Below are 86,658 nucleotides of genomic sequence, written 5' to 3'. Positions count from 1 at the left end.
CTCGCGACCGGGCCGAGAATGATGCCCAGTACGAAGAAACCCGCGATCGCGCAGATGACTCCGATGATTCCGAGCGTCGCGCGATCCGGCCCGCTCCGTGACCACGTCCGGCCACGTGATCGGGGGTACTTGCGCGTTCCGTGTCCGTAGCCCGCCATCATCAACTCCCTGACGCCCTTGGTTGGTTGGGTTGGTCTCGGGTTCAACGATGCGAGTACCCCGGTCTCCGCGGTTAATCCTCCGGCCTTGCGGCGCGCCGCCCCCCTCCGGCAGCGCGCCGCAGCGCCGTCCGTCCTCCGCGTCGCACGAAGCGTGCCGTGCGGAGGACTTGACTTACTGTGACCTGAGGCGCGTACCGAGGGCGAGAAATCTTTAGCCTCTTCACCCTGATAGGGGAAGAAGGCTGAAGTCGCGTCAGATGTGGCCGACGCCCGCGCCCGCCTCCGCGTTCTCGCCGCGCTTGGTGAGCAGGGCGACGAACACCGCCACCACCGCGACCCCGGCGGCGACCAGGGACGCGAGGCTCATCCCGGAGATGAAGGTGTCGTGGGCGACGTCGGTGATCTTCGCGACGATCTCCGGCGGGGTGCCCTTGGCCACCGGCGCCACCCCCACCTGGACCGCCTCGGACGCCTGGTCCAGCTGGGCCGGTGTGAGCGCCGGCAGACCCGCGTCCTTCCAGTTGGCCGCGAGGTCGCCGTCCACCTTGGAGGCCATCACGGCGCCGAGCACGGCCGTACCGAGGCTGCCGCCGATCTGCATCGCGGCCTGCTGGAGACCACCGGCCACGCCGGAGAGCTCCATGGGCGCGTTGCCCACGATGACCTCGGTGGCGCCGACCATGACCGGCGCGAGACCGAGACCCAGCAGGGCGAACCAGAGCGACATCACGGCGCTGCCGGTGTCCGTCTGCAGCGTGGACATCCCGAACATGGCGATCGCCACGGACGCCATGCCGCCGGCCAGGGGCACCCGCGGACCGAGCTTGGTGATCAGCGCGCCCGCGAGCGGCGAGCCGACGATCATCATCCCGGTGAGCGGAAGCAGATGCAGACCGGCGTCGATCGGGCTCATACCGTGCACGTTCTGGAGATAGAAGGTCACGAAGAACAGGCCGCCCATGAACGCGATCGCCATGAGGACCATGAGGACCACACCCGCCGACAGCGCCACCGAACGGAACAGCCCGAGTGGGATCAGCGGTTCCTTCACCTTCGTCTCCCAGAAGGCGAACAGCGCGAAGCCCACGGCGGACACGGCGATGAAGGTCCAGGTCAGTCCGTCGCCCCAGCCCCAGGTCGGGGCCTTGATGAGCGCCCACACCAGGCAGAACATGGCGGCGGACAGCAGGGCTATGCCCAGGATGTCGAAGGAGCGCGGAGCGTTCTCGGCACGGTGGTCGAGGAGGATCAGCACGCCGAGGACAAGGGCGAGGACACCCACCGGCACGTTGATGAAGAACACCGACTGCCAGTTGACGTGCTCGACGAGGACACCGCCGAGGATCGGACCGCCGGCGGTGGAGGCGCCGATGACCATGCCCCAGATACCGATGGCCATGTTGAGCTTCTCGGCCGGGAAGGTGGCCCGCAGCAGGCCGAGCGCGGCCGGCATCAGCAGGGCGCCGAACAGGCCCTGCAGGACGCGGAAGGTGACGACCGCGGCGATGCTGCCGGACAGTCCGATCGCGCCCGAGGCGGCGGCGAAGCCGACGACACCGATCAGGAAGGTCTGACGGTGGCCGAAGCGGTCACCGAGCTTGCCCGCGGTGATCAGGGCGACGGCCAGGGCGAGGAAGTAGCCGTTGGTGATCCACTGGACGTCCGCGAAGCTCGCCTTGAGGTCGGCCTGGATGGCCGGGTTGGCGATGGCCACGATGGTGCCGTCGAGGGCCACCATCATGACCCCCACCGCCACGGTCAGCAGGGTGAGCCACGGGTGGCCGCGCAGCCCGGAGGCGGGCGGCTGATCCGACGGGGACCGCGACGCGCCGTCCCCCGCCCCCGTCGTATCGATGGTGGTCTGACTAGTCATGTGTTCGAGGCTAGTGACAGCCACTGACAATTGACAAACCAATTCACAAGTCGGTAACTGACACCAATGGAAACACTGCGCGAACGCAAGAAACAGCGCACCCGTGAGGCACTGCTGCGGGTCGCGATCGAGCTCTTCACCACCCGGGGCTACGAGCAGACGACCGTCGACGACATCGCCGACGCCGTCGGGGTCTCGCAGCGCACCTTCTTCCGCTACTTCGCCGGCAAGGAGGACGCTGCGCTCGGGCTCGACGCGATGACGGTGACGCGCTTCGTGGCGGCCGTACGCGCGCGCCCGCCGCACGAACCACCCCTGGAGGCCCTGCGCCAGGCCGTACTCCAGGGCTGGGACACGCTCCACGAGGTCGTCGAGTCGGTCGTGCCGGTGGAGCGGTTCCTGAGCATGTACCGGGTGATCGAGTCGACGCCCGTGCTGCTCGCCGCGCATCTGCGGCGCTCGGCGGAGACCGAGGAGGTGCTCGCGCGCGTGCTCGCCGAACGCGAGGGCCTCGACGCGGCCACCGACCCGCGGCCCATGCTGCTGGTGGCCGTCTTCAGCGGTGTGATGCGGGTGACGGAACGGCAGTGGTCGGCCGACGGGGAGTTCAGCCTGGAGGCGATGCGCGCCTTGACGGTCTCCCACCTCGAACTGCTGGGCCCCGCCCTGACCGGAAAGTGGTTCCCCTACACCGAAACGTGATTCCTGTCACTCGATTAACCCGAGACCGTCTCGTTCTCCTAGTGTGTCCTTTCAGTGACTTCCTTCGACACCTCCCCGCAACTCAACGTCTGGCGCGCACTGCTCGCGCTGGCCGTGGTGTTCGTGATGCTGGCGACCACCGGCTGGACCGCTCTGCAGAACCACAGGGAGACCACCCCACTGCAGACCTCGCTCCGGTCCTGGGCGCACGGCCGCCTCCACGGACACCCGCTGCCGGACCCGGACACCGCCCCCGACCGGCTCACGCGGTTCTTCGCCGCCCTCACCTCCCAGGAGCGGGTCCGCCTCGCCCAGCGCTATCCGCTCGCGGTCGGCAACATGAACGGCGCCCCCGTCGCACTGCGCTACCAGGCCAACCGGCTCGCGCTGTTCCAGGCCCGTGCCGTCGAGCGCACCCGCATGCACGACCCCCGGCTCACGCCGGCCGGTCAGCAGGAGGCGGGCCGCCGTATGCACCGCTTCGAGTCGCTGACCGCACCGGAGCGCCACATCCTCGCCTTCGACCCCGACGGCTCCGGCCGGGTCGCCGAGGTCTTCGGCGATCTGGGTACGGCGGAGCGGGTCTCCGTGGTCGTACCGGGCGTGGACACCGACGTGCTCACCTTCCAGCGCACCAGCCGCAGCTACTCCGCGCCGGTCGGCATGGCCCAGGCCCTCTACCGGGCCGAGCGCGAGGCGAGCCCGGCCACGCGTACGGCGGTGATCGCGTGGGCCGACTACACGGCACCCGCGGGACTCGGCATCGACTCGGCCACCGCGATGCGCGCCGCGACGGGCGCCGTCCGGCTGAACGCGCTGGTGCGCGCGCTGCCCGGCACCTCGCCGGTCTCCCTGTTCTGCCACAGCTACGGCTCCGTGGTGTGCGGGGTGGCCGCGCACACGCTGCCCGGCCGGGTGGCCGACATCGCGGTGGCCGGCAGCCCCGGGATGCGCGTCGCCAACGCCTCCCACCTGCGCACCACCGCGCAGGTGTGGGCGATGCGGGACGCCGACGACTGGATCCAGGACGTGCCTTATCTGGAGGTGGGCGGGCTCGGTCACGGCGCCGACCCGGTGTCCTCCGCGTTCGGCGCGCGCGTGCTGTCCGCGCGGGGTGCGGACGGGCACGCCGGTTACTTCGAGCCCGGAACGGAGAGCCTGCTCAACTTCGCCGAGATCGGCATTGGCGCGTACCGCTCGGTGCACTGCGCCCACCAGGACGAAGCCTGCCGCGCCGGTTTGTCCGGCACGGGCACGGCCGGACGCGCGTAGAGACCGCAGGAACCGCGGTCTCGCGAGGAGGGACGAAGGAGCTCGTGCCGAATACGATGACCCGCATGGGTGACGTACTGGCCGGATTTCATGCCGCCTGGGAGTTCGAGTCCGACTCCGTGCTCATCCGCTACGAAAGGGGGATTCGCACACCCAAGCTCTTCCAGGCACTGGGGGAACGACGGATCCCCCTGGAGGCGATCTCCGGGGTGACGCTGACTCCCGGCAAGCGGGGCACGGTGGTGCTGCACGCCGAGCCGCGGCCCGGGGCCGATCCGCTCATGGAGGCGGCGGCGGGGCAGCTGAAGGAGGGGTGCGATCCGTACCGGCTGGTGCTGCCGGCCGACAAGGAGACGCTCGCCGAGTACTACGCGGACGAGCTGCGCGCCCTGCTGAAAGAGGACGCCGAGTCGGCGGAACGTTTCCTGGTGCCGGCGCCCGAGGTGCCGTTGCAGTTCAAGGCGTACGACGGAAAGGCGTCCTTCGACGGCCGTACCGTGCGTTTCCGCTGGTTCTGGACCGGAGCCTCCTCGGCGAAGTGGAAGGCCGGGGACCAGAGTTTCCCGGTGTCCGAGCTGACGGGTGTCGAGTGGCGGTCACCGGAGGTCTTCGAGGGGCATCTGCGGCTGCTGCGCGGCGAGCCGGGGCCGGTGCAGGCCGACCAGGATCCGGCGGCCGTGGTGTTCGGGCTCGGGTACGGGCCCGTCCACGAGTCCCTGCCGTTCGCGGCGGCGGTCCTGGCGGCCGTGCGGCAACGGGGGCCCGCGGCGGTGGTCCCGGCCGCGACCGCGCCGCGCCGGGACCCCGCGGACATCGCCGAACGCATTCGCCATCTCGGGGAGCTGCATCAGGCCGGACTGGTCACCGACGAGGAGTTCTCCGTGAAGAAGGCGGAGCTGCTGGCGGAGCTCTAGCTCATTCCCGGCCCGCGGACGAGAACCGCATGTCCGCGTACCGGTCGCCCGCCACCTGGGCCGCGATCGGCTCCAGCAGCTCCAGCTCCTCCTTGGTGAGCTCGATGCCCGTCGCCGCCGCGTTCTCCTCCACCCGGCTCGGCTTGCGGGTGCCCGGGATCGGGATCACCGGGAGGTCGTGGACCGCCGCCTGCTGCTGGACCCAGGCCAGGGCGATCTGGCCCAGGGAGACGCCGTGGGCCTCGGCGACCGTGCGGACCGGCTCCAGCAGGGCCGCGTTCGCCGCCGCGTTGTCGCCCGTGAAGCGGGGCTGCTGACGGCGGAAGTCGTCGGCGGTGAGGTCCTTGTCGGCGTTGGTGAAGGACCCGGTGAGGAAGCCGCGGCCCAGCGGGGAGTACGGGACGAGGGCCACGCCCAGTTCGCGGGCCGCCGGGACCACCTTGGCCTCGATGTCCCGGCTGAACAGGGACCACTCCGACTGCACGGCGGCGATGGGGTGGACGGCCTGCGCCGCACGCAGCTCCGAGGCGGTGACCTCGCTCAGGCCCAGGTGCTTGACCTTGCCCTCGCGCACCAGCTCGGCCATGGTGCCGACGGACTCCTCGATCGGCACGTTCACATCGCGCCGGTGCATGTAGTAGAGGTCGATCGCGTCGACGTCCAGGCGCTTCAGGCTCGCCTCGACCGCCTGGCGGATGTACGGCGGGTCGTTGCGGATGATCCGCCGGGTCGGGTCGTCCGGGGGTATCGCGAGGGCGAACTTGGTGGCGATCACGACCTCGTCGCGGTGGGCCTTGAAGAACGGCGACAGGAACTTCTCGTTCTCCCCCTGGCCGTAGGCGTCCGCCGTGTCGTAGAGCGTGACGCCGAGTTCCAGGGCCCGCTCCAGGGTGGCCCGGGACGCCTCCGCGTCCGTGGGGCCGTAGGCGAAGCTCATGCCCATGCAGCCGAGGCCCTGGACGCCGACCGTGGGGCCGGTGTCGCCGAGCTGTGCGGTCGGGATCGTGCGGTCCGTCATCCGGCCTTCTCCGATTCGTAGGCGCGACCGGCTTCGGCGTAGAAGCTGATCTTCCGGTCGAGAACGGCGAGCGTGTCCTGGAGTTCCGCGATCCGTGACAGGACGTCACGGCGGGTCGTCTCCAGGAGCTCGTACCGTTCGGTGAACGTGTGGTCGCCCTCGCGCACCAGTTCCGCGTACCGCACCATGTCGGCGACCGGCATGCCGGTGAGCCGGAGCTTGCCGACGAGGTCGAGCCAGTCGAGGTCGCGGTTGCAGTAGCGGCGCTGGCCGGTGTGCGAGCGGTCGATGTGCGGCATGAGGCCGATGCGCTCGTACCAGCGCAGGGTGTGCGCGGTCAGGCCGGTGAAGGCGACGACCTCGCTGATCGTGTAGCTGTCCTGGCCCAGCGGACGCCGGTGGGGGTGCGGCGGGGCGGCGCAGCTGTCGGTCCTGGTACCCGTGGTCTCCATCACCGTCATGACCCCAACGCTATGGCCTTGGAGTGCACTCGAAGCAAGCGGTACCGGTAAGAAATCGGCAGGACGGCTCTCGGGTGCGCTCGCTAACGTGCGGTGCATGAGTCCCGTACGCCGTGCCACGACCGCGGACGCCGAAGAAGTACTGCGGCTGCGCCAGGTGATGATCGACGCGCTGCCCGGCGGGGACGCCTCCACAGCGTGGCACACGGAGGCACTGCCGTCGCTGCGGGGGAAACTGGCCGAGGCCGACGGGGACTTCGCGGCCTTCGTCGTCGACCACCCGGACCGGCCGGGGGCGCTGGCGGCACTGGTGGTCGGGACGGTCGACTACCGGATCGGGCAGGCGTCCAATCCGCACGGCCTGGGCGGGTACGTCTTCAGCGTCGCCACCGATCCGGACGCGCGCCGACGCGGGTACGCGCGCGCGTGCATGGACGAACTGCTGGCGTGGTTCCGCGAGCGGGGCGCCGGGCGGGTCATGCTGACCGCGTCCCCGGAGGCCGAGCCGCTCTACGTCTCCCTCGGCTTCGTCCCCAAGCCGGACCCCACGATGATTCTGACGTTCTGAGCCGCTTACGCTCGACGGCATGTCCTTGCAGAGCCTCGCGTTGATCGAAAACTGGCCGGTTCCCACCGCTGCGGCAGGAGTGGTGCGCGGCGACGGTACGGTCCTCGGCACCCACGGCCCCGTCGACCGGCGCTTCCCGCTGGCCTCGGTCACCAAGCCGCTGGCCGCGTACGCCGTCCTCGTCGCGTACGAGGAGGGGGCGATCGAGCTCGACGAGCCGGCCGGGCCGAGCGGATCGACGGTGCGGCACCTGCTCGCGCACACCTCGGGGCTGGCCTTCGACGAGCACCGGGTGGCGGCTGCTCCCGGGGAGCGGCGCCTGTACTCGAACGCGGGCTTCGAACAGCTCGGCGACCATGTCGCCAAGGCCACGGACATCCCGTTCCCGGAGTATCTGCGGCAGGCCGTGCTGGAGCCGCTGGGCATGACGTCGACGTCCCTGGAGGGCTCCCCCGCGAAGGACGGTGTGTCGACGGTCGGGGATCTTCTCCGGTTCGCGGCGGAGGTGCAGGCGCCACGGCTGCTGGACCCGCGGACGGTCGCGGCGGCGATGACCGTCCAGTACCCCGGCACGAAGGGCGTGCTGCCCGGCTACGGCCACCAGAACCCCAACGACTGGGGCCTCGGCTTCGAGATCCGCGACTCCAAGTCCCCCCACTGGACGGGCTCTTCGTCCTCGCCGCGCACCTTCGGGCACTTCGGCCAGTCCGGCACGTTCCTGTGGACCGACCCGGACGCGGGGGCGGCCTGCGTGGCGCTGACCGACCGCGCGTTCGGGCCCTGGGCGATCGAGGCGTGGCCGCCGTTCACCGACGCCGTTCTGGCCGAGCTCTAGGACATCTCCCACACCAGCAGCTCCGCCGGGGTCACCGCCACCACGTCCAGCTCCTCGGCGTCGGTGACCCGGGCCGCGTCACCGGCCCCCAACTCCTCGCCGTCCAGGCGCACTTCGCCCCGCACGACATGGACGTACAGGTGACGCCCGTCGGGCACCGCGGTCCGCTCCCCCGCCGCCAGCCGCCGCACATGGAGCATCGCGCCCGCCTCCGGGATCGCGTACGGCGTCGAGTCGGCGATCCCGCGGACGATCTCGTACGACGGCTCACCGCCCGGCTCCAGGGGCGCCAGCCAGGTCTGCACGAAGGTCAGCGGGGTCCCGGCGTCGTTGCGCTCGACGTGCCGGACGCCCGCGGCGGAGCTCAGCCGCTGGACGTCACCGGGCCGCACGACGGTCTCGTGCCCGGTGGAGTCCCGGTGCGTCAGCTCCCCCTCGACCACCCACGTCACGATCTCGGTGTGGCTGTGCGGATGCTCGTCGAACCCGGCTCCGGGCACGAGCCGCTCCTCGTTGCAGGCGATCAGCGCGCCGAAGCGGAGGTTGTCGGGGTCGTAGTGGGGACCGAACGAGAAGGCGTGCCACGACTCGATTCCGGTCCCGGGGTCCCCGCCTGGGTAGCGCTCCGCCGCGCGCCGTACGTCCGTCACGGGACCACGGTAGCGCCAGGGCGGGCCGCCGGTGGGGGCTCGACGGTACCCGGCGGCACGCGCTGACGTCCGGATAAGGCAGTCTTGTCCCCGTGCCCGAACCCGAACACCGCGAGTCCGACCCCGCCGCGCCCGTCGCCCACGCCCACGCCGCGACCCTGAAGCGGCTGGAGAAGTCGTCCGGGTCTCTCGCGCAGCAGGCCATCACGCGCATGGACGAGACGCTGCCGTGGTACCGGGCCATGCCCCCGGAGAACCGTTCCTGGATCGGGCTGGTCGCCCAGGCCGGCATCGCCGCCTTCACCGAGTGGTTCCGGCGTCCGGACGCCCCGCAGGCCATCTCCACCGACGTGTTCGGGACCGCTCCCCGTGAGCTGACCCGGGCCATCACGCTGCGGCAGACCGTGGAGATGGTGCGCACCACCATCGAGGTCATGGAGAGCGCGATCGACGAGGTCGCCGCCCCCGGTGACGAGTCCGTGCTGCGTGAGGCACTGCTCGTGTACGCCCGCGAGATCGCCTTCGCCACCGCGCAGGTCTACGCCCAGGCCGCCGAGGCACGCGGTGCCTGGGACGCCCGCCTGGAGTCGCTGGTGGTCAACGCGGTGCTCAGCGGGGAGGCCGACGAAGGGGCCGTGAGCAGGGCGGCGGCTCTCGGGTGGAACGCACCCGAACATGTCTGTGTCGTCCTCGGCCCCGCCCCCGAGGGCGACTCCGAGCTGACCGTCGAGGCCATCCGGCGGGCCGCCCGGCACGCCAAGCTCCAGGTGCTGACCGGGGTGCTCGGCGCCCGGCTCGTCGTCATCGCGGGCGGCAGCGACAACCCCCTCGCCGTGGCCAAGTCGCTGATCGGGCCCTACGCGGCCGGTCCGGTGGTCGCCGGGCCCGTGGTCCCCGATCTGCTGGCCGCGACCCGGTCCGCGCAGGCGGCCGCCGCCGGGCTCAAGGCGTGTTCCGCCTGGCAGGACGCCCCGCGCCCGGTGCTGGCGGACGACCTGCTTCCGGAACGTGCGATGGCCGGTGACCCCAGCGCGCGCGAGCAGTTGGTGGAGGAGATCTACAGACCGCTGGAAGAGGCCGGTTCGGCGCTCCTGGAGACGCTCTCCGTCTACCTCGAACAGGCGTCCAGTCTGGAAGGTGCGGCCCGGATGCTGTTCGTGCATCCCAACACCGTGCGCTACCGGCTTCGACGTGTGACTGATGTCACCGGCTGGTCACCCTCCGACGTGCGATCGGCGTTCACCTTGCGCATCGCGCTCATCCTGGGGCGTCTGGCCGACGGGGATCTCCAGCCCTAGGCTTTTGTCGGGGGCCCACAAAACCCCCTCCTGTTCTTCGTCCCTGTCCCCACGGGCGGCTTGGGCCGCCCTCAAGAGAGAGTGTGAGAGTGCTCGTACTCGTCGCTCCCGGCCAGGGCGCCCAGACGCCCGGCTTCCTGACCCCCTGGCTCGAACTCCCCGGTGCCGCGGACCGCGTCGCCGCGTGGTCCGACGCCATCGGACTGGACCTCGTCCACTACGGCACACAGGCCGACGCGGACGCCATCCGCGACACCTCCGTGGCCCAGCCGCTGCTGGTCGCGGCCGGGATCCTGTCGGCCTCGGCCCTCGGTGCCCTCGTCGACATCGCCCCCGGCGCGGTGGCCGGGCACAGTGTCGGTGAGATCACCGCCGCCGTCTTCGCGGGCGTGCTGGACGACATCGCCGCCCTCACCCTCGTACGCAAGCGGGGTCTGGCCATGGCCGACGCCGCCGCGATCACCGAGACCGGCATGTCGGCGCTGCTCGGCGGGGACCCCGAGGTCTCCGTCGCGCACCTGGAGAAGCTGGGCCTGACCCCGGCGAACGTCAACGGCGCCGGGCAGATCGTCGCCGCGGGCACGCTGGAGCAGCTCGCCGTCCTGAACGAGGACAAGCCCGAGGGTGTCCGCAAGGTCGTCCCGCTGAAGGTCGCCGGCGCCTTCCACACGCACCACATGGCCCCCGCGGTCGACGCGCTGGCCAAGGCCGCCGCCGATCTGGCGCCGGCCGACCCGACGCTCAGGTACGTCTCGAACAAGGACGGCCGGACCGTCGCCACCGGCGCCGAGGTGCTGGAGCGGCTGGTCGGCCAGGTCGCCAACCCGGTCCGCTGGGACCTGTGCATGGAGACCTTCAAGGAGCTCGGCGCCACCGCGCTGATCGAGGTCTCCCCCGGCGGCACGCTGGTCGGCCTCGCCAAGCGCGCGCTGCCCGGTGTGAAGACGCTGGCCCTGAAGACCCCGGACGACCTCGACGCTGCTCGCGAGCTCATCGCCGAGCACAGTGCCTGAGAAGGAGCACGAGAGCATGTCGAAGATCAAGCCCAGCAAGGGCGCCCCGTACGCGCGCATCCTCGGTGTCGGCGGCTACCGCCCCACCCGGGTCGTGCCCAACGAGGTGATCCTCGAGACGATCGACTCGTCCGACGAGTGGATCCGCTCGCGCTCCGGCATCCAGACCCGGCACTGGGCGAACGCCGAGGAGACCGTCGCCGCGATGTCGATCGAGGCGTCCGGCAAGGCGATCGCCGACGCCGGGATCTCCGCCGAGCAGATCGGCGGCGTGATCGTCTCGACGGTCTCGCACTTCAAGCAGACCCCGGCCGTGGCGACGGAGATCGCCGACAAGCTGGGCACGGACAAGGCCGCCGCGTTCGACATCTCGGCGGGCTGCGCGGGCTTCGGCTACGGCCTCACCCTCGCCAAGGGCATGATCGTCGAGGGCAGCGCGGAGTACGTCCTCGTCATCGGCGTGGAGCGGCTGTCCGACCTGACCGACCTGGAGGACCGGGCCACGGCCTTCCTGTTCGGCGACGGCGCCGGCGCGGTCGTCGTCGGTCCGTCGAAGGAGCCCGCGATCGGCCCCACGGTCTGGGGCTCCGAGGGCGACAAGTCCGAGACGATCAAGCAGACCGTGGCGTGGACCGAGTACGACTCCTCGGGCAAGTTCCCGGCGATCACTCAGGAAGGCCAGGCGGTGTTCCGCTGGGCCGTGTTCGAGATGGCGAAGGTCGCCCAGCAGGCGCTGGACGTGGCCGGGATCAGCCCGGACGACCTGGACGTCTTCATTCCCCACCAGGCCAACGAGCGGATCATCGACTCGATGGTGAAGACGCTGAAACTGCCGGAGCACGTCACGGTCGCGCGTGACGTGCGCACCACCGGCAACACCTCGGCCGCCTCGATCCCGCTCGCGATGGAGCGGCTCCTGGCGACCGGTGAGGCGAAGAGCGGCGACACGGCGCTCGTCATCGGATTCGGGGCGGGTCTCGTCTACGCCGCCACTGTCGTTACCCTCCCCTAGGCACTCCGTGCCGGACCACCCGGTCCGGGACGGGAAGCACTGCCAACCCCCTCTGAACCAGAAAACGAAGGAGCGCCACCATGGCCGCCACTCAGGAAGAGATCGTCGCCGGTCTCGCCGAAATCGTGAACGAGATCGCCGGCATCCCGGTTGAGGACGTCCAGCTGGACAAGTCCTTCACCGACGACCTGGACGTCGACTCGCTGTCCATGGTCGAGGTCGTCGTCGCCGCCGAAGAGCGCTTCGACGTCAAGATCCCGGACGACGACGTCAAGAACCTCAAGACGGTCGGTGACGCGACCAGCTACATCCTCAAGCACCAGGCCTGAGCCACTGCTTGGGCCGGACGCTGACCGGCCCCGCCACCCGGCGGTGGCGCCGCTTAATCCTCGTACCGTTGGAGAAAGATTTCCCGTGAGCCCGACCAATCGCACCGTGGTCGTCACCGGTATCGGCGCAACCACACCGCTGGGTGGCGACGTAGCCTCTACCTGGGAGGGCCTGGTCGCCGGCAAGTCCGGCGTCAAGCCCCTGGAGCAGGACTGGGCCGCCGACCAGGCGGTCCGTATCGCGGCGCCCGTCGCCGTGGAGCCGACCGAGGTCATTCCGCGGCCGCAGGCCCGACGCCTCGACCGTTCGGCGCAGTTCGCGCTGGTCGCCGCCAAGGAGGCGTGGGCCGACGCGGGCTTCGAGGGCAAGGCCGGTGAGGACCAGAACGTCGACCCGGACCGCCTCGGCGCCGTCATCGCCTCCGGCATCGGCGGTGTGACGACCCTCCTCGACCAGTACGACGTGCTCAAGGAGAAGGGCGTCCGCCGCGTCTCCCCGCACACCGTGCCGATGCTGATGCCCAACGGCCCGTCCGCCAACGTGGGTCTGCTGGTGGGCGCCCGCGCGGGCGTGCACACCCCGGTCTCCGCGTGCGCCTCGGGCGCCGAGGCCATCGGCTACGCCATCGAGATGATCCGCACCGGCCGCGCCGACGTCGTCGTCGCGGGTGGCACGGAGGCGGCGATCCACCCGCTGCCCATCGCCGCGTTCGGCAACATGATGGCGATGTCCAAGAACAACGACGACCCGCAGGGCGCCTCGCGTCCCTACGACATCGCCCGGGACGGCTTCGTCCTCGGCGAGGGCGCCGGTGTGATCGTCCTGGAGTCCGCCGAGCACGCCGCCAAGCGCGGTGCGCGGGTGTACGCCGAGGCGGTCGGTCAGGGCATCTCCGCCGACAGCCACGACATCGTGCAGCCCGAGCCGGAAGGGCGGGGCATCTCGGCCGCCCTGCAGCACCTGCTCGACAACACTGACCTGAACCCGGCGGAGATCGTGCACGTCAACGCGCACGCCACGTCGACCCCGGCCGGTGACATCGCCGAGCTCAAGGCGCTGCGGAAGGTGTTCGGGGACGACGCCGACCACATGGCCGTGTCCGCCACCAAGTCGATGACGGGTCACCTGCTGGGTGGCGCGGGCGGCGTGGAGACGGTCGCGACCGTACTCGCCCTGTACCACCGGGTGGCTCCGCCGACCATCAACGTCGAGAACCTCGACCCGGAGGCGGAGGCCAACGCCGACGTCGTCCGCGGCGAGGCCCGCAAGCTGCCCGTGGAGGGCCGTATCGCCGCGCTGAACGACTCGTTCGGCTTCGGCGGGCACAACGTCGTACTGGCGTTCCGTACGGTCTGAGGACCGTCTGTACGCAACGGAAGGGCCCCCACCGGCCGGTGGGGGCCCTTCACATGTACGAGGGAGTTGTACGGGGACTCACACCACCTGGTGCAGCCAGCGGACCGGTGCGCCCTCGCCGGCGTACCTGAAGGGCTCCAGTTCGTCGTCCCAGGGTTTGCCGAGGAGCTTGGCCAGCTCGGCCTCCAGGTCCGTCTCGCCGCGCTGCGAGCGGGTCAGGGCCGCGCGCAGACGGTCCTCCGGGATCAGGATGTCGCCGTGGATGCCGGTGACGGCGTGGAAGATGCCGAGCTCCGGGGTGCAGCTGTAGCGCTCGCCCTCCGCGGTGGGGCAGGGCTCGGCGGTGACCTCGAAGCGCAGCAGGTGCCAGCCTCTGAGGGCCGACGCGAGCTTGGACGCCGTGCCCACCTCGCCCTTCCAGGAGAACTCCGAGCGCCAGGTGCCCGGCGCGGCCGGCTGCCGGATCCAGTCGAGGCTCACGCGCGTGCCGAGCACCCCGGCGACGGCCCACTCGACGTGCGGGCACAGCGCGCGCGGCGCGGAGTGCACGTACAGGACTCCACGTGTCGTCACCGGGACCTCCGGGCTGAGCGGGACAGGTCTTGCCGGCCGGCGATGGCGGTGATGCCGACCGGCCACGTTGATGGCGAGGCTACCGTGCGGGGGCGCAAGGAGTGTGACGTACCGTCGGTCCCGGTGCCCGGAAACGCCCGCCATTCACCCGGCAGGACGCTAGTACGGGTGTCGATCGTTCCCTCGTGGCCCCCCGGGAACTCCCGTGCGTTGTTATGAGAGGACCACCATTTCACGAGGGGAACACCACGGATGCGCAAGCAGGGCCACCGCTCGCGGGCCGTCGTCGCCGTCCTGACGGCGGCTCTTGTGGGCGTCGCCGGCTGTGACGCCGTGGGCGGCGACTCGGCGGGACCGACCCGGAAGGCGAAGACCTCACCGACGCCCACCCCGGCGTGGGACACCAGCCCGGGCTCGGTCGCCGCCGTCGGTGACTCCATCACCCGTGGCTTCGACGCCTGCGGGATCCTGAAGGACTGCCCCGACGTGTCCTGGGCCACCGGGAGCAGTACGCAGGTCGATTCCCTGGCCGTGCGGCTGCTGGGAAGGGCGAAGGCACCCGGGCGCAGCTGGAACTACGCGGTGTCCGGGGCGCGGATGGCCGATCTGCCGGCCCAGATGACCCAGGCGGCCTCGCGCACACCCGCCCTGGTGACCGTGATGGTGGGGGCCAACGACGCCTGCCGGGACTCGACGGCGGCGATGACGCCGGTGTCCGACTTCCGTGCCGGTTTCGAGGACGCGCTCGGCGTGCTGCGCAAGTCGGCGCCCAAGGCGCAGGTGTACGTGGCGAGCGTGCCGAACCTCAAGCGGCTGTGGTCCGAGGGCCGTACCAATCCGCTGGGCAAGCAGGTGTGGAAGCTGGGCGTGTGTCCGTCGATGCTGGCCGACGCGGACGCCCTGGACGCGGCGGCGACCGAGCGGCGGGACACCGTGCAGGAGCGGGTGGAGGCGTACAACGCCGTACTGAAGGAGGTGTGCGCCAGGGACGAGCGGTGCCGGTACGACGGGGGCGCGGTGTACGCCTACCGGTTCGGCACCGACCAGGTCAGCCACTGGGACTGGTTCCACCCGAGTGTGAACGGACAGGCGCGGCTGGCGGAGATCGCATACCGCAAGGTCAGGTCCGTGTCCTAAAGTTCCGCACATGAACGAACTCATCGCCACACTTCCCGACGGCCGACCGGTGCACCGCTGGACCCTGGAGCGCGCGGGTGTCCGCGTGCGGATCCTGTCGTACGGCGGGATCGTGCAGTCGGTCGAGGTCCCGGACCGGGACGGCCGGACGGCGGACGTGGTGCTGGGCTTCGCCGGGCTCGAGGGGTATCTGGAGCACCCCGGTCCGTATCTCGGCGCCTTCGTCGGGCGGTACGCGAACCGGATCGCGGGCGGCCGCTTCGAACTGGACGGGGTGACGTACGCGCTCGCGCCCAACAACGCGCCCAACTCCCTGCACGGCGGCGAGAACGGCTTCGACAAGCGGGTGTGGGACATGGAGCCCGCCGGCGAGCACGGGGTGCGGCTGAGCCGGGTCAGCCCGCACGGCGAGGAGGGCTTTCCGGGGCGTCTGGAGGTCTCGGGGACGTACAGCCTGGACGAGTCGGGTGCGCTGCGGATCGCGTACGAGGCGGTCACCGACGCGCCGACCATCGTGAACCTGACCAACCACAGCTACTTCAACCTGGCCGGGTCCGGGAACGCGGGCGGGCACGAACTGCGGATCGACGCCTCGCGGTTCACCCCGGTCGACGCGGATCTGATCCCGACCGGGGTCGAGGAGGTCGCGGGCACCCGGTTCGACTTCCGGCAGTCGCGCAAGGTGGGCGCGGGCTACGACCACAACTTCGTGCTCGACAAGGGGATCACCGAACAGGCCGTCGAGGTCGCCGAGTTGTACGACCCCGCGTCCGGGCGGCTGCTGACCGTCGCGACCACCGAGCCGGGGCTCCAGCTCTACACCGCCGACCACCTCACCGAGCCCTTCGCGCCCGGCGACGGCATCGCGCTGGAGACCCAGCACTTCCCCGACTCCCCCAACCGCCCGGAGTTCCCGAGCACGGTGCTGCGGCCGGGAGAGACCTACCGCTCGGAGACGGTCTACGGATTCACGAGCCGGTAGACACACACGAGCCCCGGCCCAGGGGTCAGGTCCCGGGCCGGGGCTGCTCATGAGAGGGCTGTGCCCACTGCGATCAGACGTTAATCGTCGCGGTGACCCTGCGGTCCCCGATCGAGCGACCCACCTGGATTTCGTACGAACCCTTCACATACGACCACGATGAGGTCTTCTCGTCCCAGATCTCGAAGGCCCGGCGCGGGATCTCCACGGTGACCTCGACGCTCTCGCCGGGTCCGGCCTCGGTCCCCGCGAATCCGGCGAGCCGGCGGGCCGGGCGCTCGGCGTCGCGTTCGGCGGGCGCCAGGTAGACCTGGACGACCTCGCGGCCCGCGCGGGCGCCGGAGTTGCGCAGCCGGACCCGGACGGTGGTGCCCCGGACCTCGACGGACTCGTAGGTCCAGTCGGTGTAGCCGAGGCCGTGGCCGAAGGGGTAGGACGGCGTGCGGCCCTCCCTCTCCCAGGCCGTGTACCCGATGAACACGCCCTCGTCGTAAGGGAGTTCGCCACCCTCCGGAGCGACCCTGGTGACCGGGGCGTCGGCCAGGGCGCCCCAGGTGGTCGGGAGGCGGCCGCCGGGCTCGTGGGCGCCGGTCAGCACGTCGGCGAGGGCCGCGCCGCCCTCCTGGCCGGGGAACCAGCCGAGCAGGACGGCGGCGACGTCCTCGCGCCAGGGCAGCTCCACCGGGGAGCCGGAGTTGACGACCACGACGGTGTTCGGGTTGGCGGCGGCGACCGCGCGGACCAGCTCGTCCTGGCGGCCGGGCAGCGCGAGGTCACCGCGGTCGTAGCCCTCGGACTCGACGCGCTCGGTGGTGGCGACCACGACGACGGCCGTGTCGGCGTTCCGGGCCGCCTCGACGGCCTCGGCGATCAGCTCGTCGGGGTCGCGCCGCGGGTCCTGGTGGGCCAGGGAGAACGTGACGACCTTCATCGGGACGTCCTCGGGGATGGCGACGACGTAGGTCAGGGAGACCTCGACCGGTTCGCCGGCGGTGAGTTCGACCTGGGCGCGGGGCTCGGGGGCGCCGAAGAAGGAGATGAAGGGATCGTCCTTGTCGGTGCGCTGGACGTCGTCGTAGTGCGTCGTGCCGTCCACGACCAGGGTGAAGGCGCCGAGTCCCTTGATGCCGAAGGTGTGCGGGCCGCTCTCGCGCGGGGTGAAGGTGCCGGTGAGCTCGACGGTGTGCAGCCGGTCGTGGGTGACGCCCTCGGGGAGGTCAGAACCCATCCACTGGATGTGGCCGTTGGCAACGGACGCCGTGCCGATGACGTTCCCGTCCTCGTCCCGGCAGACCGCGCGGAGGTCGAACCCCTTGTCGGCGACGGCGAGTTCGGTGTTGGGGTCGGCGCCGACGGCATAGGTGAGGGTGCCCTCGGGGAGGGCCGCGGTGAGGCCGTCGAGCGGGGAGACGACGCGGTCCGGGAAGACGGTGGCGGAGCCGCCGCCGAGGACCCGGGCGTCGCGGGCGGCGGCGCCGATGAGGGCGACCGTGCCCTCACGGAGGGGCAACGCGCCCTGGTTGCGGACCAGCACGAAGGAGCGGCGGGCGATCTCGCGGGCCAGTTCGATGCCGTCGACGGTGTCCGGGAGCTCGGTGACCACCGGCTCGGCGCCGTCCAGGATGCCGACGCGGGCGGCGAGCCGCAGCACGTTGCGTACGGCCGTGTCGACCGCGCCCTCCTCGACCTCACCGTCCCGCACCGCCTGGGCGAGGGCCTCGCCGTAGACGGTCGTCGGTCCTGGCATGGCCACGTCGAGGCCGCCCTCGATGGCGCCCTTGGTGGAGCGGGCGGCCATCCAGTCGGAGACGTTGTACCCGTCGAAGCCCCATTCGCCGCGCAGGACTTCGTTGACGAGGTGATGGTGCTCGGTCATCGTCGTGCCGTTGACCGTGTTGTAGGCGGTCATGATGCCCCACGGGTGGGCGTTGGCGACGATGTGCTCGAAGGGCGCCAGGTAGAGCTCGCGCAGGGCGCGTTCGGAGACCAGGTTGTTCACCGTGAAGCGGTCGGTCTCGGCGTCGTTGGCGACGAAGTGCTTGACGGTGGTGCCGACACCGCCCTGCTGTACGCCGCTCACGTACCCGGCGCCGATCCGCCCGGTCAGGTAGGGGTCCTCGCTGTAGGCCTCGAAGTGGCGGCCGCCGAGCGGGGAGCGGTGGAGGTTGACGGTGGGGGCGAGCAGGACGTGGACGCCCTTGCGGCGGGCCTCCTGGGCGAGCAACGTGCCTGCCCTGCGGGCGAGTTCGGGGTCCCAGGCGGCGGCCAGCGCGGTCGGGGAGGGCAGGGCGATCGACGGGTCGTCGGCGCTCCAGCGCACACCCCGGACGCCGATCGGGCCGTCGGACATGACGAGGGAGGCCAGGCCGATCTCGGGGAGCGCGGGCAGGGTCCACATGTCCTGGCCTGCCAGGAGCCCTGCCTTGGCGTCGAGGTCGAGCGCGGCGAGTGCCGCCTCGACGGCCGCCTCGCGGGCCTGGTCGCCGGGTTCCTCGGGTGCCGCCATGGCGGTGCCTCCTCGTTGAAGTCCGTGCGGGTCCTCTCATCGTGCATCGATTACCTGGCGAGCGGTAGGTTTCGTTATCCGGCTGTTACATTCAGCTTCTCGGGATGTCGTACGGTGACGCCATGAGCGCCAGGACCAGAAGCGAGGAACGCCGGGCCGAGATCGTCCGGGCGGCCCTGGAGGTGATCGCCGAGCGCGGTTACCGGGGCGCGAGCCTGGCCGCGGTGGCCGAGCGGGTGGGCCTGACCCAGCAGGGGCTGCTGCACCACTTCCCGACGAAGGACGCGCTGCTGGTGGCGGTGCTGGAGGAGCGGGACAAGTGGGACGCGGTGCCGAACGGCAGCTGGCGCGTCGACCTGCTCGCCTCACTCGTCGAGTACAACGCGATGCGGCCCGGCATCATCCAGACCTTCTCGGCGCTGCTCGGCGAGAGTGTGACGGAGGGGCATCCGGCGCGGGAGTACTTCACCGACCGCTACTCCCGGGTGCGCGCGTCGATGGCGGTGGCCCTTCGCACGGAGTACGGCGACCGCCTCCCGAACGGCCTGAGCCCGGAACGCGCCGCGCCGCTGCTGGTCGCGGTCATGGACGGCCTGCAGTACCAGTGGCTGCTGGACCCGGAGTCGGTGGACATGCCGGGGGCGTTCCGGGACTTCCTGCGACTGCTGGGCGAGCCGGCGGAGTGAGGGTCACTGCCTCCAGGCGACGGCAAGTGTCTTGCTCACCACGCAGACGACGGCGAGGGCGAACGCCCAGACGTGGGCTCCGGCGGCGAAGAGGCCGAGCGCTCCCGCCCCGAACCAGAACACCTCGAAGCCGACGCGGCCGGCGCCCCTGGTCTTGTACTTCGCGCGCGGTGAGCCGAACAGCGCCCACAGGGCGACGAGTACGGCGGGTGCGGCGAGGCCCAGCAGCCAGGACGCGCCGACGTCCTGGGTGAAACCCCAGTACGCGGCACCCGCCAGGGCGCCGAGCTCGATGAGGAAGAGAACACCCGAGTTGGCTGCCTTCATGGGCGGCAGTATCACCCGGCCGCCGGCACCGCTGCCACGACCTCGACCTCGATCCGCGCCTCGGGGCGGAAGAGCCGGGACACCTCGAAGGTCATGCTGGTGGGCGGGGTGCCGGTGAGGAACTCCCGCCGTACGGCGCCGTACTGCGCCAGCTCGGAGATGTCCGTGAGGTAGGTACGGATGTTGATGACGTCGGCCAGGCTCGCCCCGTGCGCCGCCAGCAGCGCGGCGAGGGCCTCGAAGACGCCCCGGGACTGTTCGGCGAGCGTGGCGCCCTCGGCGATCTGGCCGGAGAGGAACAACAGGGCGCTGCCGTCGGCCTGGTCGACGCGGGCGACCTGGGAGTAGTAGGGGCTCAGGGGCTGGGGCGCTCCGACGGGGTTGTCCAGGGTGATCCGCATGCCGTCGACGCTAGGCCCGCCCTTGCGGTGCGACAAGCGAATGTCCAGCATGGCTGCCATGCCGAACCCGCATCGCACGGACCTCCCTCCCGACCTGGCCACCGTCTGGCTGCGGGTCTTCCTGGAGGTCGCCCGGCACGAGTCGTTCACCGTGGCCGCGCGCACGCTCGGCTGGACGCAGTCCGCGGTGTCCCGGCAGATCTCCTCGCTGGAGGGGGCGTTGGGCGGGGCGCCGCTGTTCGACCGGCTGCCGCGGGGCGTCCGGCTGACGGAGGCGGGGCGGGTGCTCGTGCCGTACGCGCAGACCGTCACCGGGGCGCTGCACGGGGCGGCGCGCGAGCTGGCGGCACTGCGTGAAGTGGCGGGCGGGCGGCTGCGGTTCGGCGCGTTCCCGACGGCGGACGCGGCACTGGTCCCGCACGCCCTCGGCGCCTTCCGCACCCGCCATCCGGGCGTGCGGGTCGCCCGCGAGGAGGGGCTCACGCCGTCCTTGCTGGACCGGCTCACCGGGGGACGGCTGGATCTCGCGGTCGTCTCCACGACCGGCGGGGCGCAGCTGTCGGCGTACGAACTGCGCCATCTGCTCGACGAGTCGCTCTACGTCGCCGTCCCGGCCGGCCACCCGCTGGTGGGCGCCGGTCCCGTCGGCTGGGCCGGCTCGCGGACGCCGACTGGATCTCCGGGAGCCCGCGGCCCGAGGGCACGCTGCTCGACGCGGCCCTGCGGCAGGGCTTCCGGCCGCGGATCGCGCATGTCGTCGGCGAGTGGACCGCCAAGCAGGGCTACGTCGCCGCCGGACTCGGCGTGACGCTGGTCCCGGCGCTCGCCGCGCAGGCCGTACGGCCCGACGTCATACTTCTCCCGGTGCTCGACGAAGGGGCTCCAGCGCGAGCCGTGTACGCGGCGACACCACGGGGGCGGTCACCCTCACCGGCCGTTGAGGCGTTCGTGGGAGCACTGCGCGAGGCGGCGGGGCGGATTCCCCGCACGTCGCCCCCCATGGCGTAGACCACTTCCGTCACGCGATACTGCCGTCGTCCGGCACCACTCGCGCCCCACAGCGACGGAAGGACCTGAACTCCCTTGAGCCCCCTACGTGTTCGGATCGGCATTCTCGGACTGGCCCTGCTGGCGGGGTCGGCGGCCCCGGTGAGTCCGGCGGCGGCCACGGACGCGCCCTCGCCCACGGTGGAGGAGCGGCGGCTCGATCAGGCCGTGCCTCGGGAGATCCTCGAACGGTCCGGATTCGACGCCGTGCCGCCGCGCTTCACGCGGGCGCTCGGGTCGGCGCGTTCCTACGCGGAGGCGCGGAAGGTCGTCGTGCGGCAGGGGTCCGCGCTGTGGAAGCGGGCCGTCGACCGGGCGCAGGGGCGGGGGCCGGCCGGCGGGGATCTGAGCCGGGACGACGACCGGCCGCTGTACTGGGCGCGGTTGGCGATGACACGTGAAGTGCGCACCTGGGAGGCGCCGTTCGGGTTGTCGGCCGCGCAACGGACCGCTCTGCTCGACGAGTTGGAGCGGACCTCGCGGGGACAGACATCCGTGCGGTACGCCGGTGGTCACCGGCTGAAGCGGGTGCTCGTCACCGGGTTCGATCCGTTCACGCTGGACCGGGACATACGGATCTCGAACCCGTCCGGGGCCAGTGCGCTCGCGCTCGACGGGACGGTGATCCGGACGGCGAACGGGCCCGCGCGGGTGGAGACCGTCGTGTTCCCGGTGCGGTGGCAGGACTTCACGGACGGGACCGTGGAGCGGGCGCTGCGGCCGTATCTGAAGCGGGTGGACCTCTTCACGACCGTGAGTCAGGGGCGGGTCGGGCGGTTCGACGTCGAGCGGACCAACGGGGCCTGGCGGGGCGGGTTCGCGGACAACGACAACGTCGGGGTGACGGGGGTGGTGCCCGATTCCGATCCGGGCTCGCAGCCTCAGTGGACGACCACGACACTGCCGTACAAGGCGATCGTGGACGCGGACACCGGGCGATTCCCCGTCTACGACCACACGAGCGTGACCGAGATCCCCGCGGGCGGGACCGGGCCTGTCGTGCGGCCGGACGGACCCACACCGGGGTCCTCCGCGCGGGCCGGGGGCGGCGGGGACTATCTCTCCAACGAGATCGCGTACCGGGTCACGCTGCTGCGGGACCGGCTGGGGCTGCACGACGTACTGCCGGGCGGCCATGTGCACACCCCGGTGCTGGAGTTCGGGGCGGGGAACACGGACCCGGCGACGGGGACGGTGACCGACCCGGGGTTCGTGCGCAACCGGCTGGACATCATCGCGCAGGTGCGGGGGATTGTGACGGTCGCGGTGGAGAAGGCCACTTGAGGTAGGTCGCCGTCTCCGTGAAGTCCAGGCGGCGGTAGAAGTCGGCCGCCCTGCGTGTCGGCACGGTCATCTCCACGTCCTGGGCGTGCCGCGCGCGGTCCTGCATGGCCCGGACGAGCCGGGAGCCCGTGCCGCGGCCGCGCAGGGGCGTGTCCACGGCGAGTTCGAGGAGTTCGAGGACCGTGCCGCCCGCGAACAGGGTCGGCATCCGGGCCGCGTAGGCGTAGCCGATCACCTGGGTGTTCCGGTCCGCCACCAGGAACTCGGCGCGGCCCTCGGCGGCGGCGCGGAGGGCCTCGGGAAACGTGACGGTCGTGAAGCGGTCCGGGTCGGGGCGATAGGTGGTGGCGAAGTCGCCGAGGAGGCGGAAGACGGCGTCCGCGTCCGGCACGGTCGCCGGGCGGACCGTCGTCTCAGGTTCCGAGCTCACCGGACACGGACGCGTCGTCGGACTCGTCGGACCCCTCCGGCTCCTCCGCCCCGTCCCGTGTCTCCTCCTCCAGCAGGTCCCGTGCCATCAGCGTGGCCCCCGCCACCGCGCCCGGCATCAGGAACACCGCGACGAAGGGGACCACGAAGGCCAGGGCGAGCGGGGTGCCGAAGCCCCAGACGAGGGTCTTGCGGGAACGCAGGAGGGTCAGGCGGGCCCGGAGGTCCACGCCTCGGCGTTGGAGGGCGACCGCGGTCAGTTCCTCGGTGAGGAAGAAGCCCGTCACGAAGAAGCCGAGCACCGGGACCACCGTCTGGCCGACGAGGGGGACGAAACCCAGGGCGAAGAGCAGGACCGCCCACAGCGCGGCCCGGATCACGATGCGCAGGCTGTCCCTCGCCGAGATCCACAGCTCGCGCCAGAGGGGCAGACCGGACTCGGGGGCCGTGCCGTCCGGGGAGACGTCCCGGTCGACCTTCTCGGAGAGGTTCTCGTAGAAGGGCTGGCCTATGAGGAGGGTGACCGCCGTGAAGGTCAGGACCGCGAGCAGGAGGGCCAACGCGAACAGGACCGCCGTGAGGAAGCCCCGGAACAGGCCCTGCCACGGGCTCGACCAGTCGTCGGCGAAGGGTGTCGCCCAGGACACCCCGTCCTCGCCCCAGGTCGCCAGGGCCACCAGTGCCGCCACGTACAGCACCAGGGTGATCAGGCCCGGGACCAGTCCGAAGCCGTACTGCTTGCCGTGCCGGGCCACCCACCGCTGGCCCTTCAGGAGATAGTGGAACCCCGCCCCGAGATCACGCATGTCCCGCACCCTATCGGGTGCCTCCGGAACTGCGGAGACGGCCTTGTGCCCGGCCCGGACACCCGAGTTGCGCCATCCGGGGCATCAGCGCCACGAACTCCCTCTTGTTGCGGTTGAGTCGAACAGGTACATCTCGCCGTACCGATCTCAGGAAGCCCAGGAGGAGGTACGCGTGCACACCACGAGAACCGTTCCTGCGAGACCCGTGCTGCTCATCGCCCTCACGAGCGCACTGCTGCTCACCCCCGACAGCGCGACCGCGGACCCCGAACCCCCGATCCGCGAGAGCGCCGGCGACCAGGGCCCGGCCCGGGCCCCGGAGAGCGCCACCCGACGAGCGCTCACCGCCCCGACCACCGGCTTCACGGACACCACCCGCGGCTATCCCCGCGAGCAGGTCCTCACCCCCGATCCCGTCAACGCCGCGGACAAGTCCGTCAAGCTGGGTCTCACGCCGTACCATGCGATCGCGCCGAGGCTGAACGCCCTGCAGCGGCTGGGCGACCGGGTGAGCGTGGAGGTCGCCGGGCGTTCGGCGGGCGGGCACCGGCTCTACCTCGTCACCGTGACCTCCCCGGAGACCACCGCCCGGGCCCGCGCCCAGGAGCGGATGCGCGAGCTCATCGAGAACGCGCCCGCGACCGCCGCCAAGTCGAGGGAGATCAAGGCGGATTACAAGGCGCCGGTCTTCTTCAACAACAACATCCACGGCAACGAGTGGGAGGGCACGGACGCCTCCCTGAAGTTGATCGAGCAGCTCGCGACGGCCAAGGACGTCCGCACCAAGGACCTTCTCGACCATTCCCGCCTGTACTTCAACATCACCGCGAACCCCGACGGCCGTATCGCCGGAACCCGGGCGAACGCCAACGGCTTCGACCTGAACCGGGACTTCGTGACCGCCTCGCAGCCCGAGACGCGGGCGATGCGGCAGATCGAGATCGACAAGCAGCCGGCCGTGATGCTCGATCTGCACGGGTACGTCAACGGCACGCTCATCGAGCCCACCACTCCCCCGCACGGCGAGAACTACGAGTACGACCTCTTCCTGAAGAACACCTACGCCAACGCGCTCGGCATGGAGGCCGCCGTCAACGGCCTCGGTTACACCCCCGCCAAGGACGGTGTCGAGCCCGCGCAGATCCCCTTCCGGGACCAGGAGGAGGGCTGGGACGACTGGCCGCCGATCTTCACCCCGCAGTACGCGGCCTTCCACGGCGCGGTCGCCGCGCACACGGTCGAGATCCCGCTGGCCGTCAACAACTCCCTCTACGACAGCCTGCCCGTGGCGGAACTGCGGCGCCGGTCCGCGGTCAACACGGCGGTGACGGGCGCGGCCATCAGGGCGACACTCGACTTCGTCCGGAACAAGCGGAGTTCGCTGATCGCCGACCAGATCGAGGTGTTCCGGCGCGGGGCTGCGGGGGCCGCTCAGGTGCCGGTGTCCGCGGAGACGGTCCCCGGGGTGCCGGGCATCGGCCCGGAGGACGTGTACACGACCGGCTTCCCGCGTGCGTACGTGATTCCGGCCGGTACGACCGACACCGCCGCCGCCCGTCTGGTCGACCACCTCCTCGCCAACGACGTCCGCGTCAGCCGCGCGAGCCGTCAGTTCCGGCTCGGCGGACGGACGTATCCGAAGGGCTCCTACGTCGTCGACATGCGCCAGCCGAAGCGGGGCTTGGCGAACGTGCTGCTCGCGGACGGCAGGGACATCAGCGACAAGGTCTCCGTGATGTACGACATCTCGGGCTGGAGCCTGGGCCGGCTGTGGGGCGCGACGGTCACACCGGTGACGTCCGGGAGCCTGGCCGGTGCGCCCCTGACGCGGGTCCGGGCCGCCGCCCACGCCGGTCACGTCGCCCCGCGCGGCGACCTGCGGCTGCGGCTGACCGACCCGCAGGAGATCGCGGCGCTCAACTCCCTCCTCCAGCGAGGCGTTTCGGTACGACGGGCCGCCGACGGCAGCGCGATCGTGCCCGCGTCGGCGCGTGCCCTGGCCGCCGAGGCCGCTCGCACCTACGACGTGGTCTTCGAGGCGACGAGACAGAAGGGAACGGCCGAGTTGCGCCGCACCCGGGTGGCCGCCGCCGTGACCCCCGGCGAGCTGTTCGCGCTGCGGGAGATGAACTTCGAGGTCACCCCGGTCTCGACGGCCGTACTGAACGCCGGCTTCGACTGGTCGTCGGTGGACGTGCTGTTCGTGTCGGCGGGGCTGGACCGCGACGCCCTCACCAGCGGCGCCCGCAGCGCCCTGGACGCCTTCCTCGGTGCCGGGCACGGGCTCGTCGGGCGCGGGGTCGTCGGGGCCGGGCTGAGCGCGGACACGGGGCTGCTCGCCGCGAAGCCGGTGGAGGGCAACGGGGACGCCAACGGCGTGGTGCGCGTGCTGAATTCGGGCCCGGTGACGGCCGGGGCGCCGGACTTCGGCTTCGTCTACGCGCCGGTCTGGTTCACCGGCCTCGGGCCGGGGGTCCGGGTCGAGCAGTCGTACACCACCGGGAACCCGCTGGTCTCCGGGCACTGGCGGTCCCTGCCCGACGGCTCGGGCGGTCCCGCCGCCGCGGCCGGGCGGGCCTCGGTCGTCAGTAGCCCGCGAGCCGTCCTGTTCGGCACCGAGCCCCTCTTCCGGGACCATCCGAAGGGGGAGTTCGCCCAGGTCGGGCGGGCATTGTTCACCATGGCACACACGAGCAGCGGCTGAGGTTGAGGAGAGCGGATGACGCAGGAGATCCACGGCACCGTCGCGGACGGCTTCGAGGCGGTGCGCGAGGAGTTCGCCGCTTTCGTGGCGGGCGAACGGCCCGACTACGAGGGGCAGTTGAGCGCTTTTGTGCACGGCAGGCGGGTCGTCGACCTGTGGGCCGGTGAGGGCGTCGGACCGGACTCCCTGTACGGCGTGTTCTCGTCGACCAAGGGTGCCGCCCATCTGGTGGTCGCGCTCCTCGTCCAGGAGGGCACGCTGGAACTGGACCGCAAAGTCACCTACTACTGGCCGGAGTTCGGCGCCGAGGGCAAGGGCCAGCTGACGCTGCGGGAGCTGCTGGCGCACCGGGCCGGGGTGGTGGGCCTGGACGCCGGGTTCTCCGCGCAGGAGCTGGCGGACGACCGGGCGATGGCGGAACGGCTCGCGGACCAGAAGCCGTTCTGGCGCCCCGGCACGGCCTTCGGCTACCACGCGCTCGTGATCGGCGCGCTCACCGGTGAGATCGTACGGCGGGCGACGGGCCGTTCGCTCCAGGAGGTGTACGAGGAGCGGATCCGGGCGCCGTACGGGCTGGACTTCCACCTGGGGCTGCCCGAGGCCCTGGAGCCCCGGTACCGCTCCGTGCAGCCGATGGCCCCGACCGCCGAGCAGCAGGCCCTGCTGGACGCGGCGCCGGCGGGTCCGCACACCCTGACCGCGATCGCCTTCAACCAGCAGGTGCCGGAGCCGGAGGGCCTGATGGATCACGCCAACTCCCGTGCGGTACGCGCGAAAGGCCCGGCGTCGGCGGGTGGAGTGGCCGCCGCGCAGGGCCTGGCCGGGATGTACGCGGCGGCGATCAGCGAAGTCGCCGACCGGCCGCCCCTGTTGAAGCCGGACACCATCGCGGAGGTGGGCCAGATCCACTCCGTGGGCTACGACCTGGTGACCCGTGCGCACAAGTCCTACGGCCTGGGCTTCCAGGCCACGGCCGACATGTGGCACCCCTTCCTGGGCGCCGGTTCCTTCGGCCACAGCGGCGCCGGGGGCTCCCAGGCCTTCGCCGACCCCCGCAGCGGTCTGGCCTACGGGTACACCCGCCGCAGGATGGCGTTCCCGGGAGGGGCGGCGCCGGAGAACGAGCGGTTCGTGGGAGTCGTACATCAGGCGGCTCTTGCCGTGTGAGCCGCAGGGCATGAACGGAGGCGGCACCCCACGTCCAGGGGTGCCGCCTCCGTCTGTACGACCAACGAGCTCCGTCAGGCGAGGGTCACGGAGATGTTCCCGCGGGTCGCCTTCGAGTACGGGCAGACCTGGTGGGCCTTCTCGAGGAGGGACCGGGCCGTGACCGCGTCGAGGTGCGGGAGGGTCGCCGAGATCTCGACGATCAGTCCGAAGCCGTCGGCGTTCTTGCCGATGCCGACCTTCGCGGTGACCGTCGAGCCGGAGATGTCGGCCTTCTCCTGGCGGGCGACGACGCCGAGGGCGCCCTGGAAGCAGGCGCTGTAACCGGCGGCGAAGAGCTGTTCGGGGTTGGTGCCGTTGCCGCTGCCGCCCATCTCCTTGGGTGGGGCGACGACCACGTCGAGCCTGCCGTCGTCGGTGGCGACCCGGCCCTCGCGGCCGTTCTCGGCGATGGCGACGGCGGTGTACAGGACGTCGGACTGCTGGATTTCCGGCATGCGGTTGTCTTCCTCCTCGGTCCGCCGCGACTCGCGCCCACGATCGACGGCAGAATCCGGAAAGAAGTTACCGCATGCCGGAAATCCAGCACAGGGGGTCACAGAGTCAGAGCTTGACGATCATCTTTCCGGTGTTGTCGCCGCGCAGGACCCCGAGGAACGCCTCCAGGTTGTTCTCGATGCCCTCGACGACCGTCTCGCGGTACTTGAGCTGCCCGGACGCCACCCACGGGCCGATCTCGGAGACGAACTCCGGCTGGAGGTCGTAGTGGTCGCCGACCAGGAAGCCCTCGATGCGGCCGCGGGTCTGGATCAGACGGGCGAGGTTGCGCGGGCCGGGGGCGGCCTCGGTGTTGTTGTAGACGGAGATCATGCCGCAGACCGCGATCCGGCCACCCTGGTTGAGGGAGCCGATGGCGGCCTCCAGGTGGTCGCCGCCGACGTTGTCGAAGTAGACGTCGACGCCGTCCGGGGCGGCTTCCCGCAGCTGGTCGCTGACCTTGCCGTTCTTGTAGTTGAAGGCCGCGTCGAAGCCGTACTCCTCGACGAGCAGCTTGACCTTCTCGTCCGAGCCGGCCGAGCCGATGACCCGGGAGGCGCCCTTGAGCTTGGCGATCTGGCCGACCTGGCTGCCGACGGCACCCGCGGCGCCGGAGACGAAGACCGAGTCGCCCTCCTTGAAGGAGGCGGTGCGCAGGAGACCGGCGTAGGCGGTGAGGCCGGTCATGCCGAGGACGCCGAGGTAGGTCGACAGGGGCGCGGCGTCCGCGTCGACCTTGACGGCGTTCTCCGCGCGTACGACCGCGTACTCGCGCCAGCCGAAGAAGTGCAGGACGTGGTCGCCGACGGCGATGCCCTCGGCGTTGGACTCCACGACCTCGCCGACCGCGCCGCCCTGCATGACCTTGCCGAGCTCGAAGGGCGCGGTGTACGACTTCGCGGCGCTCATGCGGCCGCGCATGTACGGGTCGACGGAGAGGTACTTGTTCCGGACCAGCACCTGGCCCTCACCGGGGGTCGGGACCTCGGCTTCGACCAGGGCGAAGTCCTCCGGCTTGGGCCAGCCGACCGGGCGGGACAGGAGGTGCCATTCGCGGTTGATCATGATGCCTGGACCTTTCCATTTTACTTCAGTACCTGAAACAACCATGCCTCTGAATATTTCAGGTTGTCAAGTAAAGGGGTACCCTGGAACCCATGCCCACTCCTCACCGAACCCGGCCCGACGCGCTGACCATGGAAGTCGTGGAGCTCATCGGGGACGTGGTGGCCCGCTTCTACTCGGATTACGAGGACGCGGCCGCGGAACACGCCCTCACCGGAGCGCAGGCGCGGCTGCTGAGTCTGCTGTCCCTGGAGCCGCTGCCCATGCGCAAGCTGGCCCAGAAACTGAAGTGCGAGCCGTCGAACGTCACCGGGATAGTGGACCGGCTGGAGACACGCGGCCTTGTGGAGCGGCGGCCCGACCCCGCGGACCGGCGGGTGAAGGTGGCGGCGGCGACGGAGGCGGGGGTCCAGGTGGCCCGGGACCTGCGCGAGGGTCTGCGGTTCGCCCGGGAGCCGCTGGCCGGGCTGTCCCACGGGGAGCGGGAGTCACTGCGGGATCTGCTGCGGCGGATGCGGGACGCGTAGGAGTGACGCGGTTTTCTACGTGAGCGAATGACTCACGTGCACCACCACAGGAAGCGGTCGCACTGCGTCGGGCTCGGGGCCGGGCTCGGCGCCGCGGTGGTGGGGGTGGCCGTGGGGGCCGAGCCGCCGCTCGTGGACGTCGGGGTGGCGGCGGGGGTCGACGCGCCGGCAGCCCTGGTGGGCTCCGACTGGGCGTCGGGGCTCTTGCTCGCGTCGGCCTCCTCGCTCTTGGACGCGGAGGGTGACGGGGACTCGGAACCGGAGGGGGAAGGCGAGTTCGAGGGGACGACTCCTCCGGAGCCGGCCTCCGTCGACGCCGACGCACTCGCCTCCGGGGAGGTGCCGCCGTCGGCGGACTCCCCGCCCGCCGCAGCCGGCTTGGGGGACGATCCCGGGGCGTCCAGGCCCAGTTCGGCGAGGCTCAGACCGCCGGCCGCGAGCACGAAGCCGGCGGCGATCAGGAGGGTCCGGCGACGACGCCGGCGGTGCGCTGCGGCTTTGCGGTCGCGCCGGCTCGCCCCGCCCGCGAAACCGTCGGGGTCCTCGTCGTCCTCGAACTCGTCGGCGTCGTCGTGGTCCTCGGGAGCCTCGTGCGCCTGCGCGGCCCGGCCACCACGGCCTCGCGCGCGTCGCCGCACCGCCCGGCCGCCGCCCACGGGTTCGGCCGTCGCCTCGGCCGCCGGGGCCGCCTCCGGCCGCTCGACCCCGTCATGAGGCTCCCCGGCCTCGGCCTGGTCGCCGTATGCGGCACTCCCCTGACCGCTCTCGTACGAGGCGGCCACTTGAGGGGTCCCGTACGCCATGTCCGCGCCCTGGCTCCCGTATGCAACCGCGTATCCGGCGCCGTCGTACGCGTGCAGTTGGTGGGCCGGGGTGCCGCACCCCGGGCAGGCGAGGGCGCCGTTGAGGTGCCGTCGGCACGGGAGGCAGAAGTCCATGACGCGGGAAGATTAAGTTCCGGACCGGTGGCGTTCCTAGAGCCAGTCGTGAAGGTTGTGTGGGGAACCGGCTGTTCCGGCGCGGCAGTCGAGGATGTTCCACTCCCATCGCATCGAAACCGACATCGCCGGTTCCCCGTCGGCTCAGGTTTTCCTACGGGCCGTCATCACCCGCTGGATCAGGATGAACGCGCAGAGCAGCACACCGGTGGCGATCTTCGTCCACCAGGAGCTGAGCGTGCCCTCGAACTGGATGATGCTCTTGATCAGGCCGAGGACGAGGACGCCGAAGAGGGTGCCCAGGACATAGCCGGAGCCACCCGTCAGCAGGGTGCCGCCGATGACCACCGCGGCGATCGCGTCGAGTTCCATGCCCACGGCGTGCAGCGGGTCACCGGACTGGATGTAGAGCATGAAGAGCAGGCCGGCCAACGCCGAGCAGAAGCCGCTCATCGTGTAGACCGCGATCTTCGTGCCGCCCAGCGGGAGGCCCATCAGCAGGGCCGACTGCTCGTTGCCGCCGATGGCGTACACCCGGCGTCCGAAACGGGTGTAGTGCAGGACGTAGAAGGCCGCGGCCAGGACGACCAGGGCCACGACGGCGCCGATCGACAAGTCCCCCACGCCCAGCGGCACTCGCGTCTGGGCGAGGCTGCTCACCTCGGAGTCGTCGATGGCGATCGACTCCTTGCTGATGACCAGGCACAGGCCCCGGAAGAGGAAGAGACCGGCGAGCGTCACGATGAACGGCTGGATCTCGAAGTTGTGGATCACATAGCCCATGAGGAAGCCGCCGAACGCTCCCACAGCCAGGGATATGGGGATCACCAGGAGCAGGGGCAGGCCCACGTCCTGTACCAGCCACGCCGTGAGCATCGTCGTGAAGCCGATCACCGAGCCCACCGACAGGTCGATGCCGCCCGACATGATGACGAAGGTGGCCCCGACGGCGGCGACCAGCAGATAGCCGTTGTCGATGAACAGGTTGAGGAACACCTGCGAGTCGCCGAAGCCGTAGTTCTGGTAGCGGCTGAGGCCGGCGATGTACATCACGAGGAACAGGGCGGCCGTGACCAGGACGGGCAGCCGCCGGTCGCCGAGCAGGCGGGCGGACCTGGACGTCGTACGGCGCTCCGGCGCGCCCGGTGTCGCGGGAGTCCTGGTGGTCGTACTCATCACGACACCTCCATCTTGGGAGCTGGGTCGGCGGGCTCGGCGGCCGCGGCGGGCGCTGCCGGGCCCGCGGCCTTCGCGCGGGCGCCGAAGACCTTGGCGCGGAACTTCGGGGACTGGAGCAGGCACACGACGATGACGACGGCCGCCTTGAAGACCAGGTTGGTCTGGGTTGGAACGCCGATGGTGTAGATCGTCGTCGTGAGGGTCTGGATGACCAGGGCGCCGATGACCGTGCCGCCGATGGAGAAGCGTCCGCCGAGCAGCGAGGTGCCGCCGATGACGACGGCGAGGATCGCGTCGAGTTCGATCCACAGGCCGGCGTTGTTGCCGTCCGCGGCCGAGGTGTTGGAGCTGATCATCAGGCCCGCGATGCCCGCGCACACCGCGCAGAACACGTAGACCATGATCTTGATGCGCATCGACCGGATGCCCACCAGACGGCTGGCCTCGGCGTTGCCGCCCACCGACTCGACGAGCAGACCGAGGGCGGTGCGGCGGGTCAGCAGGACGGTGACGGCCACGACCGCGGCCACCACGAAGATGGAGAAGGGCAGCGTCAGCCAGTAGCCGCCGCCGATGAGCTTGTACGGCTCGCTGTTGATGGTGATGATCTGGCCGTCGGTGATCAGCTGGGCGACACCGCGGCCGGCGACCATGATGATGAGGGTCGCGATGATGGGCTGGATGCCCATCCTGGCGACGAGGAAGCCGTTCCACAGGCCGCAGACCACCGCCGCGATCAGGCCGAGGCCCATCGCGAGCAGCACCGAGGACAGGGCGCCCTGGTCGGCCTGGTCGCTGATGTAGGAACAGGTGAGGGCCCCGGTGATGGCGACCACGGCGCCGACCGAGAGGTCGATGCCGCCGGTGGCGATGACCAGGGTCATGCCGACCGCCACCAGGATCAGGGGCGAGCCGAACAGCACGATCGAGACGAGGCTGCCGTAGAGGTGGCCGTTCGTCATGTGGATCGCGAAGAAGTCGGGCGTGAAGGGGACGTTGACGAGCAGCAGGGCCACCAGGACCGCGACCGGCCAGAACAGGTGATGGCGCGTCAGAGCTCGCCAGCGGGGGGTGGTGGTCACTGGTGTGCTCCGCTCGCGATGGTCTCGAGGATCTTGCTGGGGGTGATCTCGGGCCCGTTGGTGAGCTGTGCCACCAGCTTGCGGTCGCGCAGCACCCCGATGGTGTGGCTGAGGCGGAGGACCTCCTCCAGCTCGGCCGCGATGTAGAGCACGGACATGCCGTCCTCGGAGAGGGAGACCACCAGCTTCTGGATCTCCGTCTTGGCGCCGATGTCGATGCCGCGCGTCGGCTCGTCCAGGATGAGCAGCTTCGGCTGGGTGATCAGCCAGCGGGCGAGAAGCACCTTCTGCTGGTTTCCGCCGCTCAACTGGCCGACCCTGGCTTCGGGGTTGGCGGGGCGGATGTCCAGCGCCTTGATGTACTTGGCGACGAGTTCGTCGCGCTGCGCGGTGGGGATGGGCCGGGTCCAGCCGCGGGCCGCCTGCAGGGCGAGAATGATGTTCTCACGGACCGTCAGATCCGGTACCAGGCCCTCGGTCTTGCGGTTCTCCGAGCAGAACGCGACCCCGGCGCCGATGGCGTCGTTCGGGGCGCTCAGGGAGACCTGCTTGCCACCGATGGTCAACGTGCCGCTGTCCGGCTGGTCGGCGCCGAAGAGCAGCCGGGCCAGTTCGGTGCGGCCGGAGCCGAGCAGTCCCGCGAGGCCGACGACCTCGCCCTTCTTGATGTCCAGGTCGAAGGGGGCGATGCCACCGGTCCTGCCGAGGCCCTCCGCCTTCAGCAGCGACTCGCCCACGTCCGCGTGGAGTTGCTGGTCGTGGAGCTCCTCCAGCTGGTCCAGGGCCTTGCCGATCATCAGCTCGATCAGCCCGACCTGGTCGAGGTCGCGGACCATGTGCTCGCCGACCAGGGTGCCGTTGCGGAGGATGGTCATGCGGTCGCAGATCTCGTAGATCTGGTCGAGGAAGTGGGAGACGAAGAGGATCGCCACGCCCTCGTCCCTCAACTGCCGCATCAGGCGGAACAGTTCGAGGACCTCGTCACGGTCGAGGCTGGAGGTCGGCTCGTCCAGGACCAGGACCTTGGTGCCGGAGCCCTCGCCGTCACTGTCGCCGGTGCCCACCGACCGTACGATCGCGACCAGTTGCTGCACCGCGAGGGGGTACGAGGACAGCGGCGCGGTGACGTCGATGTCGAGGCCGAGGCGGTCGACGAGCTCCGCCGCCTCCTTGCGCATGCGCTTCCACTGGATGCGGCCCGCGCGGGTGGGTTCCCGTCCGATGAAGATGTTCTCCGCCACCGACAGGTTGGGGCAGAGGTTGACCTCCTGGTAGACCGTGCTGATGCCGGCCTGCTGCGCCTGCAGCGGGCTGTCGATCCGCACGGCCTTGCCGTCGAGGGTGATGCTGCCGCCGTCCAGGGAGTAGACGCCGGTCAGCACCTTGATCAGGGTGGACTTCCCTGCCCCGTTCTCGCCCATCAGGGCGTGGATCTCGCCGGGGAAGAGCCGGAAGTCGACGCCCGACAGAGCCCTTACCCCTGGAAACTCTTTGACTATGCCCGTCATCTCCAGGACGGGCTGCGGCTCTGCCATGGCAGCGCTCCTCATGGATTCGTCGAATCTCGTTCACGGCCCGCGGGGAGCCTCCTTGAGCCGAGGTGTGCTCGGCCTGCCGGAGGCTCCCCTGCGGTGGGTGCGGTCGGTCGGTACTGCGGTCGGTCGGTACCGCGGTCCGTCAGTACTTGCGGCTGGGGAGCGCGGCCTTGGCCTGGTCCTGCATGAAGTCGCCCTCCTTGGTCTTGATCCAGCGCTCGACCTTCTCGCCGTTCTTGACCTTCTTCACGGTGTCCATCAGCTGCGGGCCGAGCAGCGGGTTGCACTCGACGATGGCGTTGATCTTGCCCTCGGACATGGCCACGAAGCCGTCCTTCACGCCGTCGATCGAGACGATCAGGATGTCCTTGCCGGGCTTCTTGCCCGCCGCCTCGATGGACTGGATGGCGCCGATGGCCATGTCGTCGTTGTGCGCGAAGAGGACGTCGATGTCCGGGTTGGACGTGAGGAAGGCCGCCATGACCTGCTTGCCGCCGGCGCGGGTGAAGTCACCGGTCTGGCTGACGACGATCTTCCAGTCGTCCTTGTGGTCGGCGTCCATGACCTCCTTGAAGCCCTTGGCGCGCTCGATCGCCGGGGCGGCGCCGGTGGTGCCCTCCAGCTGGGCGATCTTCACCGGGCCCTTGTGGCCGGCCTTCTCCAGGACCTTCTCCAGGATCTTGCCGGCGCGGCGGCCCTCGGCGGTGAAGTCGGAGCCGACCAGGGTCACGTACAGGGACTCGTCGGAGGTCTCGACGGAACGGTCGGTGAGGACCACCGGGATCTTCGCGGCCTTGGCCTCCTTGAGCACCGCGTCCCAGCCGGTGACGACGACCGGGGAGAAGGCTATGACGTCCACCTTCTGCGCGATGTAGCTGCGGATGGCGGAGATCTGGTTCTCCTGCTTCTGCTGGGCGTCGGAGAACTTCAGGTTGTAACCCGCCTCCTTGGCCGCGGCCTTCACCGAGTCGGTGTTGGCGCTGCGCCAGCCGCTCTCGGAGCCGACCTGGGAGAAGCCGAGGGTGATCGCCTTGCTGCCGTCGGCGGAGGTGCTGGACCCCTTGTCGTCCTTGGCGCAGGCCGCCAGGGTGCCCGCCGCCGCCACGCCGATCGCCGCAGTGAGGAAGTTCCTTCTGTTGAGCATGTTCTTCTCCTTTGAAGAGCCAGGACCGATCGCACTGCGTCCAGCCTGTCGATCATTATTCGAAATACCGGTCACACTGGTGTGCGAATGTTGCCGGTTCATGCTTCTGGTGCCGCGTCAGTCGGGGGCCGTGCTGGCCCGGACGACGAGTTGGGGTTCGATGACGACTCCGGGCGCCCCGGAGGGCTCCCGGCCTTCGATGAGATCCAGCAGCAGGGCGATGCTCCGCTTGCCCACCGTCGCGAAGTCCTGCCGGACGGTGGTGAGCGGTGGAGCGAAGAACTCCGATTCCGGGATGTCGTCGAAGCCGACCACCGCGACGTCCTGGGGAGTGCGTACGCCCGCCTCACGCAGCGCCCGCAACACCCCCAGCGCCATCTGGTCGTTGGCGACGAAGACGGCGGTCAGTCCACGGCCCACCCAGCCGGCCAGTTGCTGGCCCGCACGATAGCCCGACAGCGGACTCCAGTCTCCCCGCAGCGGCAGCGGCGGCTCGATGCCCGCCGCTTCGAGGGTCGCCCGCCAGCCGGCGGCCCGGTCGGCCGCCTCCTGCCAGGCCTCGGGTCCGGCGAGATGCCAGACCGTGCGGTGGCCGGCGGCCAGCAGATGACGAGTGGCCAGCCGCCCGCCCAGCAACTGATCCACGTTGACGCTGGGGATCTCCGCGCCGGAGCCGGTCCCCACGGTCACCACCGGGAAGGGACGGCGGAGTTCGGCGAGGGCCTCGACCGCCGACCGCTGCGGAGCGAGGGCGATCACCCCCTCCACCCCGCCCTCACTGAGGTGGTCCAGGGCCTCGGAGAGAGTCTCCACCGCGAGCTTGCGCAGACTGACCGTCGAGACCGTGTACCCCTCGGCGCGCGCCGCCTCCTCCAGCGCGAACAGCGTGCTGGCCGGTCCGTAGAGGGTGGTGTTGGAGGCGACCACCCCCAGAGTCCGGGTGCGCCGGGTCACCAGGGCCCGTGCCGAGGAGTTGCGGCGGTAGCCCATCTCCTCGATCGCCCGCTGCACCCTGGCACGCGTCTCGTCCCGCACGTTGGGGTGATTCCCCAGGACACGGGAGACGGTCTGGTGGGACACCCCGGCCAGGCGTGCCACATCGGCCATGGTGGGCGGTCGGAGCTGTACGTGGTTCACGGCCGCACCTCCTTGGCGATCGCTTGTGGGCAGGTCTTGTGTCGTGGTGGACGATTCCGCGCCGACCGGGTCACTCCGCGGTTCCGGACAACCTCGTGCCTCCTTGGATGCCGGTGGGCACCGATCGGTGTGTGCGGAGGTCATTGTGAGCGCTAACAATTCCCGCCGGTCAAGAGGGCTGCAGCGGGAAGTGTCGTCACGGTTGAATAACGCGACAACCTGCAGGAGTCGAGGAGCTGGGTGGTTTCATGCGGCCGCACACCCGCCATGTGCGGGCATGTGGGCGGTCACATTGAAACCGTTACGCCTTCGACCATCCGACCCATTGACACTCCGACCACGTCGTCTTTACGGTCGTGTCAGCATTTCGAACGTGAGCCGAAATTTCGAACAGCTTGAAAGTCTAGGGAGCAGTTGACGTGCGCATCACGGGAATCAGCACGCACGTGGTCGGGACGCCATGGCGGAACCTGACCTACGTCCAGGTGCACACCGACGAGGGACTGACCGGAGTCGGCGAGACCCGCATGCTGGGCCACACCGATGCTCTGCTCGGCTATCTGCACGAGGCGAAGACCAACCACATTCTCGGGTCGGACCCGTTCGCTGTCGAGGACCTCGTCAAGCGTATGAAGTACGGCGACTACGGCCGGGCCGGCGAGATCGTGATGTCCGGTATCGCTGTGATCGAGATGGCCTGCTGGGACATCAAGGGCAAGGCCCTGGGCGTTCCGGTCTGGCAGCTGCTCGGCGGCAAGGTCACCGACAAGGTCAAGGCGTACGCCAACGGCTGGTACACCACCGAGCGGACCCCGGAGGCCTACCACAAGGCCGCCCAGGGGGTCATGGAGCGCGGCTACAAGGCGCTCAAGATCGACCCCTTCGGCACCGGGCACTTCGAGCTCGACCACGAGCAGAGCCTGTACGCCGTCTCGCTCATCGAGGCCGTCCGTGACGCCATCGGGCCGGACGCCGAGCTGATGCTGGAGATGCACGGCCGCTTCTCCCCCGCCACGGCGGTCCGCCTGGCCAAGGACCTCGCGCCCTTCAAGCCCGCCTGGCTCGAGGAGCCGGTGCCGCCGGAGAACCTGAAGGCGCTGGAGAAGGTCGCCGCCAAGGTGGACATGCCGGTCGCCACGGGTGAGCGGATCCACGACCGCATCGAGTTCCGCGAGCTCTTCGAGAGCCAGGCCGTGGACATCATCCAGCCCGACGTCGGCCACATCGGCGGCATCTGGGAGACCCGGAAGCTGGCCGCGACCGCCGAGACCCACTACGTGCTGGTGGCGCCCCACAACGTGGGCGGGCCGGTGCTGACCGCCGCCTCCCTCCAGGTCGGCTTCACGGCGCCGAACTTCAAGATCCTGGAGCACTTCAACGACTTCGCCGACGCGGAGATCAAGAAGGTCGTCAAGGGCGCCCCGCAGGTCGTGGACGGCTACTTCCACCTCTCCGACGCCCCCGGCCTCGGGGTCGAGCTGGACGTCGACGCCGCCGCCGAGTTCCCGCAGCAGCAGGCCCGGTTCGACCTGTGGGCCGAGGGCTGGGAGCGACGCCAGCCCAAGGGCGCCGCCCAGTGAACCTCGCGGTCGTCATCGAGGCGCCCGGCGAGCACCACCTCGTCGAGCACACCCCTCGGGAGCCCGACGCCGGCGAGGCGCTGGTCCGCGTCCACGCCGTCGGCATCTGTGGCAGCGACCGCGAGGTGTACCAGGGCAACCGGCCCGAGGGCTACGTCCGCTACCCGCTCACGCCCGGTCACGAGTGGTCCGGCACGGTCGAGGCGGTGGGCTCCAGAGTTCCGACGTCGCTCGTCGGCCGCAAGGTGGTGGGTGAGGGCTTCCGGAACTGCCAGGTCTGCGACCGCTGCCACGCGGGCCAGACCACGCTGTGCGCGGCCGGCTACGAGGAGACGGGCTTCACCGAGCCCGGCGCCATGGCCACCACGCTCACCCTGCCGGCCCGGCTGCTGCACGCCCTCCCGGACGACGCCGACCTGACGGCGGCCGCGCTCCTGGAACCCGCCGCCTGCATCGCCGCCGCCGCCCTCAAGGCGAACGCGCGGCCCGGCGACCGGGTCGCCGTGGTGGGTACCGGGACGCTCGGGATGTTCGCCGTCCAGTTCCTGAAGGCGGGTTCGCCGTCGGAGCTGCTGATGGTGGGCACCCGCCCGGACCGGGCGGAACTCGCGGGGTCCTTCGGCGCCACCGACTTCCGCACCCGGGACCAGGAGCTGCCGGACGACTTCGACGTCGTCATCGAGACCGCCGGATCCGCGTCCGCCGCCACCACCGCCGCCGCGCTGCTCAGGCGCGGTGGCCGGCTCGTCCTCACCGGCCTCCCGGCCCCGGGCGCCGACGGACTCGACCCCACCGATCTCGTCGTACGGCAGCTGGAGGTGTACACCGTGTTCGGGGCGCCGCCGGACGCCTGGGCGCACACGGTGCGGGTCTTCGGGGCCGGGTTGCTCGATCCGCTGCCACTCGTCACGCACGAGTTGCCGTTGGAGGAGTTCACTCATGCCATCGAGTTGGTCGGGTCCGGTGACCCGAAGGTCGGAAAGGTCCTCCTCCGGCCTTGACACACCGCTGAGCCGTACGCCGGTACGAGGTACCTGACGACTTCGTACCGGCGTACATCCCAAGCCTTGCGTACCCAGAGCCGCGAATGTCGTCCGAAATACCGAACCAGAAGGACAGCTTGTGACCGAGACCACCGCCAGCGCGGCCCGACGACCCGGCGAGCCGGCACTCGCCGCGCTGGGCCTGAGCGCGCCCGCTCTCGCCCCCTCCGACGCGTCCCCGCACACCTTTCCCGGGGGCGGGCGCTGGCGTACCGAGGTGCCCTCCGTGGAGGGCCCCGAGGCGCTCGGCGTGGTCCTCAAGGAGTCCTCGCGGCTCGATGTGCCGATCCACCGGATCAGTCAGGGGTCGGGGGTATGGATGCTCACCGACGCCGAGATCACCGAGATGGTGGAGGCGGCCTCCGAACGTGACATCGAGCTGTGCCTGTTCACCGGCCCCCGCGGCACCTGGGACATCGGCGGCTCCGCCCGCACCGACTCCCGGGGGGGCGGGTTGCGTGCCCGGGGCCACGACGCGGTCGCCGGGTGCGTCGAGGACGCCGTCCGCGCCACCGAGCTCGGTGTGAAGTGCCTGCTCGTCGCCGACGAGGGTGTGCTGTGGACGCTGCACCGGGCGCGGGGCACCGGGATCATCCCGGCCGACACGACGCTGAAGGTGTCGGCGCTGATCGGGCCGGTGAACCCGGCCGCGTACGCCGTGTACGAGAACCTCGGCGGCGACTCGATCAACGTGCCCAGCGATCTGACGCTCCACCACCTCACCGAGATCCGGCGGGTGTCGGCCGCCCCGATGGACATGTACATCGAGGCTCCCGACGATCTCGGCGGCTATGTTCGGATGTACGAGGTCGCCGAGCTGATCCGGCGCGGCGCACCGATCTATCTGAAGTTCGGCCTGTCGAAGGCCCCGGGGATCTACCCGTACGGGCACCACATGCGCGATCTCACACTGTCCACCGCCAAGGAGAGAGTGCGGCGCGGACGGCTCGCCCTGGACCTGCTCGCACGGCACGGAGCGGATGCGGACATGGCTCCGCTCGGCTCCCGGCTGCCGGGCGCCCTGCAGCGGTTCGAAACGCCTGCATAACGTTCCGGACAACTCCCCTTCACAAAACCCGACGCAGTCGCACAGACTCCGACACGACCCAACCTCTCCCGTCACTCCCCCGCACCGCCCCCAGTCACCGCCCCCAGTCACCCTCACCGCCGGACCGCACCCGGCCTCCCGACATCAAGGATGATGATCATGCGTACTCGTCGAGCCGCACTCACCGCCATAGCCGGCGCCGCCTCCCTCGCCCTCACCCTCACCGCCTGTGGCCAGGACAGCAAGGGCGGCAGCGCGGAGAGCACGGGCAGCGCCAAGGGCGGCACCATCGGCATCGCGATGCCGACCAAGTCCTCCGAGCGCTGGATCGCCGACGGCAACAACGTCGTCAAGAACCTCAAGGCCAAGGGCTACAAGACCAAGCTGGTCTACGGCGAGGACGACCCCGACCAGCAGGTCTCCCAGATCGAGAACCTGATCACCCAGGGCGTCAAGGGCCTGATCGTCGCGGCCATCGACAACAAGTCGCTGAACAACGTGCTCCAGCAGGCCAAGGACGCCAAGATCCCGGTCATCGCCTACGACCGTCTGATCCTCGGCACGTCGAACGTCGACTACTACGCGTCGTTCGACAACACCAAGGTCGGTGAGCTCCAGGCCAGCTACATCGTCGACAAGCTCGGCCTGAAGAGCGGCAAGGGCCCCTTCAACATCGAGCTGTTCGCCGGCTCCAACGACGACAACAACACCAAGTACTTCTTCGGCGGCGCGATGAGCGTGCTGCAGCCGTACATCGACAGCAAGAAGCTCGTCGTCAAGTCCGGCCAGACCAAGATCAACCAGGTCACCACGCTGCGCTGGGACGGCGCCACCGCCCAGAAGCGCATGGAGGACATCCTCACCTCGACGTACGGCAGCGGAAAGGTCGACGCGGTCCTGTCGCCGTACGACGGCATCTCCATCGGCATCCTCGCCGCGCTGAAGTCGGACGGCTACGGCTCCGCCAGCAAGCCGCTCCCGGTCATCACCGGTCAGGACGCCGAGCTCGCCTCGGTGAAGTCGATCATCGCGGGTCAGCAGACGCAGACCGTCTACAAGGACACCCGCAAGCTCGCCGAGGTCGCCTCGACCATGGTGGACGACGTCCTCAACGGCAAGAAGCCCGAGGTCAACGACACCAAGACGTACGACAACGGCTCCAAGGTCGTCCCGGCCTACCTGCTGCAGCCGGTCAGCGTCGACAAGAGCAACTACACGAAGGAACTGGTCGACACCGGCTACTACAAGGCCAGCGAGCTCAACTAGTCAGCTCTGTCGGCACATTCCTCTGATTGAAAGGCACGACCATGGCGGGACCCGTCCTGGAAATGCGCTCGATCGTCAAGACCTTTCCCGGCGTCAAAGCGCTGTCGGACGTCACACTGACCGTCCGTCAGGGCGAGGTCCATGCCATCTGCGGTGAGAACGGCGCCGGGAAGTCCACCTTGATGAAGGTGCTCTCCGGCGTCCATCCGCACGGCACGTACGAGGGCGACATCCTCTTCGAGGGAGACGTCGTCCAGTTCAAGGACATCCGGGCGAGCGAGCAGCACGGCATCGTGATCATCCACCAGGAACTGGCCCTGGTGCCGTTCCTGTCGATCGCGGAGAACATCTTCCTCGGCAACGAACACGCCTCCGGCGGGTTCATCAACTGGAACGAGACGCTGAAGCACGCCACCGAGCTGCTGCGCCGGGTGGGTCTGAGCGACCACCCGGAGACCCGGATCACCGACATCGGTGTGGGCAAGCAGCAGCTGGTGGAGATCGCCAAGGCGCTCTCGAAGAAGGTGAAGCTGCTCATCCTCGACGAGCCGACCGCGGCTCTCAACGACGAGGACAGCGGCAAACTCCTGGATCTCATCCTGGAGTTGAAGAAGCAGGGCATCACCTCGATCATCATCTCCCACAAGCTCAACGAGATCCGCAAGGTCGCCGACTCGGTGACGATCATCCGCGACGGGAAGTCGATCGAGACCCTCGACGTGAAGGCCCCGGAGACCACCGAGGACCGGATCATCTCGGGCATGGTCGGCCGCGACCTCGACAACCGCTTCCCCGAGCGCACCCCCTACGAGGGCGAGGTGGACGCGGCCCCGGCGCTGGAGATCCGCGACTGGACCGTTCACCACCCCATCGACCAGCAGCGCAAGGTCGTCGACGACGTGTCGATCCATGTGCGGCGCGGGGAGATCGTCGGCATCGCGGGCCTGATGGGCGCGGGGCGTACCGAGCTCGCGATGAGCGTGTTCGGGCGCACCTACGGCCGGTACGCGGGCGGCAAGGTCTTCAAGGACGGCAAGGAGATCCGTACGAAGTCCGTCGCCGAGGCGGTCGAGCACGGCATCGCGTACGTCACCGAGGACCGCAAGCACTACGGCCTCAACCTCATCGACAACATCAACCGGAACATCTCGCTGACCGCTCTGAACAAGGTCGCGAAGCACGGTGTCGTCAACGAGCACGAGGAGCGGAAGGTCGCCGAGCGCTTCCGCAAATCCATGAACATCAAGGCGCCGACGGTCTTCGAGACGGTGGGCAGGCTGTCCGGCGGCAACCAGCAGAAGGTCGTCCTCAGCAAGTGGATCTTCGCGGGTCCCGAGGTGCTGATCCTGGACGAGCCCACGCGCGGTATCGACGTGGGCGCCAAGTACGAGATCTACACGGTCATCGACCAGCTTGCGGCCGAGGGCAAGGCGGTCGTCTTCATCTCCTCCGAACTGCCGGAGCTGCTCGGGATGTGCGACCGCATCTACACCATGGCCGCCGGACGGCTCACGGGTGAGGTTCCGCGGGCCGAGGCCACGCAGGAAGTGCTGATGCGCCAGATGACGAAGGACAAAGAGGTAACGCGATGAGCACCGATGTGACGAAGGTTCCGGCCGCGGCGCCGCCGGGCAAGGGCGGGGGGTCGTCCTCCGACGGGGGCCTGCTCCAGCTGATGCTGAACGGGCTGCGCCGCAACATGCGGCAGTACGGCATGCTGATCGCGCTCGGCCTGATCGTCGTGCTGTTCGCGGTGTGGACCGACGGCGACCTGCTGCTGCCGCGCAACGTCTCCAACCTGGTGCTCCAGAACAGCTACATCCTGATCCTCGCGATCGGCATGATGCTGGTGATCATCGCGGGGCACATCGACCTGTCGGTCGGCTCACTGACCGCCTTCGTGGGCGCGTTCGCGGCCGTACTGACGGTCCAGCACGACATCGCCTGGCCGATCGCGCTGGTGCTGACCCTGGTGGTGGGCGCGGTCGCGGGCGCCGTCCAGGGCTATCTGATCGCGTATCTCGGCATCCCGTCGTTCATCGTCACCCTGGCGGGCATGCTGCTCTTCCGCGGTCTGACGGAGATCCTCCTGGAGGGCCAGACCCTCGGCCCGTTCCCGAACGGGCTGCAGAAGCTCGGCAACGGCTTCCTGCCGGAGGTCGGCCCGGAGACCAACTACCACAACATCACCCTGCTGCTGGGCTTCGCGCTGCTGGCCTTCGTGGTCTACCAGGAGGTCCGCGACCGCAAGCGCCAGCAGGAGTTCGCGCTGGACGTGCTGCCCAGGAACGCCTTCCTGCTCAAGCTCGTCGCGATCGCCGCGGCGGTCCTCGCGGTCACCATGCTGCTCGCCAGCTACCAGGGCGCGCCGATCATCCTGCTCGTCCTCGGTGTGCTGGTGGTCGGCTACGGCTACGTCATGCGCAACGCGGTCTTCGGCCGGCACATCTACGCGATCGGCGGCAACCTGCCGGCCGCGAAGCTGTCCGGCGTCAAGGACAAGAAGGTCACCTTCCTTGTCTTCCTGAACATGGGCGTGCTCGCGGCCCTGGCGGGTCTGGTGGTCGCGGCCCGCCTGAACGCGGCCTCCCCGAAGGCGGGCCTGAGCTTCGAACTCGAGGCGATCGCCTCGTCGTTCATCGGTGGCGCGTCCATGAGCGGCGGTGTGGGAACCGTCCTCGGCGCGATCATCGGTGGTCTCGTCCTCGGTGTGCTGAACAACGGCATGAACCTCCTCAGCGTCGGCACCGACTGGCAGCAGGTCATCAAGGGCCTGGCCCTGTTGGCGGCGGTCGGCTTCGACGTGTGGAACAAGCGCAAGGTCGGTTCGTAGACCGCACCGACCGGATCGGGCCCCGCCTGAAGGCGGGGCCCTTCCCATGGGAGGAGAGGAAAGACCGGTGAAAACGCTCTTCGGCAGGCTCGCCGACGGGACCGGGGTCGACCGGTGGTCGCTGGAGAACGGCGGCACCCGGCTGAAGGTCCTGTCGTACGGCGGGATCGTGCAGTCCCTGGAGGTCCCCGACCGGGACGGCCGGTACGCGAACGTCTGCCTCGGCTTCGACCGCGTCGAGGACTACGTCGCCTCCAGCCCGTACTTCGGCGCGCTGATCGGGCGCTACGGCAACCGCATCGCCGAGGGCCGGTTCACCCTGGACGGCAAGAGCCACCAGCTCTCCGTCAACGACGGGGTCAACAGCCTGCACGGCGGCACACAGGGCTTCGACAAGCGGGTGTGGGACGTCGAGCCGTTCACCAAGGGCTCGGACGTCGGCCTGCACCTGCACTACACGTCCGTCGACGGCGAGATGGGCTACCCGGGCACTCTCAAGGTGAAGGTGACGTACACCCTCACCCGGCACGGGGACTGGCGGATCGACTACGAGGCCACCACCGACCAGGCCACCGTGGTCAACCTGACCAACCACGTGTACTGGAACCTCGGCGGCGAGGGCACCGGCACCGTCGAGGACCACGAGCTGCGCATCGCCGCCTCCCGCTACACGCCCACCGACTCGGGTCTGATCCCCACCGGTGAGCCGGCGGAGGTCGCGGGCACCCCCTTCGACTTCCGCACGGGCAAGCGGATCGGCCGGGACATCCGCGCCGGTCACGAGCAGCAGGTCTTCGCCAAGGGCTACGACCACAACTGGGTGCTGGACAAGGGCGTCACGGCCGAGCCCGAGCACGTGGCGACCCTGCGCGACCCGTCGTCGGGCCGCTCGCTGAGGATCTCCACCGTCGAGCCGGGTCTGCAGTTCTACTCGGGCAACTTCCTCGACGGCACCCTCACCGGCACCGGCGGTCACACCTACCGCCAGGGCGACGCGCTGTGCCTGGAGACACAGCACTTCCCGGACTCGCCGAACCACCCGTCGTACCCCTCGACAACGCTGCGGCCGGGGCAGACGTATAAGACGACGACGATTCACTCGTTCAGCGCGTGATACTGTGTAATCAAGTGACTGCGGGGTGTAGCGAGAGCCAAGCGCATTCCGATGTCACAGCACGATGGAAGCTGCTGCACCCGGGCTGGTTTCAACCCGGCTGGTGCTGATCGCAGAGGACCTGATGGGCCGTTGGCCCGCCAGGCAGCGTGAGCCAGGAATCCCTCTCGTCCCACGAGACGGAGGATTCAAACCTGGTGAACAGCGCCACTCAGGCGTCCGTATGTAAGGGCGGCCCGTGCTCCCCCGCGCGGGCCACCCCATGACGACGGACCCGGTCGTCCCCGCCGGGTCCGCCCCATACGGAGGTTCGATGGCCGACAACGTCACCTCGTTGTTCCGCAGTACGGCTGCGCACAGCCCGTCCATGGCGGCGCTGGCGCGCGAGGGCGGCGACGGGACGGGGCCGGTGGACTTCTGCATTCCCTGCAACCCTTACTTTCCCACTCCGGCGATGATGGACACCATGGCCGCGCGGCTGAAGGACATCATCACCTACTACCCGTCCAGCGCCGACACGATCACCGCCGAGCTGTGCAACCTGCTCCAACTCCCGCCGCAGGCCGTGGCGATGGGCAACGGTTCGACCGAACTGATCACCTGGATCGACCATCTGCTGGTCCGCGAGTCCCTCGCCATCCCGGTCCCCACCTTCGGCCGCTGGACCGACCAGCCGATGGAGACCGGCAAGCGGGTCGACATGTTCCCGCTCCAGGAGTCCAGCGGATTCGCCCTGGACCTCGCGCAGTACGCCGAGTTCATACGCACCCGGGGCACGCGGGTCGCGGTCATCTGCAACCCGAACAACCCCGACGGCGGCTTCCTCCACAAGCACGCGCTCGTGCAGTTCATGGACGCCATGGCCGACCTGGACCTCATCATCATCGACGAGTCGTTCCTGGAGTTCGCGGACGCCGAGCAGGAGCCGAGCGTCGTCCAGGAGGCGATGCTCCGGCCGAACGTCATCGTCCTGCGCAGCCTCGGCAAGAACTTCGGCCTGCACGGCATCCGCTTCGGCTACATGGTCGCCAACCCCTCCCTCGCGGGCCGGGTCCGCTCGATGCTGCCGAAGTGGAACCTCAACGCCTTCGCCGAGTACGTGGTGTTCATGCTCAAGGAGCACGGCGCCGAGTACGCGCAGAGCCTCCACCAGGTCCGCCGGGACCGCCTCGACATGGCGAGCCAGCTCGCCGCGCTGCCCGGCCTGACCGTCTACCCCTCCCAGGGGAACTTCCTCTTCGTGCGCCTGCCCGTGGGCGCCGAAGGCACCGTGGTCCGGGACCGGATGCTCACCGAGCACCGGATCCTCGTCCGCGAGTGCGGCAACAAGATCGGCTCTTCAAGCCGCTTCCTGCGTCTCGTGGTGCGCCCCCAGGTGGACGTGCGTCGCCTGGTGTCCGGCCTGGAACAGGTGCTCTACGGGACCAGGAGGGGAGCCGCCGTGCCCGAGCTGGCTCATGGGACCGGCTACAGCTCGGGTACGGCGGCAGTGGACCGCCTGGTCGGTCAGACCAACGGGGCGGGTATGCAGGGACTCGCGGCGATGGCCGTCGGCGGTTCGACCGCGGGCGCCGGCATGCCGATGCCGGTCGCCCAGCCGCCGGTTGCGGTGGCCTCGGCGGCGCCCATGACGGCGGCGGCTTCCATGGGCTCGGGGATGCCGATGAGTTCGGCGCCTTCCATGGGCTCGGCCGCTTCCATGGGCTCGGGGATGCCGATGCCGGCCCAGATGCCGGCACCGGCTCCCATGCCTGCTCCTGCGCCTGCCCCTGCCCCGATGCCGACGCCCCCGCCGGTTCCGGCGCCCTTCGCACCGCCGAGCGGGCCGACCCCGGTGGGAGTGCCGGCCCGCGGTGGGCTTACGGCCGCGCAGGTTCGAGGCATGACCGCGCCTGCGCCCGGGGCTCCGCAGGAGCTGTCCCAGGCGCCGGCCACCGGCTGGCCCAACGCGCAGAGCTGGCCGAACGCGGCGGGGATGGGACAGACGGGCTGAGCGGCGTCCACGGGTCCGGCTGGATCAGTAGGCGACCGGCCAACCGCTGCTCCAGTTCAGTAGGTTGATGCCGAGCTTGGGTGTGCCGTTGGCGTTGCCGTCGTAGTAGTGGTAGACGATCAGGTCGCCGTCGGTGTCGTTCATGATGGACTGTCCGCCGGGGCCGATGATGCTGCCGTGGGTCTCCAGTACGGGGGTGCCGCCGTTGTTCATCATCGAGACGCCGTTCTTGTCGACGTACGGCCCGGTGATGCTGGTGGCACGTCCCACCTTGACCTTGTAGGTCGAACTGGTGCCGGCGCAGCAGGTGTCGTAGGACGCGAAGAGGTAGTAGTAGCCGTTCCGTTTGACGACGTACGGCGCCTCGACGGCCTTGGTCCCGGTCGGGCGGGAGGCGATCGAGTACCGGGTCGTGTTGGTGGAGAGCTGCTTGCCGGTGGCCGGGTTGATCTGGATCATCTTCAGGCCGGTCCACCAACTGCCGAAGGACAGCCACCACTTGCCGTCGCCGTCGACGAACAGGTTCGGGTCGATGGCGTTGTAGTCGCTGGCGGTGGTGGAGGTGTACACGGTGCCCTGGTCGCTCCAGGAGCCGGGCAGGCCGGTGCTCGAAGTCGCCAGGCCTATCGCGGACTTGTTGGAGCCGAAGGTCGAGACGGCGTAGTACATCAGGTACTTGCCGCCCTGGTAGGAGATGTCGGGCGCCCAGGCCTCGGTGGCGTACGACGACCACCAGCCCGGCTTGGTGGAGAAGGCGTCGCTGCCGGCCGTGAACGCGATCCGGTCGGTGGAGGTGCGGTAGCCGAGGCCGCCGCCGGTGCCGTACAGCAGGTAACGGCCCGCCGACGTACGGATCATCGTCGGGTCGTGGATGGTGGTGGCACCTGTGACGGTCCCGGGGTTGGGGTACGCGGAGGCGGTGCCCGGGATCAGGGCCAGCAGGAAGGCGACGGGGACGGCCAGAAGTGAGGTGCGGCGCACGCTGACGCTCCTTGAGTGGGGGGAGGCCTGTGGGGGGCCGTTCGATATGTCGATCACCGATCAGAGCTTCGGACGGGACCGTAGAATCGAACCCCTTGCGCGTCAATGGTTCGCGCACACCTCAGTGGCGGTGAGGCATGAGCGCCGTAGGACTCAGCCGACCTGTTCGAAGACCATCGACCACCAGCTGTCCGGCTGTGCGAACGCGTACGGGTCGCGGGCCTTGAGGTACTCGACGAGCTTGTCGGTGTACGGGCCGCGGTCCTGGGGCGCGGCCTGTTCCAGGTGCCTGGTGCGAAGCGCGAAGCGGTACAGGAACTCGACGAGGTCGGCGAGGGTGCGGTTCACGATCTCGGCGCGCGGCTGCTCGTCGAAGGACATGAGGATGACGTAGCCGCGGTCCATGTCGAGGCAGTACCGCATCGCCGGGTCGTCGGTGGGGCCGCCCAGGACGAGGATGTGGGTCTCGTCGCCGCCCGCCGCCACCGGCACCACGGTGAAGGGATCGGGGCCCTCCTCGGCGGTGTCGAGGGTGAACAGCACGTCGACGAAGACGGGGACACCGACCTCGCACAGCACCTCGGCGTCGGCCTCGGACAGTCCGCGCTCCTCGGCGACGGCACGGTCCAGCGTGACCACGCGGTCCGCGCCGAACAGCTCCGTCATCTCGTCATGGGTGGCCATGCGTCCTCTGCTTTCCCTTCGTGTACGTGCAGGCGGATCAGTCGGCGAGACCGGCCCGCCGCAGCAGCTTCAGCCAGTCGTCGTACTCCAGCAACTCGTCGTCGATCAGAGCGAGCCCCGTGTACTCGGCGGGAGCGGCCAGCCGCTCCAGGAAGAACGCCGCGACCCCGGGCGCGAGCTGCTCGAAGCGCTCCGCGTCGACCCAGTCGGCGCCTTCCTCGGGGGCTCCGAGGACGCCGCCGCCCGCGCGGTCGAGGAAGACCGGGGCCTCCTGGATCATCCCGACACAGTAGAGCTTCTCGGGGGACAGTGGCAGCGGGGAGTCGACCACCGGCTCGCAGTAGAACTGGTGCTCTTCGGCTTCCACCAGGCTGAAGAGCTGCACGGAAGGCCCGCAGCCCACGCCGTCCAGCACCTGGCAGAAGGCCAGGAACTCCCGCGGCACCCCGTCGGCCTCCGCGGCGGCCGCGGTCTCCTCGTCGATCGTCCCGCCGAGCGTGAACCCGACCAGGTCCGGGCTCTCCGCCAGCGCCAACCGCAGCGCGTCCACCGTCGCGATCAGGCGGGACGGTGCACTGCTCGCGCTAGTCATCTGGCCACCACTTTATGTCGATTCTGATGGGGTTGCCGTCCGGGAGGTCCCTGATCTGCGGGCGCACCTGGTGCCAGCCGATGTCCTGGTTCGTGAACCGGTCGAGCATCCGCAGATTACGCCAAGCGTCCGGACCACCGGCCTGGAGCTCGTGGATGTGGTCGGGCGACATGTTGCGGGCGGCCTCCGCGGCCTCCTTGGCGAAGTCGGGGTCGTCCTTGTGGTTCCTGTGGATCAGCGCGGTCAGCGCACCCTTGTAGTCCGCTGTGATCTTGGAGTCGCGGTAGTCCTTCGTCTTGCCCTTGAACTTGAAGAGCTTGCCCTCCTCCCCCAGCCGTTGCAGAGCCCGCGCCTTCCGCTCGAAGGCCTGCTTGGGCATCCCGGGCTTCCACTCCAGGGTGACGGTGTGCGGGTCCTTGGTCGTGTCCGGCTGGTTCCTGCCGATCCCGCCGGCGTCACGGACCGCGTCCTGGTCGCTGGAGCGCTTGACGATGCTCTGCAGCATCGTCTCGATGTTCTTGTCGTTGCGCGCGTGGTTGTCCCCCATCGCCCGCACGCCCTTGGACACGTCCTGGAGGTGCTTGTGGAGCTGGTCCTCGGCCTCCTCGATGGCCCTGAGGATCTTCTCCGCCCCGGTCTCGACGGCCGCCGCCAGGGCGCCCTTGCCGCGCGTCCGGTCCAGCCCGGCGCGGCTGCGGCGCAGGTGGGGGCGGGCGCCGGACTCGTGCTCGTCGGCCTGGGAGCTGATCCGGTCGGCGAGCCTTTCGTGGAGGTCCTGGTCGCTGCGTACGGTGTCGCTCACGCGGCGCCTCCCTTGCCGGTGAAGCTCCCGTTGCTGCCGTCGGCTCCCGTGACGGCGTCCAGGCCCTCGGAGAAGCCCTCGCTGCCCGCGTGCAGGGTCTTGCCCGGGCTGTAACCGTCCTGCAGTCCCACGGCGTTGGCGCCGAGCTGGAGGACGAGGTCGGTGGCCATGGAGCCGAGCGCGGAGTAGACCGGGCCCATGGCGACCGACATGAGCTCCTCGACGAGGAGCTGCTCGGCCTCCTTCAGCAGCCGCCGCACGATGAGGCGGGTGGCCTGGGTGGCACCGAGCGCACCGACCTCGGAGAGCCCGAGGGTGAACGGCGCGGCGGCCTGGGCGGCGATGATCTCGGCGGCGAGGATGCCCAGCTGGACGATGGCGGCGACCTTGGCACCGGCCACGGCGACGGCGGCGCCGTCCAGGGCCATCGCCCCGAGGTCGGCCGCTTCGCCGAGCCGTTCCAGGTGTACGTCGCTGACCTTGCCCCAGTGCTGCTGGAAGGCGGCGGTCGCGATGCCCTCGTTGCCCTCCAGGAACTCCTTGACGACGCTCGCCGTGGCGTCCTTGCCCTCCCGCATCTGCGAGGCGAAGGACCGCAGGCCGTCGGCCATGTCCCGGTAGTCGTCCTCGTCGACGTTGGGCCACTCGACGCCGATGAGATCCAGCACCCAGGCCGCCTCGTCGGGCAGCACGACCCCCATGCTCGTTCCCCCTTTGTCCTGGCAGGACCATTTCAGGTCACGCGAACGACGGCCGAACTTTACTACGGGGGACGGGATTTGCCGGGGGTGCGGGAGGGAGTGGGTGGGGTGGATTTGTTGGGGCGGCTGGGCTTGCGGGTGGCGCGGGATGAGGGCGGTTGGTGTTCGGCGAGGTGGGGGTGGTTTCGCGTTCGGCGGCTGGAATTCGATAGTGGCGGGGAATTCGGGATGGGTGCGGTGCTCGACGGCGACCAACAGGTCCCGAGGCGCAGGGACGCAGGCTCAGCGCTCGACGGGCCCGAAGCGACCCGGGGCAGCGACGGTACGCAGCGACGGTACTCAGCGAGGGCCGAACGGGCCTGCCGGGCGGGAGCCGCCCAGGCCTCCCAAGCCGCCCGGTCCGCCCACGCCGCCCCAAGGCCGGGCGGGCTGCTGGGGGGCCGTGCGGGGATCCGTACGGGACGCCGTGTCGGACTGGGACGTGCCCTGGCCCTCCCCCTGGCCCTGGCCCTCGCCCTGGTCCTGGTCCTCGCGCTCGTCCTCGGTGCGACGCGCCTGTTGCCACTCCCCGAAACGCTCGCCGGCCTCGCGGGCCTCGGCGTCGGTACGCCGCTCCCCCGCACGCCGGATCTTGTCGGCGCCGGAGAACAGGGCGGCGGTGTACTCCGGATCGGTGAAGGCCTGTTCGGCGGTGAGGTCACCGCGCAGCACACCGCGCGCCATCTCCCGCAGTTTCGGATCTGGCCCGGTGCTCAGGGTGCGCAGCGCGCGGAGCAGGCTACGGGCCCGGTCCTCGTCCTTCGCGACGCCGAGCAACTCCGCCTGGTCCACCTCACGTCCGTCCGGCACGTGAACCTCCCCCTTCCGTACGCCAGTCGCCCCAGTATCCAACAGCCCCGGGAAGCACGGGAGTCGGTTCGCCCGCTCACGAAGTGAGTGCCGCCCGCAGCGCGTTCGCGGTGACCGCCGGGTCGTAACCGTCCGGTACGCCCTCGACGAGGATGATGTCGCCCTCGATGTGCCGCGAACGCAGCGGCGCGATCTCTTTGTAGGCGGCGGAGTCCCACCAGGCCCGCGCCTCCGCGATCCCGGGAAACCCGATCACCACGACATGTCCCGGCCAGCCGCCCTCCTTCACCTCGTGCTGCGCGCCGTGCACGAGGAAGCGCCCGCCGTACGGCTCGAAGGTGGCGGTGATGCGTTCGATGTACTCGGCGATCTCCGGGTGCGGCGCGGCTTCCCGCAGGTGGGCTATGGCGTAGGCGGTCATGGTGTCCTCCCGGTCGATGGGGCTGCGTACGCCGACGAGCCTGGCAGGCGGGGCGAGCCACGGTCGATTACCCGGGAGGTAAGCGGTCAGGGAAGCCGCGTCGGCTCAGCCGGGCACCTCCGGGTCCGAAGGGGACGTCTCGGCCGGGTCGGCCGGGTCGGCCGGGTCACCCTGCTCGGAGCCGTCGTCCAGGGCGGACCGCCCGATGTCGTCGTTGCTCGCGGCCCAACTGGCCAGCAGGTTCAGGGCGTCCTGCGAGGGGGACGCCGGCTCGGCGGTGTAGGTGAGGAGGAACTGGCTGGGACCGTCGCCGAGCGGGAAGGTCTCGAAGGGCAGGTCGAGGTCGCCGACGACCGGGTGGTGGAGGAGTTTCACGCCGGTGGTGTGCATCCGGACGTTGTGGGCCGCCCAGCGGCGCCGGAACTCCTCGCTGCGGGTGGACAGTTCCCCGATCAGGTCCGTGAGCCGCCGGTCGTAGAGGTCTCGGCCGGCCTCGGCGCGCAGCATGGCGACGGCGTCGTTGGCGACCTCGTCCCAGTGGCGGAAGAACTCGGTCGCGTGCGGGCTGAGGAAGACGAACCGGGCGTTGTTCGGCGGCCGTACGGGGTCGGCGTAGACGGGGGAGAACAGGGCGCGCCCGAGGTGGTTGGCGGCCAGGATGTCCCCGCGTCCGCTGAGGACGAACGCGGGGGTGCCGGCCATCGAGTCGAGGACGCGCTGTACCGCGGGCCGGACGCGCTGCTGGGCCGGGCGGCGGCGCGGCGGACGGGTCGTGCCCGCGCCGCGCAGGAGGTCGTTCAGGTGGACGCGCTCGGCCTCGTCGAGCTGAAGTGCTCGCGCGATTCCTTCGATGACGCTCTCGGAGACGCCGGTGGCGTTGCCGCGCTCCAGCCGCGTGTAGTACTCGCTGGAGATGCCCGCGAGGAGGGCGACCTCTTCCCTGCGCAGCCCGGTGACCCGTCGGCGCTCTCCGCCGTACAGGGGCAGTCCGGCCTGCTCGGGCGTGACCCTGGCCCGTCGCGTGCCGAGGAATTCCCGGATCTCCGCGCGGAAATCATCACGGATGTCGCGGTTGCCACCTTGTGGGTCGTTTCTGCCTGCCATGCGCCTCACTCTACGAGCGCTTGCGCCGGGGAGGGGGTCCCTGTCAGTGACCCCCTCAGCAGGGACTCCCACCAGCGCGTGACAGCGGGTTTCGTTGCACGTACACCCCCCGCACACACCAGGTGCCGGATCACGGCGTCTGAAAGGAAACCTCCCATGAGCAAGGTCATTCTCGTCACCGGTGCCGGACGCGGCCTGGGCACCGACATCGCCCGCGAGGCCCTCGCCGCCGGCCACCAGGTCGTCGCCACCGGCCGCCGCCCCGAAGAGGTCGAGAAGGCCCTGGGCGGACCGCAGGACAACCTGCTGGTCACCAAGCTCGACGTCACCAGCCTGGAGGACGCCGAGGCCGCCGCGCGGGCCGCCGTCGACCGCTTCGGACGCATCGACGTACTGATCAACAACGCCGGCAACCTCTTCACCGGCTACTTCGAGGAGATCTCGCCCGCGCAGATGCGCCGGCAGTTCGAGACGAACCTCTTCGGCCCGATGAACGTCACCCGCGCCGTCCTGCCCGTCCTGCGCCGGCAGCGCGCCGGCCACGTCATCACCATCACCTCGACCGCCGGCCTGGTCGGCATGGAGTTCACCTCCGCCTACGCGGCCTCCAAGTTCGCGGAAGAGGGCTGGATGGAGTCCCTGCGCCACGACGTCGCGCCGTACAACATCCACACCACGGTCGTGGAGCCCGGCTACTTCCGCACCGAACTCCTCGTGGACGGCTCCACCATCTGGCCCGAGCTGTCCATCGAGGACTACGCCCCGCGCACCGCCCCGAGGGTCGAGGGCATGAAGAGCATGAACGGCAAGCAGCCCGGCGACCCCGCCAAGCTCGCCCGCGCCCTGCTCACCATCGCCGGCCAGGACAGGCCGCTGGAGCGCTTCGTCGCCGGCTCGGACGCCATCGAGGCCGCCGAGGCCAAGGCGAGGGAACTCCTCGCCCAGGCCGAGGCCTCCCGCGAGCTGGGCGACAACCTCGCCCACGACGACATCCACGCCTGAGAGGGGCAGGCATGCCACTGAAAGGCGAGTACGAGCCGAGCGCGGCGCAGTTCGTACGTGACCAGGTGGAGCTGTACGAAAGCTCCGGCGGCACGGAAGGAACGACGCTGAGTGTCCTGGTCGCAGGTGAAGAGGACGAGAGGGTACGGGACCTGCCCGTCGTCATCCTGACCACCCTGGGGGCCCGGAGCGGCAAGATCCGCAAGACCCCGGTCATGCGCGTGGAGCACGACGGCGTCTACGCCGTGGTCGCCTCCATGGGAGGAGCCCCCACACATCCCGTCTGGTACCACAACGCGGTGGCCGACCCCCGAGTCGAGCTGCAGGACGGCCCGGTCCGCCAGGACATGCTGGCCCGCGAGGTGACGGGGGACGAGAAGGCCCTGTGGTGGGCCCGAGCCGTCGAGGCGTTCCCGGGCTACGCGGAGTACCAGAAGAACACGGACCGTGAGATCCCGGTCCTCGTCCTGGAGCCTGCGGCCGAGGCGCACTGACACGCACATCCGGCCCTACCGGGCTACCTGACAACAACTTACTTACGGAGTACCCGATGAAGCACGTATCACTGGGCGGGCTCGACGTCTCCCGCATCGGACTGGGCGCCATGACCATGGCCGGCGTCTACACCACGGGCGGAGGGCTCGACGACGCCGAGTCGATCCGCACCGTCCACCGCGCCCTGGACCTCGGCGTCACCCACATCGACACCGCAGAGATCTACGGCCCCTTCCACAGCGAGAACCTCGTCGGCAAGGCCATCAAGGGCCGCCGCGACGACGTCGTCATCGCCACGAAGTTCGGCCTCGTCTCCCACGCCGGCGACGGCCCCGGCGTCATCGACAGCAGCCCCGCCAACGTGAAGACCGCCGTCGAAGGCTCACTCAAGCGGCTCGGCACCGACCACATCGACCTCTACTACCAGCACCGCGTGGACCCGAACACGCCCATCGAGGAGACCGTCGGCGCGCTGGCCGAGCTGGTCGCCGAGGGCAAGGTGCGCCACATCGGCCTCTCCGAGGCCGGCCCCGAGACGATCCGCCGGGCCCACGCCGTGCATCCGGTGGCCGCGCTGCAGACCGAGTACTCGTTGTGGACGCGTGACGTCGAGGCCGAGATCCTCCCGCTGCTGCGCGAGCTCGGCATCGGATTCGTGCCCTACTCGCCACTCGGGCACGGCCTGCTGACCGGACAGATCCGCACCGTCGACGACTTCACCGACGACGACTGGCGCAAGACCAACCCCCGCTTCACCGGCGAGAACTTCCAGCGCAACCTGGCGATCGTCGACGAGGTGCGGGCCATCGGCGCCGAGATCGGCACCACCCCGGCCCAGACCGCGCTGGCCTGGCTGCTGACCCGCGGCGACGACATCGCCCCCATCCCCGGCACCCGCCGCGTCACCCGCGTCGAGGAGAACACCGCCGCCGACGCCGTCGAACTCAGCGCCGCCCAGCTCGACCGCCTGAACAACCTCACACCGGCCGCCGGCGAGCGCCACGACGAGGCGAACATGGCCAGCATCGACCGCTGACCGCCTACACCCGCGGGCGCTCCCACTCCACATCCACCTCGGCCCGGACCGTCTTGCCGGGCGGCGGCTCCCGGTCCAGCACCTCCCAGCGGTCGGCGAGAGCCTCGACGAGGAGGAGACCGCGGCCGCCGTCGTCCAGGGGACCTGGTGGCCGTACGACGGCAGGGAGCTCACCGCGGGTGTCGGTGACCTCGACGCGGACGCCGCCGGTGACGAGGGAGAGCCGCAGCTCGAAGTCCCGCCCCGGCACCCGACCGTGGGTCACCGCGTTCGCGGCGAGTTCGGCGACGATCACGGCGACGGCGTCCGCGGTCGGGCTGTCGTAAGGGATGCCCCAGGCGGGCAACTGGCTCAGGGCGAGGTGGCGGGCGAGGCGGGCGCCGCGCGGGGTCGCACTGAGTCGCTGGGCGAACGAACGTACGGTGACCGGGGTTTGGGGCCCGGGAGGTGCTGTCATGGGCCCAATCTGGCGCGCCCGAGGGGAACTTCTCCAGGTGGGCGCCGCGTACGCTGGGGCAGCGTACGCGGTCACTGACTGGACAGTACGCGTGACGGACCGTGACCATGGGCGCGGGAGGTGACCGACTGTGGTCGATGGTGGCGGTGAGCCGGAGTCGTCGGACAGCATGCGGACGTTCGGCGCGGTGCTGCAGGCCCTGCGTGAGCATTCGGGGTTGAGCCGGGAGGAGTTCGGGGACCTGGTGGGCTTCTCCAAACACACGGTGGCGTCCGTGGAGTTGGGGCGGCGGATGCCGGATCTGGTGCTGGTGGAGCGGGGCGAGGAGGCGACGGGCAACACAGGGGCGTTGCGGAAGTCGTTTCCCAAGCTGGCACGGCAGCCGGGGTTGGCGGCGTGGTTCCGGCAGTGGGCGGGGCTGGAGGCGACCGCGATCACGCTGTACACGTATGAATGCCGGTTGATTCCGGGACTGTTGCAGACGGAGGCGTATGCGCGGCAGCTTTTCCTCGACGAATTGCCGCCCCTGGACGACGAGCAGATCGAAGCACAGTGGACGGCTCGTGCGGAACGGCAACGGCTGCTGCGGGAACGGCCGAACACCGCGTACAGCTTCATCATCGAGGAACACCTGCTTCTCCGTCGCACGGGCGGAACGGAGACGACGCAAGCGCTCATCGATCACCTGCTGCAAGTCTCCGAACTGCGGAACGTCGAGATCCAGGTGATGCCGTTGGTGCGCGAGTCACATGCCGGACTGCACGGCCCCATCCGCCTGGCGGAAACCTCGCAGAACCAGTGGTTCGCGTACAACGAAGGGCAGTTGAGCGGCGTGCTGATCTCCGACTTGAAAGCAGTCAGTGTGCTCCAAAGGAGGTATGCCAGGATGCGTTCACAGGCTCTCACCATCTCGGACTCAGTGAGCCTGTTGCGGCGGATGCGAGGAGACCTATGAGCAACAGCGAGCTGACCTGGTTCAAGAGCAGCTACAGCAGCGGCTCCGGCGACGACTGCGTAGAGGTCGCACTCTCCTGGCGCAAGTCCAGCTACAGCAGCGGCGGTCCCGACGACTGCGTTGAAGTGGCCGCCACCCCCGCCACCATCCACATCCGCGACTCCAAGAACCCCGAAGGCCCCCGCCTCACCGCCTCCCCCGCCCCCTGGACCGACTTCCTTGCCCACCTCACGGGGACAGCCATTTCATCGTAATTCCATCGCCCCCTCCTACCTTCCTGCTCTCAGCGCGCGCTGAGATGACGGGAAGGCGAGGGTTCGATGACGGACTGGTTGGTGCCCGGGTTCACCGAGATCCGGGAGTTGGGTGCCGGAACGACCGGGCGGACGACGCTGGCCCGCGACGACGGCACCGGTGATCTCGTCGCGATCAAGTACCTCTCCGCGCGGCTCACCGACGACACCGCCGTCGCCGAGCGCATCCGGCGAGACACGGCCGTGGTGACCGGCGTACGGGACCCGAACGTCGTACGGATCGACGCGGTGCTCGACTCGCCGGACGGCGGGGACCTCGCCCTGGTCATGGAAGCCGTGGACGGGCCCACCCTGCGCGCCCTGCTGACCGCGCGCCGCCCCCTGCCCGAGGCCGCGCTGGCACTGCTGCGCGGCTCGCTGCTCGGCCTGGCCGTCCTGCACGGCCAAGGCGTGGTGCACCGGGACGTCAAGCCGGACAACGTGCTCATCGATGCCGCGCGGCAGGGAAAACTCATCAACATCGGCATCCCCCTGCCGGCCGGTGAGGACGCCGCCGAGGGCACGGCGGCCTACCGGGCACCGGAACTGTGGCACGGCCGCCCCGCCTCCCCCGCCTCGGACACCTACGCCGCGGCGGTGACATTGGTCGAATGCCTCACCGGCGCCGCCCCCTTCCGTGCCGACAGCACGGCGGTACTGCGCACCCTGCACGAGACTGCCCCGCCGCCGCTGGACGACGTACCGGAACCGCTGCGGCCGCCGCTGGAACGCGCCCTGTCCAAGAACCCACGCGAGCGGTACTCCGACGCCCGGGCCTTCGCGGCCGACCTGGAGACCGCCGCCGCGGCCGCGTACGGGACCGGCTGGCTGGAGCAGGGCGTCCTGGCCCTGACGGACACGGCCGCCGTGATGACCAGCCCTCTCCCCGACGGAGAAACGGGCCCGGGCTCCCACAAGACCCGTAGGAGAGTGCTCGCGGCGGTGGCCGGCGCCGTCGTCGTGATCATCGTGGCCGTGCTGCTCATGGACGGCGGAGAGGACGAACCGAACGTGGTGCGGGTGCCGTTCGACCAGGCGCTGGCCGCGCTCGCGAAGGCGCCGGGGGTCCGATACCAGGACCAGAAGTCGTATTACACCTATTTCGATGTCACGGTCACCGCCACCGGCGAACGGCACGGCACCACGGGCAGCACCAAGGACGCCTCGGGGACGAGCGACCAGGCCTTGATGACCATCGGTGGCCGTGATTACGCCAGCTTCAAGAACGATCCCGTGACCCGCGGCTGGCGTTATGACCCGGTCGACGACGAGAAGAACACCGCCCCCGCCCTCAAGCCCTATCTGACACCTGCCGAGCTGGCCTCGACCCTGAAGAGGGCACTGAGCCAAAAGTCCCGTCTTCCGGAAGCCGGTGACAAGGAGGCAGCAGCGGTCACCGTCCACGGCACGCGCGCCTGGAAGGCCGACACGGTGAACGGGTACCTCTACGTCACCCAGAGCGCGCCCTACCGCGTGCTGCGCTGGGAACCGCCGGGGGTGACCACCCTGCACGACGCGCTCAAGGGGGCCACCACCCCGAGCCGCCAACTGCCGCGCTCCGTCGAGGCCAGGACGCCGCTGGCCGACTCCCGGGGCATGGACATCACCCCGGTCATCGAAGCCGGGCCGTTGTACGCCACCGTCATCAAGAACATCAAGGATCTCGCCGACGCGAGGACCGGCGCCTCGGTCCAGATCCTTCAGCAGAACGGCGGGGCCAGCGGCGTCCGTTGCAGCTCCGCCGGCTGTCACGTGAACGTTTCCTTCTCCGGACCGGTGTACAACACGACCTCCAAGGCCTACGCCCTGGACACGGTCTACATCGAACTCACCGTCGGCTCGATCACCACCGGCGGTCAGCAGGTGGGCGGCTGCACGAGCGGCCGGCGACCCTACGAACTAACCGGAAAGGCCCTCACCGGCAAGCTGACCTGCGACAACCCCGAGGCCGGCGCCACCTTCGATGCCGTCTCCGCCCAAAGCCAGGGCCGGGCGAACGCGACCGGCCACGACAGCTTCTGGGATGTGGCGGACGACATCGATCTCGTCGTCCACCCGCTGAGCACCGCGGACATCGACCGGCTGGTCACCAAGGCGCGGGACGAACTCCGGTCCCTCGACCGGCTCGGCTGAGGGGAAGGTCCGAGCATGTCTGCGACAGAGGAACTCACGCCGTGTCCGGGAGACCTGCGGGACGGCATCGTCCATGCCGTCGTCACGACGGTAGCGCCCGAAGAACTGCCGATGGTCGAAGCGCTCCACGGCCTGGATGACGAGGTGGCGCTGCGACGGCTGACCGGGCGGCCCCGCCGGGACGAACCCCTGGGTTTCGGCGTGGAGGTCGTCGGCGCGCTGCTCACCCCCGTCCTCTGGATCGCCGTGGACGAGGCGGTCCGCCGGGTCGTCTCCACCGGCGAGCAGGAGGCGCGCAGGAGGCTTGTGCGGCTCTGGCCGTTCGGTCGGCGCCGGGACCCCGTGCCCGTCGGTGTCCCCGCCCTCACACGCGGCCAACTGGAGTCCGTCGAGCAGGCCGTGCTCGCCGCAGCACAGCAGGCACGGTTGTCGAACGAGCGCGGGGCGCGGATCGCCGACGCGGTGGTGAGGCGGCTGGCACTGGCCCAACCGGACGGTGGGCCGGAGCAGTTGCCGACCGGAGACGAGGAGTGACCGCGGGTGGTGCGGGAACCACACAGCGTTTCGTCCTCCTCGTCGCTCTGTTCGTCGCCGGCACACTGTCCATGCTGTCGGATCTGCTCTCCCTGGTGACCGATCCGCGCAACACGGTGGGTGGGTGCGCGCTGGCCGCCGGTTTCAACCCTGAACGCAACGACCCCGCGAACGTGCTGGCCCAGTCCACACCGGCCTACCGCACCTGCGTGGACCACCACGTCGGCCAGTGGAAGCTGCTCTGGCTTCCATTGACCGCCACGGCCCTCGCGCTGCTTCTCGCCGGCCTGCTGTACCTGCTGATCCCCCGCTGGAAGGGGCGCGGGTCCCGGGTGGTGACCCTGCAACAAGCCGATGTCGTCGAGTGGTTGAGCGATCTCGCGGCCACCGGCGCCTTGCGCCGCACACCCGGCTTCGTGGTGGATCCGAACGCGTGGTTCAGTGCGAACGCGGTGGTCTTCGGGCGGCCGGGGCGCTACACCGTCCGGCTCGACCTCGGTCTGGTGAAGCTGTTCCACCAGGACCGCAGCGCGTTCACGGCGACGCTGCTGCACGAATTCGCGCACATCCGCAACAAAGATGTCGAGCTCACGTATCTGACGGTCGCGATCTGGCGCGTGTTCCTGCTCGCGGTGCTGTTTCCCTTCGTCGCGGTGAACGGCTGGATGCTGACCACGGGCGACCCGGCGCCCGGCCCGGCGCGCAACCTGGTCCTGGCCGCCTTCATGGTCGTACTGATGTATCTGACCACGGCCGACGTCCTACGGACGCGGGAGATCCACGCCGACCTCAACGCGGTCGCGCAGGGCGCCGACGCGACCTACTGGACCCGGCACGGGCGACGGCGCCCGGTGCGCCGTAGGGCTGTCTCCCTCCTGCGCACCCATCCCGACTGGGACGTACGGGTCGCCGCGCTGGCCGACGCGTCCGCACCCGTCACGGCCGGGTCGCTGCCCATGGTCCTGACCGGTGTGTCGGTTCAGCTCCTGGGCTACCTGGTCACGTTCACCCCGGGCCTGAACACCTACCTGCCAGGACTGCTCGCCGATCCTGGAGTGTGGCCCGCCGCCGTACTGACCACCGCAGTGGCAGGCGCCGCCGTATGGCGGAGCGTGGTCCACGCCCGCGGCGCAGCAGCCGGGCCGTCCGGGCTGCGGGCGGGGCTCTGGCTGGGGGCGGGCCAGTTCGGGGGCGAGCTCGCCGTCAGTCAGTTCCAGGGAAACGAGTGGGCGCCCGGCTTCCCCGAGGCGTTTCTCCTGCTGTTGCTGGTCGTCGTGCCCGCGGCGGGCCTGTGGTGGACAGCGGGATGTGGTGCGCTGTTCGCCGGTCTGCCGTCCGGCCGACGCGCGGCGGCCGCGACGGTGACGCTCGCCGTCACCGGTATGGCGTTCGCCTGGTGGTACGCCTGGTGGCAGGCCGCCGGCACGGTCTTCAGTGGTGGCTTGCCCTACTCGGCCGATTCGGCGCTCGCGTTCCTCAACGGCGGTTTCGCGCCGGAGGACAGACTGCCGCCGTCGGCCACCGCACATGTCATCGCGATCGTGACGGTGGTCGTCGTGTCCCTGGCGAGCCAGGGGTGGGGCATGTGGCTGACGGCCGGACTGTGGATCATTCCGCTGGCCGGCCTCGCCCGGCGCCCGCGGTCGGCCGGTACGGCATGCGGCCTGCTCTTCGGTGCCGCGGCCGGGGTCGGCGTCGTCGCCGTCACACACCGGGCCCAGGAGTGGATCTGGCACGACCTTCAGCCGTTGATCCCGAGCCTGACCGTCTACACCGGCGGGCTCTTCGCGATTTTCCTGTGTGCGGCCGTCGGCGCCGCGTCGACCGCCACATGGGTGAGCCGCGGTGACGCCGCCGTGGCGACGGCCGCGGCGGGCTCCGCCATGGCGACAGGGCTGGCCGTCCTGCTCGTGGTCAACGGGACCGACGGCTGCGTACGGCCGCTGAGAACCGTGCACTCCGGATGCGAACTCGCCGCCGACGGCGACTGGCAGGTGCTCGCTCTCTTCCTCCCGGAACTCCTCGCGGTCGCGGGGATGGCGACCGTGACGGCGGCCCTACCGATCGCCTTCCTCGCCCGGCTCCTTCGCACCCGGCGCGTTCTCACTCGCTCACGCCCCCCATGGCCCCGCGAGGTCCGCCTCGTCTGCGTCGTCGCGGCCTGCGGGGTACTGGCGAGCCTCTGTGCGGCGACCTACGCGGACCGGCAGGCCGCGGGCGGGCGCTCGGACCGGGCGGGCTTCGACCCCCTCATCACCGAGCTGCGCAAGAGCCCGGTGTCGAAGGTGTACCTCGGCCGCCAGATCTGGGCCTGGGGATACTTCGGCGGCGCGCGTCTCATGGCCGACTACGAACAGGCGTTGGCGGACATCGACTACAGCGTCCATGCGGACGGAAGCGTCGACGGTACGGCGATGAGGCGCGGCTGCACGGATCTGCTTCGCACGATCGACCGGGCCGAGGCCTACTTCCCGATCCCCGCCTCCGCCGAGCAGGCCGTGTGGTCGGCCGTCCTGAGCAGCAGCCGCACCTCGGCGCAGGACTGTCTCGGCGCCCTCCCGGTCACGGACTGGAAGGAACTCCGCCCCGTACTCACCGCGCTGAATCCGCCCGTGGACCCGGTGGCGGCCCTCTTCGACGACCTGGTCGAGCTGGCGGAACCGGCCGGGATGCGGCTCAGTGGGGGATGACGGACTCGGGTACTCCGACGTCCGCGAAGACGGCACGGGCCTGTTGGCTCAGCAGGTCGGCGACTGTGCCGTCGGCTCTCCGGCGGATGCGGGCGAGTGCCATGAGGGCGCGGGCCTCGCCGAGGCGGTGGCCGGTCTCTCGGTGGACGGCCAGGGCCTGCTCGGCGAGTGCGACGGCGGTGGCGTGGTCCTGCCCGGACTCGGCTGTCTCGGAGAGGGCGGCCAGGGCCTGGCCCTCCACCACGCGGAAGGAGTGGGCGCGGGCCAGACGCAGGGCCTCCTCGGCGTGGGCGCACGCCTCGTCAGGGCGGCCCAGCAGTTGGTGGGTGAGGGCGAGGCTCACCAGGGTGTCGGCCTCGGCGCGGCTGAAGCCCGCCTCGCGGGCCAGGGCGAGAGCCTGCCGATCGGCCCGCAGGGCCTGGTCCGGACGCACCAGTCTCCGGTGGGCGGCGGCGACCGTGTTGAGGATGCCGGGCTGGATCCAGTACCGCTTGGTGTCCCTGTCCATCGCCAGCGCTCGCTCGGCCAGTGCCAACCCCTCCTCGTGGCGGCCGCGTTCGAGGTAGATCTTCGCCACGGCGTCGAGCATCATCGCGCGGCCGTCTCGATAACCGACCCTCTCATCGGCGGTCACCCGCGTTCCGATGAGGTCGAGCCCGTCGGTGAGACGGCCCAGTTCCCAGTACACCCCGCCCAGCACCTGCACGGCCGGGCCGTTGTCCCACCGGCTGTGTTCCGCGTCGAGGCCGACGGCACGCTCGAGGTGGTCGGCGGCCTCGCGCAGCCGGCCCAGATCCCGGCAGGCCATACCGAGGCCGACCAGCCCGAACCCTTCGTAGTGAGGGTTGCCGACCGCGCTGAAGAGGCGCAACCCGGTGGTCAGGTCGTCGTACGCGCTGCCGAGGCGGGCCATGCTCCATTTCGCGAAAGCCCTCAGGCCGAGGGCCGACGCCTCGCCGGCCGTCCAGCCGAGTTCCCGGCTGATGTCCAGGGCGCGGGTGGCATGCTCCATCGCCTGGCGGACGTGTCCCCGGTCCCATCGGGCCGCGGAGAGGCTGGAGTGCGTGGCGGACTGGCCGAACAGATCCCCTTCGGCTTCGGCCGCCTCCAGTACCGTCTTCGCCGTGGTCTGCCAGGTCTTCCGGGACACATGGATCCAGAACTGGCTGAACAGGGTGGACGTCAGGTACCAGGCGACGGGACGGGGGCCGTGACGGCCGGCGTGGTCGATGACGGCGAGGAGATTCGCCCGTTCCGCGTCCAGCCATCGTCCGGGCTCGGCCGAGGGCACGCCCGGGTACTCGCCGGCCCTGAGGCTGCTGGGCAGCTCCGGGAAGAGTCCGGTCCCCGCGGTGGCACGAGCGGCGTGCAGATACCAGAGCAGGAGCCGCTCCAGCGCCGCCTCGCGCTCCGGAGTCGTCTCCTCGACCAGTGCGCGCTCCCCGGCGTACTCGCGAACGAGGTCGTGGAACCGGTACCGCCCCGCCGTCACCGGTTCGACCAGATGCGCCGCGGCCAACGCGCCGAGCAACCGACGGGCCCGGGACAGCGGTGTGTCGAGGAACGCCGCCGCGGCCTCCGCGGTGAAGTCCGCTCCCGGGAACAGGCCGAGCAGCCGGAACAGCCGTCGTGCGTCCGGCGTCAGGGCGCCGTACGACACCGAGAAGGCCGTACGAAGCGGAGAGCCTGCGTCGCCGTCCGTCTCCAGCGCGTCCAGTCGGCTGCCCTCCGCCATCTCGGCGACAAGGTCGGCCGTGCGCAGCGCCGGGTCGCCGGCCAGCCTCGCGGCGGCCACTCGCAGGGCCAGGGGGAGGCCGCCGCACAGGCGGATCAGTTCGTCGACCGCGTGCCTGTCGTCGTCGACCCGGTGCACGCCGAGGACCCGGCTGAGCAGGGCGCGGGCCTCGTCCGGCTGGAGGAGGTCCAGCGGCAGGGCGTGGGCGCCGTCGCGGGCGACCAGGTCGCCGAGGCGGTTGCGGCTGGTGACGACGACACAGCAGGCGGGGCTGGACGGCAGCAGCGGACGTACCTGCTCGGCGGAGGCCGCGTTGTCCAGGAGGACGAGTACGCGCCGGCCGGCCAGCAGGGTGCGGAAGAGGCGGCCCTGGGCCTCGTGGTCCGGGGGAATCTCCGAGGCCGCCAGGCCCAGGCCGCTCAGCAGCAGTTCGAGGGCCTCGCGGGGTTCGAGGGGGTGGCGGTCGTGGTCGAAGCCGTGCAGGTTGACGTAGAGCTGGCCGTCCGGGAAGCGGTCGCGGACCCGCTGGGCCCAGTGCACGGCCAGGGCGGTCTTGCCGATTCCGGCGGCGCCGCCGATGGCCGAGATGACGACGGTGTTGGCCGGGCTGCGATCGGTGGGCAGCAGCGCGTGGAGCCGGGCCAGTTCCCCGGTGCGGCCCGCGAACCCCGGGGTGTCGTGCGGGAGTTCGGCGGGGACGATGCTTTCTCGCGGCGCGGCGGGCGGCGGGGGCGGAGGCAGCACTACGGCGTCGTCCTGGCGCAGCACCGCCTCGTGCACCCGCCGCAGTTCCTCACCCGGGTCGGCGCCGAGCTCGTCGCGCAGGCGTATGCGCAGCTCCTCGTAGGCGGTGAGCGCCTCCGCCTGGCGTCCGCGGCCGTACAGGGCCCGGATGCGCAGGGCCGTCAGCGACTCGTCGTAGCGGTCGACCTCCGAGGATGCGGACGGCCCGCCGAGCTCGTCGAGGGCCTCCGCGAACCGGCCCAGCAGAACCAGGCACTTGAGCCGCTCCAGCCGGAGGCTCCGTCGGCGTTCCTCCAGCCGCTCGCGCTCCGCCCGCGCGAACGGTCCCGGCACGTTGGCCAGCGGTTCGCCCCGGAACAGCCCGACGGCAGCCGCCAGTCGGTCCGCTGCGGCGGCCGGATCCCGGGAGGCGAGAACGCCGAGCGCCGTACGGCCGCGCTCCTCCAGCTCCACCGTGTCGAGCCGGACATCCTCGACGACGAAGCGGTACCAGCCCTTGCCGCTGCGGATCACCGACTCCGCGGGCGGAGTTCCCTTCGGATCCAGCGTCCTGCGCAGGGAGTTGACGTGTGTGGGCAGCACCTTTGAACCGCCGGCGGGCGGCTCCGGGCCCCACACCGCGTCGAGCAGCCGCTCGTGACTCATCACGGCGCCTTGGCGCAGCAGCAGTGCGGCCAGCACGGCCTGTCGTTTGACCGGCCCCAGCTCCAGCTGCACCGGGCCACGCCACGCCCGTAACGGTCCGAGCACCTCGAATCGGAGCAGGTCAGGGGATCCCCCGTCCACAGCCGTGCCTCCCGTCCCGTGACTCACCGGCGGACTCACCAGCATTGCAGCACCCTGGGACGCGGTGGGGGACGGACCATCGCAGAACCCGCACAACCCGGGAGCCGTTGAGCGGGCGGCCCCACAGCCACCTCGTCACCAGCGGTGCCGCAGCGGCTGTGGAGGCACGCCCCCCGTCAGCCGGTGGCGGCCGCCGGACCGAAGTCCGCCTCCAACCGCTCCCTCCACCCGGCGTCCGCCAGTCCCGCCCCCACCAGTACGTCCCGCCAGTCCTCCTTGGCCAGCTGGACGGCGTCCAGGAGCCGGTCGACCCGGCCCTGTCCGCACAGCAGCGTCGCGGCGGCGATCCGTTCCTTGTCCTCCTGGTCACCCCGGTCGGTCAGATGGTTGACCAGCTCGGTGAGGAGATCGCCCACCACCTCGCCCTCCCGGCCGGGAAAGTCCTCCGCGATGCGCCGTTCGACCCGCACGGTAAGCCCCATTTACCCTCCTTGTCGGCATACGCCCCGATACGCTACCGCGTCGACCCCGTCAGACCCGCCAGACACCGCAAGCTGGCTCGCAAGAAACTTGACGGCCCCTCACTTTGCCGAACTGACAGCTCACGGACAGCAACCGCTTCTAAGGTGCCGTGTTCATGACAGACACCCCCATGGATGAGACCCCCACGAGAGACACTCTCGCCCGCCGCACCGTCCTGGTCGCCACGGGTGCCACCGCCGCCGCCCTCGCCGTCGGCGCAGCCGCGCCCGCCACCCCCACCGCGCACACGGCCCCCGTGGCCGCCGCGGCGGTCTGCACCCTCACCAAGGAGATGACCGAAGGCCCCTACTACCTCGACGGCCAGTACGTCCGCTCCGACATCACCGAGGGCAAGACCGGCTTCCCGCTCAAACTGGCCCTCACGGTGGTCGACGACGACACCTGCGCCACGATCAGCAACGCCCTCGTCGAGATCTGGCACTGCGACGCGCTCGGCGAGTACTCCGGCTACGTCGGCAAAAACGGCCACAACGAGCCCGACAGCGGCACCTTCCTGCGCGGCGGCGTGCTCACCGACTCCAGTGGCGTCGCCCGCATCACGACGGTCTACCCCGGCTGGTACATCGGCCGCTGCGTCCACATCCACGTCAAGGTGCACGTCGGCGTCACCCTCACCTCCGACGGCTCCTTCACCGGCGGCACCGAGCTCCACACCGGCCAGCTCTTCTTCAACGAGACGGTCACGGCCAAGGTCGGCGCGCTCTCGCCGTACTCGGCCAACACGGTCCGCCGCACCACCCTCGCCCAGGACGGGATCTACGACGACGGCGGCGCCGCGTCCGGCCTCCTGACCCTGACCGCCCTGGGCAGCAGCCCCTCGGCCGGTTACTCCGGCACCCTGACGCTCGGCGTCGAACGCTGATCACGCGTCGCCCGCCGCCCACAAGAGCGGCGGGCGACACCCGTTCACCTTCCCGGGCACTCCTTCCACGCCATGTGGTACACGGTGCTGATGTCACCGTCGGTCGAGTCCATCGTCATGAAGCTGACCTTGGACGGCGAGGAGGTGCCCGCGTTCACGCGGACCTCCGTGTTGATGTTGAAGTTGCGCTGAACCCCGCAGGGCGCCCACACCAGCTGGGCCCAGTCGGTGGTGTCGGTCGCCTGCCAGTTGTCGTTGTAGGCGCCGGGGAAGGTGTGGGTCTTGGCGGCCGTCTGCGAGGAGCCCTGGAAGTAGTACGACGCCCGCTGGACGCCGCTCGCGCCGGCCTGGAGCGAGGCGAAGCCCCGGTAGTCGGCCTCCGCGATGGCGTACGTGAAGCCCTGTGGGACATGGACGATCAGGTTGAGCTGGCAGTTCTTGCGGAACGCCGTGGGGTCGGAGTTGCCGCCGACCTGGGCGAGGTAGTCACTGTAGGTCACCGTGAACGCGGTGTTGTCCTCGGAGACCGCGACGGCCGCCGTGCCCGCGGGACAGCCGGAGCCGTTCACCGTGGCGACATTGATGACGATCTTGTCCGGGGGCGGGTCGACGAACCCGCCGGACGGGTTGTGCGCGGGCACCGCCGCGGTGAGGAGGGCGGCGACGGCGCCGCCCAGAAGCAGTCCACTTGCCATGGGGGGTCTCTCCTCTGCGCTGAAGTTGAAGCGTGGAGAACCTGTGTGGTTTCTGTGAAGCACCGCGGCGATCGAATCGTAGGGAGCGCCCTGTGACACCGCCAGAGCGAACTCCAGCCATTCCCTCGGCAACCTAACTCACGTGTAACCAGCGGAAGTTGGACCCCGCCTGGACCCCGGCTGACCCCCCGCAGGAGTCAGGGGTTCTCCCACGCGGCCGGCTCGGCCGCGAGCCGCTGCACCGGCTCCGGGAGCGCGTCGCCCGCGATGTCGGCGATGGTGACACCCTCCAGGATCTTGCGGACGTTGGCCCGCAGGGCGATCCACAGCGGGAGCAGCGGCTGTGCGGAACCCGTGTACTCCAGACCGGTGGGCCGCTCACCGCGCACCGACACGATCGGCCCGTCGACCGCACGGATGACATCCGCGACCGTGATGGCCGAGGCCTCGCGCGCGAGCCGGTAACCGCCGCCCCCGCCACGCCTGCTGTCGACGATCCCCCCGCGCCTCAGATCGCCGAGAATCCCCTCCAGGAACTTGTGCGGAATGTCCTGCACCGCGGCGATGGCCTCGGCCTTCACCGGCTCCGAGCCCTGCCTCACGGCGAGCTCCAGCACCGCCCGTACCGCGTAGTCCGCCCGTGCCGAGATCCTCATAGGGCAATTGTGCGGTGTGCGGGCGTAGACAATGGTCACGCCACAATAGGCACACCACCCACACCACGGACGGACTGGCGCTAGCGCGGCACGACCAGGAGGCGCTCCCTTGGAGCTGACCAGACGTACATTCGGCGCCCTCGCCGGCACCACGGCGCTCGGCTTCGCGCTGAGCGGCAGCGGTGGGGAGACCACCCGGGCCTACGCCTCCCACAGCGTGCCCACCGGGCCCGCGCCCGGCGCGCCCGCCGCCGACCGGGTCCGGCACAAGGTCGGCCACGACAAGCACTCACTGCTGGTCGACGGCCGGCGCCTGGTGCTGTGGTCCGGCGAGATGCACCCCTTCCGGCTGCCGAGCCCGTCGCTGTGGCGGGACGTCCTGCAGAAGATGCGCGCCCACGGCTTCAACGCGGTGAGCGTGTACGTGGCCTGGAACTACCACTCCCCGGGTCCCGGCCAGTACGACTTCACCGGCGTCCGGGACCTCGACCTGTTCCTGCGCACGGCCACCGAGACCGGCCTGTACGTGATCCTGCGCCCGGGCCCGTACATCAACGCCGAGGTCGACGGCGGCGGTTTCCCCGGCTGGCTCACGGCGACCGCGGGCCGGGCCCGCACCTCCGACCCGGCGTATCTGTCGTACGTGGACGAGTGGCTGACCGAGGTCAACGCCATCGCAGTGCGGCATCTGTTCACCAAGGGCAGCGGCACGGTCCTGCTCTACCAGATCGAGAACGAGTACGACGCCTTCGTCGACGAGAGCCTCGGCCGGGACTACATGTCCCACCTGTACAAGAAGGTGCGGGCCGACGGGATCGACGTCCCGCTGTTCCACAACGACAAGGGCAGGAACGGCTACTGGGCCCCCGGGTCCTTCAACACCGGGGGCGAGGAGCGTGGGTGGCTCTACGGCTTCGACGGATATCCCGTGCCGTCCGAAGTGCCGCCCGACTGGGGCGACTTCGGCGTGGGCGGACTGAAGGGCGGGGCCACGGCCAGCCCCAGGACGCCCGGGTTCATCCCGGAGTTCGGCGGGGGCTGGTTCGACCCGTGGGGCGGGGCCACCTTCGACGGCAAGGGGTACGCCGAGGCGCGACGGACCCGGGACGCGGCCTACGAGCGGCGCTTCCAGCTGACCAACCTCGCCAACGGCATCACCGTGCACAACGTCTACATGACCTTCGGCGGCACCTCGTGGGGCTGGCTGCCCGCACCGCAGGTCTACACGTCGTACGACTACGGCGCGGCGATCGACGAGGCGCGGCGGCAGACCCCGAAGCTCGCCCCGACGCACCAGCTCGGCCATCTCCTGCGGACCGTACCGGACTTCGCCAAGCTGGACCGGGCCGACGCGGTGCGGGCCGCCGACGAGCGGCTGAAGGTGTACCACCTGACCAACCCGGACACCGGCTCCCATGTGTACGTCGCGCGCAACGACACCGACGCGCCGATCACCACCACCATCCCGGACGCCGGGATCGACGTGGCGTTCACCGTCGCCGCCCATGACGCCCGACTGCTCGCCGCGAACCTGCGGTTGGGCGGACGCACCCTCAAGTACGCCACCGCGCAGCCCATGATGTGCCTCAGGGTCGGCCGGATGGACGTCGCCGTGTTCACCGCCCCGCACGGCGAGATGGCCCAGGTCCTGCTGGAGTGCCCGGAGGAGCCGCTGGTCACCCGGGGCGACGCACAACCCGCGTGGAACTACGACCTCGGCATCCTCAGGATCACCGTGCCGATGGGCGTCGGCGGCCCGGCCCGGGTGCGGATCGAGGGCGGCGGCAGCGACACCCCGCTGCTGCTCATCTTCGCCGACGACCCCTGGTCGCTGCGGCTGTTCCCGGTGGACACCCCAACCGGACCGGTGCTGGTGTACGGGCCGTCGCTGGTGCGCGGGGTCACCCTGGACGGCGCGACCGCCCACCTGAGCGGCGACACCGTCGAGGGCACGGGCATGGAGGTGTGGGGGCCGCGCGGCATGGCCCGGATCACCTGGAACGGACGCCCGCTGCGCACCTCCGCCACTCCCATGGGCAGCCTGCGGGCGGACATGCCGGCCACGCCCGGACAGCTCCCGATCCCCGGCGTGGGCGAGGTGCGGCTGCCCGCGCTGGGCGGCTGGCGGCGCCGTACCGAGAACTTCGAGGCCCTTCCGGACTACGACGACTCCGGCTGGACGCGGGCCGAGCGCACGAGCTCGTTCAGCGTCACCCCGGTCCCGAAGCGCGGGCCGGTCCTGTTCGCCGACGACTACGGCTTCCACTACGGCGACGTCTGGTACCGGGCCCGCCTGACGGACGCGGACGAGCTGGAGGCGGTGTCCCTGTCCTACAGCACCGGCACGCAGGGGCTGCTGATGGCATGGCTGGACGGTGAGCCGCTGGGCACGCACCGGATGCCGGTGCCGGACAAGAGCACGGCACGCAAGGGGAGTTGGACGGCGACGGCCACCTTCGACGTGCCGCCGCCCGCGGGGCCCTCGCCCCGCGTCCTGTCCGTCCTCGTCCGGCGGATGGCGCACGACATGGACGGCCGGTCCGCCGACTCCCACAAGGTGGCCCGGGGGTTGACGGACGTCACCTTCAAGGGCGGTTCACCAAAGGCGAGTTGGCGCATCCAGGGCGAGACGGCACCCGACCCGGTGCGCGGGCCGCTCAACAACGGCGGGCTGTACGGGGAGCGCAAGGGCTGGCATCTGCCGGGCTTCACCGAAGAGCACTGGGAATCCGCCGAGTTGCCCCGCGCCGACCGGCGTCAGGGGGTCACCTGGTACCGGACGACGTTCCGGCTCGCCGTGGACGCCGGCATCGACGCCTCCATCGGGCTCACCCTCGACGACGATCCGAAGCGCGCCTACCGCGTCCAGATCTTCCTCAACGGCTGGAACATGGGCCAGTACGTCAACGACGTGGGCCCCCAGCACACCTTCGTCCTGCCCAACGGCATCCTGCGCACCCGCGGCACCAACACCCTGGCGCTGGCGGTCCTGTCCGACGGGACGACGGAGTCGGGGCCGGGGGACGTACGGCTGACGGCGCTGGGAGCCTCGGCCGGAGGAGTGCCGGTGACACCGGTGGACTCCCCCGGCCGCTGAACCGTCAGGCCAGCCGGATCACGTTCCAGGACAGCGGCTCCAGTACGGCGGTGAGGGTGCCGTCCTTCAGCGCGCTGCCCTCGGCCGCGTGCGGGGCGACCCGGTCGGGGGTGTCGAGGGTGTTGCGGGCGTCCGGGTCGGCGTCGGCGAGGACGCTGTGCTCGACGACGTCCGTCAGGTCGAGGCCGCTCAGGGCGACTTCGAGCGGGAGGGGCTCGCCCTGACTCCGGTTGACGGCGAAGACGGTGACCGTGCCGTCCTCGGCGCGCACGGCGGTGGCGTGCAGGAGGTCCGTCTCGCCGTACTTCCTCGTCTCGTACGTCGGCGAGTCGACCCGTACGTCGAGGACCTCGCCGCGGCCGTACCGCGAGGCCTGGGCGAACGGGAAGAACGTCGTCTGGCGCCAGGCCGGGCCGCCCGGCTCGGTCATGATCGGGGCGATCACGTTGACGAGCTGCGCGAGACAGGCGACGGTGACGCGGTCGGCGTGCCGCAGCAGGGCGATGAGGAGGGAACCGAAGACGACGGCGTCCAGGACGCTGTAGTTGTCCTCCAGGAGGCGGGGGGCCTCCGGCCAGTCGTCCCGCTCGAACTCCTTGGCGCGCTTCTCCCACTCGGGCAGGTACCAGACGTTCCACTCGTCGAAGGAGAGGTTGATCCGCTTCTTCGACTTGAGCTTGGCGCCCACGTGGTCGGCGGTCGCGACAACGTTGGCTATGAACGACTCCATGTCGACGGCGGAGGCGAGGAAGGAGTCGATGTCTCCGTCCTCGGGCCAGTAGTAGGCGTGCAGGGAGACGTAGTCGACGAGGTCGTACGTCTCCTCCAGGACCGTCGCCTCCCACGCGGCGAAGGTCGGCATGGACTGGCTGGACGAGCCGCAGGCGACGAGTTCGACGCCGGGGTCGATCTGGCGCATCGCGCGGGCGGTCTCGGCGGCGATCCGGCCGTACTCCTCGGCCGTCTTGTGGCCGGTCTGCCAGGGGCCGTCCATCTCGTTGCCCAGGCACCACAGCTTGATGCCGAAGGGGTCCTTGTCGCCGTGGGCGACCCGGAGGTCCGACAGGGCGGTGCCTTCGGAGTGGTTGGCGTACTCCTGGAGTTCGAGGGCCTCGGCGACGCCCCTCGTGCCGAGGTTCACGGCCATCATGGGCTCGGCCTGGGGGCCGACCTTGCGCAGGAAGTCGATGTACTCCGCGAGGCCGAAACGGTTGGTCTCGGTGGAGTGCCAGGCGAGGTCGAGGCGGCGGGGGCGCTCTGTCGCGGGGCCGACGGAGTCCTCCCACTTGTAGCCCGAGACGAAGTTGCCGCCGGGGTAGCGCAGGGCGGTGACGCCGAGTTCGCGGACGAGCTCCAGGACGTCCTGGCGCAGGCCCTTGTCGTCGGCGGTGGGGTGGTCCGGTTCGAAGATGCCGGTGTAGACGCAGCGGCCGAGGTGCTCGACGAAGGAGCCGAAGAGGCGGGGGTTCACTTCGCCGACGGTGAAGGCGGGGTCGAGGGTGAAGCGGGCGGTGGGCGTGCTCATGGAGACCTTTCAGGAACGGAGTTACTTGACAACCGGCCAGTCACGCACCCAGCCGAGCCTGTTGAGGCCCAGCTTCGGTGTGCCGTTGTCGTCTGCGTCGTAGTAGTGGTACGCCAGCCAGTCCTGACCGCGGGTGCGGAAGACCGACTCGCCTCCCGTGCCGATGTACCTCCCGTGTCCTGCCAACAGCAGGTCGCCGCCGCCCTCGAGGAGCGGCTTGCCCGTGCTGTCGAGGTACGGACCGGTGACCGTGGTGGATCGTCCGACCCTGATCTTGTACGTGGAGTTCACTCCCGCACAACAGGCGTCGTAGGACGCGAAGAGGTAGTAGAAGCGGCCGTGCTTGACGAGGGACGGGCCCTCGACCGCGTACGGGGCGTCGGTGCGGGTGGCCAGGTGGTGGACGGTGGCGCCGGGGAGCGCCTTGCCGGTGGCCGGGCTCAGTTCGACCATGCGGACGCCCGTCCAGTACGAGCCGAACGACATCCACAGCCTGCCGTCCGCCCGGATGATCGCCGGGTCGATGGCGTTCCAGGAGTCGGTGGTCTCGGAGGTGAACACCTTGCCGTGGTCGGTCCAGGTGCCGGGGAGACCGGACGGGGAGGTGGCCACGCCGATCGCGGAGTGGTTGGTGCCCCAGGAGGAGACGGCGTAGTAGAGCCAGTACCGGCCCGCGCGGTAGGAGAGGTCGGGGGCCCAGGGGTCCCCGGTGTCGTTGTACTCGTACCACCAACTCGGCGGCTCGGCGAAGGCGTTGCCCGCGTCGGCCCAGTGCGTGAGGTCCTTGGACAGCCGGGCGCCGATCACACCCCCGGTCGAATAGGCCACGTACCCACCGGACCTGAGCTGGATGACGGCCGGATCGTGAATGATCTGCTGACCGGTGATCGGAAGCGGGTCGGGGTAGGCGGGGTCGGCCTGGGCCGTGGTCGGGAGGAGGGCGATGAGGGCGGCGGTCAGGACGGTGACAAGTCTGAGTCGCTTCAACTGGAGCTCCCTACGTCGATGACGGCCCGCCGGGGCCGGATACGGTCGGTGTGGCGACACCGCCCGGCGGGCTCGGACGACTCCCCCGCACCACGGCCAGACCCGGAACAGGAACCGGCCGCCGCAGGGCCGTCGCCCGGCCAACCGCGGACACACGACCGCCCGGCCGACGCCAAGGCTCGGTCGGCGACCAGCCCCGCGTCACGTCGCGACCGGGCCGCTGGCCCACCACCGGCCCTGTCCGCTCGGCGGCCGTCGAGGCGCGGCCGGCTCGCCGCCGCCGGCCCGCGCCGTACCGTGGCCGCGTCACTGGCCCGCCAGCCCCGTGTGGGCCACGCCCGCCACGATCTGGCGTTGGAAGAAGACGAACACGATGATCAGCGGGAGGCCCGCCATGAGGCCGCCGGCCATGAGCTGGGCCCACTGGATGCCGTAGGAGTTCATGACGGTCGCGATGCCGTTCGGCATGGTCATCAGGTCGGGGTTGTTGGTCACCATGTAGGGCCACAGGAAGTTGTTCCAGGAGGCGATGAAGGTGAAGATGCCGACCGCCGCCAGGGAGGGACGGGCCAGCGGGACCACGATCGTGAAGAAGACCCGCCAGCGGCCGGCGCCGTCGATGAAGGCCGCCTCCTCCAGTTCGCGCGGGACGCCCTGGAAGAACTTGTAGAGGATGTAGACCATCGCGGCCGGCGCGCACTGCGGGAGGATCATGCCCCAGTACGTGTCGACCATCCCCATCTGCTGGACCGTGGTGAACAGGGGCACGCCGAGGACCGCCGGGGAGATCATCAGCCCCGACATCACGATGCCCATGAGCACGTTCTTGCCGCGGAACTCGGTGCGGGCGAAGCCGTATCCGGCGAGGGCGCTGACCGTCAGGACGACGGAGGTGACGCAGACCGACACCACCAGGGAGTTGACGAACCAGTTGGTGATGTTGCCGGTCTCCCACAGCGCCTTCCACGCCTGGACCGTCCAGGCCTTCGGCAGCCAGTGCGGCGGGATCTCGGCCGCCTCCGCCTCGGACTTGAGCGAGGTGAACAGCGCGGCCGCGATCGGCGCCACGAAGACGGCGGAGACGGCGACGCCGAGGAGGGTGAGGATGATCTGGCTGGGCGTCCAGGGCTTGCGGGGGCTCTTGCCGGTCCTCTTGCGGGCCTGTACGGCGGTGCTGGTCATCGGCCGCCCTCCTCACGGTTGCGCAGCAGCCACATCCGCGACAGGGCGACGACTGCGATGATCACGAAGAAGATGATGGACATCGCGGAGGCGTAGCCCACGCGGTAGCTGGTGAAGCCCTGTTCGAGGGTGTACTGCACGAAGGAGCGGGTGCTGACCTCAGGGCCCGGCCCGAAGTCCATCATCACGACCGCCTGGTCGAAGAGTTGCAGCGAGGCGAGGATCTGGAGCGCGATCACCAGACCGGTGATGTTGCGCAGCATCGGCAGCGTGATGTGGACCATGCGGTGCCAGGCGTTCGCGCCGTCCAGCTTCGCGGCCTCGTAGAGGTGGTCGGGGATGCCCTGGAGGGCCGCGAGGTAGAGCAGGAAGCTGAAGCCGACGGTCCACCACAGGGTCTCGATGACGATGGCGAGCATCGCGTACGACTTGTCGGTCAGCCAGGGCGTGTCGAGCCCGAAGGTCTCGTTGATCAGGCCGATGCCCTGGGTGAACAGCCACTGGAACATGTTGGCGGCGACCGTGGAGGGCAGCAGGAACGGCACGAAGAAGCACAGCCGCCACAGCCACTTGCCGCGCTCGATGTGGTGGGCGAGCATCGCGAGCAGGAAGGCGAGGACGGTGATGCACGGGACGACCAGCAGCGTGAAGTACGCGCTGTGGCCGAGCGCGTCCCACATCGCCGAGTCGTGCAGGGCCTCGCGGTAGTTGTCGAGGCCGACGAAGTTCGCGGCGTCGCCGGAGATGTTGGCGTCCGTGAAGCTGAGGTAGACACCGCGCAGCAGCGGCCAGATCACGAACAGCGCGAAGAGCGCCAGGAACGGGGCGACGAACCAGCCCCCGTGCTGGAAGCCCTGCTTGCGGCGGACGGTCGCCGTCGCGGTCGCGGTCCTGGCGCGTGCGCCCGTGAGAACGGTCTGAGCGCTGGTCGTCATGCGACCGCACCTCCCTGCGCGGCGGTCCTGCCGTCCATCGGGTTCTTGGAGGCGAGGAGTTTGGTGAGGTGCTTCTTCATGGTCTGCGCGACCGACGCCGGCTTCGCCGAGCCCATCGTCGAGGAGACGACGACCGGGCCGAGGTCCTGGGCGAGCACCCCGGTGGAACCCGCGAACCACACCTTCGGCTCGGTGGCCTGGTGGTCCATGGCGCTGACGTACTCGTTCTGCGGGGTGAGCTTCTTGTACGCGGCCGTGGAGAGCGTCGGCGTGTACGCGGGGATGTGACCGCCGGCCGCCCACTGGAGCGCGTGTGTGACGACGTACGCGGCGAGTTCGTGCGCGCCCTCGTTGGTGGCGCCGCCGCGGCCGGCCTGGTGCGGCAGGACGAAGGCGTGCGACTCGGCGTGGGTGGCGGGCCTGCCGAAGACGGGCGGCAGCGGGGTCGCGCCGTAGTCGAGCTTCGCGCCGGAGAAGACCGGCACGGACCAGTTGCCCTCCCAGGTGAAGGGGGCGCCGTTGATGAACTGTTCGCCGGTGGGTGCGCCGGGGATGACGTATCCGTCGGTGACGTGCCGGCGGAGGAACTCCAGGACCCGGGTGGCCTTGTCGGGGTCGAAGAGGACCTCGGTGTTGTCGGCGTTGAACCACGTGCCGCCGAGCTGGGTGTAGAAGGCGACGAAGAACCACCACTGGAAGTTCTGGTCGTTGGTCCACAGGCCGATCGTCTGCAGGCCCTTCTTCTGGGCGGCCTTGGCCTTCTTCAGGACATCGAACCACTCGTCGGTGGAGGTGACCGGGACCATCCGCCCGTCGTCGCCGAGCAGGCCCGCCTTCCTCAGCACGTCCTTGCGGTAGAAGCAGAGCTGGACGTGGATGTCGAGGGGGAGGGCGTAGAGCTTGCCGTCGATGACGCCGCGCTTCCACAGCGCGGGGTTGTAGTCCTGCTCGTGGACGCCGTACTTGGCGAGCAGGTCGACGTCCCACGGGTCGAGGAGGCGGCCGGGCGAGAAGCCGGTGACCCGGCCCATGTGCATGACGCCGAGGTCGGGGGCGCGGTTGCCCGCGGCCGCCATGGCGAGCTTGGTGTAGAACGGGTTGCCCCACTGGAGGGTGGAGTCCTTCACGTCGATGTCCGGATGGGCCTTCCGGAAGGCGTCCAGCATCGCGATCATGTTGGCGCCGTCGCCGCCGCTGAACAGGTTCCAGTAGCGCACCCGGGTGTCCGCACCGGAGGCGAGCGCGTCGGCCCCGGTGCCGAGAGCCGCGAAGCCGAAGCTCCCGGCGACGGTCAGTCCGCCCGCCGCGGCGAGAAGATGCCGGCGGCTCAGGTCAGGTCGTCCCATTCCCTGCCCCATCTGTTCGAGATCTCGAATTGCGCTCGTAACTTCGAACGGGACCGTAGGCAGGAAGCGCTTTCTAGTCAATGGGGTGCGCAGGCAAAATCGGATCGCGTGACGGGACAGTTCGGGGCGCGTACTCTCGAACAGCCCGTCCTACGGCGGCGGGAGAGCTCAGGGGGTGGGATGGACATCGCGGGCGCGCGCAGGAGTGCGGCCCGGATCGCCTCGGCGCTACGACGCACCCGTGCGACCCCGGCCATGCGCGATCTGGTCTCCGACCTCACCGACGCGGTCCGGTCCCGGCCCCGCCCCCCGGCCGACGTGCCCGAGCTGTGCCGGATCCTGTGCCAGGAGATGAGCGCGCGCCGCGGCGGCCGCCTCGTCGACCTGCGTTTCGAGCGGTTCCCCGACGAGATCGCGGTGACCGGACTGTGGGTGGAGTTCGAGGACTTCGACCTCGTCATCGTCGAGGAGCGGGCCGAGGAGATGCAGCAACTGGTCATCCTGGGCCATGAGTTGTGGCACCTGCACGCGGGCCACGCCCACCATCACGCAGCCGCGGCGGACGCGCTCGCCGGACGGCCCGGCTGGGACTCCGTCGCCCTGACCGTGGCCGCCCGCAACGGCTCCCGGGAGGCTGACGAGGCCGAGGCCGACGACTTCGGGCACCGGCTCGCGGCCGCCTTCCTTCATGTGGGGCGAGGCGGCACGGCCTGCCCCGACCCGGTCCAGAGGTCGCTCGGCTACCGGGGACGCGGAGGCGGGGCGCTGTGACACCTCAGCACCTGGCCGAGGGGCCGACCGCGTTCTTCACCGGCCTGTACATCTCCTTCTGGCTGCCGGGCCTGGTCCTGGGTGCGGCCCTGGCGATCAAACTGCCCAGCATCGTCAAGCTGTGGCGGGACCCCCTGCTGCGTGCCGTCGGCGGTCTGCTGCTGCTCGCCTGCGCGGTGTTCGTCTTCGCGGCCCCGGGCACCATCGCCTGGACCAACCGGGTCACCGGCGTCCCGAACATCGCGGCCCCCTGGGTGTACTCCCTGATCACCGCGCTGTCCGCGTCCTGGCTGCTGCTGGTCGTGCACTGGCGCAACGGCCACGACCGCCGCGAGCAGACCCGGCGTGCGAACCGCTGGGTGGTCGGCGTCTACACGGCCGTGGTGGTCGCGCTGTGGGTCCTGTTCGCCCTCGCCGACGTACCGGTGGAACAGATCCGGGACCTGGACACGTACTACATCACCACGCCCTTCATGCGCGAGGAGATCCTCCTCTATCTGATCGTGCACACGGCGGCCTGTCTGATCACCGCCCGGCTCATCTGGACCTGGATCCGCACCGAGGGACTCGACGGCTGGCTGCGCTGGGGCCTCAGGTTCCTCACCGTCGGCTACGTCACCAACCTCCTGTTCAGCGTGGCCAAGTTCACCGCCATCGTGGCCCGGTGGACCGGGCACGACCTGGACTGGCTCAACACCAACATCGCGCCGTCCGCCGCCTGCATCGGCGCCACGATGGTCGCGACCGGCGTCATCGTCCCGCACGCCGGGCAGTACCTGCAGGAGCGCTGGCTGGTCCGCCGCCGACGCCGGAACCTCAGGCCGCTGGCCCGCCTCCTGCGGGCCGTACCGGGCCGCCGTGAGCCGCTCGCCCTGCAGGCCACCCCCGAGATCCGCCTGATCCGCCGCGAGACCTACATCCGCGACGCGCTCCTCCAGCTCTCCCGCCACCTCGACGAGGACCTGCGGCGGCGCTCCCAGGACGCCGCCCTCGCCCTCGGCGCCGAACCCGGCCGGGCCCGGGCCCTCGCCGCCGCGGTGACGATCCTGGACGCGGTGGAGACCGGGCGGCACGCCGGGGACGGCGACGACACGACGGCTCCTGACACCGCATACCTGCTGCAGGAGATCCACGCCGTCTCCGCGGCCCTGCGCAGTCCCGACGAGATCACGGCGGTACGCGCCCGCGCGGCCGTCCCGGCAGAGAGCCTGTCCACGCATGACTGAAAGCCCCTCCCCCGCCAGAGTCGCCGTCGTCCTCGGGGGGTCCCACACCGGCATGCTCGCGGCAGCCGCCCTGGCCGGGCCCGCCGACCGGGTCGTCGTCGTGGAACGCGACGTGCTGCCCGAAGGACCCGCGCCCCGCAAGGGACTTCCGCAGGCCCGCCATGTCCACCAGCTCTGGTCCGGCGGGGCGCTCGCGCTGGAGGAACTGCTGCCGGGGGTCACAGGAGGACTGCGTACGGCGGGGGCGCACCGGCTGCCGGTGACCACCGACATGGTGGCGCTGTCCCCGCGGGGCTGGTTCCGGCGCTGGAGCGAGTCGCACTTCATGCTGCTGTCCAGCAGGGACCTGCTGGACGCCACGGTGCGCGCCCGGGTGCTGGCCGACGACCGGATCGAACTGCTGCAGGACGCCGAGGTGCTCGGGCTCGACGGCACGGGCGCGGCGGTCACCGGTGTCCGGGTCCGGGTGGACAGCGCCGAACGCACCCTGCGCGCCGACCTGGTGGTCGACGCGACGGGCCGCGCCTCACGAACCCCGCAGTGGCTGACCGAGTTGGGCCTGCCCGCCCCCCGGAGCCGCACCGTGGACTCCGGCCTCACCTACGCCAGCCGCCGCTACCGCGCCCCCGAACCCGCCCGCGAGGGCTACCCCGTCGTCAGCGTCCAGCCCGACGCGCGCTCCGGCCGGCCCGGACGCGGCGGTGTGCTGCTGCCGATCGAGAACGGGCAGTGGCTGGTGACCCTGTACGGCACCCGCGGCGGCGAACCCACCGTCGACACCGCCGACTTCGCCCGGTACGCCCGTGCGGAGCTGCGCCACCCCGTCCTCGCCGACCTCGTCGACCGGGCCGAGCCGCTGACGAAGGTGGCCCTCACCCGTACGACGGCCAATCGCCGGCACTTCTACGAGCGGATGCCGGCGTGGCCCGAGAACTTCGCCGTGCTGGGCGACGCCGTCGCGGCGTTCAACCCGGTGTACGGGCACGGCATGTCGGTGGCGGCGCAGGGCGCGCTGGCCCTGCGGGCGGTGGTACGACGGCACGGCTGGGGCGCGCCCGGTCTGTCCCGCCGTATCCAGAAGGCGGTCGCCCGGCCGGTCTCGGCCGCGTGGGATCTGGCGATCGGGCAGGACGTGTTCTACCCGGGCGCGACACAGGACGGCCCGACCCTGCGGGACCGTGTGGTGGCCGCGTACGTCGACCGGTTGATGTACACGGCCACCGGGAACGGCCGGATCGCCCGCCGCGTCACCGATGTCACGTCGCTGGAGCGGCGGGCGGAGGTGCTGCTGGCGCCGGGGGTCCTGCTGGCGGCGGCGGTGGGGCCGTTGAAACCGGCGTTGACCGAACCGCCTCTGACCGCCGAGGAGTTGAAGAAGGCGGGGCTCGAGTAGCCGGCCCGGGACGGCCCGGCTCAGCCCGCGAACGGCTGTTGCCGTACGCCCTTCCCGGCCCCCGGCACCACCAGCAGGGAGCCCGCCACCGGGTGCGGGGCGTCCAGTCCCACCCGGGCCGTGGTGATGTACAGGTCGCTCAGGTCCGGGCCGCCGAACGCGCACGCGGTGACGCGCGGGGTCGGCAGGCTGATCACCCGGTCCAGCTCGCCGCCGGGCGTGTACCGCCGTACCGCTGCCCCGTCCCACAGGGCGACCCACACACACCCGTCGGCGTCGACGGTGAGGCCGTCGGGGAACCCTGCGCCGTCCTCGATCTCGACGAGGGTCCGGCGGTTCTCGATGTGGCCGTCGTGGTGGTCGAAGACGTCGACGCGGCGGGTGGGCGAGTCGATGTAGTACATGAGCCGGCCGTCCGGGCTCCAGCCGGTGCCGTTGCTGACGGCCACGTCGTCGAGGACGGTGTGGTGCGTGCCGTCACCGGTGATCCGGGACAGGGTGCCGCCGCCCGGTGCCTCGTCGTAGCGCATGGTGCCGGCCCACAGCGAGCCGTCGGGGGCCACGGCGGCGTCGTTGGCCCGGCGGCCGGGGACGGGCTCGTGGTGGAGCCAGCGCAGGGAGTCGTCGGGGTCCAGCAGGGCCACGCCGTCCCGCAGGTTCAGGACGAGTCCGCCGCCGGCGCGTGGCTTGACGGCGCCGATGTGCTGGTCCAGGACGCGGACCGTGCGATGCCCTGAGACGGGGTCGTAGCTGTGGAGCCGGGCCCCCAGGATGTCGATCCACAGGAGCCGCTCACCGTCCCACGTGGGCCCTTCACCGAGGGTGGCCTCGGCGCGTACGGCGACGTCGTACTGCGTGAAGCGGGTCATCCCACGCTCCGGTGACCGAGGCGCTCGGACAGCTCGGCGGCGCCCTTGGCGGCCAGCTGCTCCAGCTCGCCGCGGCGGTCCTCGCTCCAGCGGATCATCGGCACGGAGATGGAGAGCGCGGCGACGACCTGCCCGGTGCGGTCGCGGACCGGGGCCGCGATGCAGGACACGTCCGGGTTGGACTCGCGGTTCTCGACGGCGACCCCGCGCTGCCGGATCTCGTCGAGGGCCTCGCGCAGGGCGCCGGGGTCGGTGATGCTGTTGGGCGTCATCGCGGCGAGCGGTGTGCCTTCCGGGATGCGGGAGGCGAGCTGCGGCTCGGGGAGGGAGGCGAGGAGCATCTTGCCGACGGAGGTGCAGTGCGCGGGCAGCCGCCGGCCCGCGGCGGACACCATGCGCACGGCGTGCGTCGAGTCGACCTTGGCGATGTAGATGACGTCGGTGCCCTCGAGGATCGCCACGTGCACGGTCTCGTCACAGGTCTCGGCGACGGACCGGGCGACCTGCTGCCCCTCGGCGGCGAGGTCGAGCTGCTCGGCGTACCGGCTGCCGAGCTGGTACGGCCGCACGCCGAGCCGGTAGCGTCCCGGCTGGCCGGGGACCTGGACGATGTACGACCGGGCGGCGAGAGTGGTCACCAGCTCGTGCACGGTGGTGCGCGGCAGCTGGAGCCTGCGCACGATGTCGGGAGCGGAGAGCGTCCCGTCTCCGTCGAGGAAGAGCTCGAGAATGTCGAGAGCCCGGGTCACGGCAGGTACGAGGCGTCCCACAACCGGCCACCTCCCTTTACGTCTAAGGCGTCTGCGTTCGAAATCTCAACAGACGATCGGAATGACGAACACAGGCTAGCGACAGGCTGTTTCCTCGGGCAATGGTCCTGCGGGTCACGAAGTCCCCATCAGGGCTGTTTCCGCAGGAAGGACAAGGGTGCGGGCAGCCGACAGCAGTGTGTTCGTGTGCGACACGTCACATTCAGTGGCGGGCCGGGGAATGCCGCCGGAGCGGCCTTCCGCCCTTCACGCCAGCTCCCCCCGCAAGCGCCGGGCCCTCAGTACCAGCTCCAGTTCGAAGCGGCGGTCCGGGTCGTCTATCTCGTCGCCCCACAGTTCGCGGATCTGGCGGAGGCGGTAACGGACCGTCTGGGGGTGGACGCCCAGGCGGGCCGCCACCTCCGGGGCTCCGCCGCGGGTCTCCAGCCAGGCGAGGAGGGTTTCGGCGAGGCGGCGGCCGTGGGTGGGGCCGCAGTGGCGGAGGGGGGCCAGGCAGCGCAGGGCGAGGTCGTCGATCAGTTCCTCCGGCTGGAGCAGGACCAGGGCCTCGGTGTGTTCGGTGCAGTACAGGACGTCCCCGGCGGGGAGCAGGTCGCGTTCCATCAGGCGTACGGCCGCCTCGGCCCAGCGGAGGGACTTCGCCGCGTCGGCGAGCGGGACCGGGGGGCCGATCGCGCCGGCCCAGCCGGTCAGGGCCCGGTGCAGGAGTTCGGGTCGGCCGGCCGCTGCCGGTTCGGGGACGACCATGCGGGGCTGTTCGTAGTCCATGTCCAGGAGGACTCCCTGGCCCACCGCGGGCGGTACCGCCTCGCGCGCCGGACGCAGGAGGACGCCAACCGCCACCTTCTTCGGGAGGGGCCAGCCGATGCGGGCCGCGCGTTCCGTCAGCGCGTCCGCCGGATCGCCCCGGTGGCGTTCGGCCAGGAGTAACTCCATCAGGCGGCGCTGGAGACGCAGGCGCTCGCCCGCCTGGCGTGCCGCGGCCTCGGCGTAGCCCCGGACCGACTGGTCGACCAGGCCGTCCAGGTACTCGTAGCCCGCGTCCACCAGCTCGTACATCGCGGGCGGCGGGATCTCCACGCGCTGGCCGATGTCGGCGAAACGGCGCCAGGCCAGGCGTACGCCCATGCGGTAGATCGCCTGGAGCGAGTCCAGGCTGCGGCCGTTCAGGCCCTCGCCGCGGCCGAACTCCTGGAAGACGCCCGGGGGGACCGTCGGACGGCCCTCCGCCGTCTCCAGGTGCTGGACGAAGACCTCGATCGCGCGGCGGATGCCGACCAGCGCCATCGGTTCGCCGGACTCGTCCAGGACCACCGGCAGATGGGGGTACTCGCGGCGGATCTCACGCAGGATCTCCTCCGCGAGGGCCGGCGCCTCGGCCATGGCGATGGCCGCGAAACGGCGGACCTGGAGGCGCGGGACGTCATGCCAGGCCGAGCGGGAGTTCACAGGTGCCGGGCGGGCGGCCACGGGTCAACTCCCCTGGTCCGTCTGCTCGTAGGTGATCAAGGGGGTGTTGGGCTGCTCGGGTGTCGCCTCCAGCAGCGCGACGATGCCGAGCGCGGCACCGAGGGCGAGCAGGGCGGCGACCACGACGGTCAGTGCGGCGGAGAGCAGTCTGGACATCGCAGGGGCGCCTCTCTCGAGCGGCTCGATCCGGCGTACGACCCCACCCGGAACGCGGAACCCATGGGGTTCCCGGCCCCGGCACCCACCCTGCCTGTCGGCCCAGTCTCGGCAAGAGACTGACAATCCGTCAAGAGATTGACAGCACGCGCTGAATCGCCATACGGTCTCCGGCCCATAGAGCGGCCCGAACTCCGTCATCTCACGCCCCTGGAGTGTCCGGATGCGCCGTACAGCCTCTCCAATCTCCCTGATTCTGCTGGGACTCGGCACGTTTTTGCTGGTACTGGCGCCGTTGCTCGCGTGGTACGTGGCACCGCGGGCGGCCGTGAATCCGATCAACATCGACCAGACCGCCGTCTACCGCGGCACGGGCAGCGTCTTCGACACCGAGAAAGTGAAGACGGTTCCCGATCAGCGGATCACCGTCACCCAGCGGGTGCGCGCCGACGTCGAGGACAGTGAGCGCAGCGACGGCGCCGCGGTGTGGGACGTCACCACCACCGTCGACACCGACAAGTCGCTGCCGGCCTCCGACCCGCACGACGCGCTGGAGTTCGTCCCGCACCGCTGGGTCATGGACCGCAAGACCAACAGGCCGGTGCACTGCTGCGGCGAGAAGCCGTACTTCGAGGGCGAGGCCTATCTGAAGTTCCCCTTCGACGTGCAGCGACGCTCCTACCAGTGGTGGGACAACTCCCTGGGTTCGACGGTGACTTTGCGTTATCAGGGTACGAAGAAGGTTCAGGGGTACACGGGTTACCGGTTCACCGGCACGGTCGCCCCGGCGAAGGTCGGGACCCGGCTCGTGCCGGGCACGATCGTGGACCAGCCCGGCCGGCCGCAGGTGCTGGCGGAGGAGTGGTACTCCAACCACGGCATCGAGCTGGTCGTCGACCAGCGCACCGGCCGGGTGGTCTACGCACAGGTGGGCCCCAAGCGCACCCTGCGGGCGCCCGGCGCGAAGAAGGACGCCGTGGTCCTGCTGGACAGCCCGAAGATCGCGTTCACCACCGCGACCCAGAAGGAAGCGGTACGGCTGGCCAAGCGGGACAGCGGCCAACTGCGCGCGGTGGGCGAGACGTTGCCGATCGGGACTGCTGTGGCTGGATTCGTACTGGCTGCCGTGGGGGGCGTTTTGGTGGTACGGGGACGTAGGCGCCCCGAGTCCACCGATATGAGCGGTACGCCCGAGCCCGTCCTCACGATGTGACTGGACGTCAGCTCTAATAAGCCCGGAAATTGTCACGTACGTGAGTAGCCACGGCGTACGGGTGGGCGAAAACTGTGCCACCCCACCCGAGCACAAACCGTCCACACCACCCTCCTAGGAAGCACTCAGTCCCCCCACAACCAGCCTGAAAGACACTGCTGAGTTCCGCACCCTGAGACGAGTTGGAGCACCCATGCCCCAGCACGTGCCCCACCAGCTGCGCACCGCGCTTCCCCAGGCGTCGCAGCTGCAACCCTCATCGCACAGCCCGCAACACCCTTCGGCGCTCCCCCCACCTCCACGCCGAATCGTTTTTCTCGCCCATCGTGACCTCGACAATCCGGCCGCCGGCGGCTCCGAGCTCCTCGTCGACCGGCTCGCCGACGGACTGACCCGCCTGGGCCACCAGGTGACCCTGCTGTGCGGCGGCCCGGC

78 protein-coding genes and 4 pseudogenes are annotated in these 86,658 nt (G+C 70.4%); 41 read left to right on the top strand and 41 right to left on the bottom strand.

Translation table 11 applies throughout. The annotated features are described in order from the left end of the window. Positions 1-161: pseudogene (locus ACFVYN_RS11290) on the bottom strand (small hydrophobic protein); the annotation flags it as partial. A gap of 253 nt (positions 162-414) precedes the next feature. Next, complete coding sequence (locus tag ACFVYN_RS11285; protein ID WP_389995830.1) at positions 415-2,034, bottom strand: MFS transporter; 1,620 nt, start codon at positions 2,032-2,034, stop codon at positions 415-417. 66 nt (positions 2,035-2,100) lie between these two features. On the opposite strand from ACFVYN_RS11285, the gene ACFVYN_RS11280 reads away from it, so the two are divergent. The 3 genes from ACFVYN_RS11280 to ACFVYN_RS11270 are packed head-to-tail and all read left to right on the top strand — an operon-like array spanning position 2,101 to position 4,922. Continuing rightward, on the top strand, positions 2,101-2,736 hold the full coding sequence (locus ACFVYN_RS11280) for a TetR family transcriptional regulator (RefSeq protein WP_389995827.1): 636 nt from the start codon (positions 2,101-2,103) through the stop codon (positions 2,734-2,736). 54 nt (positions 2,737-2,790) lie between these two features. Then, the gene (locus ACFVYN_RS11275; RefSeq protein ID WP_389995824.1) at positions 2,791-4,008 is read left to right on the top strand and encodes an alpha/beta hydrolase; all 1,218 of its coding nucleotides are present in this window, start codon (positions 2,791-2,793) and stop codon (positions 4,006-4,008) included. Positions 4,009-4,064: 56 nt separating this feature from the next. Then, positions 4,065-4,922, top strand: a complete 858-nt coding sequence (locus ACFVYN_RS11270) for a DUF4429 domain-containing protein (RefSeq protein ID WP_389995863.1) — start codon at positions 4,065-4,067, stop codon at positions 4,920-4,922. Position 4,923: 1 nt separating this feature from the next. Here ACFVYN_RS11270 and ACFVYN_RS11265 read toward each other — a convergent pair whose 3' ends face one another. Both ACFVYN_RS11265 and ACFVYN_RS11260 read right to left on the bottom strand, forming a co-directional pair. Further along, positions 4,924-5,940 carry an aldo/keto reductase gene (locus ACFVYN_RS11265; protein ID WP_389995821.1) on the bottom strand — a complete coding sequence of 339 codons (1,017 nt, stop codon included), beginning with the start codon at positions 5,938-5,940 and terminating at the stop codon, positions 4,924-4,926. Continuing rightward, positions 5,937-6,401: a MerR family transcriptional regulator gene (locus ACFVYN_RS11260; protein WP_389995818.1), complete on the bottom strand. Its 465-nt coding sequence runs from the start codon at positions 6,399-6,401 to the stop codon at positions 5,937-5,939. Before ACFVYN_RS11260 ends, ACFVYN_RS11265 begins: the two co-directional genes overlap by 4 nt. Before the next feature lie 97 nt (positions 6,402-6,498). Between ACFVYN_RS11260 and ACFVYN_RS11255 the strand changes: the two genes are divergently transcribed. Both ACFVYN_RS11255 and ACFVYN_RS11250 read left to right on the top strand, forming a co-directional pair. Beyond that, a complete protein-coding gene (locus ACFVYN_RS11255) occupies positions 6,499-6,969 on the top strand; it encodes a GNAT family N-acetyltransferase (protein ID WP_389995815.1) in 471 nt (156 codons plus the stop codon). Between the two features lie 19 nt (positions 6,970-6,988). Beyond that, complete coding sequence (locus ACFVYN_RS11250) at positions 6,989-7,804, top strand: serine hydrolase domain-containing protein (protein WP_389995812.1); 816 nt, start codon at positions 6,989-6,991, stop codon at positions 7,802-7,804. On the opposite strand, the gene ACFVYN_RS11245 is transcribed toward ACFVYN_RS11250, so the two are convergent. Beyond that, on the bottom strand, positions 7,801-8,454 hold the full coding sequence (locus ACFVYN_RS11245) for a pirin family protein (RefSeq protein ID WP_389995809.1): 654 nt from the start codon (positions 8,452-8,454) through the stop codon (positions 7,801-7,803). The genes ACFVYN_RS11250 and ACFVYN_RS11245 overlap by 4 nt on opposite strands. A gap of 92 nt (positions 8,455-8,546) precedes the next feature. Between ACFVYN_RS11245 and ACFVYN_RS11240 the strand changes: the two genes are divergently transcribed. The 5 genes from ACFVYN_RS11240 to fabF all read left to right on the top strand — a co-directional run bounded on the left by ACFVYN_RS11240 (position 8,547) and on the right by fabF (position 13,463). After that, entirely contained in the window at positions 8,547-9,752 is a 1,206-nt protein-coding gene (locus ACFVYN_RS11240) for a PucR family transcriptional regulator (RefSeq protein ID WP_389995806.1), read from the top strand. Between the two features lie 89 nt (positions 9,753-9,841). Then, positions 9,842-10,765 (top strand): ACP S-malonyltransferase, encoded by a 924-nt coding sequence (locus ACFVYN_RS11235; RefSeq protein WP_389995803.1) that lies wholly within the window; start codon positions 9,842-9,844, stop codon positions 10,763-10,765. 16 nt (positions 10,766-10,781) lie between these two features. Beyond that, complete coding sequence (locus ACFVYN_RS11230; protein WP_389995800.1) at positions 10,782-11,777, top strand: ketoacyl-ACP synthase III; 996 nt, start codon at positions 10,782-10,784, stop codon at positions 11,775-11,777. A gap of 80 nt (positions 11,778-11,857) precedes the next feature. Further along, on the top strand, positions 11,858-12,106 hold the full coding sequence (locus tag ACFVYN_RS11225) for an acyl carrier protein (RefSeq protein WP_160504853.1): 249 nt from the start codon (positions 11,858-11,860) through the stop codon (positions 12,104-12,106). 85 nt (positions 12,107-12,191) lie between these two features. Continuing rightward, positions 12,192-13,463, top strand: a complete 1,272-nt coding sequence (gene fabF / locus ACFVYN_RS11220) for a beta-ketoacyl-ACP synthase II (protein ID WP_389995797.1) — start codon at positions 12,192-12,194, stop codon at positions 13,461-13,463. A 78-nt stretch (positions 13,464-13,541) separates the two neighbouring features. Here the strand turns inward: fabF and ACFVYN_RS11215 are convergent, their stop codons facing one another. Next, the gene (locus ACFVYN_RS11215) at positions 13,542-14,036 is read right to left on the bottom strand and encodes a DUF3145 domain-containing protein (protein ID WP_359032652.1); all 495 of its coding nucleotides are present in this window, start codon (positions 14,034-14,036) and stop codon (positions 13,542-13,544) included. A 252-nt stretch (positions 14,037-14,288) separates the two neighbouring features. Between ACFVYN_RS11215 and ACFVYN_RS11210 the strand changes: the two genes are divergently transcribed. Beyond that, positions 14,289-15,173 carry an SGNH/GDSL hydrolase family protein gene (locus tag ACFVYN_RS11210; protein ID WP_389995793.1) on the top strand — a complete coding sequence of 295 codons (885 nt, stop codon included), beginning with the start codon at positions 14,289-14,291 and terminating at the stop codon, positions 15,171-15,173. Positions 15,174-15,183: 10 nt separating this feature from the next. Then, positions 15,184-16,155, top strand: coding sequence for an aldose epimerase family protein (locus tag ACFVYN_RS11205; protein ID WP_389995790.1), 972 nt, complete (start codon positions 15,184-15,186; stop codon positions 16,153-16,155). A gap of 73 nt (positions 16,156-16,228) precedes the next feature. On the opposite strand, the gene ACFVYN_RS11200 is transcribed toward ACFVYN_RS11205, so the two are convergent. Next, positions 16,229-18,661: a glycoside hydrolase family 3 protein gene (locus tag ACFVYN_RS11200; protein ID WP_389995787.1), complete on the bottom strand. Its 2,433-nt coding sequence runs from the start codon at positions 18,659-18,661 to the stop codon at positions 16,229-16,231. A 104-nt stretch (positions 18,662-18,765) separates the two neighbouring features. On the opposite strand from ACFVYN_RS11200, the gene ACFVYN_RS11195 reads away from it, so the two are divergent. Beyond that, complete coding sequence (locus ACFVYN_RS11195; RefSeq protein WP_389995784.1) at positions 18,766-19,347, top strand: TetR/AcrR family transcriptional regulator; 582 nt, start codon at positions 18,766-18,768, stop codon at positions 19,345-19,347. 3 nt (positions 19,348-19,350) lie between these two features. Here the strand turns inward: ACFVYN_RS11195 and ACFVYN_RS11190 are convergent, their stop codons facing one another. Continuing rightward, on the bottom strand, positions 19,351-19,674 hold the full coding sequence (locus tag ACFVYN_RS11190) for a YrdB family protein (RefSeq protein WP_389995781.1): 324 nt from the start codon (positions 19,672-19,674) through the stop codon (positions 19,351-19,353). Between the two features lie 11 nt (positions 19,675-19,685). Next, positions 19,686-20,075: a RidA family protein gene (locus tag ACFVYN_RS11185; protein ID WP_389995778.1), complete on the bottom strand. Its 390-nt coding sequence runs from the start codon at positions 20,073-20,075 to the stop codon at positions 19,686-19,688. Between ACFVYN_RS11185 and ACFVYN_RS11180 the strand changes: the two are divergent. Next, positions 20,074-21,083 (top strand): annotated as a pseudogene (locus ACFVYN_RS11180) (LysR family transcriptional regulator). The gene ACFVYN_RS11185 and the pseudogene ACFVYN_RS11180 overlap by 2 nt on opposite strands. A gap of 75 nt (positions 21,084-21,158) precedes the next feature. Beyond that, positions 21,159-22,406 (top strand): pyroglutamyl peptidase, encoded by a 1,248-nt coding sequence (locus ACFVYN_RS11175; RefSeq protein WP_389995775.1) that lies wholly within the window; start codon positions 21,159-21,161, stop codon positions 22,404-22,406. On the opposite strand, the gene ACFVYN_RS11170 is transcribed toward ACFVYN_RS11175, so the two are convergent. Continuing rightward, positions 22,354-22,836 (bottom strand): GNAT family N-acetyltransferase, encoded by a 483-nt coding sequence (locus ACFVYN_RS11170; RefSeq protein ID WP_389995772.1) that lies wholly within the window; start codon positions 22,834-22,836, stop codon positions 22,354-22,356. The genes ACFVYN_RS11175 and ACFVYN_RS11170 overlap by 53 nt on opposite strands. Further along, entirely contained in the window at positions 22,820-23,641 is an 822-nt protein-coding gene (locus ACFVYN_RS11165) for an EI24 domain-containing protein (protein WP_389995769.1), read from the bottom strand. Before ACFVYN_RS11165 ends, ACFVYN_RS11170 begins: the two co-directional genes overlap by 17 nt. 172 nt (positions 23,642-23,813) lie before the next feature. On the opposite strand from ACFVYN_RS11165, the gene ACFVYN_RS11160 reads away from it, so the two are divergent. Both ACFVYN_RS11160 and ACFVYN_RS11155 read left to right on the top strand, forming a co-directional pair. Continuing rightward, on the top strand, positions 23,814-26,345 hold the full coding sequence (locus ACFVYN_RS11160) for a M14 family zinc carboxypeptidase (protein ID WP_389995766.1): 2,532 nt from the start codon (positions 23,814-23,816) through the stop codon (positions 26,343-26,345). 15 nt (positions 26,346-26,360) lie between these two features. After that, positions 26,361-27,512 (top strand): serine hydrolase domain-containing protein, encoded by a 1,152-nt coding sequence (locus tag ACFVYN_RS11155; RefSeq protein WP_389995764.1) that lies wholly within the window; start codon positions 26,361-26,363, stop codon positions 27,510-27,512. Between the two features lie 74 nt (positions 27,513-27,586). Here ACFVYN_RS11155 and ACFVYN_RS11150 read toward each other — a convergent pair whose 3' ends face one another. Together ACFVYN_RS11150 and ACFVYN_RS11145 are read right to left on the bottom strand one after the other, a co-directional pair. Beyond that, complete coding sequence (locus ACFVYN_RS11150; protein WP_389995761.1) at positions 27,587-28,009, bottom strand: organic hydroperoxide resistance protein; 423 nt, start codon at positions 28,007-28,009, stop codon at positions 27,587-27,589. Positions 28,010-28,115: 106 nt separating this feature from the next. Next, positions 28,116-29,114, bottom strand: coding sequence for an NADP-dependent oxidoreductase (locus ACFVYN_RS11145; protein WP_389995758.1), 999 nt, complete (start codon positions 29,112-29,114; stop codon positions 28,116-28,118). Positions 29,115-29,206: 92 nt separating this feature from the next. Between ACFVYN_RS11145 and ACFVYN_RS11140 the strand changes: the two genes are divergently transcribed. Continuing rightward, complete coding sequence (locus ACFVYN_RS11140) at positions 29,207-29,641, top strand: MarR family winged helix-turn-helix transcriptional regulator (RefSeq protein ID WP_389995755.1); 435 nt, start codon at positions 29,207-29,209, stop codon at positions 29,639-29,641. A gap of 32 nt (positions 29,642-29,673) precedes the next feature. On the opposite strand, the gene ACFVYN_RS11135 is transcribed toward ACFVYN_RS11140, so the two are convergent. The 6 genes from ACFVYN_RS11135 to ACFVYN_RS11110 form a co-directional block, all read right to left on the bottom strand. Beyond that, positions 29,674-30,579 (bottom strand): hypothetical protein, encoded by a 906-nt coding sequence (locus ACFVYN_RS11135; RefSeq protein ID WP_389995752.1) that lies wholly within the window; start codon positions 30,577-30,579, stop codon positions 29,674-29,676. A gap of 144 nt (positions 30,580-30,723) precedes the next feature. Next, positions 30,724-31,755, bottom strand: coding sequence for a galactofuranose ABC transporter, permease protein YjfF (yjfF, locus tag ACFVYN_RS11130; protein ID WP_389995749.1), 1,032 nt, complete (start codon positions 31,753-31,755; stop codon positions 30,724-30,726). Further along, positions 31,755-32,840, bottom strand: a complete 1,086-nt coding sequence (locus ACFVYN_RS11125) for an ABC transporter permease (protein ID WP_389995747.1) — start codon at positions 32,838-32,840, stop codon at positions 31,755-31,757. Before ACFVYN_RS11125 ends, yjfF begins: the two co-directional genes overlap by 1 nt. After that, positions 32,837-34,375 carry a sugar ABC transporter ATP-binding protein gene (locus ACFVYN_RS11120; protein ID WP_389995744.1) on the bottom strand — a complete coding sequence of 513 codons (1,539 nt, stop codon included), beginning with the start codon at positions 34,373-34,375 and terminating at the stop codon, positions 32,837-32,839. The genes ACFVYN_RS11125 and ACFVYN_RS11120 overlap by 4 nt, the downstream gene beginning before the upstream one ends. A gap of 142 nt (positions 34,376-34,517) precedes the next feature. Further along, positions 34,518-35,519, bottom strand: a complete 1,002-nt coding sequence (locus ACFVYN_RS11115; RefSeq protein WP_389995742.1) for an ABC transporter substrate-binding protein — start codon at positions 35,517-35,519, stop codon at positions 34,518-34,520. Between the two features lie 117 nt (positions 35,520-35,636). Then, the gene (locus tag ACFVYN_RS11110) at positions 35,637-36,656 is read right to left on the bottom strand and encodes a LacI family DNA-binding transcriptional regulator (RefSeq protein ID WP_389995740.1); all 1,020 of its coding nucleotides are present in this window, start codon (positions 36,654-36,656) and stop codon (positions 35,637-35,639) included. A 419-nt stretch (positions 36,657-37,075) separates the two neighbouring features. Here ACFVYN_RS11110 and ACFVYN_RS11105 point away from each other — a divergent pair, with 419 nt between their 5' ends. The 8 genes and pseudogenes from ACFVYN_RS11105 to ACFVYN_RS11070 all read left to right on the top strand — a co-directional run bounded on the left by ACFVYN_RS11105 (position 37,076) and on the right by ACFVYN_RS11070 (position 47,533). Further along, positions 37,076-38,236, top strand: coding sequence for a mandelate racemase/muconate lactonizing enzyme family protein (locus ACFVYN_RS11105; RefSeq protein WP_389995737.1), 1,161 nt, complete (start codon positions 37,076-37,078; stop codon positions 38,234-38,236). Further along, positions 38,233-39,237 carry a zinc-binding dehydrogenase gene (locus ACFVYN_RS11100; RefSeq protein ID WP_389995735.1) on the top strand — a complete coding sequence of 335 codons (1,005 nt, stop codon included), beginning with the start codon at positions 38,233-38,235 and terminating at the stop codon, positions 39,235-39,237. The genes ACFVYN_RS11105 and ACFVYN_RS11100 overlap by 4 nt, the downstream gene beginning before the upstream one ends. Before the next feature lie 121 nt (positions 39,238-39,358). Next, entirely contained in the window at positions 39,359-40,327 is a 969-nt protein-coding gene (locus ACFVYN_RS11095) for a hypothetical protein (protein ID WP_389995732.1), read from the top strand. A gap of 159 nt (positions 40,328-40,486) precedes the next feature. Further along, positions 40,487-41,593, top strand: coding sequence for a multiple monosaccharide ABC transporter substrate-binding protein (chvE, locus tag ACFVYN_RS11090; RefSeq protein ID WP_389995730.1), 1,107 nt, complete (start codon positions 40,487-40,489; stop codon positions 41,591-41,593). 41 nt (positions 41,594-41,634) lie between these two features. Then, positions 41,635-43,185 carry a multiple monosaccharide ABC transporter ATP-binding protein gene (mmsA, locus tag ACFVYN_RS11085; RefSeq protein WP_389995728.1) on the top strand — a complete coding sequence of 517 codons (1,551 nt, stop codon included), beginning with the start codon at positions 41,635-41,637 and terminating at the stop codon, positions 43,183-43,185. Next, positions 43,182-44,426 (top strand): multiple monosaccharide ABC transporter permease, encoded by a 1,245-nt coding sequence (gene mmsB / locus ACFVYN_RS11080; RefSeq protein ID WP_389995726.1) that lies wholly within the window; start codon positions 43,182-43,184, stop codon positions 44,424-44,426. The genes mmsA and mmsB overlap by 4 nt, the downstream gene beginning before the upstream one ends. Before the next feature lie 58 nt (positions 44,427-44,484). Then, positions 44,485-45,540: pseudogene (locus tag ACFVYN_RS11075) on the top strand (aldose epimerase family protein); the annotation flags it as partial. 313 nt (positions 45,541-45,853) lie between these two features. After that, positions 45,854-47,533, top strand: coding sequence for a pyridoxal phosphate-dependent aminotransferase (locus ACFVYN_RS11070; protein WP_389995723.1), 1,680 nt, complete (start codon positions 45,854-45,856; stop codon positions 47,531-47,533). 24 nt (positions 47,534-47,557) lie between these two features. Here the strand turns inward: ACFVYN_RS11070 and ACFVYN_RS11065 are convergent, their stop codons facing one another. From ACFVYN_RS11065 to ACFVYN_RS11030, 8 genes are all read right to left on the bottom strand, one after another. Next, positions 47,558-48,514 (bottom strand): arabinan endo-1,5-alpha-L-arabinosidase, encoded by a 957-nt coding sequence (locus ACFVYN_RS11065; protein ID WP_389995720.1) that lies wholly within the window; start codon positions 48,512-48,514, stop codon positions 47,558-47,560. 153 nt (positions 48,515-48,667) lie between these two features. Further along, on the bottom strand, positions 48,668-49,198 hold the full coding sequence (locus ACFVYN_RS11060; protein ID WP_389995717.1) for an SUKH-4 family immunity protein: 531 nt from the start codon (positions 49,196-49,198) through the stop codon (positions 48,668-48,670). Between the two features lie 37 nt (positions 49,199-49,235). Beyond that, a complete protein-coding gene (locus ACFVYN_RS11055) occupies positions 49,236-49,790 on the bottom strand; it encodes a hypothetical protein (RefSeq protein WP_389995715.1) in 555 nt (184 codons plus the stop codon). Next, the gene (locus tag ACFVYN_RS11050; RefSeq protein ID WP_389995712.1) at positions 49,783-50,592 is read right to left on the bottom strand and encodes a hypothetical protein; all 810 of its coding nucleotides are present in this window, start codon (positions 50,590-50,592) and stop codon (positions 49,783-49,785) included. Before ACFVYN_RS11050 ends, ACFVYN_RS11055 begins: the two co-directional genes overlap by 8 nt. After that, entirely contained in the window at positions 50,589-51,293 is a 705-nt protein-coding gene (locus ACFVYN_RS11045; RefSeq protein WP_389995709.1) for a hypothetical protein, read from the bottom strand. Before ACFVYN_RS11045 ends, ACFVYN_RS11050 begins: the two co-directional genes overlap by 4 nt. A gap of 339 nt (positions 51,294-51,632) precedes the next feature. Continuing rightward, positions 51,633-52,142 carry a hypothetical protein gene (locus tag ACFVYN_RS11040; protein ID WP_389995706.1) on the bottom strand — a complete coding sequence of 170 codons (510 nt, stop codon included), beginning with the start codon at positions 52,140-52,142 and terminating at the stop codon, positions 51,633-51,635. A 76-nt stretch (positions 52,143-52,218) separates the two neighbouring features. After that, positions 52,219-52,563, bottom strand: coding sequence for a DUF1330 domain-containing protein (locus tag ACFVYN_RS11035; protein ID WP_389995703.1), 345 nt, complete (start codon positions 52,561-52,563; stop codon positions 52,219-52,221). Between the two features lie 105 nt (positions 52,564-52,668). Next, positions 52,669-53,667: a helix-turn-helix domain-containing protein gene (locus ACFVYN_RS11030; protein WP_389995700.1), complete on the bottom strand. Its 999-nt coding sequence runs from the start codon at positions 53,665-53,667 to the stop codon at positions 52,669-52,671. Positions 53,668-53,823: 156 nt separating this feature from the next. On the opposite strand from ACFVYN_RS11030, the gene ACFVYN_RS11025 reads away from it, so the two are divergent. Genes ACFVYN_RS11025 through ACFVYN_RS11015 form a run of 3 tightly spaced genes read left to right on the top strand, consistent with a single transcriptional unit; the run spans position 53,824 to position 56,200 of the window. Beyond that, positions 53,824-54,669, top strand: coding sequence for an SDR family oxidoreductase (locus tag ACFVYN_RS11025; protein ID WP_389995697.1), 846 nt, complete (start codon positions 53,824-53,826; stop codon positions 54,667-54,669). Positions 54,670-54,680: 11 nt separating this feature from the next. Beyond that, positions 54,681-55,163 (top strand): nitroreductase family deazaflavin-dependent oxidoreductase, encoded by a 483-nt coding sequence (locus ACFVYN_RS11020; RefSeq protein WP_389995694.1) that lies wholly within the window; start codon positions 54,681-54,683, stop codon positions 55,161-55,163. Between the two features lie 56 nt (positions 55,164-55,219). Next, positions 55,220-56,200 (top strand): aldo/keto reductase, encoded by a 981-nt coding sequence (locus ACFVYN_RS11015; protein ID WP_389995690.1) that lies wholly within the window; start codon positions 55,220-55,222, stop codon positions 56,198-56,200. 4 nt (positions 56,201-56,204) lie between these two features. Here the strand turns inward: ACFVYN_RS11015 and ACFVYN_RS11010 are convergent, their stop codons facing one another. Then, a complete protein-coding gene (locus tag ACFVYN_RS11010) occupies positions 56,205-56,657 on the bottom strand; it encodes an ATP-binding protein (RefSeq protein WP_389995687.1) in 453 nt (150 codons plus the stop codon). 169 nt (positions 56,658-56,826) lie between these two features. Here ACFVYN_RS11010 and ACFVYN_RS11005 point away from each other — a divergent pair, with 169 nt between their 5' ends. The 5 genes from ACFVYN_RS11005 (at position 56,827) to ACFVYN_RS10985 (ending at position 63,262) form a co-directional block, all read left to right on the top strand. Next, the gene (locus ACFVYN_RS11005; RefSeq protein WP_389995860.1) at positions 56,827-57,612 is read left to right on the top strand and encodes a Scr1 family TA system antitoxin-like transcriptional regulator; all 786 of its coding nucleotides are present in this window, start codon (positions 56,827-56,829) and stop codon (positions 57,610-57,612) included. Then, positions 57,609-57,866, top strand: coding sequence for a DUF397 domain-containing protein (locus tag ACFVYN_RS11000; RefSeq protein ID WP_389995685.1), 258 nt, complete (start codon positions 57,609-57,611; stop codon positions 57,864-57,866). Before ACFVYN_RS11005 ends, ACFVYN_RS11000 begins: the two co-directional genes overlap by 4 nt. Positions 57,867-57,932: 66 nt before the next feature. Next, a complete protein-coding gene (locus ACFVYN_RS10995) occupies positions 57,933-60,038 on the top strand; it encodes a serine/threonine-protein kinase (protein ID WP_389995682.1) in 2,106 nt (701 codons plus the stop codon). Positions 60,039-60,053: 15 nt separating this feature from the next. Next, a complete protein-coding gene (locus ACFVYN_RS10990; RefSeq protein ID WP_389995679.1) occupies positions 60,054-60,572 on the top strand; it encodes a hypothetical protein in 519 nt (172 codons plus the stop codon). Next, a complete protein-coding gene (locus ACFVYN_RS10985) occupies positions 60,569-63,262 on the top strand; it encodes a M48 family metalloprotease (protein ID WP_389995676.1) in 2,694 nt (897 codons plus the stop codon). Before ACFVYN_RS10990 ends, ACFVYN_RS10985 begins: the two co-directional genes overlap by 4 nt. Here ACFVYN_RS10985 and ACFVYN_RS10980 read toward each other — a convergent pair. Continuing rightward, the gene (locus ACFVYN_RS10980) at positions 63,249-66,458 is read right to left on the bottom strand and encodes a BTAD domain-containing putative transcriptional regulator (protein WP_389995673.1); all 3,210 of its coding nucleotides are present in this window, start codon (positions 66,456-66,458) and stop codon (positions 63,249-63,251) included. The genes ACFVYN_RS10985 and ACFVYN_RS10980 overlap by 14 nt on opposite strands. A 245-nt stretch (positions 66,459-66,703) precedes the next feature. Beyond that, on the bottom strand, positions 66,704-67,009 hold the full coding sequence (locus tag ACFVYN_RS10975) for a hypothetical protein (protein ID WP_389995670.1): 306 nt from the start codon (positions 67,007-67,009) through the stop codon (positions 66,704-66,706). Positions 67,010-67,164: 155 nt separating this feature from the next. On the opposite strand from ACFVYN_RS10975, the gene ACFVYN_RS10970 reads away from it, so the two are divergent. Next, complete coding sequence (locus ACFVYN_RS10970) at positions 67,165-67,932, top strand: intradiol ring-cleavage dioxygenase (protein ID WP_389995667.1); 768 nt, start codon at positions 67,165-67,167, stop codon at positions 67,930-67,932. Between the two features lie 44 nt (positions 67,933-67,976). Here ACFVYN_RS10970 and ACFVYN_RS10965 read toward each other — a convergent pair whose 3' ends face one another. Both ACFVYN_RS10965 and ACFVYN_RS10960 read right to left on the bottom strand, forming a co-directional pair. Then, entirely contained in the window at positions 67,977-68,627 is a 651-nt protein-coding gene (locus tag ACFVYN_RS10965; protein WP_389995664.1) for a DUF4360 domain-containing protein, read from the bottom strand. A gap of 197 nt (positions 68,628-68,824) precedes the next feature. Beyond that, positions 68,825-69,283 carry an RrF2 family transcriptional regulator gene (locus tag ACFVYN_RS10960; protein WP_389995661.1) on the bottom strand — a complete coding sequence of 153 codons (459 nt, stop codon included), beginning with the start codon at positions 69,281-69,283 and terminating at the stop codon, positions 68,825-68,827. Positions 69,284-69,392: 109 nt separating this feature from the next. Here ACFVYN_RS10960 and ACFVYN_RS10955 point away from each other — a divergent pair, with 109 nt between their 5' ends. Continuing rightward, the gene (locus ACFVYN_RS10955) at positions 69,393-72,380 is read left to right on the top strand and encodes a beta-galactosidase (RefSeq protein ID WP_389995659.1); all 2,988 of its coding nucleotides are present in this window, start codon (positions 69,393-69,395) and stop codon (positions 72,378-72,380) included. 4 nt (positions 72,381-72,384) lie between these two features. Here the strand turns inward: ACFVYN_RS10955 and ACFVYN_RS10950 are convergent, their stop codons facing one another. The 5 genes from ACFVYN_RS10950 to ACFVYN_RS10930 form a co-directional block, all read right to left on the bottom strand. Next, positions 72,385-73,905: an alpha-N-arabinofuranosidase gene (locus ACFVYN_RS10950; protein ID WP_389995656.1), complete on the bottom strand. Its 1,521-nt coding sequence runs from the start codon at positions 73,903-73,905 to the stop codon at positions 72,385-72,387. Between the two features lie 21 nt (positions 73,906-73,926). Further along, a complete protein-coding gene (locus ACFVYN_RS10945; RefSeq protein ID WP_389995654.1) occupies positions 73,927-74,892 on the bottom strand; it encodes an arabinan endo-1,5-alpha-L-arabinosidase in 966 nt (321 codons plus the stop codon). A gap of 306 nt (positions 74,893-75,198) precedes the next feature. Beyond that, positions 75,199-76,074, bottom strand: a complete 876-nt coding sequence (locus ACFVYN_RS10940) for a carbohydrate ABC transporter permease (RefSeq protein ID WP_389995651.1) — start codon at positions 76,072-76,074, stop codon at positions 75,199-75,201. Further along, positions 76,071-77,009: a carbohydrate ABC transporter permease gene (locus ACFVYN_RS10935; protein ID WP_389995648.1), complete on the bottom strand. Its 939-nt coding sequence runs from the start codon at positions 77,007-77,009 to the stop codon at positions 76,071-76,073. The genes ACFVYN_RS10940 and ACFVYN_RS10935 overlap by 4 nt, the downstream gene beginning before the upstream one ends. Next, positions 77,006-78,355 carry an extracellular solute-binding protein gene (locus ACFVYN_RS10930; protein WP_389995645.1) on the bottom strand — a complete coding sequence of 450 codons (1,350 nt, stop codon included), beginning with the start codon at positions 78,353-78,355 and terminating at the stop codon, positions 77,006-77,008. Before ACFVYN_RS10930 ends, ACFVYN_RS10935 begins: the two co-directional genes overlap by 4 nt. A 180-nt stretch (positions 78,356-78,535) precedes the next feature. Between ACFVYN_RS10930 and ACFVYN_RS10925 the strand changes: the two genes are divergently transcribed. The 3 genes from ACFVYN_RS10925 to ACFVYN_RS10915 are packed head-to-tail and all read left to right on the top strand — an operon-like array spanning position 78,536 to position 81,745. Then, positions 78,536-79,126 (top strand): toxin-antitoxin system, toxin component family protein, encoded by a 591-nt coding sequence (locus ACFVYN_RS10925; protein ID WP_389995642.1) that lies wholly within the window; start codon positions 78,536-78,538, stop codon positions 79,124-79,126. Then, complete coding sequence (locus ACFVYN_RS10920) at positions 79,123-80,352, top strand: MAB_1171c family putative transporter (protein ID WP_389995640.1); 1,230 nt, start codon at positions 79,123-79,125, stop codon at positions 80,350-80,352. The genes ACFVYN_RS10925 and ACFVYN_RS10920 overlap by 4 nt, the downstream gene beginning before the upstream one ends. Further along, a complete protein-coding gene (locus ACFVYN_RS10915) occupies positions 80,345-81,745 on the top strand; it encodes an NAD(P)/FAD-dependent oxidoreductase (RefSeq protein ID WP_389995637.1) in 1,401 nt (466 codons plus the stop codon). Before ACFVYN_RS10920 ends, ACFVYN_RS10915 begins: the two co-directional genes overlap by 8 nt. 20 nt (positions 81,746-81,765) lie before the next feature. On the opposite strand, the gene ACFVYN_RS10910 is transcribed toward ACFVYN_RS10915, so the two are convergent. From ACFVYN_RS10910 to ACFVYN_RS10895, 4 genes are all read right to left on the bottom strand, one after another. Next, entirely contained in the window at positions 81,766-82,614 is an 849-nt protein-coding gene (locus tag ACFVYN_RS10910) for an SMP-30/gluconolactonase/LRE family protein (RefSeq protein ID WP_389995636.1), read from the bottom strand. Continuing rightward, a complete protein-coding gene (locus ACFVYN_RS10905) occupies positions 82,611-83,384 on the bottom strand; it encodes an IclR family transcriptional regulator (protein ID WP_389995633.1) in 774 nt (257 codons plus the stop codon). The genes ACFVYN_RS10910 and ACFVYN_RS10905 overlap by 4 nt, the downstream gene beginning before the upstream one ends. Positions 83,385-83,630: 246 nt before the next feature. Continuing rightward, positions 83,631-84,854, bottom strand: coding sequence for a PucR family transcriptional regulator (locus ACFVYN_RS10900; protein ID WP_389995631.1), 1,224 nt, complete (start codon positions 84,852-84,854; stop codon positions 83,631-83,633). Positions 84,855-84,857: 3 nt separating this feature from the next. Continuing rightward, positions 84,858-85,010 carry a hypothetical protein gene (locus ACFVYN_RS10895; RefSeq protein ID WP_389995628.1) on the bottom strand — a complete coding sequence of 51 codons (153 nt, stop codon included), beginning with the start codon at positions 85,008-85,010 and terminating at the stop codon, positions 84,858-84,860. 223 nt (positions 85,011-85,233) lie between these two features. Here ACFVYN_RS10895 and ACFVYN_RS10890 point away from each other — a divergent pair, with 223 nt between their 5' ends. Further along, complete coding sequence (locus ACFVYN_RS10890; protein ID WP_389995625.1) at positions 85,234-86,223, top strand: DUF3068 domain-containing protein; 990 nt, start codon at positions 85,234-85,236, stop codon at positions 86,221-86,223. Between the two features lie 193 nt (positions 86,224-86,416). Beyond that, positions 86,417-86,658, top strand: a pseudogene (locus ACFVYN_RS10885) (glycosyltransferase family 1 protein); the annotation flags it as partial.

The organism is Streptomyces sp. NPDC058307 (assembly GCF_042880295.1).
Taxonomy (GTDB): domain Bacteria; phylum Actinomycetota; class Actinomycetes; order Streptomycetales; family Streptomycetaceae; genus Streptomyces.
The sequence above is the reverse complement of the archived record's forward strand: the minus strand, read 5'-3'. Positions and strand labels throughout refer to the sequence as shown.

Coding starts and splice junctions, on each gene's coding strand:
- ACFVYN_RS11285 (WP_389995830.1), bottom strand. CDS start 2,034: ATGACTAGTCAGACCACCATCGATACGACGGGGGCGGGGGACGGCGCG.
- ACFVYN_RS11280 (WP_389995827.1), top strand. CDS start 2,101: ATGGAAACACTGCGCGAACGCAAGAAACAGCGCACCCGTGAGGCACTG.
- ACFVYN_RS11270 (WP_389995863.1), top strand. CDS start 4,065: ATGACCCGCATGGGTGACGTACTGGCCGGATTTCATGCCGCCTGGGAG.
- ACFVYN_RS11265 (WP_389995821.1), bottom strand. CDS start 5,940: ATGACGGACCGCACGATCCCGACCGCACAGCTCGGCGACACCGGCCCC.
- ACFVYN_RS11260 (WP_389995818.1), bottom strand. CDS start 6,401: ATGACGGTGATGGAGACCACGGGTACCAGGACCGACAGCTGCGCCGCC.
- ACFVYN_RS11255 (WP_389995815.1), top strand. CDS start 6,499: ATGAGTCCCGTACGCCGTGCCACGACCGCGGACGCCGAAGAAGTACTG.
- ACFVYN_RS11250 (WP_389995812.1), top strand. CDS start 6,989: ATGTCCTTGCAGAGCCTCGCGTTGATCGAAAACTGGCCGGTTCCCACC.
- ACFVYN_RS11230 (WP_389995800.1), top strand. CDS start 10,782: ATGTCGAAGATCAAGCCCAGCAAGGGCGCCCCGTACGCGCGCATCCTC.
- ACFVYN_RS11225 (WP_160504853.1), top strand. CDS start 11,858: ATGGCCGCCACTCAGGAAGAGATCGTCGCCGGTCTCGCCGAAATCGTG.
- ACFVYN_RS11210 (WP_389995793.1), top strand. CDS start 14,289: ATGCGCAAGCAGGGCCACCGCTCGCGGGCCGTCGTCGCCGTCCTGACG.
- ACFVYN_RS11205 (WP_389995790.1), top strand. CDS start 15,184: ATGAACGAACTCATCGCCACACTTCCCGACGGCCGACCGGTGCACCGC.
- ACFVYN_RS11200 (WP_389995787.1), bottom strand. CDS start 18,661: ATGGCGGCACCCGAGGAACCCGGCGACCAGGCCCGCGAGGCGGCCGTC.
- ACFVYN_RS11195 (WP_389995784.1), top strand. CDS start 18,766: ATGTCGTACGGTGACGCCATGAGCGCCAGGACCAGAAGCGAGGAACGC.
- ACFVYN_RS11190 (WP_389995781.1), bottom strand. CDS start 19,674: ATGAAGGCAGCCAACTCGGGTGTTCTCTTCCTCATCGAGCTCGGCGCC.
- ACFVYN_RS11185 (WP_389995778.1), bottom strand. CDS start 20,075: ATGCGGATCACCCTGGACAACCCCGTCGGAGCGCCCCAGCCCCTGAGC.
- ACFVYN_RS11165 (WP_389995769.1), bottom strand. CDS start 23,641: ATGCGTGATCTCGGGGCGGGGTTCCACTATCTCCTGAAGGGCCAGCGG.
- ACFVYN_RS11155 (WP_389995764.1), top strand. CDS start 26,361: ATGACGCAGGAGATCCACGGCACCGTCGCGGACGGCTTCGAGGCGGTG.
- ACFVYN_RS11150 (WP_389995761.1), bottom strand. CDS start 28,009: ATGCCGGAAATCCAGCAGTCCGACGTCCTGTACACCGCCGTCGCCATC.
- ACFVYN_RS11145 (WP_389995758.1), bottom strand. CDS start 29,114: ATGATCAACCGCGAATGGCACCTCCTGTCCCGCCCGGTCGGCTGGCCC.
- ACFVYN_RS11140 (WP_389995755.1), top strand. CDS start 29,207: ATGCCCACTCCTCACCGAACCCGGCCCGACGCGCTGACCATGGAAGTC.
- ACFVYN_RS11135 (WP_389995752.1), bottom strand. CDS start 30,579: ATGGACTTCTGCCTCCCGTGCCGACGGCACCTCAACGGCGCCCTCGCC.
- yjfF (WP_389995749.1), bottom strand. CDS start 31,755: ATGAGTACGACCACCAGGACTCCCGCGACACCGGGCGCGCCGGAGCGC.
- ACFVYN_RS11120 (WP_389995744.1), bottom strand. CDS start 34,375: ATGGCAGAGCCGCAGCCCGTCCTGGAGATGACGGGCATAGTCAAAGAG.
- ACFVYN_RS11115 (WP_389995742.1), bottom strand. CDS start 35,519: ATGCTCAACAGAAGGAACTTCCTCACTGCGGCGATCGGCGTGGCGGCG.
- chvE (WP_389995730.1), top strand. CDS start 40,487: ATGCGTACTCGTCGAGCCGCACTCACCGCCATAGCCGGCGCCGCCTCC.
- mmsA (WP_389995728.1), top strand. CDS start 41,635: ATGGCGGGACCCGTCCTGGAAATGCGCTCGATCGTCAAGACCTTTCCC.
- mmsB (WP_389995726.1), top strand. CDS start 43,182: ATGAGCACCGATGTGACGAAGGTTCCGGCCGCGGCGCCGCCGGGCAAG.
- ACFVYN_RS11070 (WP_389995723.1), top strand. CDS start 45,854: ATGGCCGACAACGTCACCTCGTTGTTCCGCAGTACGGCTGCGCACAGC.
- ACFVYN_RS11060 (WP_389995717.1), bottom strand. CDS start 49,198: ATGGCCACCCATGACGAGATGACGGAGCTGTTCGGCGCGGACCGCGTG.
- ACFVYN_RS11055 (WP_389995715.1), bottom strand. CDS start 49,790: ATGACTAGCGCGAGCAGTGCACCGTCCCGCCTGATCGCGACGGTGGAC.
- ACFVYN_RS11045 (WP_389995709.1), bottom strand. CDS start 51,293: ATGGGGGTCGTGCTGCCCGACGAGGCGGCCTGGGTGCTGGATCTCATC.
- ACFVYN_RS11035 (WP_389995703.1), bottom strand. CDS start 52,563: ATGACCGCCTACGCCATAGCCCACCTGCGGGAAGCCGCGCCGCACCCG.
- ACFVYN_RS11030 (WP_389995700.1), bottom strand. CDS start 53,667: ATGGCAGGCAGAAACGACCCACAAGGTGGCAACCGCGACATCCGTGAT.
- ACFVYN_RS11025 (WP_389995697.1), top strand. CDS start 53,824: ATGAGCAAGGTCATTCTCGTCACCGGTGCCGGACGCGGCCTGGGCACC.
- ACFVYN_RS11020 (WP_389995694.1), top strand. CDS start 54,681: ATGCCACTGAAAGGCGAGTACGAGCCGAGCGCGGCGCAGTTCGTACGT.
- ACFVYN_RS11015 (WP_389995690.1), top strand. CDS start 55,220: ATGAAGCACGTATCACTGGGCGGGCTCGACGTCTCCCGCATCGGACTG.
- ACFVYN_RS11010 (WP_389995687.1), bottom strand. CDS start 56,657: ATGACAGCACCTCCCGGGCCCCAAACCCCGGTCACCGTACGTTCGTTC.
- ACFVYN_RS11005 (WP_389995860.1), top strand. CDS start 56,827: ATGCGGACGTTCGGCGCGGTGCTGCAGGCCCTGCGTGAGCATTCGGGG.
- ACFVYN_RS11000 (WP_389995685.1), top strand. CDS start 57,609: ATGAGCAACAGCGAGCTGACCTGGTTCAAGAGCAGCTACAGCAGCGGC.
- ACFVYN_RS10995 (WP_389995682.1), top strand. CDS start 57,933: ATGACGGACTGGTTGGTGCCCGGGTTCACCGAGATCCGGGAGTTGGGT.
- ACFVYN_RS10990 (WP_389995679.1), top strand. CDS start 60,054: ATGTCTGCGACAGAGGAACTCACGCCGTGTCCGGGAGACCTGCGGGAC.
- ACFVYN_RS10975 (WP_389995670.1), bottom strand. CDS start 67,009: ATGGGGCTTACCGTGCGGGTCGAACGGCGCATCGCGGAGGACTTTCCC.
- ACFVYN_RS10970 (WP_389995667.1), top strand. CDS start 67,165: ATGACAGACACCCCCATGGATGAGACCCCCACGAGAGACACTCTCGCC.
- ACFVYN_RS10965 (WP_389995664.1), bottom strand. CDS start 68,627: ATGGCAAGTGGACTGCTTCTGGGCGGCGCCGTCGCCGCCCTCCTCACC.
- ACFVYN_RS10960 (WP_389995661.1), bottom strand. CDS start 69,283: ATGAGGATCTCGGCACGGGCGGACTACGCGGTACGGGCGGTGCTGGAG.
- ACFVYN_RS10950 (WP_389995656.1), bottom strand. CDS start 73,905: ATGAGCACGCCCACCGCCCGCTTCACCCTCGACCCCGCCTTCACCGTC.
- ACFVYN_RS10940 (WP_389995651.1), bottom strand. CDS start 76,074: ATGACCAGCACCGCCGTACAGGCCCGCAAGAGGACCGGCAAGAGCCCC.
- ACFVYN_RS10935 (WP_389995648.1), bottom strand. CDS start 77,009: ATGACGACCAGCGCTCAGACCGTTCTCACGGGCGCACGCGCCAGGACC.
- ACFVYN_RS10930 (WP_389995645.1), bottom strand. CDS start 78,355: ATGGGACGACCTGACCTGAGCCGCCGGCATCTTCTCGCCGCGGCGGGC.
- ACFVYN_RS10925 (WP_389995642.1), top strand. CDS start 78,536: ATGGACATCGCGGGCGCGCGCAGGAGTGCGGCCCGGATCGCCTCGGCG.
- ACFVYN_RS10915 (WP_389995637.1), top strand. CDS start 80,345: ATGACTGAAAGCCCCTCCCCCGCCAGAGTCGCCGTCGTCCTCGGGGGG.
- ACFVYN_RS10910 (WP_389995636.1), bottom strand. CDS start 82,614: ATGACCCGCTTCACGCAGTACGACGTCGCCGTACGCGCCGAGGCCACC.
- ACFVYN_RS10895 (WP_389995628.1), bottom strand. CDS start 85,010: ATGTCCAGACTGCTCTCCGCCGCACTGACCGTCGTGGTCGCCGCCCTG.
- ACFVYN_RS10890 (WP_389995625.1), top strand. CDS start 85,234: ATGCGCCGTACAGCCTCTCCAATCTCCCTGATTCTGCTGGGACTCGGC.